Annotated in this window: 108 protein-coding genes, 1 tRNA gene and 1 pseudogene (1 of these 110 cut by a window edge); 26 read left to right on the top strand and 84 right to left on the bottom strand. The window is 59.8% G+C overall.

From position 1 onward, the window contains the following. Together cydB and EO133_RS11245 are read right to left on the bottom strand one after the other, a co-directional pair. On the bottom strand, window positions 1–1,133 hold the 5' portion of the coding sequence (cydB, locus tag EO133_RS11250) for a cytochrome d ubiquinol oxidase subunit II (RefSeq protein WP_127072736.1). It extends 16 nt beyond the left edge of the window; 1,133 of the gene's 1,149 nt are visible here — the first part of the coding sequence; it begins with the start codon at window positions 1,131–1,133; the stop codon falls past the left edge of the window. 12 nt (window positions 1,134–1,145) lie between these two features. Next, window positions 1,146–2,741 carry a cytochrome ubiquinol oxidase subunit I gene (locus EO133_RS11245; RefSeq protein WP_206513511.1) on the bottom strand — a complete coding sequence of 532 codons (1,596 nt, stop codon included), beginning with the start codon at window positions 2,739–2,741 and terminating at the stop codon, window positions 1,146–1,148. 153 nt (window positions 2,742–2,894) lie between these two features. On the opposite strand from EO133_RS11245, the gene cydD reads away from it, so the two are divergent. The 3 genes from cydD to EO133_RS11230 are packed head-to-tail and all read left to right on the top strand — an operon-like array spanning window position 2,895 to window position 6,804. Beyond that, on the top strand, window positions 2,895–4,643 hold the full coding sequence (gene cydD / locus EO133_RS11240; RefSeq protein ID WP_127072734.1) for a thiol reductant ABC exporter subunit CydD: 1,749 nt from the start codon (window positions 2,895–2,897) through the stop codon (window positions 4,641–4,643). Further along, the gene (gene cydC / locus EO133_RS11235) at window positions 4,640–6,304 is read left to right on the top strand and encodes a thiol reductant ABC exporter subunit CydC (protein WP_127072733.1); all 1,665 of its coding nucleotides are present in this window, start codon (window positions 4,640–4,642) and stop codon (window positions 6,302–6,304) included. Before cydD ends, cydC begins: the two co-directional genes overlap by 4 nt. After that, complete coding sequence (locus tag EO133_RS11230; RefSeq protein WP_127072732.1) at window positions 6,301–6,804, top strand: hemerythrin domain-containing protein; 504 nt, start codon at window positions 6,301–6,303, stop codon at window positions 6,802–6,804. Before cydC ends, EO133_RS11230 begins: the two co-directional genes overlap by 4 nt. On the opposite strand, the gene EO133_RS11225 is transcribed toward EO133_RS11230, so the two are convergent. The 3 genes from EO133_RS11225 to EO133_RS11215 form a co-directional block, all read right to left on the bottom strand. Further along, a complete protein-coding gene (locus EO133_RS11225) occupies window positions 6,801–7,190 on the bottom strand; it encodes a type II toxin-antitoxin system death-on-curing family toxin (RefSeq protein ID WP_127072731.1) in 390 nt (129 codons plus the stop codon). The two genes, EO133_RS11230 and EO133_RS11225, sit on opposite strands and share 4 nt — an antisense overlap. Further along, window positions 7,187–7,414 carry an AbrB/MazE/SpoVT family DNA-binding domain-containing protein gene (locus tag EO133_RS11220; protein ID WP_127072730.1) on the bottom strand — a complete coding sequence of 76 codons (228 nt, stop codon included), beginning with the start codon at window positions 7,412–7,414 and terminating at the stop codon, window positions 7,187–7,189. The genes EO133_RS11225 and EO133_RS11220 overlap by 4 nt, the downstream gene beginning before the upstream one ends. Window positions 7,415–7,475: 61 nt before the next feature. Beyond that, window positions 7,476–8,213 (bottom strand): Crp/Fnr family transcriptional regulator, encoded by a 738-nt coding sequence (locus EO133_RS11215; protein ID WP_127072729.1) that lies wholly within the window; start codon window positions 8,211–8,213, stop codon window positions 7,476–7,478. 756 nt (window positions 8,214–8,969) lie between these two features. Between EO133_RS11215 and EO133_RS11210 the strand changes: the two genes are divergently transcribed. Next, window positions 8,970–9,962, top strand: coding sequence for a carbon-nitrogen hydrolase family protein (locus EO133_RS11210; protein ID WP_127072728.1), 993 nt, complete (start codon window positions 8,970–8,972; stop codon window positions 9,960–9,962). 350 nt (window positions 9,963–10,312) lie between these two features. On the opposite strand, the gene EO133_RS11205 is transcribed toward EO133_RS11210, so the two are convergent. Further along, window positions 10,313–10,795: a GNAT family N-acetyltransferase gene (locus tag EO133_RS11205; protein WP_127072727.1), complete on the bottom strand. Its 483-nt coding sequence runs from the start codon at window positions 10,793–10,795 to the stop codon at window positions 10,313–10,315. A gap of 146 nt (window positions 10,796–10,941) precedes the next feature. After that, the gene (locus EO133_RS11200) at window positions 10,942–11,337 is read right to left on the bottom strand and encodes a hypothetical protein (protein ID WP_127072726.1); all 396 of its coding nucleotides are present in this window, start codon (window positions 11,335–11,337) and stop codon (window positions 10,942–10,944) included. 408 nt (window positions 11,338–11,745) lie between these two features. Here EO133_RS11200 and EO133_RS11195 point away from each other — a divergent pair, with 408 nt between their 5' ends. Genes EO133_RS11195 through EO133_RS11180 form a run of 4 tightly spaced genes read left to right on the top strand, consistent with a single transcriptional unit; the run spans window position 11,746 to window position 15,796 of the window. After that, complete coding sequence (locus EO133_RS11195; RefSeq protein WP_127072725.1) at window positions 11,746–12,759, top strand: metal ABC transporter solute-binding protein, Zn/Mn family; 1,014 nt, start codon at window positions 11,746–11,748, stop codon at window positions 12,757–12,759. Continuing rightward, window positions 12,756–13,538 (top strand): metal ABC transporter ATP-binding protein, encoded by a 783-nt coding sequence (locus tag EO133_RS11190; RefSeq protein ID WP_127072724.1) that lies wholly within the window; start codon window positions 12,756–12,758, stop codon window positions 13,536–13,538. Before EO133_RS11195 ends, EO133_RS11190 begins: the two co-directional genes overlap by 4 nt. Before the next feature lie 6 nt (window positions 13,539–13,544). Then, on the top strand, window positions 13,545–14,672 hold the full coding sequence (locus EO133_RS11185) for a metal ABC transporter permease (RefSeq protein ID WP_127072723.1): 1,128 nt from the start codon (window positions 13,545–13,547) through the stop codon (window positions 14,670–14,672). After that, window positions 14,669–15,796, top strand: coding sequence for a metal ABC transporter permease (locus tag EO133_RS11180; protein WP_127072722.1), 1,128 nt, complete (start codon window positions 14,669–14,671; stop codon window positions 15,794–15,796). Before EO133_RS11185 ends, EO133_RS11180 begins: the two co-directional genes overlap by 4 nt. 23 nt (window positions 15,797–15,819) lie before the next feature. On the opposite strand, the gene EO133_RS11175 is transcribed toward EO133_RS11180, so the two are convergent. From EO133_RS11175 to EO133_RS11135, 9 genes are all read right to left on the bottom strand, one after another. Continuing rightward, window positions 15,820–16,788, bottom strand: coding sequence for a branched-chain amino acid ABC transporter permease (locus tag EO133_RS11175; protein WP_127072937.1), 969 nt, complete (start codon window positions 16,786–16,788; stop codon window positions 15,820–15,822). A 14-nt stretch (window positions 16,789–16,802) separates the two neighbouring features. Beyond that, entirely contained in the window at window positions 16,803–17,690 is an 888-nt protein-coding gene (locus EO133_RS11170) for a branched-chain amino acid ABC transporter permease (RefSeq protein ID WP_127072721.1), read from the bottom strand. Between the two features lie 88 nt (window positions 17,691–17,778). Beyond that, window positions 17,779–18,954, bottom strand: a complete 1,176-nt coding sequence (locus tag EO133_RS11165; protein WP_127072936.1) for an ABC transporter substrate-binding protein — start codon at window positions 18,952–18,954, stop codon at window positions 17,779–17,781. Between the two features lie 50 nt (window positions 18,955–19,004). Next, window positions 19,005–19,733 carry an ABC transporter ATP-binding protein gene (locus EO133_RS11160; RefSeq protein WP_127072720.1) on the bottom strand — a complete coding sequence of 243 codons (729 nt, stop codon included), beginning with the start codon at window positions 19,731–19,733 and terminating at the stop codon, window positions 19,005–19,007. Then, window positions 19,726–20,484 carry an ABC transporter ATP-binding protein gene (locus EO133_RS11155; protein ID WP_127072719.1) on the bottom strand — a complete coding sequence of 253 codons (759 nt, stop codon included), beginning with the start codon at window positions 20,482–20,484 and terminating at the stop codon, window positions 19,726–19,728. Before EO133_RS11155 ends, EO133_RS11160 begins: the two co-directional genes overlap by 8 nt. Next, the gene (locus EO133_RS11150; protein ID WP_127072718.1) at window positions 20,481–21,272 is read right to left on the bottom strand and encodes a 3-hydroxybutyrate dehydrogenase; all 792 of its coding nucleotides are present in this window, start codon (window positions 21,270–21,272) and stop codon (window positions 20,481–20,483) included. The genes EO133_RS11155 and EO133_RS11150 overlap by 4 nt, the downstream gene beginning before the upstream one ends. A 215-nt stretch (window positions 21,273–21,487) precedes the next feature. Continuing rightward, window positions 21,488–22,909 carry a sigma-54 interaction domain-containing protein gene (locus EO133_RS11145; RefSeq protein WP_127072717.1) on the bottom strand — a complete coding sequence of 474 codons (1,422 nt, stop codon included), beginning with the start codon at window positions 22,907–22,909 and terminating at the stop codon, window positions 21,488–21,490. Between the two features lie 10 nt (window positions 22,910–22,919). Continuing rightward, a complete protein-coding gene (locus EO133_RS11140; protein ID WP_127072716.1) occupies window positions 22,920–24,860 on the bottom strand; it encodes an acetoacetate--CoA ligase in 1,941 nt (646 codons plus the stop codon). Window positions 24,861–24,919: 59 nt separating this feature from the next. Next, a complete protein-coding gene (locus EO133_RS11135; RefSeq protein WP_127072715.1) occupies window positions 24,920–26,098 on the bottom strand; it encodes an acetyl-CoA C-acetyltransferase in 1,179 nt (392 codons plus the stop codon). Between the two features lie 83 nt (window positions 26,099–26,181). Here EO133_RS11135 and EO133_RS11130 point away from each other — a divergent pair, with 83 nt between their 5' ends. Continuing rightward, window positions 26,182–26,757 carry a LuxR C-terminal-related transcriptional regulator gene (locus tag EO133_RS11130; RefSeq protein ID WP_127072714.1) on the top strand — a complete coding sequence of 192 codons (576 nt, stop codon included), beginning with the start codon at window positions 26,182–26,184 and terminating at the stop codon, window positions 26,755–26,757. A 169-nt stretch (window positions 26,758–26,926) separates the two neighbouring features. Beyond that, window positions 26,927–27,277: a RidA family protein gene (locus EO133_RS11125; RefSeq protein WP_127072713.1), complete on the top strand. Its 351-nt coding sequence runs from the start codon at window positions 26,927–26,929 to the stop codon at window positions 27,275–27,277. Here the strand turns inward: EO133_RS11125 and EO133_RS11120 are convergent. The 5 genes from EO133_RS11120 to EO133_RS11100 form a co-directional block, all read right to left on the bottom strand. After that, window positions 27,274–28,107, bottom strand: a complete 834-nt coding sequence (locus tag EO133_RS11120) for a beta-keto acid cleavage family enzyme (RefSeq protein ID WP_127072712.1) — start codon at window positions 28,105–28,107, stop codon at window positions 27,274–27,276. The genes EO133_RS11125 and EO133_RS11120 overlap by 4 nt on opposite strands. Next, window positions 28,104–29,438 carry an aspartate aminotransferase family protein gene (locus EO133_RS11115; protein ID WP_127072711.1) on the bottom strand — a complete coding sequence of 445 codons (1,335 nt, stop codon included), beginning with the start codon at window positions 29,436–29,438 and terminating at the stop codon, window positions 28,104–28,106. The genes EO133_RS11120 and EO133_RS11115 overlap by 4 nt, the downstream gene beginning before the upstream one ends. A 71-nt stretch (window positions 29,439–29,509) precedes the next feature. Continuing rightward, window positions 29,510–29,938, bottom strand: coding sequence for a universal stress protein (locus tag EO133_RS11110; protein WP_127072710.1), 429 nt, complete (start codon window positions 29,936–29,938; stop codon window positions 29,510–29,512). A 10-nt stretch (window positions 29,939–29,948) separates the two neighbouring features. Beyond that, a complete protein-coding gene (locus EO133_RS11105; RefSeq protein WP_127072709.1) occupies window positions 29,949–32,789 on the bottom strand; it encodes a TRAP transporter permease in 2,841 nt (946 codons plus the stop codon). 252 nt (window positions 32,790–33,041) lie between these two features. Next, complete coding sequence (locus EO133_RS11100) at window positions 33,042–34,031, bottom strand: TAXI family TRAP transporter solute-binding subunit (protein WP_127072708.1); 990 nt, start codon at window positions 34,029–34,031, stop codon at window positions 33,042–33,044. 53 nt (window positions 34,032–34,084) lie between these two features. On the opposite strand from EO133_RS11100, the gene EO133_RS11095 reads away from it, so the two are divergent. After that, window positions 34,085–34,291 (top strand): hypothetical protein, encoded by a 207-nt coding sequence (locus EO133_RS11095; RefSeq protein ID WP_127072707.1) that lies wholly within the window; start codon window positions 34,085–34,087, stop codon window positions 34,289–34,291. 152 nt (window positions 34,292–34,443) lie between these two features. Here the strand turns inward: EO133_RS11095 and acs are convergent, their stop codons facing one another. The 6 genes from acs to EO133_RS11065 all read right to left on the bottom strand — a co-directional run bounded on the left by acs (window position 34,444) and on the right by EO133_RS11065 (window position 41,540). Beyond that, window positions 34,444–36,372, bottom strand: coding sequence for an acetate--CoA ligase (gene acs / locus EO133_RS11090; RefSeq protein WP_127072706.1), 1,929 nt, complete (start codon window positions 36,370–36,372; stop codon window positions 34,444–34,446). Between the two features lie 12 nt (window positions 36,373–36,384). Beyond that, window positions 36,385–37,143, bottom strand: coding sequence for an ABC transporter ATP-binding protein (locus EO133_RS11085; RefSeq protein WP_188681868.1), 759 nt, complete (start codon window positions 37,141–37,143; stop codon window positions 36,385–36,387). Beyond that, complete coding sequence (locus EO133_RS11080) at window positions 37,143–37,910, bottom strand: ABC transporter ATP-binding protein (protein ID WP_127072705.1); 768 nt, start codon at window positions 37,908–37,910, stop codon at window positions 37,143–37,145. The genes EO133_RS11085 and EO133_RS11080 overlap by 1 nt, the downstream gene beginning before the upstream one ends. 12 nt (window positions 37,911–37,922) lie before the next feature. Beyond that, window positions 37,923–39,068, bottom strand: coding sequence for a branched-chain amino acid ABC transporter permease (locus EO133_RS11075; RefSeq protein WP_127072704.1), 1,146 nt, complete (start codon window positions 39,066–39,068; stop codon window positions 37,923–37,925). Beyond that, the gene (locus EO133_RS11070) at window positions 39,069–40,100 is read right to left on the bottom strand and encodes a branched-chain amino acid ABC transporter permease (protein ID WP_127072703.1); all 1,032 of its coding nucleotides are present in this window, start codon (window positions 40,098–40,100) and stop codon (window positions 39,069–39,071) included. 78 nt (window positions 40,101–40,178) lie between these two features. Next, entirely contained in the window at window positions 40,179–41,540 is a 1,362-nt protein-coding gene (locus EO133_RS11065; protein ID WP_127072702.1) for a substrate-binding protein, read from the bottom strand. A gap of 178 nt (window positions 41,541–41,718) precedes the next feature. On the opposite strand from EO133_RS11065, the gene EO133_RS11060 reads away from it, so the two are divergent. The 4 genes from EO133_RS11060 to EO133_RS11045 all read left to right on the top strand — a co-directional run bounded on the left by EO133_RS11060 (window position 41,719) and on the right by EO133_RS11045 (window position 46,753). Further along, window positions 41,719–43,281: a helix-turn-helix domain-containing protein gene (locus tag EO133_RS11060; protein ID WP_127072701.1), complete on the top strand. Its 1,563-nt coding sequence runs from the start codon at window positions 41,719–41,721 to the stop codon at window positions 43,279–43,281. Between the two features lie 143 nt (window positions 43,282–43,424). Then, on the top strand, window positions 43,425–43,814 hold the full coding sequence (locus tag EO133_RS11055) for a response regulator transcription factor (protein ID WP_127072700.1): 390 nt from the start codon (window positions 43,425–43,427) through the stop codon (window positions 43,812–43,814). A gap of 6 nt (window positions 43,815–43,820) precedes the next feature. Beyond that, window positions 43,821–44,057 carry a hypothetical protein gene (locus tag EO133_RS11050; RefSeq protein WP_127072699.1) on the top strand — a complete coding sequence of 79 codons (237 nt, stop codon included), beginning with the start codon at window positions 43,821–43,823 and terminating at the stop codon, window positions 44,055–44,057. Next, the gene (locus tag EO133_RS11045) at window positions 44,054–46,753 is read left to right on the top strand and encodes a sensor histidine kinase (RefSeq protein ID WP_127072698.1); all 2,700 of its coding nucleotides are present in this window, start codon (window positions 44,054–44,056) and stop codon (window positions 46,751–46,753) included. Before EO133_RS11050 ends, EO133_RS11045 begins: the two co-directional genes overlap by 4 nt. 13 nt (window positions 46,754–46,766) lie before the next feature. On the opposite strand, the gene EO133_RS11040 is transcribed toward EO133_RS11045, so the two are convergent. From EO133_RS11040 to EO133_RS11030, 3 genes are all read right to left on the bottom strand, one after another. After that, window positions 46,767–47,864: a M24 family metallopeptidase gene (locus EO133_RS11040; RefSeq protein WP_127072697.1), complete on the bottom strand. Its 1,098-nt coding sequence runs from the start codon at window positions 47,862–47,864 to the stop codon at window positions 46,767–46,769. 73 nt (window positions 47,865–47,937) lie between these two features. Beyond that, window positions 47,938–49,527 carry an ABC transporter substrate-binding protein gene (locus EO133_RS11035; RefSeq protein WP_127072696.1) on the bottom strand — a complete coding sequence of 530 codons (1,590 nt, stop codon included), beginning with the start codon at window positions 49,525–49,527 and terminating at the stop codon, window positions 47,938–47,940. Next, entirely contained in the window at window positions 49,524–50,222 is a 699-nt protein-coding gene (locus EO133_RS11030; RefSeq protein ID WP_127072695.1) for a helix-turn-helix domain-containing protein, read from the bottom strand. The genes EO133_RS11035 and EO133_RS11030 overlap by 4 nt, the downstream gene beginning before the upstream one ends. Before the next feature lie 213 nt (window positions 50,223–50,435). Between EO133_RS11030 and EO133_RS11025 the strand changes: the two genes are divergently transcribed. The 7 genes from EO133_RS11025 to EO133_RS20735 all read left to right on the top strand — a co-directional run bounded on the left by EO133_RS11025 (window position 50,436) and on the right by EO133_RS20735 (window position 55,233). Next, window positions 50,436–51,428, top strand: a complete 993-nt coding sequence (locus EO133_RS11025; RefSeq protein WP_127072934.1) for an ABC transporter permease — start codon at window positions 50,436–50,438, stop codon at window positions 51,426–51,428. Then, the gene (locus EO133_RS11020; RefSeq protein ID WP_188681867.1) at window positions 51,428–52,330 is read left to right on the top strand and encodes an ABC transporter permease; all 903 of its coding nucleotides are present in this window, start codon (window positions 51,428–51,430) and stop codon (window positions 52,328–52,330) included. Before EO133_RS11025 ends, EO133_RS11020 begins: the two co-directional genes overlap by 1 nt. After that, window positions 52,327–53,163 carry an ABC transporter ATP-binding protein gene (locus EO133_RS11015; RefSeq protein WP_127072693.1) on the top strand — a complete coding sequence of 279 codons (837 nt, stop codon included), beginning with the start codon at window positions 52,327–52,329 and terminating at the stop codon, window positions 53,161–53,163. Before EO133_RS11020 ends, EO133_RS11015 begins: the two co-directional genes overlap by 4 nt. Further along, complete coding sequence (locus EO133_RS11010) at window positions 53,160–53,897, top strand: ABC transporter ATP-binding protein (protein WP_127072692.1); 738 nt, start codon at window positions 53,160–53,162, stop codon at window positions 53,895–53,897. Before EO133_RS11015 ends, EO133_RS11010 begins: the two co-directional genes overlap by 4 nt. A 113-nt stretch (window positions 53,898–54,010) precedes the next feature. Next, on the top strand, window positions 54,011–54,514 hold the full coding sequence (locus EO133_RS11005; RefSeq protein ID WP_127072691.1) for a GAF domain-containing protein: 504 nt from the start codon (window positions 54,011–54,013) through the stop codon (window positions 54,512–54,514). A 194-nt stretch (window positions 54,515–54,708) separates the two neighbouring features. Next, window positions 54,709–54,785 (top strand) — tRNA-Met (locus EO133_RS11000). Window positions 54,786–55,023: 238 nt separating this feature from the next. After that, entirely contained in the window at window positions 55,024–55,233 is a 210-nt protein-coding gene (locus EO133_RS20735; protein ID WP_308788782.1) for a hypothetical protein, read from the top strand. Between the two features lie 81 nt (window positions 55,234–55,314). Here EO133_RS20735 and EO133_RS20730 read toward each other — a convergent pair. From EO133_RS20730 to EO133_RS10985, 3 genes and pseudogenes are all read right to left on the bottom strand, one after another. Next, window positions 55,315–56,370 (bottom strand): annotated as a pseudogene (locus EO133_RS20730) (recombinase family protein); the annotation flags it as partial. After that, window positions 56,321–56,635, bottom strand: a complete 315-nt coding sequence (locus tag EO133_RS10990; RefSeq protein ID WP_127072690.1) for a hypothetical protein — start codon at window positions 56,633–56,635, stop codon at window positions 56,321–56,323. The pseudogene EO133_RS20730 and the gene EO133_RS10990, both read right to left, overlap by 50 nt. A 504-nt stretch (window positions 56,636–57,139) precedes the next feature. Further along, window positions 57,140–57,355 (bottom strand): helix-turn-helix domain-containing protein, encoded by a 216-nt coding sequence (locus EO133_RS10985; RefSeq protein ID WP_067219026.1) that lies wholly within the window; start codon window positions 57,353–57,355, stop codon window positions 57,140–57,142. A 151-nt stretch (window positions 57,356–57,506) separates the two neighbouring features. Here EO133_RS10985 and EO133_RS10980 point away from each other — a divergent pair, with 151 nt between their 5' ends. After that, the gene (locus EO133_RS10980) at window positions 57,507–57,758 is read left to right on the top strand and encodes a DNA -binding domain-containing protein (protein ID WP_127072932.1); all 252 of its coding nucleotides are present in this window, start codon (window positions 57,507–57,509) and stop codon (window positions 57,756–57,758) included. A gap of 21 nt (window positions 57,759–57,779) precedes the next feature. Here EO133_RS10980 and EO133_RS20545 read toward each other — a convergent pair whose 3' ends face one another. Next, window positions 57,780–58,064: a DNA -binding domain-containing protein gene (locus EO133_RS20545; protein WP_244640660.1), complete on the bottom strand. Its 285-nt coding sequence runs from the start codon at window positions 58,062–58,064 to the stop codon at window positions 57,780–57,782. 3 nt (window positions 58,065–58,067) lie between these two features. Here EO133_RS20545 and EO133_RS20540 point away from each other — a divergent pair, with 3 nt between their 5' ends. Beyond that, complete coding sequence (locus EO133_RS20540; RefSeq protein WP_244640658.1) at window positions 58,068–58,250, top strand: hypothetical protein; 183 nt, start codon at window positions 58,068–58,070, stop codon at window positions 58,248–58,250. 85 nt (window positions 58,251–58,335) lie between these two features. Here EO133_RS20540 and EO133_RS20825 read toward each other — a convergent pair whose 3' ends face one another. The 24 genes from EO133_RS20825 to trbB form a co-directional block, all read right to left on the bottom strand. Next, window positions 58,336–58,584 carry a transcriptional regulator domain-containing protein gene (locus EO133_RS20825; protein WP_371870912.1) on the bottom strand — a complete coding sequence of 83 codons (249 nt, stop codon included), beginning with the start codon at window positions 58,582–58,584 and terminating at the stop codon, window positions 58,336–58,338. Window positions 58,585–58,602: 18 nt separating this feature from the next. Beyond that, on the bottom strand, window positions 58,603–59,259 hold the full coding sequence (locus EO133_RS10970; protein ID WP_127072688.1) for an acyl-homoserine-lactone synthase: 657 nt from the start codon (window positions 59,257–59,259) through the stop codon (window positions 58,603–58,605). Between the two features lie 96 nt (window positions 59,260–59,355). Then, complete coding sequence (locus EO133_RS10965) at window positions 59,356–60,084, bottom strand: LuxR family transcriptional regulator (RefSeq protein ID WP_127072931.1); 729 nt, start codon at window positions 60,082–60,084, stop codon at window positions 59,356–59,358. Between the two features lie 95 nt (window positions 60,085–60,179). Continuing rightward, window positions 60,180–61,625, bottom strand: coding sequence for an indoleacetamide hydrolase (iaaH, locus tag EO133_RS10960; RefSeq protein WP_127072687.1), 1,446 nt, complete (start codon window positions 61,623–61,625; stop codon window positions 60,180–60,182). Further along, window positions 61,625–62,647: a branched-chain amino acid ABC transporter permease gene (locus tag EO133_RS10955; protein WP_127072686.1), complete on the bottom strand. Its 1,023-nt coding sequence runs from the start codon at window positions 62,645–62,647 to the stop codon at window positions 61,625–61,627. Before EO133_RS10955 ends, iaaH begins: the two co-directional genes overlap by 1 nt. Continuing rightward, window positions 62,644–63,522, bottom strand: coding sequence for a branched-chain amino acid ABC transporter permease (locus EO133_RS10950; RefSeq protein WP_127072685.1), 879 nt, complete (start codon window positions 63,520–63,522; stop codon window positions 62,644–62,646). The genes EO133_RS10955 and EO133_RS10950 overlap by 4 nt, the downstream gene beginning before the upstream one ends. Before the next feature lie 8 nt (window positions 63,523–63,530). Beyond that, window positions 63,531–64,244: an ABC transporter ATP-binding protein gene (locus EO133_RS10945; RefSeq protein ID WP_127072684.1), complete on the bottom strand. Its 714-nt coding sequence runs from the start codon at window positions 64,242–64,244 to the stop codon at window positions 63,531–63,533. Beyond that, window positions 64,234–65,040, bottom strand: a complete 807-nt coding sequence (locus EO133_RS10940) for an ABC transporter ATP-binding protein (RefSeq protein ID WP_127072683.1) — start codon at window positions 65,038–65,040, stop codon at window positions 64,234–64,236. Before EO133_RS10940 ends, EO133_RS10945 begins: the two co-directional genes overlap by 11 nt. A 9-nt stretch (window positions 65,041–65,049) precedes the next feature. After that, entirely contained in the window at window positions 65,050–66,354 is a 1,305-nt protein-coding gene (locus tag EO133_RS10935) for an ABC transporter substrate-binding protein (protein WP_127072682.1), read from the bottom strand. A gap of 31 nt (window positions 66,355–66,385) precedes the next feature. Next, entirely contained in the window at window positions 66,386–67,735 is a 1,350-nt protein-coding gene (locus EO133_RS10930; RefSeq protein WP_248298004.1) for an amidase, read from the bottom strand. Between the two features lie 74 nt (window positions 67,736–67,809). Beyond that, a complete protein-coding gene (locus tag EO133_RS10925) occupies window positions 67,810–69,204 on the bottom strand; it encodes an aminotransferase (protein WP_127072680.1) in 1,395 nt (464 codons plus the stop codon). Continuing rightward, the gene (locus EO133_RS10920; protein WP_127072679.1) at window positions 69,201–69,602 is read right to left on the bottom strand and encodes a RidA family protein; all 402 of its coding nucleotides are present in this window, start codon (window positions 69,600–69,602) and stop codon (window positions 69,201–69,203) included. Before EO133_RS10920 ends, EO133_RS10925 begins: the two co-directional genes overlap by 4 nt. Before the next feature lie 23 nt (window positions 69,603–69,625). Beyond that, entirely contained in the window at window positions 69,626–70,375 is a 750-nt protein-coding gene (locus EO133_RS10915; protein WP_127072678.1) for an IclR family transcriptional regulator, read from the bottom strand. Beyond that, window positions 70,375–72,408: an alpha-ketoacid dehydrogenase subunit alpha/beta gene (locus EO133_RS10910; protein WP_206513505.1), complete on the bottom strand. Its 2,034-nt coding sequence runs from the start codon at window positions 72,406–72,408 to the stop codon at window positions 70,375–70,377. The genes EO133_RS10915 and EO133_RS10910 overlap by 1 nt, the downstream gene beginning before the upstream one ends. A gap of 379 nt (window positions 72,409–72,787) precedes the next feature. Then, the gene (locus EO133_RS10905) at window positions 72,788–73,918 is read right to left on the bottom strand and encodes a TraB/TrbI/VirB10 family type IV secretion system protein (RefSeq protein ID WP_127072677.1); all 1,131 of its coding nucleotides are present in this window, start codon (window positions 73,916–73,918) and stop codon (window positions 72,788–72,790) included. After that, a complete protein-coding gene (gene trbG, locus EO133_RS10900; RefSeq protein WP_127072676.1) occupies window positions 73,915–74,967 on the bottom strand; it encodes a P-type conjugative transfer protein TrbG in 1,053 nt (350 codons plus the stop codon). The genes EO133_RS10905 and trbG overlap by 4 nt, the downstream gene beginning before the upstream one ends. Then, entirely contained in the window at window positions 74,964–75,653 is a 690-nt protein-coding gene (gene trbF / locus EO133_RS10895; protein WP_127072675.1) for a conjugal transfer protein TrbF, read from the bottom strand. The genes trbG and trbF overlap by 4 nt, the downstream gene beginning before the upstream one ends. Continuing rightward, a complete protein-coding gene (gene trbL, locus EO133_RS10890) occupies window positions 75,650–77,011 on the bottom strand; it encodes a P-type conjugative transfer protein TrbL (protein ID WP_127072674.1) in 1,362 nt (453 codons plus the stop codon). Before trbL ends, trbF begins: the two co-directional genes overlap by 4 nt. A 3-nt stretch (window positions 77,012–77,014) precedes the next feature. Then, on the bottom strand, window positions 77,015–77,296 hold the full coding sequence (gene trbK-alt, locus EO133_RS10885) for a putative entry exclusion protein TrbK-alt (protein WP_127072673.1): 282 nt from the start codon (window positions 77,294–77,296) through the stop codon (window positions 77,015–77,017). Between the two features lie 17 nt (window positions 77,297–77,313). Next, the gene (trbJ, locus tag EO133_RS10880) at window positions 77,314–78,093 is read right to left on the bottom strand and encodes a P-type conjugative transfer protein TrbJ (protein WP_127072672.1); all 780 of its coding nucleotides are present in this window, start codon (window positions 78,091–78,093) and stop codon (window positions 77,314–77,316) included. Continuing rightward, complete coding sequence (gene trbE / locus EO133_RS10875; protein WP_127072671.1) at window positions 78,090–80,642, bottom strand: conjugal transfer protein TrbE; 2,553 nt, start codon at window positions 80,640–80,642, stop codon at window positions 78,090–78,092. The genes trbJ and trbE overlap by 4 nt, the downstream gene beginning before the upstream one ends. A gap of 11 nt (window positions 80,643–80,653) precedes the next feature. Then, window positions 80,654–80,935 (bottom strand): VirB3 family type IV secretion system protein, encoded by a 282-nt coding sequence (locus EO133_RS10870; protein WP_127072670.1) that lies wholly within the window; start codon window positions 80,933–80,935, stop codon window positions 80,654–80,656. Beyond that, window positions 80,935–81,264 carry a TrbC/VirB2 family type IV secretion system protein gene (locus EO133_RS10865; protein ID WP_127072669.1) on the bottom strand — a complete coding sequence of 110 codons (330 nt, stop codon included), beginning with the start codon at window positions 81,262–81,264 and terminating at the stop codon, window positions 80,935–80,937. Before EO133_RS10865 ends, EO133_RS10870 begins: the two co-directional genes overlap by 1 nt. Next, entirely contained in the window at window positions 81,261–82,259 is a 999-nt protein-coding gene (trbB, locus tag EO133_RS10860) for a P-type conjugative transfer ATPase TrbB (protein WP_127072668.1), read from the bottom strand. The genes EO133_RS10865 and trbB overlap by 4 nt, the downstream gene beginning before the upstream one ends. 483 nt (window positions 82,260–82,742) lie before the next feature. Between trbB and EO133_RS10855 the strand changes: the two genes are divergently transcribed. Further along, window positions 82,743–84,014, top strand: coding sequence for a hypothetical protein (locus EO133_RS10855; protein ID WP_127072667.1), 1,272 nt, complete (start codon window positions 82,743–82,745; stop codon window positions 84,012–84,014). Beyond that, window positions 84,014–85,168: a hypothetical protein gene (locus tag EO133_RS10850; RefSeq protein ID WP_127072666.1), complete on the top strand. Its 1,155-nt coding sequence runs from the start codon at window positions 84,014–84,016 to the stop codon at window positions 85,166–85,168. Before EO133_RS10855 ends, EO133_RS10850 begins: the two co-directional genes overlap by 1 nt. Before the next feature lie 201 nt (window positions 85,169–85,369). Here EO133_RS10850 and EO133_RS10845 read toward each other — a convergent pair whose 3' ends face one another. From EO133_RS10845 to EO133_RS10720, 26 genes are all read right to left on the bottom strand, one after another. After that, window positions 85,370–85,798, bottom strand: coding sequence for a ribbon-helix-helix domain-containing protein (locus EO133_RS10845; protein WP_127072665.1), 429 nt, complete (start codon window positions 85,796–85,798; stop codon window positions 85,370–85,372). 4 nt (window positions 85,799–85,802) lie between these two features. Next, entirely contained in the window at window positions 85,803–87,788 is a 1,986-nt protein-coding gene (locus EO133_RS10840; RefSeq protein WP_127072664.1) for a conjugal transfer protein TraG, read from the bottom strand. A gap of 24 nt (window positions 87,789–87,812) precedes the next feature. After that, the gene (locus EO133_RS10835; RefSeq protein WP_127072663.1) at window positions 87,813–89,552 is read right to left on the bottom strand and encodes a relaxase/mobilization nuclease domain-containing protein; all 1,740 of its coding nucleotides are present in this window, start codon (window positions 89,550–89,552) and stop codon (window positions 87,813–87,815) included. Window positions 89,553–89,800: 248 nt separating this feature from the next. Continuing rightward, window positions 89,801–90,565, bottom strand: a complete 765-nt coding sequence (locus EO133_RS10830; RefSeq protein WP_127072929.1) for a lytic transglycosylase domain-containing protein — start codon at window positions 90,563–90,565, stop codon at window positions 89,801–89,803. A gap of 2 nt (window positions 90,566–90,567) precedes the next feature. Then, a complete protein-coding gene (locus EO133_RS10825) occupies window positions 90,568–90,903 on the bottom strand; it encodes a DUF736 domain-containing protein (RefSeq protein WP_127072662.1) in 336 nt (111 codons plus the stop codon). Between the two features lie 69 nt (window positions 90,904–90,972). After that, complete coding sequence (locus EO133_RS10820) at window positions 90,973–91,518, bottom strand: S26 family signal peptidase (protein WP_127072661.1); 546 nt, start codon at window positions 91,516–91,518, stop codon at window positions 90,973–90,975. After that, window positions 91,515–92,000, bottom strand: coding sequence for a DUF2840 domain-containing protein (locus tag EO133_RS10815; protein WP_127072660.1), 486 nt, complete (start codon window positions 91,998–92,000; stop codon window positions 91,515–91,517). The genes EO133_RS10820 and EO133_RS10815 overlap by 4 nt, the downstream gene beginning before the upstream one ends. Continuing rightward, window positions 91,997–92,251 carry a hypothetical protein gene (locus EO133_RS10810; protein WP_127072659.1) on the bottom strand — a complete coding sequence of 85 codons (255 nt, stop codon included), beginning with the start codon at window positions 92,249–92,251 and terminating at the stop codon, window positions 91,997–91,999. The genes EO133_RS10815 and EO133_RS10810 overlap by 4 nt, the downstream gene beginning before the upstream one ends. Further along, window positions 92,248–92,901 carry a ParA family partition ATPase gene (gene parA / locus EO133_RS10805; RefSeq protein WP_127072658.1) on the bottom strand — a complete coding sequence of 218 codons (654 nt, stop codon included), beginning with the start codon at window positions 92,899–92,901 and terminating at the stop codon, window positions 92,248–92,250. The genes EO133_RS10810 and parA overlap by 4 nt, the downstream gene beginning before the upstream one ends. Next, entirely contained in the window at window positions 92,898–94,073 is a 1,176-nt protein-coding gene (locus EO133_RS10800; protein WP_127072657.1) for a replication initiator protein A, read from the bottom strand. Before EO133_RS10800 ends, parA begins: the two co-directional genes overlap by 4 nt. 18 nt (window positions 94,074–94,091) lie before the next feature. Continuing rightward, window positions 94,092–94,373, bottom strand: a complete 282-nt coding sequence (locus EO133_RS10795; RefSeq protein ID WP_127072656.1) for a helix-turn-helix transcriptional regulator — start codon at window positions 94,371–94,373, stop codon at window positions 94,092–94,094. Between the two features lie 269 nt (window positions 94,374–94,642). Beyond that, entirely contained in the window at window positions 94,643–95,044 is a 402-nt protein-coding gene (locus EO133_RS10790) for a single-stranded DNA-binding protein (RefSeq protein ID WP_127072655.1), read from the bottom strand. Between the two features lie 427 nt (window positions 95,045–95,471). Then, window positions 95,472–95,672, bottom strand: a complete 201-nt coding sequence (locus EO133_RS10785) for a hypothetical protein (RefSeq protein WP_127072654.1) — start codon at window positions 95,670–95,672, stop codon at window positions 95,472–95,474. A gap of 76 nt (window positions 95,673–95,748) precedes the next feature. Beyond that, window positions 95,749–96,165 carry a hypothetical protein gene (locus EO133_RS10780; protein WP_127072653.1) on the bottom strand — a complete coding sequence of 139 codons (417 nt, stop codon included), beginning with the start codon at window positions 96,163–96,165 and terminating at the stop codon, window positions 95,749–95,751. 197 nt (window positions 96,166–96,362) lie between these two features. Then, window positions 96,363–97,394 (bottom strand): hypothetical protein, encoded by a 1,032-nt coding sequence (locus tag EO133_RS10775; protein WP_127072652.1) that lies wholly within the window; start codon window positions 97,392–97,394, stop codon window positions 96,363–96,365. 134 nt (window positions 97,395–97,528) lie between these two features. Further along, complete coding sequence (locus tag EO133_RS10770; RefSeq protein ID WP_127072651.1) at window positions 97,529–98,464, bottom strand: DUF2493 domain-containing protein; 936 nt, start codon at window positions 98,462–98,464, stop codon at window positions 97,529–97,531. Window positions 98,465–98,795: 331 nt separating this feature from the next. After that, entirely contained in the window at window positions 98,796–99,824 is a 1,029-nt protein-coding gene (locus EO133_RS10765; RefSeq protein WP_127072928.1) for a DUF7146 domain-containing protein, read from the bottom strand. A gap of 68 nt (window positions 99,825–99,892) precedes the next feature. Further along, entirely contained in the window at window positions 99,893–102,034 is a 2,142-nt protein-coding gene (locus tag EO133_RS10760; protein ID WP_127072650.1) for a ParB/RepB/Spo0J family partition protein, read from the bottom strand. A 174-nt stretch (window positions 102,035–102,208) separates the two neighbouring features. Then, the gene (locus tag EO133_RS10755) at window positions 102,209–103,402 is read right to left on the bottom strand and encodes a DUF932 domain-containing protein (RefSeq protein ID WP_127072649.1); all 1,194 of its coding nucleotides are present in this window, start codon (window positions 103,400–103,402) and stop codon (window positions 102,209–102,211) included. Between the two features lie 336 nt (window positions 103,403–103,738). Continuing rightward, window positions 103,739–104,449, bottom strand: a complete 711-nt coding sequence (locus tag EO133_RS10750; RefSeq protein ID WP_164734983.1) for a M48 family metallopeptidase — start codon at window positions 104,447–104,449, stop codon at window positions 103,739–103,741. Next, complete coding sequence (locus EO133_RS10745) at window positions 104,439–107,672, bottom strand: type I restriction endonuclease subunit R (protein ID WP_127072647.1); 3,234 nt, start codon at window positions 107,670–107,672, stop codon at window positions 104,439–104,441. Before EO133_RS10745 ends, EO133_RS10750 begins: the two co-directional genes overlap by 11 nt. Next, window positions 107,669–109,324, bottom strand: a complete 1,656-nt coding sequence (locus EO133_RS10740; protein WP_127072646.1) for a DUF6119 family protein — start codon at window positions 109,322–109,324, stop codon at window positions 107,669–107,671. Before EO133_RS10740 ends, EO133_RS10745 begins: the two co-directional genes overlap by 4 nt. Then, entirely contained in the window at window positions 109,321–110,631 is a 1,311-nt protein-coding gene (locus EO133_RS10735; protein WP_127072645.1) for a restriction endonuclease subunit S, read from the bottom strand. Before EO133_RS10735 ends, EO133_RS10740 begins: the two co-directional genes overlap by 4 nt. Continuing rightward, window positions 110,621–112,174, bottom strand: a complete 1,554-nt coding sequence (locus tag EO133_RS10730; RefSeq protein ID WP_127072644.1) for a type I restriction-modification system subunit M — start codon at window positions 112,172–112,174, stop codon at window positions 110,621–110,623. Before EO133_RS10730 ends, EO133_RS10735 begins: the two co-directional genes overlap by 11 nt. 9 nt (window positions 112,175–112,183) lie before the next feature. Further along, window positions 112,184–112,735 (bottom strand): restriction endonuclease subunit S, encoded by a 552-nt coding sequence (locus tag EO133_RS10725; RefSeq protein WP_127072643.1) that lies wholly within the window; start codon window positions 112,733–112,735, stop codon window positions 112,184–112,186. 255 nt (window positions 112,736–112,990) lie between these two features. Beyond that, on the bottom strand, window positions 112,991–114,313 hold a 1,323-nt coding region (locus EO133_RS10720), incomplete at its 5' end, for a Fic family protein (protein ID WP_164734982.1).

The following is a 114,313-nucleotide window of genomic DNA, read 5'->3' as shown; positions in this document are numbered from 1 at the left end:
TTGCGCGAAAGCGATTTCGTCGTGACCGGACCCGAGATCACCTTATAGACCCAGCTCGTATAGGCCAGGATGATCGGCATGAAGATCACCGTGGCGACCAGCATGATGAACAGGGTCAACTGACTGGAGGACGCATCCCACAGTGTCAGACTTGCCGTCGGATTGTGCGATGATGGCAAAAGGAACGGGAACAGCGACAACCCCGCCGTGGAAACAATCCCGAAAATTCCCACGCCAGACGCCAGCAGAGCCAGAAGGTTCCGCTTGATCCGCAGTCCCAGCCAGGCCAGCGCCATTCCGGCAAAGCCGAGTACCGGTGCAACGATCATCCAGGGATAGGTGCTATAATTGGCCATCCAGCCTCCAGGCACCAGTTCCACCCTCTTTGCCAGTGGGTTAGACGGTAGGTCGGTCACAACAGCCGAAGTGATGACATAGCCGTCGATCCCGAACGCGATCCACACCCCGCCCAGCGCAAACAGCGCAATGGTCCCAAGAGCCGACCACTGCCCGTAACGCGTTGCCCGTTCGGCAATAACGCCTTCGGTGCGTTTGGCAATGATCGAAGCACCGATTGTTACCAGCATCCCCAGGCTTACAAGCCCGCACAACAGTGCAAATGGCGTTAAGAGCCCGAAGAAGTTGCCGAGGTAGGAAGGCCGCAGCGTTCGGTCGAGGTCGAACGGAGCCCCCAGAAGCACATTGCCCACGGCAACTCCAAAGATCAGAGCCGGAACGAACCCGCCGATAAACAGGGCCCAGTCCCATGTATCGCGCCAGCGTTTGTCGGCAATCTTGCCACGGAATTTGAACCCGACAGGGCGCAGGATAAGCGCCAACAGAATCACGATCATCGCAAGGTAGAACCCCGAGAACGAGACCGCATAGAGCGGAGGGAAGGCGGCGAAAATCGCACCGCCACCGAGCACCAGCCAGACCTGATTGCCTTCCCAGGTCGGCCCGATGAGGTTGAGAAGCACACGGCGCTCCTCGTCCGTGCGGGCAACTGCGGGCAACAGTGTCCCCACCCCCAGATCCATACCGCCCATGATCGCAAATCCGATCAGCAGCACTCCCAGCAACGCCCACCAGATCAGGCGCAGGGTTTCATAATCGATAGGAATAACGTCCATCTGTGCCGTTCCTTATTCTGCGGGTTGCGCTTTTGCATCGTCTTCATATTGACGCGGCAGTCCGGTTTCCTCGTCGTCCTCGCCATTGAGCAGCGCGACATAATCCTTGGGACCGGCCTTGATCGCCTTGACCATCAGGATCACCATGATGATCGCCAGCACCGTGTATATCGTCACATAGAAGGCGAGGCTGAGGACCAGATCGAGCACCGTCAGGCTCGAAGCGGCATAAAATGTCGGCAACACCCCTTCGATAGCCCAGGGCTGACGCCCGTATTCGGCAATGATCCAACCGGCTTCTGCGGCCAGCCACGGCAATGGCAGGACGGCGACGGCGGTGTAAAGGAACCATTTGTGCTTATCGAGCGTACCGGTCGACGCCTTCCAGAAAGCCAGTGCAAAAAAGGCGATGAAGAAGAATCCGATCCCCACCATCAGACGGAAAGTCCAGAACAGCGGCCACACATCGGGCACGGTATCCTGCGCGGCCATGGCAATTTCAGCATCGCTCGCATTCTGGATATCGGTACGATACCTCTTGAGCAGTAGGCCATAACCGAGGTCTTCCCAGGTGTCGGCGACCGTTTCGCGCGCTTCCTGATTGTCGGGGTCATCCTGCAATGCCTGCAAAGCGTCATAGGCGACCATGCCGTTACGGATACGAACTTCGGCGCCCTCCACAAGGTCATCGATACCAGGCAATTGCTGATCGAACGACCGGGTTGTGATCAACCCCAGAACCCACGGAATCTTGATTTCCCAGATCGAACCGTCGGCTCGCGGAAAGGCCACCAGTGCCAGACCGGCTGGCGCGTCTTCGGTGTGATACATCGCCTCCATGGCCGCGATCTTCATTTTCTGGTGCTCGGTTGCAACGTAACCGCTCTCGTCACCCAGAACGACGACCGAAAGCGCCGATGCGAGGCCAAAACTTGCCGCCACGACCATCGAGCGCTTCGCCAGTTCGATATGCTTGCCCTTCAAGAGGAACAATGCGCTGATCGCCATCACGAACACCGCGCCCGTCACGTATCCGGCCGAAACCGTATGGACGAATTTCGCCTGCGCAACGGGGTTGAAAATCACCTCCATGAAATTGGTAATTTCCATGCGCATCGTGTCGGGATTGAAGGTCGCGCCGACCGGATATTGCATCCAGCCATTGGCGACCAGAATCCAGAGCGCGGAGAAATTGGCTCCAAGGGCGACAAGCCAGGTGACGATCAGATGTCCGATCTTTGAGAGCTTGTCCCAACCAAAAAAGAACAACCCGACAAAGGTCGCCTCAAGAAAGAAGGCCATCAGCCCTTCGATGGCGAGCGGGGCGCCAAACACGTCGCCCACATAGTGACTGTAATAGGACCAGTTCATGCCGAACTGGAATTCCATCACAATCCCTGTCGCAACACCCATGGCAAAGTTGATGCCGAACAGCGTGCCCCAGAACAGGGTCATTTTGCGCCAGATTTCACGTCCCGTCATCACATAGACACTCTCCATGATCGCCATCATGAAAGAGAGCCCAAGCGTGAGCGGAACAAACAGGAAGTGGTATAAGGCCGTTGCTGCAAATTGCAGCCGCGACAGGTCCACGACGGTTTGATCGATCATTATCGTTCGCCCTTGTTATTTAAAAGCCTGACTTTTGCCCAAGCTTGTCTCCTTTAACCAAGCCGCAGCGAGTCCCGCTTTGATCCAGATCAATGCGATTTGCGCCCGTGTGCCGCACGGTGAAGGTGTAAAAAAACAACCGGCAATTCGATGTCCCAATCCTTCCCGCCTTCGCCCGATAAAGCCCGCAACGCCAGAATGATGGATTTGCGTCGGCATGGTGGATTTGCGCTTCGTCTTGCCATCGGCTTGCCGCTCGTCGGCGGCATTCTGCTTGTGGCGCAAGCATTGGTACTGGCCAACATTCTGGGCCGGGTGATCCAGGAAGGAGCCGCCGTCGCGACCGTCACACCGCTCGTCCTTGCGGTCGCCGCCATTTTGCTTGTCCGCATCGCTATTGGGGTCACGGGCGAACAGGCAGGCCAGATTGCTGCGGAAAAAATCAAGCTGGCCTTGCGGCACGCGCTTTTTGCCCATGAGATCGAAAAGCGCAATGGCCTCGGGCTTGCGCCTGCGTCCGGCGCCATCGCAACCGCAATCGTCGATCAGACCGAAGCCATAGAAGCTTTTTTTGCGCGCTATCTGCCCGCCATGATTGGCGCAGTATTCCTGCCCATCGCCTTTGCCGTTGTCCTGTTTCCCGTGGACTGGATCATTGCCCTGTTATTTTTGTTCACGGCGCCCGCCATTCCGCTGTTCATGGCGCTTGCAGGCATGGGTGCACAGACCGCCACCGACCGGCAGGCCAACGCATTATCGCGCCTGTCGGCCTATTTCGCAGACCGGCTGCGCGGTATCGTAACGCTTAAGCTTTTTGGCCGCGAACAGGATGCCATCGCAGACGTCCATAAGGCCAGCGAAGACCTGCGCCGCCGCACCAATCGCGTTCTGGTCATCGCCTTCCTCTCGTCGGCCATTCTCGAGTTTTTCGCCGCGCTCGGCGTTGCGGGTGTCGCGCTCTATGTCGGGCTGACCTATCTGGGTTTTCTGCCCTTCCATCCCGAACTGACCCTCACCATGGGCTTTTTCGCGCTGCTGATGGCGCCCGAAGTCTATCAGCCGCTGCGCCAGCTTGCCGCCCATTACCATGACCGCGCCGCAGCGCGTTCCGCCATCGAGCAGATCGAAAACCAGATCGGCAAGCTCGACGCGCTGACAATACTCCAGCCAGCCAAATCGCCACTGATCCGGATCAATGCCGCCGCGCTCGCGATTGAAGACCTGACTGTCAAAACGTCATCGGGCCGCGCCATTCTCGATGATTTGAACCTCTCGCTCTCGGCAAGCCAAAGCCTCGCCATCATGGGCGAAAGCGGTATTGGCAAAACCACACTGATGCGCGCGATCGCACGCCTTATACCCTATGAAGGTCAAATCCTGATCGACGGCACCGAAACCTGCGAACTGCCAGAGGCCCAATTGTGCCAGCGCCTGGCGGCCATCACGCAAAAGCCGCGCATTTTCCACGGCACGCTTTATGACAATATCCGATTTGCCGCGCCCCAGGCATCGGACGAAGCCGTCCACACAGCGGCATGCCGTGCCCGTGTCATGGACTTTGTTAGCGACATGCCCGAAGGCCTCGATACACTCGTCGGCGAAGGCGGCGAAGGGCTATCGGGCGGACAGGCCCAGCGCATCGCACTCGCCCGGCTATTTCTGATCGGGCCCGGCCTTATCATTCTCGATGAACCGACCGCTCATCTCGACCCCGAGACAGAAGCTGCCGTTCTCGACGAAATCTTTGCCTTTGCCGCGGGCCGCACCCTCATCGTTTTAACCCATTCCCGTTCCGTCGCGGCGCGCGCCGACAAAGCCATGCGCCTTGCTGGCGGCAAACTTCACACAATGCCGCATATGCGTTCCGCAGCCGCCAATAAAGAGGAGCATCGCGCATGAAAGCCCTCGCCTATTTCGCACCCCTTTTCGCACCGCACTGGAAGCGGCTGGCGCTGGCTCTCGTCCTTTCGCTTATAACCATCGCAGCGGGTACGGCGCTGCTGGGCGTCTCGGGGTGGTTTCTGACCGCCACCGCACTCACCGGCGCTGGCATCTCCTTTAACCTGTTTGCGCCATCGGCAGCGGTGCGCGGCTTTTCCCTCATTCGCATTGTTTCGCGCTATTTCGAAAAGCTGATCGGCCACAATGCCACCTTGAGCCTTTTGTCCGACATTCGCCGCTGGCTCTTTGCCGCACTGTTCCCGCGGCTTCCCCTGCCGGGCCGCTCCCTGCGTCATGGCGATCTGGTCAGCCGCCTGACCGCAGACGTCGATAATCTGGATCAGCTCTTTCTTCTGGCCATCGGCCCAATGATCGCGGCCATTATCCTGGGTTCGATCATTACCGGCGTTCTGGCACACTTCCTCCCGGCGGCGGCCGTCATCTACGGCGTGGCAATCTCCGTTGCGCTTTTTGTCATTCCGGTAATTCTGATCGCAGCGACCAAAAAACTCGGCCAGAATCTTGTCGAAACCGCCGCTACATTGCGCGCCCATGTGCTCGATGCGGTTGCCGGCCATGACGACATCATCCTTTTCGGCCAGCAGCAGCAAACCGCTCTCCGTTTTGAAAAAACCGCGTCCGAACTGGCGAGCCTGCGCAAAAAGCAATCCCTCGCAACCTCAATTGCAGGCGCCAGTGTTCAGGCATTAACCGGCCTTGCACTTATCGCCATTCTCTTTACCGGGCTGCGAACACTTGAACTGGACGCCATCACCGGTGCGCTTCTCGCTGGCCTTGTTTTCGCGGTCATGGGCAGCTTTGAAGCCACCAATGTCATCATTCGCTCGGTCGGAAAATTCGGCCAGGCTGCAGCTTCGGCAGAGCGGCTCAAAGCGGTTGCTACCATGCCGCCTGCCATCCGCGAGGCCGCACGCCCTATCGCGCTGCCTGAAGGCAACGACATCCATTTCGAGAACGTGACCTTTGGCTATGGCGCATCGAGGCCGATCCTCGAGAACATTCACCTGTCGCTTGCCGCCGGTGAGCATGTCGCAATCTCCGGGCCGAGCGGCTCGGGCAAATCCACCCTGCTTGCCCTGCTGCTGCGCCTTGCCGATCCGCAAAAGGGCTCGATCACGATTGCCCGAACCGACACCCGCGATGTCGCGCTCGCCGACCTGCACGCGCGCGTCGCGCTCCTGAGCCAGGACAGCCCGGTCTTTTTCGACACCGTGCGCAACAATCTGCTCATCGCCCAACCGCAAGCCACCGATGCCGAGCTGTGGAGCGCCCTGCGCACTGCCCGGCTCGAGCAAACCATTCGCGCCCTGCCCCTTGGGCTCGACACGATGATCGGGGAAACCGGTGCCACCCTCTCTGCCGGACAGGCCCGGCGTTTGTGCCTCGCACGCACGCTTTTGTCGCCTGCTGGTATCGTTGCGCTCGATGAGCCCACCGCAGGCCTTGATCGCCAGACCGAGCTTGAATTTCTCAGTGACATTCCTGCTGCCCTTGCCGGTCGCACCGTATTGCTTGTTTCCCATGCGCAAATCCCCGCTGATCTGCCGTTGCGCAGGTTCATCCTGGCGCATGGCGAACTTGAGGAGCAAAGCTCATGACCAGCCCGCTGCCCGAAGCCGCCTCCCGGTCGGATCGCCACGATCCCTACGGCCTTGGCGATTTCCTGCTTGCCAGCCATCGCGACCAGCTTGCCCTTTGCGCAAGCCTTGAAGCCATTGCGGACTCCCTGCCCGCTCAGATCGACCGCCCTGCCTGCATCAATGCCGCCCGCGCACTCAGCCCTGTTATTTCACACGCCCACACGCTCGAAGAAGACGTGGTCTTTCCCGCCATCGCCCGGCGCTGGCCGCAGCTTTCCGGCCTCACCCGTACCATTGAGCGGCTGAAGTTCGAGCATCTCGAAGACATCTGCTTTTCCGAAGAACTCTACGACGCGCTTATGACCTATGGGCGCGGCGAGGACCGCCCTGCCCCTGAAGCCTTCGGCTATATGCTGCGCGGCTTTTTCGAGGGTCTGCGGCGCCACATCGCGTTTGAGCAGGAAGTCATCGTGCCGTTGTTCCGGTTGGGTGCATCGGGGGATGACAGAAACGACTAAACGGCCTTTGAATTGGCGGTAAGGAAACGAGCATAGTCTTTCTCGTCGATCTCGCTTGCGGCAAGTGCGAGCACAGCATTGGCAGCGTCCTCCTGACTGGCTGAAAATTGGAAACCATTCAGTTCAAGAAGCAATATGCCAAGCACGAACCCGGTCCGCTTATTGCCGTCCACAAAGGGATGGTTTCTGACGATCGCCGTCGTATAAAGTGCTGCCAGTTCAACAATTTCGACAGACTCGCTATAGGCTGCAAACTGTTGTGGCCGCGCCAATGCCGACTCCAGCAATCCCTCATCGCGAATGCCTGCCGCTCCGCCATGCAGAACCAGCAGCCGCTCATGAATTACGAGCGCTTCGTCACGCGCAATCCATGTCGGTTCGCTCACTTGGCCAGCACATGCAGCGTATCGCGATACCGGTGCATGATGTCTTCGGCCTTGCTCATCTTGTTTTCAAACTCCGGGTCAAAGGGCACCAGCCGATAACCGCCATCTGGGGTCTCCGATAGGTATAATTGCTCCCCGTCGCGCGTGTTGAGGCGTGAAACCACTTCCTTGGGCAACACCACACCCAACGAGTTTCCAATCTTCCGCACTTTCAATTCAACCATCGCAGGCACTCCAAATTGTTACCACCAATGTAATAACAGTCACCCGAGAGTGCAAGCCACGCTATCCGCAGCGGACCTTTAGCCGTCCAAGATCGGGCACCGTGACCTGTCGGTTATTGACGATCTCGATCACCCCATCCTTGCGCAATTTGGTCAATTGCCGGGAGACTGTTTCAATGGTCAGCCCCAGAAAGTCGGCAATATCGGCCCGGCTGAGCGGCAGGTCGAATTTCATGCTGCGTTCGCCCCGTTCCTCTTGCCGTTCATTGGCAACCGGATCGATATGGGTTGCGATCAGCAGCAGGAAAGTCGCGACCTTTTCCGAAGCGGTCTTGCGCCCCAGCGTCACCATCCACTCGCGCGCCTCATCGAGTTCGCGCAATGTTTGCTCCATCAGCCTGTGCTCAAGCTCAGGATGCGCCTTGACCAGCTTTTCAAGCGCCGATTTCGGGATCTTGCACAATTCCACCGGCGAAGCCGCTTCGGCCTCAAGCGTATTCTGTCGCCCAAACAACCGTCCCAGAAAATCGGGCGCAAACTGCAGACCCACGACCTGCTGGCGTCCGTCCTCGAGCATTTTGGACAGCTTGACCACCCCGCGCATCACGTTGGCATAGCTTGTGATCTCGCTGTCGTCAGCGATCAGTTCGGCCCCGGCCTCATAGCGCACTGTCTGAGTATATCGGGAAAGCTCCAGCAGATGATGCTGGTCGAGCGCACCGCACATGCCCTGATGCCGCACTTCGCAACTGCGGCACAGTATCGGCACGTCAGAATTGTGAATATCGTTCCGGCTCATATTTGCGCCTTTAAACCTGTGGAGTGCACTATACGCCCCACCGTCCCCTACGGCGATCCTCGAAATCGTCGCACATCCCTTGATCAAATTGAAGCACCCTCCAAGTTTGACTTTAATCAAAGCGGACGTGAGCGGTAAGGGGCAATGCTTACGGCGACACAATTGCTTCGGGCCGCAAACCTATAATGGCTGGCTCAGGGACTTGCCCACAAACGCCACGCCCGCACATCATCTGCATTTTCCCTGCCGGTCTCAACCTCACGGCATCGCCTGCTGGCGATATGACCGGTCGTGCAGGCAATTTTTCTGCGTTCGATCCGTCTGCCACATGGGTGATAACTTTCGATGTGCGCGGGCCGACTGGAAATCCTGGCGGTTCTCGTGCTTCTCAGCCCAACCTTATGGCACCCGCAAGACGCCGGATCGCAAAATAGGCCATGCGGAAACCATGGTCTTCGTTCCAACAGCATCCGACGCCATTGCGGTCGTTCATTGGCGTGATCGAGGCATCACAAACCGGACATGATACGACACCAATACATGTCGCAGGTTTCGGGGATTTCGCGGGAGATTGACGAATCGGCATTGGACCGACATTCTAAATATGGCGTGGCCTGCGCCTAACCTCGCAAGACCTTCCCCAGCATGGTCTTAATCGGAGGCAAAGGGACTTCTGTCTCGGGTCGCTGTCTTGGTCCGATCGTTTCGGGCGGGGTTGCTGGGGAACTCACGGCCGGAACGTGAAAGGCCCTGACAATGACGCAAAACGGAAATCTCAAACGCCGTGTCCGTGCTCGCGCAGCAAAAACAGGCGAGTCTTACACCGCGGCTCTCAGACATATTCGACAAGCATCGCCCGATCACTCCGACACCAAATCGGTGCGCTTGGCTGTCGCCCAAACGTCGTTCTTCAACGATCCTCGCGATATTTCCGGGCTCCGTGCCAGCGGAATGGAAATGCGTGGCCTGATGCGTGACGCCCATAAGGCCGGTACGCGACTTATACATTTCCCCGAGGGAGCAACTTGCTCTCCCAACAAGCGGGTTATGTCCGAGAATGGACCTAGAGAAATCGGCCCTTCTGACTGGGCTCGGTTCGAATGGGCCATTCTTCGTGAGGAGTTGGACGCGACCAGCAAGCTGGCGAAGGAGCTTAAGCTATGGACGGTGTTGGGCTCGGTCCATCAACTCACCCCGCCGCATCGCCCGCACAACAGCCTATATGTCATCTCTGATCGGGGGGAGCTGGTAACCCGCTACGATGAGCGGATGCTATCGAACACGAAAATCTCCTTCATGTATTCGCCGGGAAAAGCTCCGGTGACATTTGATATTGATGGCGTCTGTTTCGGCTGCGCAGCGGGCATGGAGACGCACTATCCAGAAATATTTTCCGAGTATGAGCGGCTTGAGGCGGATTGCATCTTGTTCTCGACTACAGGCGAGATGCCTTCCGCCGCGCCAGCTTTCGCAGCAGAGGTATTGGGGCACGCTGCAAGCAACACGTTTTGGGTTAGCTATTCGGCCCACACGCCGCAGAGTTTGGTCGTCCCTTCGGGAATTGCTGCTCCCGATGGTCAATGGGCGGCGCGATGCCCGGCAGGTGACGCAGCCGCTATTGCTGTAGCGGACATCACCATTGATCGGGGAAATCTTGCACGGCCGTGGCGGCGAAAGGCTCGCGCCGATTTTTACGCCCCTCATCAGGTGGACAGCGACCCGAGGAGCGACGGTCGCAACCTGTTCTGACGAATAGGCATTGGCCAGCGGGGCGGTTTGCACCGCTGGCCAGCCAATCATCCTGAATGCCTCTGCCTCGTGGCGAAAATCCTAAGCTGTGCGACAAAATCGCCAGCGCTGAATTTTCAGGGAAATTTCCGTCGCAAAAGTCAGGTGCATAAACCCGTCTTGCGGTACAGACGCTTGCGACAATGGAAGTCTGCTTCCATCCCCTATCAGCCAGAAGCCGACAGTCCCCTTCCCACCCCTTTTCTGCCGTTCAGAGGCAATCGCCTGGAGGTGGTTCTTACGGCCAGTTCATCAGGGATCAGCATTTCATGCGTCGCAGCGAACGCAAGATACGCTCATCGTATGTCAGTCTAAAGCGTTTGATACATCACCAGGGCGTCAACATAGCCGTGGGTCGGGTGGCTGAACGCGAGGGGCAATCGCCCTACGATCTCAAAACCCATCTTCTGCCATAGCGCCACTGCGCGCTGGTTGGTGCTCACCACAAAATTAAACTGCATTGATCTGTACCCGCGCGAGCGCGCATAGACCAATGAGTGTTCGCACATGCGTCTCGCGATCCCTCGTCCGGTCGCTTCAGGTGCGGTCATGTATCCACAATTGCACACATGCTGCCCGCCGCCGCGCTGGTTGGGTCGGATGTAATATGTTCCAAGGAGGGCTCCCTCTTCCTCGGCAACGAAAACCTCGTTGTCAGACGCCAGCCAGTAGGCAAGAGCCTCCGCCTGGCTCAATCCCCGATCGAGAGCATAGGTCTCTCCCGCTCTGATGGTGGGCTCCATGACAGACCAGACGGCATGAGCATCGGCGGATGTGGCAGGGCGAATAAGCATGACATTCTGATAGCGGGTGCATCTCGCGCTGAAAAGCAAAATAGGTCGGCAAAAGTCCGCTTGCGCTGGTTCAATGCCACAACCCGCAATCCCTCGCCTGCCTCAAAGTGATCGGTCAGAACCGCAGGCTTGCCAGTTGGGTCGCCCTATACGTCTTCATCGGGATAAGGCAGGTCATCGGCAGAAACATTGATGTAGTCTGGTGCCGGTGTAACCGGGAATCTCACCGCCTGAACGTGTGAGCGCTGCTCCAGTAGCACTTTTACGAGGCGGTGCATTCCATCCATCAGTCGGCCATCCGCGCGCAGCAGGATCGGGTAGGTCAGATCCGCCTGCTGGACCAGAGCCATATGATCGGCCAGCGCGCGCGGGGTCGGCAGTTTGTCTGGATTGTCGTACCACCAGTTCTCATCCAGTTCGGAAATTTCCGCGATGGAGACAAGCGATGGCGTGAGTGCCTTGGACATCCGGATCAGTCGATGAATGTCCCAGGCATGGAGATCGCCCCCAATCGTTCGGAAGTGATATTGCTTTCTAAGCATCCAGGCCTCGCCGTGTCGTGCGTGGCGTGAAGTAACCACGTTTACTCAACCAAGTGAAGGACGGCCAAAATCCAACCAGTGGCGTGTGAATTTGCCCACGACTCGCGTCTATTTCTCTATCGGCTGCGACCGGAAACGTGCGTGCCCTTCTGCCTCGAATTGCTTCTTTCCGTCCACCTCACCGCCAGCATCTGCACAGCTACAGCTAAACCTAAACCTACACTCCTGCACCTATTACCCGCACACTATCCGCCTGCGCCCAGCCCCCCACTACCCGCCTGCTCACTCACACTCATCCTCAGCCCTTCACACTTGCGAATAATTCCTAATTGCAATTGACACATTGCGAATGATTGTCATATTCAAAATGAACTGATACAGCTTCTCCCGCATTGCAAAGGAATGGATATGACACCACAGCCCGCCACATCGCCCCGGACGTTCGCCCCACGACTCGCTGGCGTTCTCGCCGCGCTGGCCGTCACGACCGCAGCACCGGCCACACTTGCCCAATCCGCCCCCCTCAATGTGGTTGCCACCATCGGCATGATCGGCGACGTCGTAAGCGAAATCGGCGGCACTTGTGTCAGTGTCGCAACCCTTATGGGTCCGGGCATCGACCCGCATCTCTATCAGGCCACCGCCCGCGATGTGCAGACACTCTCGTCCGCCGAGCTGATCCTTTATTCGGGCTTTGGCCTTGAAGGCCAGCTAGGTGACGTGCTGGAGCGCTTTGGCGAAACCGTCCCAACCCTGGCGGTAGCTTCCGCCTCCGTGCCGACATCGGAACTCATAGCAGCCGACGATCTTTACGGCATCGACCCGCATCTTTGGATGGATCCTGGCCTTTGGATCAATATTGTACCCGTACTTGCCCAAACGCTCTCCGAACAGGCTCCCGATTGCGCGTCAGAGATCGAAGCCAACGCCACGACCTATGCCGCCCAGCTTGAAGCGCTCGACCAATGGGCAGCCCAAACTATCGCTTCGATCCCGGACGATCAGCGCATCCTTGTGACGGCCCATGACGCCTTTGCCTATTTCGGCCGCGCCTATGACATCGAGGTCGAGGGCATCCAGGGCATTTCAACCCAGTCCGAAGCCGGGATCGCCGATATTCGCGAAACCGCCGCGCTGCTGGTTGAGCGCGAAATCCCCGCCGTCTTCATCGAATCCACGATCAACCCCCGCACGATCGAAGCGGTAATTGAAGCCGCCGGTCAGCAGGGTCATGCCGTTATCATCGGAGCCGAGCTCTATGCCGATGCGATGGGCGATGACGGCACGCCCGATGGCACCTATATTGGCATGATTTACGCCAATGTCGCCAATATCGCGGGCGCACTCGGCGGCACTCTAGCTCCCCTGCCCGCTCCGCTTGCCGACTGGGCGCAACACTGGGATATCGAAACCGCCCGATGAAAAACGATTTGCACGAGCCGGGACTGGCGCTTCACGTTGAAGATTTGACGGTCTCCTATCAATCCCGGCCCGTGCTATGGGATATCGATTTCGACATCCCACCCGGCGTCATGGCGGCCATTGTCGGCCCCAATGGCGCCGGAAAATCCACCCTGATCAAATCCGTGCTCGGGCTGGTCAAACCCACCGCCGGCCATATCACGATGTTCGGGCGCCCCTATAAAGTCCAGCGCCGCAAGGTCGGCTATGTGCCCCAGCGCTCCAGCGTGGATTGGGATTTTCCCACCACCGCGCTCGATGTCGTGACCATGGGTCTTTATGGCCAACTGGGCTGGATCAAACGCCCCGGAAAATCCGAACATGCCCGCGCCCGTGCTGCGCTGGAACAAGTCGGCATGGCTGATTTTGCCACCCGCCAGATCAGTCAGCTTTCCGGCGGACAGCAGCAGCGGGTTTTTCTGGCCCGCGCACTGGTGCAGGATGCCGATCTCTATTTTCTCGATGAGCCCATGGCCGGGGTCGATGCCACAACCGAACGCGCCATCGTCAAAATCCTTCACGCCCTGCGCGATGCCGGCAAGACCGTAATCGTCGTCCACCACGACCTGCACACGGTCAGCACCTATTTCGACTGGCTGGTGATCCTCAATGTCCGTGTGATCGCGCAAGGACCGGTGAGCCAAACCTATACGCCCGAAAATCTGCGCCGCGCCTATGGCGGACAGATCGCGCTGCTCGATCGCGACAATTTCCTCAATGCCACCCCTTCGGCATCGTAAGTGGCCATGCTTGCGCTCCTGTCCGATTTCACCATTCAGAATGTGATCATTGGCGCCATGCTCCTGGGGCTGATCTCTGGCGTGCTCGGCTCCTTTGCCGTTTTGCGCAAGCAAAGCCTTCTCGGTGACACGCTTTCACACGCCGCCCTACCCGGCATTTGCCTTGGCTTTCTGATCGCAGGCTCGCGCAACCTTGGCGCCATTCTCGCCGGTGCGCTCGTCACCGGCGCGCTGGCAGCGCTCTTTATGGTGCTGCTCACCCGCACAACACGACTCAAGACCGATGCCGGCTTGGGCATTGCCCTTTCCCTGTTCTTCGCCCTTGGCATTGTCTTTCTCACCCATATCCAGGCCACCGGCGGGGCTGCGCAAGGCGGGCTGGAATCCTTCCTGTTCGGCCAGGCCGCCGCCATCCTGCGTTCCGACCTCTGGGTCATGGGCACAATAACGGCCATCGCACTCGCGCTCGTTGCGCTGTTCTGGAAGGAGTTCAAACTCGTCACGTTCGATCCGGTTTTTGCTGCAACGCTCGGCCTGCCGGTACTGGCGCTCGATATCGCGCTGACCCTGATGATCGCGCTGGCCGTTGTCGTGGGCTTGCAAATGGTGGGCGTGGTGCTCATGGCCGCCATGGTTGTGGCGCCCGCAGTCGCGGCGCGCCAATGGAGCAACCGGCTCGATGTGATGGTGGCGCTCGCCGCAATTTTCGGCATGGTATCGGGCCTTTTCGGCGCCCTCGTCAGCGCCACCGCGCGCGGGCTGTCCACCGGCCCACTGATTATCCTTGCCGCCTCGGCAATCGTCATCGTCTCGCTGCTTTTCGCTCCGGGCCGCGGGCTGGTCTGGTCCGGCCTCAAACGCCTTGAAGACAAGCGCGCGCTGCGCGGACGCCGCGTGCTGACAACGCTGTATCGCCTCGCTGCCGAGCACAAGGACCCCGCCTATCCGGCCGAACAGGCTATGGTCGATGCCTATTACGGGCTTGAAACCCGCCCTGTGCTCAACCGCCTGCACCAACGCGGGCTCATCGCCCAGGTCTGCCACATGCCCGAACAGACACCCCATTGGGTACTGACCGACCAAGGCATTGCCGAAGCCGAGGCCCTTCTGGGCCACCGGGACGACACGCCATGATCCAGTCCTTTTTCAACGATCCGGGCCTGATGATCATGACCACCGGCGCGCTTGTCGGCATCGCGGCATCGCTGGTCGGCACCTTTCTCGTCCTGCGCGGCACCTCGATGCTGTCCGATGCCATCAGCCATTCCATCGTCTTTGGCATCATCATCGTCTGGCTCATCACCCGGCAAACCGCCGGGCCCGTTCAGATCATCGGTGCGGCGCTCACCGGTGTGCTGACCGTCTTTCTCACTGAAGCGCTGGCCAGCACCAAACGGGTCAAGACCGACGCCGCCATCGGACTTGTCTTTCCGGTGCTGTTTTCCATCGGCGTGCTGCTGATCAACCTTTACGCACGCGATGTTCATATCGACGAGCATACTGTGCTTCTGGGCGAAATCGGTTTCGTCTGGCTCGATACGATTACGCTACTGGGCTACCGCCTGCCCGAAGCCGTGCTTTGGATGAGCGTCATAACGGCTGTCAATCTCGGCTTCGTTCTGCTGTTTTATAAGGAACTCAAGCTCGCAACCTTCGACCCGGCACTTGCCACCGCGCTCGGGCTGGCGCCGGGCCTTGTCTTTTACGGCCTGCTCATTCTCACCAGCGCCACGGCCGTTGCAGCCTTCGATTCTGTCGGCGCCATCCTGTTTATCGCCTTTGTCATCGTGCCCCCCTCTGCCGCCTACCTGCTCACAGACAGGCTATCGCTCATGCTGGCAATCGGCGCGGCAATTTCTATAGGAGCGGCGATTTCGGGCTATTGGCTAGCGGTCCATTTCAACGTCTCGATCTCGGCCATGATGGCGCTGATGACCGGCGCCGCGCTCATCGCTGCCTTTCTGGCCGGTCCCCGTTACGGCCTTGTCGCGCAAATGGTCCGCCGCCGCTCGCTACACCGCGCCAATGCGTGCCGCACGCTCACCGTCCATCTTTACAACCACGAGGGCGAAACCGCTCGCGAGGCGGAAAACGCCGCCGCCGCCCTGCGCGATCATTTACGCTGGAGTGAAACGCGCGCCCGGCAGGTGCTGATCGACAGTCTCGATCGGGGGCTGATCACCCGCGACGGAGCCGTACTGACCCTCACCGAAAAGGGGCGCGCGCTGGCCCGAGAAGTTTTGGAGCCGCAGGTCTGACATTCGCGGCTCACCGTTTTTCGCTACAGCGGCTTTTTAAGCCACTTGCCGATCACCCCGACAATACCCTCGCGGAACAGCAGCACCGCAATCACAAAGATCGCCCCTTGCAGCACCGTTACCCAGGCGCCAAAGCCCGCGAAATAGTTCTGCATGGCGACGATGAGCGCCGCACCCGCAATCGGGCCGAATATCGTGTGGATGCCGCCAAGCAACGCCATTAGCACGACCTCGCCTGACATGGTCCAATGCACGTCTGTCAGCGAGGCAAGCTGGAAAACCAGCGCTTTGGTCGCCCCTGCCGTGCCCGCTAGCGTTGCCGAAATCACGAACACGGCGAGCTTGTAGCGATTGACCTGATAGCCCAGCGAAATCGAACGCTGCTCGTTTTCCCGGATCGCCTTGAGCACCTGCCCGAATGGCGAGTGGATGATCCGGTAGATCAGCAGCACGCCCCCGAAACAGATCGCGAGCACAAAGAAATAGAATGCCCGGTCATGACGTATGTCGAACAGCCCGAACAACAGATTGCGCGGCACGGCCTGAATGCCGTCCTCGCCACCGGTAAAGGGCGCCTGTAGGGAAAAGAAGAACACCATCTGCGCAAAGGCCAGCGTGACCATGGCGAAATAAATGCCCTGTCGCCGGATCGCGAGCGACCCGATTACAAGACCCAGAACGGCCGCCGCCCCTGTACCGAGCAGAACGGCAAGTTCGGGGGTGAAGCCCCACATCTTGGCCGCATGGGCTGAAATATAACTCGCCCCGCCAAAAAAGGCGGCATGGCCGAAACTCAAAAGCCCACCATAGCCGAGCAGCAGATTGAAGGCGCAGGCAAAAAGCGCAAAGCACAGCACCTTCATCAAGAACACTGGATAAAGGAAAAACGGCGCAGCGAGAAAGAAGATCAACAGTGCCGCAAATATCCCCATATGCAGCACAGGAACCCGCAGCGGCTGTCGCGTTTTTTCGTTCACCGGCGCACCGCTCATTGTCTGATCCGTCATTATGCGGTCCTCCCGAACAGCCCGGCGGGCTTGATAAGCAACACGATGGCCATGATGACAAAGATCACGACAGCCGACCCTTCAGGGTAAAAGACACGCGCCAGCCCTTCCACGAGCCCCAGCCCGAACCCGGTGAGGATTGCCCCCATGATCGAACCCATGCCCCCGATAACGACGACCGCGAAAACGATGATGATAAGATCGGCGCCCATATTGGGATTGACCGAATAAATTGGCGCGGCAAGCACGCCTGCCAGGGCTGCCAGCCCAACGCCAAAACCATAGGTCAACGTAATCAGCCGCGGAACATTGATCCCGAAAGCCCCCACCATGGTCGGGTTTTCCGTTGCGGCACGTAAATAGGCGCCGAGCCGCGTCTTTTCGATCAGGAACCATGTGCCGAAACACACTACAACCGAGGCAACCACCACCCATGCGCGGTAATTGGGCAGGAACATGAAACCCAGATTGGTACCACCCTGCAATTCGGGCGGGATCGAATAGGGCATCCCGGAAACCCCATATTGGTTGCGGAATAGCCCTTGAATGATCAGCGCCAGCCCGAAGGTCAAAAGCAGACCGTAAAGGTGATCGAGATGGTAGAGCCGTGAGATCATCAAACGCTCGATCACGATGCCCGACGCCCCCACGATAACCGGCACCAGCACCAGCGCCCACCAGTAACTCAGCCCGAAATAGGTCAGCAGCATCCAGGCGACGAACGCACCCATCATGTATTGAGCGCCGTGGGTGAAATTAATGATGTTGAGCAACCCGAAAATGACGGCCAGCCCAAGGCTGAGCATTGCATAAAACGAGCCATTGATCAGCCCGAGCAGCAATTGCCCGAACAGGGCTTGAGGCGCGATGCCGAGAAGTTCAAACATGGGCGTTATCCTTCGCCTTTGATGTGTTTCCAGCAAAAGCGGGATGCGCCAGTAATCCTGTGGCGCATCCCCAGCTTGGTCGGGAGGATCAGTTCACCAATTCGCAACCGCCGTCTTCAAGCGGACGGAATGCGGTTTCAGCGGGAATGGTCGCAAGATGCTCGTAATAATCCCAAGGACCGCTCGATTCATCGGGCGACTTGACCCGGAACAGGTACATGTCGTGGGTCTTGCGTCCGTCTATCCGCAACTCACCACCGCCCATGACCGGATCTTCGATCGGCAATTCGCGCATGGCTGCCATCACCAGTTCAGCATCTTTCGAGCCGGCATGCTCGACGGCCTTGAGATAGTGCAGCACGCCTGAATAGACACCGGCATGAACCATTGTAGGTTTGGCGCCACGCTGGGCCTCGAAACGCTCCGACCATTCGCGGGTCTCATCGTTGAGGTCCCAATAGAAGGCTTCGGTCAGGACCAGACCTTGTGCATCGTTGAGCCCCAATGCGTCGACATCGGTAATGAAGATCAGCAACCCGGCAAGTGCCTGGCCAGCCTGTGTGATACCGAATTCCGATGCCTGCTTGATAGCATTGACGGTATCACCGCCGGCATTGGCCAGCCCGATCACCTTGGCACCCGATGCTTGCGCCTGCAAAAGGAAGGATGAGAAATCCTGGCCGGGGAACGGATGACGGACAGTGCCCAAAACCTCGCCGCCGGATGCTTCGACCACCGCAGAGGTATCGGCCTCGAGCGCATGACCAAACGCATAATCAGCGGTCAGGAAATACCAGCTATCGAATCCCTCCTGCACCATGGCCGAGCCGGTGCCATTGGCCAGCGCCCAGGTGTCATAGGTCCAATGCGCGGTATTGGGCGAACACATCGTGCCAGTAAGGTCCGAGGACGCAGCGCCTGAAACAATGAACACCCTGTTTTTCTCGCGCGTGATTTCATGCACGGCAATCGCTGCCGAAGAGGTCGGCACGTCAGCGATCACATCCACGTTGTCGTTATCGTACCATTGACGCGCAATGGTCGACGCCACATCGGGCCGGTTCTGGTGGTCGGCGGACAGGATTTCAACATTGATGCCCTTGTCGGCAGCACCGAAATCCTCAATTGCCATGCGCGCCGCAATTACCGAACCTTCCCCCGAAAGATCGGCGTAAATGCCCGAGCGGTCGTTAAGCACACCGATCCGAATGTCGATGGCGAGCGCGGAGCTGGTCATCAATAGCCCTGTTACCAGAGCCAGCATTGGTTTAGCGATATTCACTTTGGTTTCCTCCCTTTCGTGAATTTCTTGGCCTACACGCCCAGATAGGCGTGCAATTTCTCGATATTTTCCTCCAGCTCGGCATTGGGGATCGTGTCGATCACCTTGCCCAACTCGATCACATAATGCCGGTCCGCAACCGAAGCCGCGAAATGGAAGTTCTGTTCGACCAGAACGATGGTGAAGCCCTGCTGCTTGAGCATGGCGATGGTCGCACCGATCTGCTGCACGATCACCGGCGCAAGCCCTTCGGTGGGCTCATCGAGCAGCAGCAGATTAGCGCCAGTGCGCAGAATGCGGCCGATGGCCAGCATCTGCTGTTCGCCGCCTGAAAGTTTGGTTCCCTGGCTCGAAAGCCGTTCCTTGAGGTTCGGGAACATCTCGAAAATCTGCTCAACGCTCAGCCCGCCCGGTTTGACCCGTGGTGGCAGCATGAGGTTTTCCTCAACGCTGAGCGAGGAAAATATCGCCCGCTCCTCAGGGCAAAGCGCGATCCCCGCCCTGGCGATGTCCCGGCTCGGCAATCCGATAAGCTCGCGCCCGTTCAGCGTCACCGACCCCTTGCGCTTGGCCAAAATCCCCATGATGGCCTTGAGCGTTGTCGTTTTGCCAGCGCCATTGCGGCCCAGAAGCGTTACCACTTCGCCTTGCGCCACATCGAGATTGATGCCGTGCAGCACATGGCTTTCCCCGTACCAGCCTTCGAGATCGCGTACGGCCAGAAGCGGCGCCGTATCCAGTTTGGGTGCAGCCTCAGCCATGTCCAACTCCGATATAGGCTTCGATTACGCGCGGATCGTTCGAGACGGTTTCGTAATCACCCTCGGCAAGAACCTGCCCGCGCGCCAGAACGGTGATCTTGTCGGAAAGGTCGGCGACAACAGAAAGGTTGTGCTCGACCATCAGGATCGTGCGATTGGCCGAGATTCGCTTTATCAGCGCTGAAATCCGCTCGATATCCTCCTGCGCCATCCCCGCCATAGGCTCATCGAGCAGCAACAGTTCGGGTTCGAGCGCCAGCGTCGTCGCAAATTCGAGCGCCCGCTTGCGACCATAGGACAATTCCCCCGCCAACTCGCCCGCAAAATCGGTAAGCCCGACTTCCTCGACCCGGCGCATCGCCTCCTCGTCGAACTGGTTCAGCACCCGTTGGGACCGCCAGAAGTCGAAATTGCCACCGCGCCGCCGCTGCAACGCCACGCGCACATTTTCCAGCACCGTCAGCTTGGGAAACACCGCCGAAATCTGAAACGAGCGCACCATGCCAAGCCGCGCAATATCTGACGCAGCCATGGTGGTAATATCCTTGCCGTTGAAGCTGATCGAGCCCGCCGTGGGCTGCAAAAACTTGGTTAGCAGATTAAAGCAGGTTGTCTTGCCCGCCCCGTTCGGACCAATCATTGCATGGATCGAGCCGCGCTTAACGTCGAGATTGACATCCTTGACCGCCATGAACCCGGCAAATTGCTTTGTCATGCCCTTGGCCGACAAGATCACGTCTGTATCGCTCATTTGGCCGTCCACCCTCCATCAATCGAGATCGCCGCCCCTGTGATCGAGCGTGCCATGTCCGACGCGAGATAAAGCGCAAGTTCGGCCACTTCCTCGGGCTGCACAAACTTTTTCGTGGGCTGGGGCGCCAGCATCACCTTGCGGATGACATCCTCTTCGCTCATGCCATGCACCTTCGCCTGGTCGGTGACCTGAGCGGCAACCAGCGGCGTCCACACATAACCCGGACAAATCGCATTGACCGTGATGCCCATTTCCGCGACTTCCAGCGCCACGGTCTTGGTCAACCCCACAACCGCATGCTTGGTCGCGACATAGGCGGACTTATAGGGAGAGGCGCGCAGGCCATGCGCCGAAGCGATATTGACGATACGGCCCGTGCCGCGCTCCTTCATCCCCGGCAGTGCAGCACGGATCGTATGATACGCACTATCGAGGCTGACAGCGATGATCCGCTCCCAATCCTGGGGTGGAAGATCTTCGACAGCCGCCACCTTCTGAATGCCGGCATTATTGACCAGAACATCGACACGCCCGAACTTTCCAATCGCGGCATTGGCCAGCGCAAAGCTCTCGGCGCCATCGGCAAGATCGGCTTCAAAATAAAAAGGCGGACACGGACCGTTGCCAGCAATCTCGGCAATCGCCGCCTGCGCGTCCGTAACGCTTTCAAGCCCGTTGATCACCAATTGATGTCCGGCCCGCGCGAAACGCTTCGCAATGGCCAAACCGATCCCGCTTGTCGCGCCGGTAACGAGCACGACCTTTGGCTCGACGTCTGATGACATCGTTCCTCCACCCTTTTGTCGTTTTACGAGGACTTTGATGCCCCGCTTTCGGGAACATCATTTCAAGATGCGTGCCAGTTTTAGAGAGCTGAGGAAATTCCCCGGAATTCCGGCGTTAAGCCAAGATTCCGCCGCTCAAACCGTGCCGGACTTTGCGCCAAGGAAGCAAAGCTTGTCCGGAAATCGGAACGGACACATGTACGGAATACCGGACGCTACAGTGCCAGATCGTGTCGCTTGAGCTTTTCGTAAAACTGGCTGCGCGAAACACCGAGCAGCCGCGCTGCTGCCGCTTTCTGGCCCTTGGAGCGGTTGAGCGCATCGAGAATGGCATCGCGTTCGGCCCGGTCCTTAACTTCGGCCAGTCCCCCTTGATCGCCACGCACGAGATGCACCTGCCCGCGTTCGAGTAATTGCGGCATGGCGCGTGAAATCACACCGAAATCAAGGACTTCACTGGGTGCGATCGCTGCTGCCCGTTCAAGCACATTGCGCAATTCACGTACATTGCCCGGCCAGTCATGACGCTGCAAAAGCCCGATCGCGTCGGGCTCAATGATCCAGCCGCGCATATCTTCGGACCTTGGCGTATCTTGGAGCAGCCGCTCGCAAATCACCGCCATATCTTCGAGCCGCTCGCGCAGGGGCGGCACCTGCACCGTCAGCACCGCAACCCGGTAATACAGATCGGCCCGGAAGCGCTTGGCCGCCATGAGTTGGTCGAGGTCCTGTGAGGTCGCCGCAATGATCCGTACATCGATCTTTTTCAGCGCGTTCGACCCCAGCGCCTCGATCTCACCTTCCTGCAGGACGCGCAGGAATTTCGCTTGTATCGACAAGGGCATATCGCCGATTTCGTCGAGGAATAGCGTGCCGCCATGCGCCAGTTCGAACTTGCCCTTGCGCGCTTTTTTTTCCGCGCCGGTATAGGCGCCCGGCGCCACGCCAAAGAACTCGGACTCCAGCAGCGCTTCGGGAATTGCTGCCATGTTGACGGCGACGAAGGGGCCGTCTGCCCGGTCGGACGCCTGATGGATCGCATGGGCCAGAAGTTCCTTACCGGTGCCCGTTTCCCCAAGTATCAGGGCGGGCCCATCGCGCAGCGCAAAGCGACGGATCTGGCTTTTCAATTCCGTCACCTTGTCGCTGACACCCACGAAATTGGCGAGCGAATATTTCGTCGACCGCTCGCGATCAAGCGCCGCCTGCGCCCTGCTGAGTTGGCGCTGGAGTTGTTCCACTTTTTTCAGGATCGGGGCGAGATAGTCCACATTGTCATAAAACACAAAACCGATGGCGCCCTGAACCGTGCCGCTTTCATCCTTTAGCGGAATCCGGCAGACAACAAGCTGGCGCTCTCCGATCTCCATGATGTCGAGCAGACTTGCCCGGCCGGTTTCCACAACCCTGCGCAGCATCGAATGCGGCAGCACCTGCTCGACCGGAAGGCCAACCGGATCGAAACCTTCCGCAAGCTTCAAAAGCCGTCGATAGCGCCCGTCCATCCAGGTGATGCGCGCCTGCGCATCGACCATGATCGCGCCCTCGAAATAATCTCGCAGCAGGTTGAAGGCCCCCATGGCCTCCTTGACGATGGCGGGTGGCGTTGTGCCATTTGAGGTCAGCGCGCGCACCATGATCTGTCTCCTACTCCCGCAATTGCGGCAGGTTCCTATAGTGGTCCAGCGCTTCGGGATTGGCCAGCGCCGTTGTGTTCTTCACGACCCGCCCATGGATCACATCCTTGACGGCGATCTCGGAAATCTTCCCGTTGCGTGTGCGCGGGATGGCAGGCACGGCAACAATCTTTGCTGGAACATGGCGAGGGGTCGCACCGCTGCGGATGCGCTGCCGGATGATTTTTTCAAGTTCAGAATCCAGCGCGTGCCCTTCGCGCATTTTGACAAACAGGATGACACGTTGGTCGCCTTCGATCTCCTGTCCCACGGCCAGCGCTTCTTCCACCTGGTCGATGGTTTCCACCTGTCGATAGATTTCCGCGGTGCCGATCCGTACGCCGCCGGGGTTGAGCGTCGTATCGGATCGCCCATGAATGACATAACCGCCCGACGGGCGCTTTTCGACATAATCGCCATGCGCCCAGACACCGGGGAAGCGCGTAAAATAAGCGTCTCGATAGCGCGAGCCATCCGCATCGCCCCAGAACATGACCGGCATCGAAAGATGCGCGTTGCGGCAGACAAATTCGCCCGGCTGACCGGAAACCGGATTGCCCGCGTCGTCGAGCGTATCGAGATCCATGCCCAGCATGGCGCCCTGTAACTCGCCCCGGCGCACCGGCGACAGTGGATTGCCACCCAGGAAACACGCGCAAATATCGGTGCCGCCCGAAATCGAGGCCAGATGCAGATCGGCCTTCCAGTCGCGATAGATATAGTCGAAACTTGCCGGGATGAGCGGCGAGCCGGTCGAAAGGATCAGCTTGAGCGTTTCGAGACTATGGCTCTCGCGCGGCTTCAGCCCCGCTTTCAGACACGCATCGATGTACTTGGCGCTGGTGCCAAAGACCTCGACGCCCTCACTATCGATCAGATCGACCAGACGGCTGGCCTCGGGACAAAAGGGATTGCCGTCATAGGTGACAAGCGTAGCGCCGGTGGCCAGGCCAGTGACCTGCCAGTTCCACATCATCCAGCCGCATGTGGTGAAATAAAAGAACTTGTCGCCCGGTTTTATATCGCATTGCAGCACAAGCTCCTTCTTGTGCTGGATCAACAAGCCGGCCGCAGAATGGGTGATGCACTTGGGCTTGCCGGTCGTGCCGGACGAAAAAAGGATCGCCAGCGGCGCCTCGAAAGGCAGCCGGTTAAACGCGATTTCTTCTGCCTTATAAGGTGCCAGCCAATCCTTGAGCGTTATGCACGGCAGAGCGCTAAGGCCTTCGGGAACCTCATCTCCGATCAGAACGATCCGCGCGAGATCGGCCCCTTCCGCCACCGCGTGGATAGACGCGGACACATCAATACGCTTGCCCGCATAACCATATCCGGGCACGGCCAGCAGCACTTTCGGTTCGATCTGACACAGCCGGTCCGAAGCGCCTTCCGGGCCGAAATCTGGCGAACACGAGGACCAGATGGCGCCAATCGCCGCTGTCGCCAGATAACCGATGATCGCCTCAATGTCATGGGTGACGATTGCCGCCACCCGGTCCCCTTCTCCAACCCCTTCGGCACGCAAAGCCTGCACCATGCGCGAGACCTGATCGTAAAGCGACGCGCGGGTTATCTCGCGGCGTGTACCGTCGTCGCGATGGGCGATAACCGCCAGACTGTCATTGGGATTCTGGAGAAGATTTTCCGCATAATTGAGCCGCGCGCCGGGATAAAATCTCCCGTCGCGCAAACCGGCACCGGCAACGAATGCAGCCCCGCCCTTGTCTCCCACAATGCCGAGGAAATCCCAGAGTGCGTCGTAAAAAGCGTTCGGTTCGCGGATCGACCATTCGAGCAGCGCCGCATAATCGTCGGGCGCCGCGCCATGTTCATGTACGGTTTTTTCCGCAAAGGCCCATAGCGACGACCCGCGCTTGCGTGCCTCAGACGGCGTCCACAAGATTTCGTTCATAGACAGCACTCCTCCCCCGCTTTCGATTCAAGTCTTTGCAGCCAGCCTTGAACCGAAAACTATCGTTCCACGCACATGGCAATCCCCATGCCGCCACCAATGCAAAGCGTTGCAACGCCCTTGTGGACATCCCGTCGCGCCATTTCATGCAGCAGAGTGACCAGAACTCTTGCCCCCGAAGCGCCGATAGGGTGCCCCAACGCAATGGCACCACCATTGACATTGACCTTTTCGGGGTCGATCCCCAGTTGATCGACGACAGCCAGAGTCTGCGCGGCGAAAGCCTCATTGGCCTCCCACAGATCGACTTCCGCAGCCGCCCATCCGGCCTTTTCCAAAGCCTTTTGCGAGGCGGGGATAGGCCCGAGCCCCATGACTTGCGGATCAAGCCCGGCTGTCGCCCAGGAGACGATCCGCGCCAAGGGCTTTGCACCTTCTCTCCCAGCAAGATCCGCCGACATAAGAACAAGCGCTGCGGCCCCATCGTTGATACCGGTGGAATTGCCGGCAGTCACCGTGCCGTCCTCCTCAAAGGCAGGAAGCAGCCTCGCCATGCTTTCGATGCCGGTATCGTGCCGGATAAACTCATCCCGCTCGACGATCACATCGCCCTTGCGGCTTGCCACTGTCACCGGCGCAATCTCGCCGACAAACCGGCCTTCCCTTTGCGCGACCGACGCGCGCTGTTGCGAACGCAATGCGAGATCATCCTGATCGCTGCGACGCAGCCCGCATTGGCGCACGATGTTTTCCGCAGTAACGCCCATGGGATAGCCGTAAAAGGCATCAGAAAGTCCGTCCCGCATGACGGTATCGACAAAACTGACATCACCCAGCTTCTTGCCGGTCCGCAGCCGTGCCACATGCGGCGCAAGGCTCATCGACTCCTGCCCACCCGCGACGATTACTTGAGCGTCTCCGCACACGATTTGCTGGAAACCCAGCGCCACGGCCCGCAAGCCCGAACCGCAAACCTGATTGACGCCGAATGCCGTCGCCGCATCGGGCACTCCTGCCGCCCGCGCCGCCTGCCGGGCCGGGTTCATGCCCGCGCCGGCACCCAGCACCTGCCCCATGATCACTTCATCGACCTGCGCCGGCGCGATGCCAGCCTTCCCCAGTGCCGCACCAATTGCAGTCGCGCCAAGCTGGTGCGCCTCGACCGACGACAAGCTACCATTGAGAACACCGATCGCGGTGCGCTTCGCTCCCACAATCACGACATCGTTCTGCGCCATGCGCCATTCCTCCACGCGGTCCCGATTTTGTACTTGCAGTTTACCGCTTGCGTACCGGACATAATAAGACGTATTTATACGTCATGGCGTCACAAATACCTGTCCGGCATTTCGGACTCGAGCAACTGCCCGTTCCCATGGTCTATGCGACCCACCGGATCATCCGTGAGGTCAATTCCGCCTTTGCAAACCTGTTCGGCTACGACAAGGAAGAGCTTAAAAATCAGAGTTTCAACGTGCTTTACCCACAAGTCGAGGACTTCGTGATCGTCGGCGCTCTCTGGCGCATTAACTTCTCGGGCGGGCGCAGCTACACCGATGAGCGCATCATGCGCAAACGCGATGGCACCCGCTTCTGGTGCCACGTTCGCGGTCGCTCCATGATCGAAAGCGACCCGTTTTCCGAGGCTATATACTGCTTCGACCCGCTGCCACGCCCCCTAAAACCTGAGCGAAACGAACTCACACCGCGACAGAACCAGATCGTCACCCTCATCGCGCAGGGCAAAACAAACGCAGCCATCGCCACAGAGTTGGGTCTGTCGCCGCGCAGCGTCGAAACCCACCGCTACCGGCTGATCCGGCATCTGGGGCTTAAAAATACCGCCGAACTGATCGCCTGGTTTTCCACAAAAGGCGCGGCTGCCTCCGGCCAATAGCAGTTGATTTTATCGGCGCGGCGGCCCATGCAGAAGCTAGAGCCGTTCAGGATTTGATTGAATCAAAACCCGGCTCTAAGCCCTTGTTTTATCGCGTGTCCGAACCGCAAAACCGTTTCCACTTTTGCTGGACACGCTCTGACCATCCAGGCAAGAAAAGGACTGCCCAATGAGCATTGAACGCCTTCATATCGGCCCGCGCATGAGCCAGGCTGTAAAGCACGGCAACACCGTCTATCTCGCAGGCCAGGTGGCCAAGACGGCAACCGCTTCGGTGGAAGTGCAAACCCAGGAAGTGCTCGAAAAGATCGACGCCCTGCTGGCAGAAGCCGGATCGAGCAAATCCAAGCTGCTTTCCGTTCAGGTCCTGCTGTCCAACATTGCTGACTTTGCGGCAATGAATTCGGTTTATGACGCCTGGATTGACCCAGCCAATCCCGCTGGCCGCGCCTGCTATGAAGCCCGGCTCGCTGATCCCAACCTGCGCGTTGAAATCATTGCAGTCGCCGCGCTGGACTAAGCAGCGCCCAGAATGTGCAACGCTTGCTCCCGGTTCGACCGGGAGCAGCCCAGCAACTGCGCGATCTGCGCAATTTCACCGACCCCTTCCGCATTATCGGCACGTAAGCCGCCATCGGGGCGCCAGAGCGAATTTTCAAACCCGACACGCGCATGGCCGCCAAAGGCAATTGCTGTCGCAAGGCTCGGCAATTCACCCCTACCAAACGCACAGACCATGAAGCTGTTCAAAGCCAAACCGGCCTGTTTCCGCTTGGCTTCCATAAAGGCAACAAGATCGGCGGGCGTGCTTTCCTGATCGGCACTGTAACGGCCAAGCACAAAGAGCGCTGACGACGGTCCATCGGGAATGATGCCGCGTCGTTGCAAATCGGCAAGCCAGGCGATTTCTTCGGGCGCATAGAGTATGTGCTGCACGGCAATATCCTCGCGCGTGCAAAAGCCATAAAATTCAGCCGCCGACGGCTCGACCGCCGGATCGGGTATCATTTCGCGCAGAGCGACCGATACCGCCTGCGGCCCTACAGCACGTACCACCGATTGCTGCTCGGCGGGACTGTAGCGCCCGACCGCTTCTGTCGTGATCTGAACGACCAGTTCCGGCCCGGCCTCACGCGCAATAGCTTCGATAAGCTCGTGATAGAGAGCGGCATCGAGCACATGGCGCCCCTCGCTATCGCGCACATGCACGTGAATGGCCGAGGCACCGGCCTCGAAACATTGCGCCGCGCAGCGCGCCGTCTCCGATATCGTCATCGGCAGGGCCGGATGATCGGCCTTGGTGCGCCTTGCACCATTGGGCGCCGCCATGATCAATACCGGTTCGCTCATTGCGCCAGCGCCGTCGCGAGACTCTTTTCAAGCTTGGAGACAATCTCCTCGACATGGGTTTCATCGATGATGAAAGGCGGTGCCAGAAGCAAGTGATCGCCATGCTCCCCATCGACCGTTCCGCTCATGGGATAGCACATAAGCCCGTTGACCATACCCGCCGCCTTGAGCTTGGCCGCCAGCTTTTTTTCCGGCGCAAAGGCCGACTTGCTTGCGCAGTCTGCGACAAACTCCATGCCGATAAACAGCCCACGCCCGCGAATGTCGCCGACATTGGGATGCTGACCGAAGGTATGCTGCAAGCGATCCATCAGCAGCGCGCCCATCTTGCGCACATTGGCGAGCATTCCGGGCGAAGAGATCTTGTCGAGCACGGCAAGAGCGCCTGCCGTGGCGACCGAATGGCCCAGATAGGTATGCCCATGCTGGAAAAAGCCGGTTCCCGCTTCAATGGCATCGTAAATCTTGCCCGATACCATGAGCGCACCGATGGGTTGATAACCAGCGCCCAGCCCCTTGGCGATGGCAATCATGTCAGGCACGACATCGTCCTGCTCACAGGCAAAAAGCGTTCCTGTGCGCCCCATGCCGCACATGACTTCGTCAAGAACCAGCAAAATTCCATACCGGTCACACATATTCTTGATCTTCTTGAAATAGCCAGCAACTGGCGGCACCGCGCCCATGGTGGCGCCCACCACCGGTTCGGCCAGAAAGGCGGCCACGGTTTCGGGCCCAAGCTCAAGGATCTTCACTTCAAGTTCGGCTGCAAGCCGGTCGCCATAGGCCTCATCGGATTCGCCTTCATGCTTGTCGCGCCAGGCACGGCAGGGCGACACATGATGCATAGCTTCGACCATGAAAGGCGAGAATTGCTCACGCCGCCAGCGATTGCCGCCTGCCGAAAGCGCACCGATTGTGTTGCCATGATAGCTTTGCCAGCGGGCAATCACATGCTTGCGTTCGGGTTCGCCAATCTCAAGAAAATACTGCCGCGCCAGCTTGATCGCAGCTTCCATGGCTTCCGAGCCACCGGAAACGAAATAGATCCGCTCGATACCCTCTGGGGCCAGCGAAACCAGCTTTTCGGCCAGTGCTTCTGTGGGGCCACTGGTAAAAAACGCGGTATGGGCATAGGCCATTTCCCCGACCTGCTTCTGGATCGCGGCCACTACATCCGGATCGGAATGGCCAAGACACGAGACAGCCGCGCCGCCACACGCATCAAGATAGCGTTTGCCCTCTGCATCGATCAGATAGCAGCCATCCCCACCCACCGCGATGGGCAGATCAGCCTTGGTATGGCGGGGAAAAACATAACGCGACTTCATCGCGAGAACTCCAGCAGAAACAGGCTGCCCAAGAGGTAGCTCTTTTGCGCAAAAAGAAAAGCGGGAAAAACTCAGGTGCGCACCACCAGCACCGAGCATCGCGCATGTCGCACCACGCGCGCAGCGTTGGGGCCGAGCAGATATTCCTCCAGATCCGGTCGTCCAGAAGACATGACGATCAGATCGCACTCGGTTTCACGCGCGTAGTGCAGAATGATCTTGTAGATCACCCCGTGATCGACAATATGCCGATGCCGGATTTCCGGCGGAATGACCCTGGCGGTAAAGGCATGCAGGTCTTCGTTGGCCTTCGCCACGGCCGTCTTCTCATGGTCGGCCGGAAAAAAACCGCCGACAATCGACATCCCGAAATCGGGCACGACGGTAAGCACATGCAGACGTGCACCGAACGCCTTGGCATATTCTACAACGGTTTGCACGGCCTTGGTCTCTTCGTCGAGATGCGCCAGATCCACCGTCACAAGGATATTCTTATACATCCCGGCCTCCCTATGCTTTTGTTGCGCTCATCTTTTTCGGCTCAGTCGCGCGCCGCCGCCGTTGCATATAATAAACGCCACCGAGCAGAATCAGCGCTGGGATATAAGCAATCTCGTCAGCCATGCGATCCTGATTGGGCACAAGCACACGATTGATGTTCATGCCGAAATCCACGCCCATGCGCTCCGCTTCACTGCCGAAGGCCACGTTCATGATCTGGGCCTGATCGTCCGTGACCATGACTTCTAGCCCGGCATTGCGCAATCGATCGGCCCCAGGCGCCTGCGGCCCTAGATTGAGCATGACAATGCGCGTGATTTCATCGCCCATCATGGTGAAACCGGAAACCTCAAGCCGGAGGAAGGCATTGTCCGGTTTGGACTCCACGACCTCCATCAATTCCGCAACGGGTCGTTCGTCATATCGGGGGTCAATCATGTCGATCCAGAAATCGGGCCGGAACATTGTGAATGCTACAAACAGCAGGATTGCCGATTCATAGATTTTGCTGCGTGTAATGAAATAGCTATGTGTCCCTGCCGCAAAGGCAAGCATGCCGATAAAGCCCGAGACGACCACGCTCACCAGCGTTATCCAACTGTCTATGCCGATCAACAGCAACTGCGTGTTGAAGATGAAAATGAACGGCAAAATGATGGTTCGGATGTCGTAGGTGATCGAGGTCAGCCCCGTCTTGATCGGGTCGCCCCGAGATACCGCCGCAGCCGCATAGGCCGCTAGACCAACAGGCGGTGTCGCGTCGGCCATCAGGCCGAAATAGAAAACAAACAAATGCACCGCGATCAGCGGCACAACCAGCCCCTGCTGTGTGCCCAGTTCGACAATGACGGGGGCCATCAGCGTGGCAACGATAATGTAATTGGCCGTGGTTGGCAGTCCCAGGCCCAGAACGATGCAGAAAAATGCCGTGAGCATCAGCATAAGCAGAAGATTGCCGCCTGAAATGAACTGAACCAGTTCAACCAGAACCGCACCAATGCCGGTCTGGGCGACGGTGCCCACGATGATACCTGCCGATGCCGTGGCAACGCCAATGCCAACCATATTGCGGGCACCGGCGGCCAGGCCTTCAACGAGTTCTGAAAAGCCCTGGCGTGTTGCTGCAGCAATCTCGCCGCTCCTGCGCATCAGCGCAATGATCGGGCGCTGCGTCACGAGAATGAACATCATGAACGCAACCGCGTAAAAGGCCGAAAGGCCTGGCGACAGGCGTTCCACGATAAGCGCCCAGAGCAGCACGATGATCGGCAGCAGGAAGTGCAAACCGCTGCGCACGGTCGGTCCGGTTTCCGGCAATTCGAGAACCGGATCGTTGGGATCGTCAAGCTCAAGCACAGGCGCGCGCGCGGACAGCCACAGCAGTCCCAGATAGGCGGCAAATACGGCAACAAGGATGATCAGGCTTGCCGTTTGACCAAACACATCTCGCGTCCAGCCCACGCCATAATAGACCACGGCAGCGAGAACAATCAGGCTGCACAACGTGATACCGAAGCTAAACAGGCTCCAGAACCAGGGCGTAATCTTGCGCTTGGGAAGCCCCTCAAGGCCCTGCTTCAGCGCTTCTAGGTGAACAAGATAGATAAGGCCTGCATAGGCAAGCAAAGCTGGTAGAAGCGCGTGCCGGATAACTTCGACATAGGTGATACCGACATATTCGACCATCAAAAAGGCCGCAGCACCCATGACCGGCGGCGTAATCTGACCATTGGTCGACCCTGCAACTTCGATCGCACCGGCCTTTTCCGAGGAGAAGCCGACCCGTTTCATCAGGGGGATGGTGAAAGTGCCGGTTGTTACGACGTTAGCGATCGAAGAGCCGGAAATGATGCCGGTCATGGCCGAAGCGACCACCGATGCCTTTGCCGGCCCGCCACGCAAATGGCCCAGAAGCGCAAAAGCGACCTTGATGAAATAATTGCCCGCCCCGGCCTTATCCAGCAATGCGCCAAAGAGCACGAACAAAAAGACAAAACTCGTCGACACCCCGAGCGCGATGCCGAAAACGCCTTCGGCAGTGAGCCATTGCTGGCTCATGGCGCGTTGAAACGAGGCGCCGCGATGCGAGATCATATCGGGCATATACGGCCCAGCAAATGTATAGAACAGGAAGATGGCCGCTATGCAAAGCAGGGCCGGTCCAAGCGCCCGGCGGGTCGCTTCAAGCAGCAAGACCATGCCGGCGCCAGCCACAACCAGATCGAACAGCGTCGGCGCACCCGGACGCCGCGCCAGATCATAATAGAAGATATAGAGATAGGCGGCGCAAAAGGCGGCGGCGGCGGCAAGCACCCAATCTACTCGCGGGACCGTATCGAGCGGCGTCGGCTTCCAGGCTGAATAGGCCGCAAGCAGCGCAATCGCCGTCATAGCTGTAAAGGCCATCCACTGAGCGTTTCCACCCATGGCCAATACAACAGCGTAATATGCAAATCCCAGAGCCGCGATAACGTAGATCGCCGCAAATATTGGCAGACTTGCGGTGCGCCTTATGGCGCCGGGAAACGCAGTAAATGCCAAAAACAGGGCAAAAGCGAGATGTATGGCGCGCGCTTGCGTGCTGTTGAACACAACGCTTGCCCGCGACTCCCCACCGAAAATGCCAAAGAAGCCGCGCAGAAGCGGATCGATAACCGGCGCGACCATGAAGGGAAGCGGGGAGGCGATCCAAAGCTGGAACAGGGACCAGGCAATTGCAACGCCAAACAATAGCTTGGCTGAAAATCCGCCCGGATTGCGAGCGCCTGTATCGGCTACGGCAACCAGATCCTGGGGATTTTCCCCCTCAATGCCATTGGCTGGCACTTGTGCACCCTTAGCATCGGACATCAGTCGCCCCTCTCGCAAATGACCCTTTCGTAAAACGACGGGGCAGCGAGCCGTCCCATCTATGCTTTAGCCCGAACCCTGCTGCGTCTTGCTTTAGAGCCGTTCAGGATTTGATTTAATCAGATCCCTGGCTCCAAGTCCTTGTTTTGTCGCGTGCCCGAACCGCAAAACCGTTTGGGCTTTTGCTGGACACGCTCCAGGTGGCAGCTTTATCGGAAATGGCAGGCGCGATCGCGCCTGCCATCATTGTTATCAGAGAAGCCCTGCTTCCTCGAAGTAGCGCTGTGCGCCTTCATGGAGCGGAGCGGAAAGGCCGGACGAAACCATTTCTTCACGGTCAAGCACCCCGAATGCCGGGTGCAGGGCCTTGAACTCGTCAAAGTTCTCGAACACGGCCTTCACAACTTCATAGACCACATCCGCTGGCGTATCGGTGGACGATACAACGGTTGCACCGACACCGAAGGTCTGGACGTCTTCTTCGTTGTTATACATGCCGGCCGGAATCGTAGCATGGAAGTAATAGGAGTTTTCTTCCACCAGACGATCGATAATATCGCCGGTCACATTGACCAGAACTGCGCCACAGGTCGCCACCGGCTCGGAAATCGAACCAGATGGATGCCCGACTGTGAAAACGAACGCATCATACTGATTGTCGCAAAGTGCCTGAGCCTGCTCCCGCGAAGGCAATTCGGCAGCGAGCGCGAAATCATCCATGGTCCAGCCGTACTCTTCCATGAGCAGTTCCATGGTGTTGCGCTGACCCGAACCGGGATTACCGACATTCACGCGCTTGCCAACAAGATCTTCAAGACTCTCGATGCCAGCATCGGGACGGGCAACGACCGTGAACGGCTCGGGATGCAGCGAGAAAAGTGCGCGCAGGTCTTCGTAAGGACCTGTGCCATCGAACTGTTCGATGCCATTGAGCGAATTGTACTGCACGTCGGACTGTACAACGCCGATATTGAGTTCGCCCTCGCGGATCGAGTTGAGGTTGAACACCGAGCCGCCTGTCGATTCAGCCGAACAACGGATGCCATGCTCGGCGCGGCCTCGGTTAACATTGAGACAGATCGCACCGCCGGCCGGGTAATACACCCCGGTCACGCCGCCGGTGCCGATGGTAACAAATTGCTGCTGGGCAAAAGTCGGCGCAGCGGAGAAGGCCAGCATCGCCCCCGCGGCTGCGAGAACGGCGGCTGTCTTGCTGCCATAAACTTTAGCATTTGCAGTCATGATGGTCTCCCTTTTGATTAAATGACAATTTTGCAAGTCTTGGGATAAGGCCCATGATTTCAGAAGGCCATGCCAACAATCAAGCCCTAAAGGGCAAAAAATACCGTAATCACACACAGATACCGGAAACCGGGTACTATTTGCGGGGACTTTACGGACAAAATATCGCTGATAGTGGACTGCTGATGCCCGCAGATTGGGATAAAACCGGCGCTCTGCTGCAACCCCTGCGGGAAAACCTTGCACGATCAGCACACTAACACGTTACCGCTCTTGGCACACGCGGAGCCGGACCTGTTGTCCAGCATCATGCGGATCAAAGGAGAAAAGTGAAAGCAGGCGGCACCTTGATTTGATGCCGCCCGATAAAACTTCTTACAAATACTTCCGAAAACTTGTCTGTAGCGTGGTCTCAGCGATATTTGCGGTTTTCGATCAGGTGATCGACGATGCCCGGATCGGCCAGCGTCGATGTATCGCCGAGACTTCCGAAATCGTTCTCGGCAATCTTGCGCAGGATGCGCCGCATGATCTTGCCCGACCGTGTCTTGGGCAGGCCGGGCGCCAGTTGAATAAGATCGGGAGTTGCGATCGGCCCGATTTCCTTGCGCACCCAGTTGCGCAACTGAGCCTCTAGATCGTCGTCCTGCGCAGCATCGGACATCAGAGTGACATAGCAATAAATGCCCTGCCCCTTGACCGGGTGCGGATAGCCCACCACCGCGGCTTCCGAAACGCTGGGATGGGCAACAAGCGCGCTTTCGATTTCAGCCGTACCCAACCGGTGGCCGGAAACGTTGAGCACGTCATCGACGCGCCCCGTAATCCAATAGTAGCCGTCCTCGTCGCGGCGCACGCCATCGCCGGTGAAATAATAGCCCTTATAGGTGGAAAAATAGGTTTCGACGAACCGCTGGTGGTCACCCCAGATTGTACGCGCCTGTCCGGGCCAGCTATCGGCGATGGCGAGCACGCCCTGAGCCTGTGTTTGTGCGATAACCTCGCCATCGGGCGTGAGCACCTTTGGCTCCACACCGAAAAAGGGCTTGGTCGCCGAACCCGGTTTGGTCTCGATGACGCCCGGCAGGGGCATTATCATCGACCCGCCGGTTTCCGTTTGCCACCATGTATCGACAATCTCGCAACGGCTCTGGCCCACATGCTTATGGTACCAAAGCCAGGCTTCAGGATTGATCGGCTCGCCCACCGTTCCGATCAGACGCAGGGACGACAGGTTCGCCGCTTCTACATACTGGTTGCCTGCCCCCATCAAGGCGCGGATGGCGGTGGGCGCCGTGTAAAAGATATTGACATTATGGCGCTCGACCACCTGCCAGAAACGCGAGGCATCGGGCCAAGAGGGTATGCCCTCAAACATCAGCGTTGTAACGCCATTGGCGAGTGGCCCGTAAACGATATAGGTGTGCCCCGTAACCCACCCCACATCCGCCGAACACCAATAGACTTCATCGGAGCGCGGATCGAAAATCATTTCATGGGTCAGTGATGCCCATACCAGATAGCCGCCGGTCGTATGCAGCACGCCCTTGGGCTTCCCTGTCGAACCTGACGTATAAAGAATAAAGAGCGGGTCTTCCGCATTCATCGGCTCGGGTTCGCAGAACGGCTCGACCGCCGCGGCAGCCTCATGCCACCAGACGTCACGCTCGCTCTTCATGGCAATTTTCTTGCCGGTATTTTCGACGACCAGCACGTTTTGAACGCCCGGACAATCCTCGAGCGCGGCATCGACATTGGCCTTGAGCGGCACCGTCTTGCCTCCACGCCTGCCTTCATCCGCCGTAATGACCACGGCGCTGTCGCAGTCATTGATGCGACCGGCAAGTGCATCGGGCGAAAACCCGCCAAAGACAACCGAATGCACCGCGCCAATGCGCGCGCAAGCCAGCATGGCATAAGCTGCAGCCGGGATCATGGGCAGATAGATCGTGACCCGATGGCCTTTCCTGACGCCCAATTGCTTCAGCACATTGGCAAAGCGGCATACTTCATCATGCAATTGCCTGTAGGTAATATTGAGCGCCCGGTCTTTTGGATCGTCAGGCTCCCAGATCAGCGCGATCTTGTCGCCACGATCGGCAAGATGCCTATCGATACAGTTGGCCGAGAGATTGAGTTCGCCATCCTCGAACCATTTGATCGAAATATCGGGCCAGGCAAAGCTGGTATTTTTCACCTTGGTATAGGGCTTGATCCAATCGAGCCTTCTGCCTTGTTCCGCCCAGAAGGCTTCCGGGTCGGCAAGCGATGCTGCATAAAGCGTTTCAAACTTTTCCGGCGTCAGTCTGGAATGCCGGGTAATCGGGGCCTGGCTGTTCATGAGCTGGTCCTCCTAGATTGCAAGGTATTCCTGGCGCAATTCTTCATTGTCGAGCACGTCCTTGGCGGTCCCCGCGAAGGCGACTTCGCCGGTATCCAGAATCACAGCCTTGTCCGCGAGTTTGAGAGCCGCCACCGCATTCTGCTCGACGATCACCGTCGTAATGCCCAGCGCCTTGATTTCATGGAGAATGCGTTCGATTTCCTGCACGATCACCGGCGCAAGACCTTCATACGGTTCATCGAGCAACAAGAGCTTGATGTCTCTTGCCAAAGCCCGCGCGATGGCCAGCATTTGCTGCTCGCCACCTGAAAGCGTCGTGCCCTCCTGCTTGCGGCGCTCGGCAAGACGCGGGAAATGACCATAAATGCGGTCAAGATCCCACCCGGCGCCTGGTGCCACCTGCGCGAGCGCCAGGTTTTCCTCGACTGTCAGCCCCTGGATAATGCGTCTATCTTCCGGCACAAGCTGAATACCAGCCCGCGCGGCCTCGAACGATTTCATGGCATGGACGGGCTGGCCGTCGAGCCAGATTTCGCCCTTTTGCAGCGCCGGATCGTCCAGACGGGCAATGGCCCTGAGCGTTGAGGTTTTGCCCGCCCCGTTGCGACCAAGCAAAGCGAGAATTTCGCCATGCGCAACATCCAGGCTAACGCCCTGAACGATATAGCTCTCGCCATAATAGGCATGAACATCGGATACCGAGAAAAAGGCTGCCTGATTGTCGTTGTTGACGGTTTGCGCCGTCATTTGCGTCGAGATCGCATTCATTAGTGCGCTCCTCCAAGATAGGCTTCCTGCACCTTCGGATTCCCCCGAACCTCATTGGGCAGGCCTTCAGCGATGATCTTGCCGCCCGCCAAAACCGAAATCTTGTCCGCAAGCGAAAAGACAACATGCATGTCGTGTTCGATGATCACCTTGGTCATGCCGCGGCTCTTGATCTTTTTCAAAAGCTCAATCGTGGTGTTGGTGTCGTGACGGCTCATGCCGGCAGTGGGTTCGTCAAGCAGCAGCAGCCGCGGCTTCTGGATAAGGCACATCGCCAGCTCCAGCCGTCGCTTGTCGCCGCGCGACAATGCCCCTGCATGACTTTCCCGGCGCTCGACAAGCCCCACATCGTCCAAAATGGCTTCCGCTTCGGCGCGTATGTCATTCTCATTGTCGACAAGACCGAACATGTTGATCTTGAAAGCGCCGTCGCGACGGGCGAAAGCTGGCGTCATAACGTTCTGGAGCACCGAAAGATCGGAAAATATCTCCGGGGTCTGAAAAACGCGGGCCACGCCAAGCTGGTTGATCTCATGGGGTTTCTTGCCGGTAAGAACGGTGCCGTCGAACACAACGGCTCCGCTTGATGGCGGGAGGCGCCCGATAATGACATTGAGGAGGGTGGACTTACCGGCCCCGTTGGGGCCGATAATCGCGTGTGTCTTGCCTTCCTCGACCTGCAGGTCGATATCCGAAAGGGCATGAAGGCCGCCGAAATGCTTATGCACATCGGCTACATGGAGAACGACATTCTCTGGGGTCTGCATAGCAATCGCCTCCTATTCCGCTGCGGTGGGTTTAAGTTCGGAACGTGACCGTGTGCGTCCGGAAATCCGCTCAAGCAGAGCACCGATCCGGCGCGCGCCCTCCATGATGCCTCCGGGCAGGAAGATCACGATCAGCATGAAGACGAGCCCCAGCGTCAGGTGCCAGCCTTCGCCGACAAACTTGCTGGAGATGTAAACGACCGTGGACTGCATGCCTTCAGGCAAGAACGACCAGAAGTTGTAGAGAATGTTGTTGTTAAACGACGAGAAGATATTCTCGAAATATTTGATGACCCATGCCCCAATCACCGGGCCGACAAGCGTGCCGACACCACCGAGGATGGTCATGAGCACAACTTCACCCGAAGCTGTCCAGCGCATGCGCTCGGCCCCGGCCAACGGATCGGTAACAACCAGAAGGGCCCCGGCAAGCCCGGCCAACATGCCGGAGATAACAAAGGCGGTAAGCGTATAGGGGCGTGTATTGAAGCCGGTATAGTTCATCCGGTTCTGGTTGGATTTGATGCCCTTGAGCATCATCCCGAACGGCGAATTGGTGATCCGCATCGCCAGGAAGAACGTGGCAATCAGAAACACTGCCGAAAAGAAAAAGCCGTTCCAACCAGACAATGTGGCGCCGAACAGACTCGGCACTGGCGTACCGGCCGGCACCTCGAAAAACATCCGGTCCAGGACGCGCGGATCGCTCAGGGCCATCCGAAGGCCGGTCTCGCCGTTGGTAATCGGCGTCAGCACCGAATACGCCAGATTGTAGCTCATCTGGGCAAATGCGAGGGTAAGGATCGAAAAATAGATACCCGAACGCCGCAGCGAAACGAACCCGATCACCAAGGCAAAGATGCCTGCGACAATCACCGCGAAGATCAGTGCCGGTATTGCATTGGTCGATAGCAGTTTGAACGACCACATGGCGGCATAGGACCCGACCCCGAAAAAGGCAGCATGGCCAAAGCTGAGATAGCCGGTGAGGCCGAACAGGATGTTGAACCCGATGGCAAAGATGCCAAAGATCATAAACCGCTGCAAAAGGTCGGGATAGGCTGCGCCAAAGGGCGCAGCCAGGAATGGCAGGGCCAGAACGATGGCCGTAAAGCTGATGAAGAGTGTCAGATCCTTACGTGAGATGAACTTTGTCATTTATGCCTCCATCACGCCACGGCGGCCCAGAAGACCACGCGGACGGACCAAGAGGATCACCACCGCAACAAGGTAGATGATGATCTGATCGATGCCGGGAAAAATTGCTTTGACCTGCGTCATCGAGGCAAAGGACTGCAGAATGCCCAGCATGAAGCCAGCGGCTACCGCACCGGGCAATGAGCCCATGCCCCCGACCACCACGACGACGAACGACAGCACAAGGAAGTCCATGCCGATATGATAATTGGGCGGCAGGAGCGGGGTGTACATGACGCCAGCCATACCGGCGACCACAGCCGCAATACCGAACATGATGGTAAACCGCCGGTCGATATCGATGCCCAGGACCCCAACCGTTTCACGGTCGGCCATACCGGCCCTGACGACCATGCCGAAAGTCGTAAATTGCAGGAAGCAGAACACCGCGCCGATCACCGCAGCAGAGAACAGGAAGTAAACCAGCCGCCACCATGGATAGGTAATGACGTTGGCCTGCATACCCAGCCATGAACCGATATCGGCAGCGCCACGCAGGTTCTCCGGCATCGGTTGGGGTATGGGATTGGGACCGAAACCGGCCTTGATCAGTTCTTGCAACACGATTGCAAGCCCGAAGGTGACGAGTATCTGCTCGGCATGCGGACGCTTGTAGAAATGCTTGATCAATCCGCGTTCCATTGAAATGCCGATAACCAGCATGATGGGAATGGCAAGCAGAAGCGAAATCGGCACCGAATAATTGACGAGCACGGCGCCAAATTCCCCGAACCAGGCCTGAACCAGCGGTTCACGGATTTCCAGCGGCTGCCCCCAGGGCGACAGCTTTTCAGGATCGATCGTGACTGTTTCAAGGGTCAGGATACGCCGGAACAGCACCGCGCAAAACGCGCCGAGCATGAACAGTGCGCCATGGGCGAAATTGACAACGCCCAACGTGCCGAAAACAAGCGTAAGCCCCAGCGCGATAAGCGCATAGGCGCTGCCTTTGTCCAGCCCGTTCAGAAATTGCAGAAAGATGACTTCAAACATTACCGGCCTCCCGGAGCGCCCTCAGCATGTCTATGTGCATCCGCCCTGCCGACAAGCCGGCAGGGCAGTGTTTCTATCTCAGGCGCACTGAGGAACAGGCTCTGCCGAGCCCAGCTCGCCGCCGAATATCGCCGGGTCGTAGCTGCTATCCTCGCGCGAGATTTCCTGCACCACTTCGAGCACGTCGAACTCGCTCGAGGGGTTATCATTGCCGCGCACAACAAGAACCGATTTCATGCACTGGTGATCCGATCCACGATAAAGGGTCGGACCGTTGCCCATGCCGTCGAACTCGAAATCTTCGAGCGCCTCGATGACCGCAGGCGGATAGAACGTCCCTGCCCGCTCGACGGCATCCGCATAAAGCAGTGCCTGAACATAGGCGGTATGTGCCGCCTGGGACGGCGGGGAGCCATAGGCCGCGCCAAACGAGCGGGTAAAGGCTTGCGAGCCTTCATCCTGAAGGTTCCAGTGCCAATTGGACGTGCCGAAAATACCCTGGATGCTGTCGCCAGCACCCTTAGCCATAAGTTCAGAAAAGAGCGGCACCACGATCTCGAAATTCTTCCCGTTTGCCTGCCGGTCACGCATCCCGAACTGGACGGCCTGGGTCAGAGAGTTGACCATATCGTTGCCGTAGTGGTTCAAAATCAGAACGTCGGCACCTGAGTTCAGAACTGGTGTCAGAAACTGCGAGAAGTCACCCGCACCAAGCGGGGTCAGCACCGTTTCGGCGGTTTCCCAGCCCAGTGCTTCGGTCGCGTCGCGGATCGATTCCTCCTGGGTCCATCCCCAAGTATAGTCTGCCGTAAGGTGATAGGCCCGGCGGTCGGTTCCATAAGCCTGCGCAAGAACCGGCGCGATGCCGATACCGGACTGATAGGCATTGAAGAAGTGGCGGAACCCGTAACGGCGCTTGTCCTTGCCGGTCGTATCGTTGGAATGGGTCAGGCCCGCCATGAAAATGACGCCCAGTTCCTGACACAAGCTCTGCACCGCAATGGCTTCGCCCGATGAGGAACCGCCCGAGATCATGATTGCACCGTCGCGCTCGATCATGCGCGTCGCACCGGCACGGGCAACATCCGAAAGCGTCTGGCTATCGGAGGTCACAAATTCGACCTTCTTGCCCAAAATGCCATTGCCTGTCAGCGCCGATGGCTGGAACACGTTGAGCAGTCCACCATCGCCCTCACCATTGATGTGCTCAATGGCCAGCTGATAGGCCTTTTGCTGGTCGGCGCCTTCTTCGGCATAAGTGCCGCTCAACGGCAGATTGAGCCCGAACACGACCTTGCCGGTCACATCCGGGTTGTTGCAGAAATCCTGGGCCCATGCCCCTTTGGAAATGATCATTGGCGATACGCCGGTTGCCAGAATACCAGCCATGCCTGTGCGCAGCACCCGGCGACGGCTCACGCCGCGTTTCAATATGCTCATTATTCTCCTCCTTTAGCGCGGAGGCCCGATTCTCAGCCGGATCGCTCAACCGCGGCCCACACTATCGGAAATCATTAACAAGCATTCAATACACCATTGTAATAAATAAGAAATTCTGTAAATTGTTGCACTAAATTCAGTTTTCAGCAGTAAATACGTTGACAGAGTAGGCGAAAAATTGCGCGCACCAATAGGGTTACGCATCAACACCCGCCGCAAGGCTCTCGGCATTTCGCAGGCAGCGCTTGCTCGCGCCGCTGGAATTTCACCGAGCTATCTCAACCTGATCGAAGCCAACAAGCGGCAAGTGGGCGGCACGCTACTCCACAGAATCGCAGCGGAACTTGAGATCGACATTGCCGATCTCACCGGCGAGGCCGAACACAGGCTGATCCATGAGCTTGTCGAGGCCTTTGCCGATCCAGTGCTCAGCGCAGCACGCCTGCGTATGGACGATGCACGCACGCTGGTGGCCACCCGTCCCGACATGGCAGCGAACATGGCGCGGCTCTACCGCGCCTATTCCAATGCCAACCAGAACGCAGAGACCTATGCAGACAGATTGCGCTCCGATCCGCTTTTGAGCCAATTGCTCCATCAGGTGCTCTCAGGCATCACAGCGATCCGCTCAAGCGCGGAAATTCTTCAGGATATTGCCGACCTCAGCGCAGAAGAGCGCCAGCGCTTTCTCGGCTCGATCACACGCGAGACGCGGGGTCTGACCGGCGTTGCCCAAACACTGATCGGACAGTTCGACCAGGCCAGCGCGGCAGGACGCACCGTCTCGGCCCGCCGCGAGGTCGATGACATGATCTTTGCCGCCGACAATTACTTTCCAGACCTCGAAATCTCAGCGGATCGATTGCGTTCGCAGATCGACGCCTATGGTCCATTCAATGAAACAACGCTCACCGATCTGCTCGCCAAAGAGCACGCAATCTCAATCGAACGCTCGAGCCAACGGGGCGGCGCGCGCGCCTTCGGCTATGACACCGCGGAAAAAACCCTCTGGTTCCGCAATACTGTTCCGCTATCGACGCGGCAATTTCAAATCGTGCGGCTATTGGCACAACTGACCGGACAGGATGTCGTCCGATCTGCAATCGAAACACCCATGCTGTCCAGCGAGCAAGCAAGGGATCAGGCCGCCAGCTACCTGCTGTCTTATATCGCAGGCGCTGCAATTCTGCCCTATGAGGCATTCCTGACCGATGCCGAAAGACTTCGCTACGATGTCGATGCGCTGTCCGAACGGTATAACGCCAGCTTTGAACAGATTGCCCATCGACTGGTTACGCTGCGCAATATCGGCCAGTCCGGAGTGCCCTTCGGCTTTCTGCGCGCCGAGCCGGCCGGTCGATTGTCCAAACACTTTCCCCTGCCCGGCCTGCTCTTGCCGCACACAGGCCACGCCTGCCCACTCTGGGCCATCTATACAGCGTTCAGAACGCAGGGCGCGGTCGTGCGCCAGATCGTGCGCTTTGCCGATGGGTCGCGCTATCTTTTCATTGCCAAGGCAGTCGCGCGACGTAGTTCAGGCTTCAACGACGCCCCCCTACCCCGCGCTATTCTGCTCGCCACCGACATTCTCAACGCCGACAGGACCGTCTATGCCGATGGCCTGAATCTCAGGGACACGGACGCGGACACTCTCGTCGGACCCACATGCCGACTTTGCTCGCGCATGGACTGCGCAAGCCGCCAAGAAGCGCCCTTCATGCCGAGCACGCAAGCTCGCTGAACCCGCATTCTACTGGCCAGCAATAGAGGCAGATCACCGCAGTTGATTTGGGCGCATTGCAATTCCGGGACTTGGCGAATGGCTTGCTTTACGTTTATGTGAAGGCAAGTTCTCTTGGAGGAGGGAGCGGGAGGGGGAAAGATTTGGCCATAGATATTCTAATCGCCGAAGACGAACCGAGCATCCTTGAAGCCCTTGATTTCGTTCTACAAAAAGCGGGCTGGACAATCGGATCGGTAATGGATGGGGAAGCCGTTCTTGACGCGGTGCGCCGGCTCAACCCGCGTGTGCTTGTGCTCGACGTCATGCTGCCCAAGCGCAACGGATTTGAAGTTTTAAAGCAAATTCGGGCTGATGCGCAGATCCGCAACTTGCCCGTGCTTGTCTTGACGGCCAAGGGGCAACAACAGGATCGCAAGATCGCGCTGGAGTTGGGCGCGGACGGCTTCATCACCAAACCATATGCCAATGCCGATGTCGTGGAAGCGGTGCGCGCATTGATCAATGGGCCGGTTCTCGGCAATGTTAGCTAAACCAAAATGACCCGGCGCAAGATTGTCGGAGCATCGTTGTTTTTCACCCTCTTCGGGGTCTTGGCATTGATGCCACCGTTGATCTGGTTGTTCCGCTTTGAAGGGCGGATCTTCGGCGTGCCAATCGAGACGGTTTATCTGTTTGCGATGTGGATTTTCCTCGTTGCGGGCGCCTGCTGGTTTGGCCGGATATTGCCTGCGGAAACGCCCCCCTCGGGGCGGCATCGGGAACCGCCGCAATGACTCTATCAGCCGACTTCGTCATTGCCACCGCGATTGCCTATGTCGGCCTGTTGTTCCTCATCGCCTTCCTTGGCGACCGGCACACGCGAAACCGCACCGGCGGCTTTTTGCGCTCGCCTTTTGTCTATACACTTTCGATCTCGGTCTATTGCACAAGCTGGACCTTTTACGGCGCGGTCGGCACGGCCGCGCGTAGCGGCCTTGAATTTCTGACCATTTATCTGGGGCCGACCATCGTTTTTGTCGGTTGGTGGTTCATCCTGCGCCGCCTCGTGCGCATCAGTCACGACCAGCGTATCACCTCGATTGCCGACCTTGTATCGTCCCGTTTTGGCAAATCCAGCAAGCTCGCGGTGCTGATCACGGTCCTCGCTGTGATCGCCATTGCGCCCTATATCGCTCTGCAACTCAAGGCGATCACCTCCTCGATCGAAGCAATTGCCGGCGCGTCCGAAGCTGGGCGCGGCAGCCTTGAAGGCTGGGACGAGGTGGGACTTGCCCTTGGCGTGGCCGCAGGCATGGCCCTTTTTACCATACTGTTCGGCACCCGGAATGTCGACGCCAAGGAGCAGCATCATGGCGTTGTCGCCGCCATTGCCTTTGAGGCCATCGTCAAGCTCGCAGCCCTGATCGCAGTCGGTGTATTCGTGATCTATCTCGGTGGTGGCCTCGAGCCGATTTTCGCCAATGCCGCGCGAGCGGGCCATCAGATCCACGCCACCGACACGTTCGGCGACCGCTGGATCGCAATGATGATCCTCGCGGCAGCGGCCATCATCTGCCTGCCACGCCAGTTTCAGGTCACAGTTGTCGAAAACTCCGACGAAAAGCACCTGCGTACGGCAAGCTGGGCCTTTCCCGCCTATATGCTGGCAATGAGCCTGTTTACCCTGCCCATCGCACTGTTCGGCCTCAGTTTCATGCCGCAAGGCTCGAATCCGGATATGTTCGTTTTGACCCTGCCGCTGGCCGTGGGTCAGGACGGTTTGGCACTATTTGCCTTTATCGGCGGATTTTCCTCTGCCACCTCCATGATCATTCTGGAATCGATTGCTCTTTCGATCATGGTTTCAAACCATATTGTCGTTCCGGTCATGCTGCGCCTCACATCGGGTGCGGGAATTGGCGATGGTCAAGGCGTGCGGCGCCTGATCCTCAACGCACGCCGTCTCTCCATCGTGCTGATCCTGTTTCTGGGCTTCGGCTACTTCTATTTCACCCGCTCGTCAGATGCGCTCGCCCCTATCGGGTTGATCTCGTTTACCGGTGTTGCCCAGTTCCTGCCCGCCATCATCGCGGGATTGTTCTGGCGCGATGCTTCGGCCAAGGCCGCTATCGCGGCAATTGCGGTTGGCTTTTTGATCTGGCTTTGGTCCAGTCTCCTGCCGTCCTTTGCTTCGTCCTCGCCGCTTGTCGCAACGATTATGGCCGAAGGGCCATTCGGCATCTGGTGGCTGCGGCCACAAGCACTTTTTGGCATGGAAGGGCTCGATCCGCTCGCTCATGCTGTGTTCTGGAGCCTGTTTCTCAATACCACCGTCCTGATCCTGGGTTCGTTGATGACCAGCCAATCGGCCCTTGAGCATGTTCAGGCGGCTCTCTTCCTCAATGCCTCCAACTCGGCACCCGCCGCCAGCCCGATCCGGGGCACGGCAACCGCAGACGATCTGTTTCTGGTCGCCCGTCGTGTATTGGGCCACGACCGCGCCGTTGCCCTGTTTTCCGAGGAGGCCAAGCAAGCCAGGATGCCCTGGACAAGCCTTGAACCAAGCCCCGCATTCATCCGAACGCTTGAGCGCGAAATGGCCGGCTCGATTGGTGCAGCGTCGGCCCATGTCATGCTCTCGAAAGTCGTCTCGGGCGATGCCGTCAGCCTCGAAGAAGTCATGCAGATGGCCGATGAAACCCAGCAAGCCATAGAATATTCCCAAGAGCTTGAACGAACTTCAGCGCAATTGCGCGCAACCGCCGACCAGCTTGAAATCGCAAACCGGCAATTGCGCAAAGTCGATTTGCAAAAGGACGAATTCTTGAGCCAGGTCAGCCACGAGGTCCGTACCCCCATGACGGCAATCCGAGCCTTTTCGGAAATCCTGCTTTCAGAGAAGGCGCTGACCGATGATGCACGCGAAAAATTCGTTGGCACAATCCACAAGGAAAGCCTGCGCCTCACATCGCTCCTTGACGAAATTCTCGACCTCTCCGCGCTCGAGCGCGGCGAACGGACATGGGAAAACATACCGACCGATCCTGAAGCCGCGCTCGATCAGGCGCTCCATGTTTGCGATGCGCTTGCCCGGCAGAACGGCACAGAAATCCGAACCAGCTCGCGGGTATCGGACATTTCCCTATCTGCAGAACCGGATCGGTTGAGCCAGGTGCTGATCAACCTGATCTCCAACGCCATCAAATATAACGATGCCAAAGAGCCGGTTGTTTCCATTTCATCGCGACTGGAAGACGATCATTACCTCATCGAAGTCGCGGACAATGGCACCGGCATTCCTGAAGAGGAACGGCCACGCATATTCGATAAGTTCTATCGCGGACGATTGGGCGAAACCGGCCCGTTTGCCGGCGCTGGCCTGGGGCTGCCGATCAGCCGGGAAATCATCGCACGCATGAACGGCCGGCTGGAATTGGCAGTCGGCGAGGAACAGGGGGCCCGTTTCCGGGTCATCCTGCCCCTTAACTGATCCGGCCGCGGATTTATCGCACGAACGCTGAACGCGGCAATTCGGAAAGCACTTCCGCTCCATCTGCACGCAGGATGACGATTTCCTCGAGCCTTATGCCGAAATGGTCGGGCAGATAGATACCCGGCTCTATGGAAAACACCATGCCTTCTTGGAGAACAACTTCAGACGTACCGGTAATATAAGGCGGCTCGTGAATATCGAGGCCAAGTCCATGCCCCGTACGATGCAGGAAACGATCGCCATAGCCAGCCTGGGCAATAACATCGCGAGCAGCTTTATCGACATCGCGGGCCGGAACGCCCGGTTTGGCCGCATCTAGTGCTGCGTTGACCGCAGCGTCGACAATGGCGTGAATTTCAGTGAACTTTTCCGGCGCAGCACCGACATGACCAACCCGCGTCATATCGCTGGGATATCCCATATAGCGGGCTCCTATGTCGATAAGCACGGCGTCGCCGGATTTGAGTTGCGTTTCGCCGGTGTGATGGTGCGGGAAAGCGCCATTGCCCGAAAAGCAGACACTGGTGAACATCGGCACGGCACCATTGGCCTTGTAAAAGGCACGTATGGCTTCGGCGATTTCGCGCTCCGTAATGCCCGGCCTAAGCGCATCGAACCCGGCCTGCATCGCCCTGTCGTTGAGCAAGGCACTGGCCTTGAGCGCATCATATTCGTCACCATCCTTGCGCGCGCGCAAGTAGGAAACGGTTTCATCGGTAAAGGTACGCCGCGCGCCCGGCAACGCATCCAGCAGCAGCAGCGCGAAGTCGGCCCGCATGGTTTCGTCGATGACAACGCTGACATCGCTGCGGTCAATTTCGCAGGCCGAAAGCAATTGATCGAGCGCCGCGTCCGGACCATCGGCGTCGGCCCAGGGGAACATAGGCAGATCGGTGTGCTGGCGCGAGCTATCGACATTGAGCGCAGGCATCAAAAAACCAGCAAACTTCTGGCTAACGAGCAAGAGAACCGGCCGCTCATCCCCATGCGGAGAAAGGTTTGCCAGCCAGAGCATATGACTCGAGGGCCCGATGGCGACAAGATCGGTGCCAGTGTCGCGCATCCGCTGGCGCAGATTGGTAAGGCGGGTTTCATAAGATGTCGGCATTGGGCTCCCCGAAATAACAAAGACAAAAAAGGAAGCCGCCACGCCGGGCGGCTTCCCTGTTGGACAGTGCAGATCAGTCTTTGGTCACAAGACGGTAATAAACAAAGTCCGAAGTTGCGCCATTGACATAGCCATTGACGTTCTCGGCCATGCCGACTTGGTAAGAGGCCTGGAACATGATGACGATGGGTGAGTTTTCCTGCACTTGGCGCTGCAAGTCCAGATACATCGCGTTGCGTGCATCCTGATCGGCTTCTGCCAGGGCCGCCATGGTCATTTCGTTCATTTCCTGGGGAACGGCCCAGGAATTGCGCCATGTGGTGGTTGCAGCAAAGGCATCGTCGCTATTGTCCGAATTGTAGGCAAACGCCTTTGCATTGGAGTGTGGATCCATGAAATCCGGGCCCCAATACAGCAGCATGGCCTGGTGGCTGCGCTCGCGATACTTCGTGATGACCTGCGCAGCCGTGCCGGGCAGAATGTCGAAATTGACACCGGCCTCAGCAAAGGTCGCTTGCAACGATTGCGCCATATCGGTGAACGGGGTCGAATTGATAACGTCGAGCGTTACCGTGATCGGAGTTTCGATACCCGCATCGTTGAGGATCTGCTCGGCCCGCTCAGGATCGTAGCTAAAGGGCGTATCGGTCAGCGCGCCGGGGAACCCTTCCGGCCAGAAAGCCTGATGGATTTCCATCTGCCCCTTGAGGAAGGTTTCGGTCATCCCTTCATAATCGACGAGATAACGTGAGGCTTCCCAGACCGCTTCGGGCTGGAGCACTTCGGTTTTCTGGTTAAACGAGAGGAAGTGGACCGCCGCCTGCGGGAAGGTTTCGACCTTGACCGCATCGCTGGACATCGAAGCGATCTGATCGGGCGTCAGGTTACGCGCAAGATCGATATCGCCGGTCTCAAGCAAAAGCTGCTGGGTCGCAGCTTCCGCCACGTGGCGGATGACAACGGCGTCGATAGCCGGACCGCCTTTGAAGTAATCTGGATTTGCCGCAAGCCGGATCAACTCAGCCGGGCTGTAAGCCACCAGACTGAACGGGCCGGACCCGGCAGAATTGCCATTGAGCCAGGCGTTACCCCAATCACCGTCGACCTCATTGGCCTGAACCACTTCCATATCGACAATCGATGCGGGGCGTGATGCGAGCACGTTGAGCACAAAGGCAGAAGAGAAGTCACCATCGTAGCGCACTGTGACGACATTGCCATCAGCCGTTACCATCTCAGTGATGTTTTCCGGTGTCCAGCCAAGCTGAGCCAGAATGAAGGCCGGCGTCAAATTAAGTTCGATGACGCGCTGGAACGAATAAACAACGTCTTCCGCCCGGACAGGGTTGCCCGAATGGAAGGTCGCGCCGTCGCGCATCGTGAACGTGATGGTCTTGGCTTCGTCATCGGCTTCCCATTCCGATGCCAGACCGGCAGCAAGTACGGTTGTATCCTCGGCGTCATACTGAACAAGCCGGTCGTAAACGTTGGTTACAAGTTCGCCCGAGGTGAATTCATAAGCCTGCGCGGGATCGATGGCGACGATATCGTCGATATTCTGGGCGACAACCAGCATGCCCGCTGGTGTTTGCGCAACAGCGGCACCCATGCCCATGGGCAGGGCAAGCGCCGTCGCGAGCATTGCGGCTCGTAAAAGCTTCATGATGTTTTCTCCTTTGAAGTTGTCTTGGATTTGGCAGAAGTCTTGGCCGGCTTGCCGCCGGGCTTGTTATGGGCGTCCGGCAATACCTTTGCGGCATCGAGCGAACGAAACAGTGTCAGCGTGCCACTCCAGAGCAGTCTGGCAGGCTTATCAGTATGATTGGACCAGGCATGGGGCTTGTTGCCGCGGAAATGAAGACTGTCGCCTTCACGCATCACCATTACTTCCCCATCAAGGGTTTGGGTGATTTCCCCTTCGAGAACAAACAGCAGTTCTTCGCCTTCATGGCTGACCGTTTCCGATACATAGCCGGGCGGAACGGTCATGACGAATGACGAGAGAACATTGCCGGGAAATTCAGCACTCAAGCGCTCATAGATCACCGAAGACCCATCGACAGAAAATGTCTTGCGTTCGTTTGATCGGGTCAGCGCATCCTTGGCGCTCGGCGCCGCTATGAAATAATCGACCCCGACGTCAAGTGTACGGGCAATCTGGACGAGCGTTGCCAACGAGGGTGTTGCGTGGTCGCGCTCAAGCTGGCTGAGATAACCAACCGAAAGCCCACTGGCCTGTCCTAGCGCCTTCAGCGTCATCTGCTGCTGCTTGCGGCGCGCTCGAATGAGCGCCCCAATCTTGGGACGCGGATCCGGATCGTTTTTCACCAAAGCTGGTCCCGCCACAGCCCCCTCCATCAAAATTTTTTTGATATAAGCAAACTTTTGCGTATAATCCAAGCGAAATATGACAAGGCATGACAGGCCGCGAGCATTCTGGCTTACGGCATATACGCTTGTTTTAACTGGGGGATTTTCACAGTGTCACTCGAACCGCAAGCCAATCTGCGACAGCCCGGATGGGCCGCAAGGGGGGTAGGAAGTCGCAGGGTCTGGCGTGCTGCAAACGCGATTTTCTGGTTCATTGTAACCATTGCCCTCACATTTCTCGGTCTGCTGGCAATCACCTTTTTCATCGGGCGCGTTATCCCGATCGATCCGGTGCTTTCCGTCGTCGGAGATCGAGCCACCACCCAGGTTTATGAAGCTGCCCGGCAGGCCATGGGCCTGGACCGTCCGCTGATCGTGCAATTTTTCTCCTATGTCGGCGACGTTATTTCCGGCAATCTCGGCAATTCCATTTCAACTGGACGCCCGGTGATTGTCGATCTGGGACGCTTCTTTCCGGCCACACTGGAAATGGCAACGCTGGGCATTCTAATCGGGGTTGGGCTGGGCGTGCCCATGGGGGTTATCGCAGCGGCAAAGCAGGGCTCCTGGATCGACCAGGTTATCCGTGTCGTAGGACTTCTGGGTTATTCCGTACCGGCATTCTGGCTCGGCCTTGTCGGGCTCGCTCTCTTTTACGCACGCTGGCGACTGGTCGGTGGACCGGGGCGGCTCGACATCTTCTATGAAGGCCTCGTGCCTTCTATAACAGGCATGATTCTGATCGACAGCATCATCGCCGGCAATATGGACGTGTTCAAAAATGCCGTTTGGCATCTGGTCCTGCCAGCATCGATCCTGGGTTTTTTCTCGCTGGCCTATATCGGGCGCATGACGCGCTCCTTTATGCTGGACCAGTTGAGCCAGGAATTTGTCACCACGGCTCGGGTCAAGGGCGTTCCCGAACGCGTAGTTATCTGGCGACATGCCTTTTATCCGATCCGCATCCAACTCATTACCGTTATCGGGCTTTCCTATGCGGGTCTGCTCGAAGGCTCGGTCATGATCGAAACGGTTTTCTCCTGGCCGGGCATCGGCAACTACCTCACCACCGCCCTGCTCAATGCCGACATGAATGCCGTACTGGGCGCCACACTGGTAATTGGCGCCGTCTTTATCTTCATCAACAAGATTTCGGACGTGCTCTATCGCGTTCTTGATCCGAGGGCACGCTGATGACCACACGCGACTGGCTTCTGGCCGACTCTCCGACCTCTCGGATGCAGGCCAATCTCGGCCGCACCTACAGAGTTACGCTGGCGCTGATGCGCAACCCGCTGGCAGTGGTGGGCGCAATCATTGTGCTTACACTCATCGTGACCGCAATTCTGGCGCCATGGATCGCCCCCTATTCCGCAACCGGGCAAAACCTTTCCAATCGCCTGCTGCCCCCAAGCTGGGACCATTGGATGGGGACCGACGAACTGGGCCGCGATATTTTCTCGCGCGTGCTCTATGGCTCTCAAATCACCCTCACCATCGTCCTGCTGGTCGCTGTTATCGCGGCACCGCTCGGACTGGTGATCGGCGCCGTGGCCGGTTATTTCGGCGGCTGGGTTGATCGCCTTCTGATGGGCATAACCGACATTTTTCTTTCAATGCCAAAGCTCATTCTGGCACTGGCTTTTGTCGCTGCACTTGGCCCAGGCATCAACAATGCAATCATCGCCATCGCCATCACCACCTGGCCCGCTTACGCACGTATTGCGCGAGCTGAAACCCTGACGTTCCGCAGCTCGGAATTTATCGCGGCGGTACAATTGCAGGGCGGTTCGGCCTTCCGCATCGTCCTGCGTCATATCCTGCCACTTTGCACCTCCTCCATGATTATCCGTGTCACCCTGGACATGGCCGGCATCATCCTGACCGCAGCCGGATTGGGCTTTTTGGGCCTTGGCGCACAACCACCTCTGCCCGAATGGGGCGCCATGATCTCGCGCGGACGCAACTTTATTCTCGATCAATGGTGGGTTGCGACCATGCCCGGCTTTGCCATCATCATCGTCAGCCTTGGCTTCTGCTTTCTCGGCGACGGGTTGCGCGACGTGCTCGACCCCAAGCAGGGAGAAAACAAATGACCGCCCCCTTGCTCGATGTTCAGAATTTGCGTGTATCTTTCCCAACTCATCGCGGCCGCGTTGAAGTCGTCAAGGGCATTTCCTTTTCGCTCGGCCGCGAGCGGCTTGGCATTGTGGGGGAAAGCGGTTCGGGCAAATCCATGACTGGACGCTCGATCCTCCGGCTTATTCGTGCGCCCGGAAAGGTTACGGCAGACAGGCTCAAGTTCGACGGCATCGACCTTCTGAGCCAAACTGAAAAGCAAATGCGTGCAATACGCGGCGCTCGCATTTCCATGGTGATGCAGGACCCAAAATTCTCGCTCAACCCGGTCCTGACCGTTGGCGACCAGATTGCCGAAGCCTTGCACTATCACACCTCCCTGCCCCGCCGCGATATTCGCGCGCGCGTGCTGTCCATGCTTGAAGCGGTGCGGATCAACGAACCCGAGCGCGTCGCACGCCTATATCCTCACGAAGTGTCCGGCGGCATGGGCCAACGCATAATGATCGCCATGATGCTGATCCCCGAACCCGAACTGTTGATCGCCGACGAGCCAACATCGGCGCTCGATGTTTCGGTGCAGGCGCAGGTGCTCGACATCATCGACGAGTTGATAAGAACCAAGGGCATGGGCCTGATCCTGATCAGCCACGACCTCAATCTCGTCTCACGCTATTGCGATCGGATCCTGGTGATGAATTCGGGCGAAGTCGTAGAGGAGTGCGAGGCAAAGGCGTTGTCACAGGCTTCCCATCCCTACACGAAAGGGCTGCTGGCAGCTATGCCACGCATTGACGAAACCCGCGAGGCCCTGCCGGTCCTCGACAGAACCGCATGGGCTGGCACATGAATGCGATAGAACTCAGTAACTTAGATATATTTTACGGTGACACCCAAGTCACCCACGATGTCTCGCTCGCAATTGCCGAGGGTGAAAGTTTTGCCCTTGTTGGCGAAAGCGGCTCGGGCAAGACAACAGTTTTGCGCGCAATCGCCGGGCTGGCGCCGGAATGGCACGGAGCGATTTCGCTTCTGGGGTCGCCACGCAGCCATGGTGTCGACAAATCCGTCGTACGCCAGTGCCAGATGGTCTTTCAGGACCCCTATGGCTCCCTACACCCGCGCAAGACCATTGACGCGGTTCTGACCGAGCCGCTGGCGATTCACGGCATCGGCAACCGCAACGAACGCGTCGAAAACACACTGCGCGCCGTCGGGCTGGATCAGCGCTTTCGCTATCGCTTTCCTCATCAGCTTTCCGGCGGACAGCGTCAACGTGTTGCAATTGCCCGCGCGTTGATGCTTGAGCCAAAAGTTCTGCTTCTCGATGAGCCGACCTCAGCATTGGACGTCTCTGTGCAGGCCGAAATCCTCAACTTGCTCAAAAAACTGCGCGCCGAACAGAACCTGACCTACCTCATGGTAACCCACAATCTGCCGGTGGTGTCGTTCCTTTGCGACCGGCTTGCCGTGATGCGCAATGGACGCATCGTTGAGATCGCCCAAACCGCCCAGCTTAAATCCGGCACCTTGAATGACCCGTATTCGCAAGAACTTCTCGCTGCCAGCGGCGGAACGCTCTAGACAATGCCGGTGTTTCCTCAAATCGCCGACCTGACCTAACCAATTGTTCTATATCAAGTCTCTTCGGAAAATGGTTCCACTTTTCCGGATTTGCTCCAGCCCAGGACTATATAATGACGACATTTAATCCCGCCCCTCTTCTGCGCGCTTTCGACAAAGCCGTTGCCTCCGCGCGCGACGAGGAGACTGTTTTTGCAGCTCTTCACACGCTTTCCGACGCGCTTGTCGGGGCAAAGCTCTTCACCGTCATGACGGTGGATATGGAAGCGGGCCTGGCGCGCCGCGCCTATACCAGCGACAAAATCAACTATCCCGGCGCTGGCACCAAGCCCATTACCCAGAACAGTTGGTTTGACATCGTACATCTGGAAAAGCGCACATTCGTCGCCAATACGATCGATGACATTGCAAACGTGTTTCCCGATTATGAGTTGATCAATTCGCTGGGATGCCAGTCGGTTGTAAACCTGCCGGTCGTGATCGGCGATGAATTGATCGCGACGATCAATCTGCTCGATGCCGCCGGTCACTTCACGCCTGAACGCGTTGAGGCAATCGAAACCTATCTCGCCGCCCCGGCAAAGCTCGCCTGCCTTTTGGCACTGAAATTCGCTTGAAGCACGCGGCATTTCTGGCCGCGAATTGCCCGTGAAACAGGCTGGTTCAGCCGAGCCCATCGATACGGCCGGGCAAAAATCGCTCAGCCGCTGTCAGGGTGCTTGACAGCGGCATCAGGGGTCCCTAAGAAGCGCCGTGCCGAGTGCAAAGCGCGGTATTTTCGCGGTCGACTTGAATGCGACCGGCCTTTCGGGGCGGAGTAGCTCAGCTGGTTAGAGCAGCGGAATCATAATCCGCGTGTCGGGGGTTCAAGTCCCTCCTCCGCTACCACCAATCCCCACACCCGTTTGACGCCATTGGGGTAGGCACGTTCGCCAAGGATCGAGTTGAGCCGTCCTGAAATCTCGATCTCGACTGCTCCGGGTTCTGAAGGATCGCGGTAGACCGTGACCGTTTCGACGAGTTCCCGTATGGCTTCCGCGCATTCCCGGTCGCCTGATCGCATGCCTGCCGCCAGCGCATGTTGCATGGTGTCGAGTTGCTCTTCGTAGCGCCTCAGGATGGCGGGATGCAGCGAAACGACTTCGAAGGCAGGTGGGGCTTTTGCCAGTTCTGCAAGAACCGCCTCGCGCTCATGGTAGAGTTCCGTCGAACGGGGACCGATCACATATGGATCGCCGATGCCCTTAGCGAGATGGTCGACCAGCCGGTCGATCTCGCGCTTGAGCTTTTCGGCCCGGCGCTCAAGCCGAGTTCGATTGGCATCGGCCTCCGCTGATAGGCGCTTACGCTCCTCGTGATATGTCTTCACGTATTCGGCGAGCACTTTGGGGCTCTTCATCTCGGCACGCAGCCCGGCCAGAACGGCCGTCTCCACGGTTTCGAGATAGAAGGTTTTCGGATCGGGACACGAACCGCTTTCCGTCGCGGCCGAGCATCTGATCCGGATACGACCCGACTTATCCTTGCCGTTTGTCGACATGCCCGATCCGCACGCACCGCACCGAAGCAGCCCCGACAGCATGTGGCGCGGCCGGCGATGGTGGTGTGGATGGTCAAGGCTGCGCTCGCGTTTGCGCGCCTGCGCCTGCTCGAACAGTTCGCGATCGACAATCGCGAGTTCTGGCACGTCGGACGACTGCCACTCCTCTTTCGGATTGGGGCGCGAGACGCGGCGGCCCGTGTCAGGGTCCTTCACCATGCGCACCTTGTTCCAGACCAGCCGGCCACCATAGAGTTCGTTTTGCAGGATGCCGGTGCCGCGCTGCACGTTACCGTTGATTGTCGAAGCGTTCCATTTCGTCCCGCGCGGAGGCGGAATGTGGTCGCGGTTGAGGTCGCGCGCGATGTCGCGCGGCGTTCGCCCCGAGACATATTCGTCAAAGATGCGGCGGATGATTTCTGCCTCTTCTTCGACAATCTGCCTTTTCCCCGGCTCGCCTGGTACAGGAGCGTAGCCGTAGGTCAGGCCGCCGGCGTTGAGGCCCTGACCGACACGCCCAGCCTGGCCGCGACGAATCTTGTGTGCGTTGTCTTCGCGATAGAGTTGGCCGACCAGTCCCCGGAGACCGACGAGAACCGTGTTGGCGACGCCGTCATGCACAGCGCGGATTTCGATATTGAGAAAGGATAGGCGCTTGTGGATGCCCGCCAGGTCCTCCATGTCGCGGGAGAGCCTGTCGAGTGCCTCGATAACCAAAACGTCAAACGCGCCATCACGGGCGGCATCCATGAGTTGAACGAGACCTTCTCGCCCAAACACCGAGGCGCCTGAACGGGCTCTGTCCTCGTAGGTCGCAACGACTGCGAGATTTTGCTCTGCGGCATGCTTCCTGCAGAGGGTAATCTGATCCTCGATCGACCGTTCATTCTGCAGGTCGGTGGAAAATCTCGCGTAAATTGCCGCGCGCTTCATCATGACATGCGCTCCCTGCTTGTTGGCGCGCATGGTCTTCCCTGGCGGCTTGGCGTGCGAGAACCCGCGCAAGCTTCAGAATCGCACTGTCAATCTCTGCGGGCAAGTCCTTTCCTGTCGTCGGAAGACATTCATGACCAGCTAGATCACCAGAACGAAGTCTCTTGACCGACAGTTGCTCGACTTCGGAAACCCGTCGTGCATTGTGCCCGACTAAGGCAGAATGTGGCGAGGGCACAGCAAATTTCTTGCTAAGGTCGGTCATAAGAATGACCATGAGCCGGAAGCGTGACTTATGAAATGCCTATCGACCTACGTTCGAAGTATAGCGCGGCATAGCGTGCATAACGGACAGGTCAGATTCAGCGGAATGGCACTTGGCGCCATGTGTGGAGACCTTCACGTACAACAGTAGAAATCTTAGGATGCCCGGCTGCAGGCTCGTGCTTGGCCCGTCAACAATCTTGCCAACTCGACCTCCAAGGATCGAATCCCTTTCGCTGGCTACAGTTTCCAAGCGTAAATTAGGGGTATGGCAAACTTGCGGTTGTCTAGAAAAGGGCCGCTCCCTTCGGTATGAAAGGCGGGCCGAAAAATGTCGGCGCCTAACGGACCTTCGGCCATCAGACACGCAAACCATTCAGGCCAAATGGTCGAGACCATGTCGAAAAGAAAACTCTATTCACGAGCACCCAATGCGCGCCGTGCGAGCGCGCAGGCGTGGTCCGCCACCTCAGATTCGGCAAAAAAGGCGTGCCAAGATCGACTTCTAATTCTGTGGCGGCCTGATCAACTCGCAAGGATCAACGTTGAGAGCTTTTGCCAGCTGACCCAACACGCTCACACTTGCAGAGACCCGAGCGCGCTCTATCGAGCCCACGTAGCGCATGCTTAGTTCTGCGCGGGCTGCCAACTCCTCCTGCGTCAGATCCTGATCATGGCGCAAACGACGCATATTGATCGCCATGACCTCTTTGAGGTCCATGGCGAGATAGGAATCAGAATGGGAACTTTCGTTCTAGGAACGATAATTCCTATTCGCTATAGTGAGCTGGCCAAGAGTATGGCTTGCTCTGACCAATCACAACAGAACTGCAAATATCATGCATGAATCCCGAACCGGCACTGAGAGTGCGATGAAATCGGAAATCCAAGAAGAAGTCCCCTGGTCCAACAACCTCACCGAATACGACCAGGAGCACTTCACACTCTACATGAGGCTCCTAGACGCCGCTGCCGGCAATGCGAGCGAAGAGGAGATGGCGCAGATCATCCTGGGCATCGATCCGCTGCGGGAACCAGAGCGTGCCCAGAAAGCCGTCCGCAGCCATCTCGGCCGTGCGAACTGGATGGTAACGACCGGACATAGGGAACTGTTCGCGCGCTAGTCAGCGCGCTCAAGGCGCAGCTCACGCCAGGAAATCCTGGTATGTACAATTCATGAGAACGCGGCCCCGTCTGATGGCTCGGCGGACGCGATCGCGAAGATGGTCGCCCGGGTCCGTCCAGTCGGCCTGGACACGCTGTCGCCCCATCAAGGCCGTCGCGATTTCGCGTTGGGATGCTCCGGCCAGCGACCCGTCAAGCGCTTGGAGGACAAGGCGCAGACGGCTGCCACGCGCCTCGGGTGGAAACAGCCTATCCGGGAGTTGTCCGGTCGCGCAAAGAGTATTGAGGCATTCGAGCCCAATCATCCGATGTCTCAAGCGATTCGTTGGCCAGATGGCGTCGACGTGGAGTTGAACGGGACGCAATACGCCCGCACCCTCTACGACGAGCTGGAGATCCCGATGAGAATCCCGCAGCAAGACATGCTGGCGGCCGTCAGCCGTTATCAAGATCACTGCCCGACATGGCAGTGCGGTGAGGTCAAACGATGACCTTTCCGATGAGAACCGTGCCTGTTCCGCAATGACAGGCAGCACATGCAAGCATTGGCGGGGACACCAGAACACAGCTGCGTCACTACTTAAGGAGTCTGCGAAACAGGAGCCCCCACCGCGTCAGGTCGACCGGCGGTTCGATCGTACGGAGATTTGCCCCCTGGTGTACGTATTTGACGTGCTCCAACGCACGCGCCAAATCGCACTGGAACCTGGGGTTGCGCCGCAGAAACTCCCAAGCCCAGCCACGCCGTGTCAGCTTGATGGTGTACTCATAGGCATCGCGGTTCTGCCATGCCGGCCACTGAGTTTGGGTGCTCCGTTCGGACACGGCACGTTCCCCCCGGGATCAGCGAGAGACGGCCGAGCGTATCAAGCAGTCTTGCAAGACCACTGGCCCCCACAATACCGGGCTGTCGAACCTGCCGTTCCGGCGAACCACTTCGAGGCGCTCGCGAGTAACATCGAGATAGCCGGCCACGGCTTGTGTCTTGCCGATGGTCCGCGGATCGCTGATCCTTTCCAGCGGCCAGCCGGCCCTGCGCAGGATGCGCTCCATACGCAGGTCGGTCACGGTGACGATGCGGCTGAGTTCGCGGGACACGCCGAATTCGAGCATTCCTGCGAAAAGCTGATAAGTGCCAAGGCCGATGCCGCCTGCACCCTTCGGCGCAGATGGCGTCAGGTCGAGCGCGAAGCGGCTGCTCTCCCAAATTTTGGGTTCCTTCGGTGCTGGCCGACCGTCCAGCAGGAGCGGAAACACCTGGTCCAACATCGTAGGGCCAGTCGAGGGAAGCAGTCGGACGCAACCGTTGACGCGTCCATCCAATGCGCGCAGCAGCAGATAGTAGGCGCCCAAGGCATCAAATCTATCGAGCTCGAAGCCGCTGGCGGTCTGGACCTCCCAGTCAAGCCGGTCCTTGAAGACCCGATGTCGCAGGCGGTGCATTTGCCCGATTTCGTCAGCAAATGACTCTCGCCAGCCCGGCCCAATCAGCAATATCATGACTGTAACCTCCTCGCAGGAAAGACCCTGTCATTAGAGGCGTTGCGTCACGGCAAATCAGCCTGTGCAGTAGCACGGGGAACGGCCGATTTAGGTCTAGCGACGAGTGATCCGCCGCGAGGCTGAGAAGCGCGCCACGGCCTGATTGATCGTCCGCACCCCTAGTTTTTCCTTTGTGTTGTCGAGATGGAAAGCGACCGTGCGCCGCCGTATGCCGAGAATCGTAGCTATGTCGTATGTCGACTTGCCCGTGACGGCCCATTGCAGGCACTCGTATTCACGGGGCGTCAGCCTAATGCCATCAATCGTTTGATCATCGGCCGTCGTCCGGCGTACTTCCACATGAAAGCATGTCGCCATCAGTTGCAGCGCCAGTTCATACTTTTCCGCTGCACGCAAAAATGCCGGATTGCGCTCATCAGCTGCAAATGTCAGAGCTGCAAAGCCACCGCGAAGGTCATGGATCGGGATCGTTAGTCCGCTGGCAATGCCGAATTCGGCTGCTTCGTTGAGCATTCTCTGCTGTGCTTGTGTGGCATTGCCTCCGCAGCACCCCTGCCTCCACTGAAACGGGCAACCTCCGCACCGAGCTCTCTGAATTACCGGATCGATCTCGTCGTACCGGTGACGGAGGTAGTAAGATGTCCAGCCCAAGGGATAGTTTGATATCAGCCTCGGCTTCTCAGCGGATTTCGCCGGGATGACCAGGTACGCAAACGTCGGAAGACCAAGGTGCTTCCCCGCGTCTGCCAATGCGTCGCGGAAATTCACTTCATCTATGCTTTCCGATATGCGCTCCAGAAATGTTTCGAAGACAGTCTGCATCGATTCAGGTCGGGCGAATCTCGGGAAATCTGAAGTCAACTATCTTCCTGCATCGAGCAGGGGCTTGCTACCGCTGATCCGTCGCGAAAGCTCCATCATGCAGCAGGAACGACATTTCCACGCCAGGCCAGTATAGCCTCCAGGGACAGACCGATGCCAAGGAGTCTTCTGTCGCTTCCGACGGGACCGTCGAGCTCTATACCAACAGGTAGGCCGTGCTCGGTGGCACCAATGGGAATAGTTAGGCCTGGCAGACCGGCATTGGCACCAGGATCCGTGTTGCGGATATACGTGTCGAATACTTTGACAGTTCCAACATTGGGAATATCCATCATTCCAAATGCATCATCAATAGCTTCAATCGCTGGAGCAGGAGTTGTTGGAAACAGAAGAGCATCCAATCGGGCATCGTTGAAGACGCGCTCATAAAGGCTGCAAAGCTGCGGGCGGTAGATCGAGACGGCCGCTTTGTAAGCCTCCCCCAATGCGTCCCTTAAGATCAAATCGAACGCTGCTTGCACATCAGGATTGACGATCTTTTCGGCGATGTTTGCCAAAGTAATTTCGCCGTATCCATTTTGCGCCAGATATGCGGGTATGTCAGCGATAGGCTCATGTAGCACCACCGGCGCTGAGATCTTTTCTAGAAGACCGCGCATTCCAGGAAGATCGACCTCAACAAGCGTCACACCCTGCTCTTTCAGTCGATTGCACAGGGCATGGCAGACAGTTTCAACCTCAGGATCGAGCGCCTCCCAGAAGGGCTTCGGCAGTCCTAGCCTAACCTGTGAAAGCGGCACTGGCTCCGCTACCTTTCCGCCGCAAATCGCAGCATCAAGCAACGCAAGATCCGCCACCGATACCGCCATCGGGCCGATGGTATCGTTGGTGTGGCTGATGGGCAGCACACCATCACATGGGTAGCGCCGCTGTTCACCCCCGTTGCCGACGGAAGGTCGTAGACCCGCGATGCCGCAGAGGGATGCGGGAATTCTAATAGATCCGGATGTGTCCGTTCCCAACCCCGCCGAGACGATGCCTGCGGCTACAGCGGCGGCCGTTCCACCGGAGGAACCGCCTGTAATCCGCAGCGGATCGTGGGGATTGCAAGTGGATGTGTAGGCCCCGCCAAAATTGGTGTTCGTGATCCCAAACGCCAACTCGTGCAGGTTGGTTTTCCCTATGACAATCGCTCCGGCTCCATGAAGGCGGTCGATCACACTTGCGGTGCGTTGAGCTATCAATCCTGCCAGCGACGGCGTCGCGCCTGTGGTGAACCATCCTTTTACGTCAATATTGTCCTTCACGCAGATCGGAAGCCCCGCCAGCAGCCCCTGCCGCTCGCCTTGCTGGCGCGATAGATCGATCTTCCGCGCCTGTTCCAACGCTTCCTCAGCGTATATGCCTATGAATGCGTTGAGGTCTGCATGGGTGTGGGCTCTTTCTAAAGCCTCTTTCACCGCAGCTTCGGCGGTCGTTTCGCCCTTGTGCAACGACCTCAGTAGTTCCGTTGCACTCCGCGCCGTGTGTTTTGATCTCATCACGCGCTCTCCTTCGTCGGCAGCGGTGCATTACGCGCAGGTTGGGCCGCACGCCTGCGCGCCAAGTCTTCGAGCAGACCCACAACGCCCCGAGGCATCAGAACCACACAACCCACTAGTATCAGGCCCATGCCGATATCTCGGAGGTCACCAAGCTCCCGCATTGCTTCATCGGCAAACATCAGCAAAAGCGCGCCCACTAAGGGCCCCCAGATTGTCCCCACCCCGCCAACAATGATCATCGAAAGAAGGAACAATAGATGTGAGAACGAAAACACTACCGGGCCGACCACACCGGTGTTCACTGCATAAAACGCTCCAGCAAGTCCGGTAAAGAAGGAGGATAAACCGAAGATCCAAAGCTGGTACTTGAAACGGTCTATGCCCCGCGCAGCCGCATATGCTGGATTGTCACGCAGGGCTTGGAACGCAAGCCCCATCGGGCTGCGAATAACAACGACAGAAGCAATCATCGCTAGGGTCAACATTGCCAAGCCCACATAGTAGTGGCCAATATAGAACGCGGGGCCAAGCAGTTCGCGAAAGCCGAGGTCACCAAACCTGGAAAATCCGCGAACCCCTCCCATCAAGGGCATGCAGCCAGCAGGCGGGTTTGTGAAACAGTCTGTATCGTTGACGATCATGAGGTACATAACCTGAGCAACGCAAAGCGTTAGCAATGCAACATACGGGCCACGCAACCTCAGGCAGGCTAAACCCACCGCAACACTAAATATAACCGCCAGCAAAGCACCTGCTGGCATAGCAAGAAACATGGATGTTCCCAAGTAATATCCAAGCATAGCAGCGGTATAGGCGCCGACCGCAAATAAGGCCATTTGGGCTAATGAAAAAATTCCACCAATACCGAATACGAGATTCCACTGGACAACGACAGTGGCCCAGATGAAGAAGAAGGTTGTCTGGGTGACCGTGTATCTCACGCCGGACACCACGGGCAGAAGTGCCGCAAAACCGGCCAATATCAGGCACAGGAATAGATCTCGCCGTCGCGCTGTCATAGCCGGACTCCTTGAACGCGGCCGAATACACCATGTGGTCGCCAAATGAGGACCAAGATCACCAGTATGAGCAGGAGTGCGAAACTGAAACGGACGCCGAAGATATACTGCACTACCGCCTCAAATACGCCGATGAAGAGCGCCGCAATCACGCTGCCTGGAACGCTTCCTAAGCCGGCAACCACGCAGATTATGAACGCCTTGAGCATGGGATCAGCCCCCATGTTGGGAAGAAGGCTGGAGAGGGAAGAAATTGTGATGCCTGAAACGGCAGCCAAACCTCCAGAGATCGCCAGAACGAGGGCGTAAACGCCTCCGATGCGCACTCCCATTAGTTGAGCGGCATCCCTATTCTGGGCAGTTGCCCGAATGGCCCGTCCGATCCGCGTTTTCTGGAGTGCGAAACCCAACGCCGCCATGATCAGCACTGCGACGCCGAGGATCATGAGGTTCTGGTACGGCAGATACACACCACCCCACATCAATGAACCTGGCACCGAAACTGGCTGAGGTTTGGGCTGCGGGCCGAAGGCCTCTAGAATGATGCTTTCAAGGATCACGCCCACGCCGATCGTGGCAATAAAGATGCGGGTCTCGAAATTATCGGACTGCAGCATTGGGCGCGCGACAATATGATAGATCACTACACCCACGGCTGCACAAACCAGCACCGCGAACGTAATACCGACTGGGGCCGGTAGACCTAGCCCGGTAAGAGCGAAATAGGAAAGGTAGCCACCGAGCGCCAGGATCGCCCCGTGGCTCATGTTGAGCATCTTCATCGCCCCGAAGACCAGCGCGAGGCCTGCGGTGGATATCGCGTACATGGCACCCAATGTCAGGCCAGAAGCAAGTATTTGGAGAGATACGTCCATTAGCCGCCCTAAGCTCCAAGATAGGTTTCAAGTAGTTCCGGCCGCCCGGACAATTCCGCGCCTGTTCCGCCCCATGCTATGCCGCCATGGTCCAGAAGATGAATCTCGTCGGCGATATCCGCTGCACGCACTGCATTTTCTTCGACCAGGATCACGGTTCGCCCGGAACGGCGCAGCGTGTCGACAACTTCGTAGATCTGATCGATGATGATTGGAGCTAACCCTAGCGAGGGTTCATCCAGCATCAGTATTCGCCCCGATGTCATGAGGCCCCGTCCGATGCCAACCATCCGCCGTTCCCCCCCAGACAACGTGCTGGCTGTCTGCTGCTGCCGGTCGCGCAGCTTGGGTAGCAAAGTAAAAACCTCTTCCAGCCGCTGCCTTTCCAGCCGCGCGGCAGCGGGCAGATAACTGCCCATGCGTAGGTTTTCCAGAACGGTCATATCTGGGAAGAGGAGATCTCCCTGCGGGACATGAACGATCCCACGGGCAACGATCGCGTCCGGTCGATAACGATCGATTCGGGTACCAGCGAGAAGTATCTGCCCAGCTGCAATTGTAACGAGACCGGATATTGCGCGCAGCAGCGTGGACTTGCCATGCCCGTTCGGTCCGATGAGTGCAGTAAGTGTTCCGCTCTCCACATCCAATGAAAGATTGCGGAGAACGATCTGCGCGCCATAGCCGGCAGTGAGGTTTTGAATCGAAAGTTCAACGGACATGTTGCTCATCCCTGGCGGTCAACGCCGCAACATGTTCGCCGGCACCCTTGCCCAAATAGACCTCCACGACATCGGGATCACTAGCAAGTCCAGCAGCAGAGCCTTCGTAGAGCTTCCGGCCGTGATGCAGGATCAATACGCGCGTGGACAGCTGAACAAGAAATCGCATCACATGTTCGATCAAAAGGACCGTCACGCCCGTGGCGGCGATTTTTCTGACAACTTCAGCCACATCGTCGATTTCTCTATGGGTGAGCCCGCCAACCGGCTCATCGAGAAGAAGCAGCTTTGGATTCATTGCTAACGCGCTTGCGAGCATAAGGAGCTTACGATCCAGCACGGGCAGGGTTGCCGTCAGACAATCGTCGCGTCCTATCAGCCCAACGTTGCGCAGTGCTGCGTCGACCGCTTCTTCCACCGCGGGCTCCATGCTGATACCCGGGACAATGCGGTTGCGGCGGCCGTAATAGGCCGCCACGCGCACGTTGTCGCGGACACTGAGGCTATCGAAGCCCGTGTTCAGCTGGAAAACCCGTGCCATGCCCGCATGGCACATCTCCACGGGCGAACAGCGTGTCACATCCCGTCCTTCGAGTAGGATCTGACCGCTCGAGGCGGTATTATGTCCTGAGATCACCTCGAATAGAGTCGTCTTTCCAGCGCCGTTCGGGCCGCCGATGCCAAGGATTTCCCCGGCTGGTAGATCGAAGCTCAAATCGTCGATGGCAACCAGCGAACCAAACCGTTTTGTGACGTTTCTACACGACAGCAGAGGGGGCGAGATTTCGGCAGACATCGCCCGAACTCAACCGTTCATCCAGGGTGGCAGCTTGAATGCCGCTTTCCCGTAAGGCCAAGGGGCAATAAGGTCGGGTTCCCCAGTATAGTCCTGTATTTGCAGGAATTGATGTGGCATTCCAAGTGAAGGATCATCAACCCCACCTGGATACGCATAGGCTTCCTGGATGCCGGGAACAAAACGTGTTGCGCCGCCCACCCCTCTGAAGATGAGGGAACGGATGCGATCAGCCACTTTTCGATTCTGATCATCATTTCCAGGCTCGCCGGAACCGCCGGCAAGCGCCGCAGCAATCGCCCAGATCCAAGCGCCGTTGTACGACTGCATTCCCGAGTTGTGTCCGGCATTTGCGCCGAAACGCTCCTTGTAGCGCCGTTCAAACTCTAGCCCCATTTCATCCTGGAGCGCACCAATTACCGTAGAAAACAAGACTCCGTTCGCGGCCTGTCCAGCAATATCCCGGAAAGATTTCACCGAAGGTCCGTACTGCATATAGACGAGACTCGGGGTCGGATTGTTCATGAATTGAACCATGAACTGTGCCAAGTCCGCCGGGAAGTAGTGGGTGACAACGATTACGGCGGGCGGGTCTTGTCGGATCTTCGCGAGAGTAGGTCCCCACTCGGAGGTGGGCACATTAACCGTCTCGTACAGGCTAATTTCCCAACCAAAATCCGCGGCACCGTCGCGGACAGTATTGGCTATGTTGGACGCGTATGTTCCAGCCGACAGAATTATCGCCATTTTGTTGTTGGGACGGCTAAAGGAACGATCGTCCTCAACACTCTTGAGGAACTTGAGAAGACCGGTGCCATACCAAGTTTCAGATGGATCGGTCTGAAACGACCCGAAATAGCGTTGGGGATCCGACTCGACGAGCACCCCGTGTCCACGCGAAGTATCGTTGTGCATATAGATGATCCCCGCATCTGCAATAACGTCCTGAACGGCAGAGCCGGAACCGAGGTTGTAGCCATTTATGACGGCGTGTACGCCATACCGATCGATCAGTCGCTGTACGGCCTGAACGTTGGTGGCATCCCCCATCTGCTTGGTGTCTTCAAAGTAGGGCTCCAAGGGGCGGCCCAGCACGCCGCCCAAGGCATTGATCTCCTCGCATGCGAGGAGGAGCCCGTTCCGGAACTCGACACCATCCGCGGCCGCAAAGTCTGTCAGCGGCGCGGCCTGACCAATGGGGATCGGCTCACCGCTCGCGTATGCAGTACCGTTCGCGCCAACCAATAGACCGGCGCTGCCCGCAAGCAGAGCAGAGCCTTTGAAGAAATTCCGACGATTAATTTGACTGTCCATGGTTTCCTCCTCCAGTCGCTAGAAATTCTTGTTAAAGCTCCGGGCGCCTTCCGCTCCACGGTTTCGCGATCTCCATCTGCCCCGCGAGATTGAAGAGGCTGGCCTCATCGTTGAGCCGCGCCGTCAACTGAACACCAATCGGCAGGTTGTCGCCGGTCCAACTCATCGGGACACTCGCCGAAGGCAATCCGGTCACGTTCGCTGGAGCTGTGAAGGCAAAAGAATCGAGAACCCGCTGCCACGACTCTTCGCCACCCAGGATGCCAGCATCGAAATACCCGAGCTTGGGAGGGGCAAACGGCAGCGTAGGAGATAGCCAGATGTCGTATTTTTCGAAGAAATGTCCGAAGACGCGCGCCATGCCCTGGAACCGGACAAGATCCTGGATGTAATCGACGGCTCGCCGGGTTATGCCTTTGGAGAAGAGATACTGGTTGAAAGGCTCAAGGTCTCGAACCAGAACATCGGGATTGGTGCCGCGCTGCTCCGCAAGCGCGACCAGGCCGCGGGTCACCGTCATCGGCCAAAAGTCGCTTAAGGCGGCGCGAAACCCAGGGCCGTCGATGGGCGAGGTGATCTCCTCGACGTGGTGTCCAAGCGACCGGCAAAGGTTCGCCGCCTCCTCGACAGCAGCTACGCATTCGGCCGCGACGTTCGTTCCATCCGGAGCGCCTGAGGAAACGGCAATCCGCAACCCCGCTTGAGGGTTGCGTACCGATTCCAAAAAGGGTCGCGGGGGAGGAGGAGCGACATAGGGATCGCCGACCATAGGACCGCATGTCGCGTCGAGAATTGCAGCGCTGTCACGCACGCTCCGGGTGACAACATGCTCCGCAGTAATTCCGCCGATGGATTCGCCGACATCCGGACCAAGGGTGACCCGCCCCCGTGACGGCTTGAGACCGAAGAGACCGCAGCAGGACGCAGGAATACGGATTGATCCGGCTCCGTCATTGGCATGGGCGGCAGCCACATATTGCGCGGCTACCGCGGCAGCTGCGCCTCCGCTCGAACCACCCGGCGTATGATCGAAATTCCAGGGATTGCGCGTCGCGCCTCGCCAAGCCGGCTCTGTTGTTCCCACTGAGACCATTTCCGGCACGTTCGTCTTGCCAAGGGTCACAAAGCCCGCCTGTCGATAGCGGCGCATCAATTCGCTATCGTGATCGATGACGTTGTCTTCCAGGAGGCGCGCGCTACCTGTCGTCGGCGTGCCTTTCATATGGCAATAGAAGTCCTTCACAAGGAAGGGAACGCCCCGGAACGGACCATCTACCAAGCTGCCATCCGCGTTCTTACGCGCCTCGTCGAAAAAACGCTGCGTGACAGCGTTGATTCGCCCGTCATACGATTCGATCCGTGAGATGCTGGCCTCGATCAACTCGCCTGCCGAGATTTCGCCGTCGGCGATTAATCTGGCCTGCTCTGTGGCGTCGCACTCAAGAATGTCGGAATTCACGCGGAAACCTCCCGGTCAATAGAAGTGGAAGCGAGAAGCTCGTTTTGCAGATCGGCGAGTGCGTCGGAGAGGCGGGAGAACAAGGCGGCGATCTCCGCCTCCTCGATTACAAGCGGCGGGCAGATCGCGATAACGTCGCCGAGGTTGCGCAAGATGATCCCCCGCTCCATAGCAAGCTCGATCAGGCGTGCGCCGACACGTCTGCTGGGCGGGAATGGCGCCCGCGATACCTTATCAGCAACCAGTTCCAAGGCGCCGATCATGCCGATACCGCGCGTTTCCCCGATAAGTGCGTGGTCGGAGAAGGAATGCAGATGCGCAAGAAAGGCCTTGGAGAGGGACCGCACGCGCCCTATCAGATCAATTTCGTCGTAGATGCGCAGCGTTTCCAAGGCGACAGCGCTTGTTACCGGGTGGCCGGCATACGTAAAACCATGGCCAAAGACGCCAAGCCGCCCGGCTTCCTCTGACACGGCTTGATAGATTTCACGGCTCATTAGAGTTGCGCCGATCGGCTGATAACCGGAGGAAAGACCCTTTGCCACGCTCATCATGTCCGGCCTGAAGCCGAACGTTTGGCAGCCAAACCAGTGGCCGGTGCGACCGAAACCGCAGATAACCTCGTCACTCAGGAGCAGGATGTCATGCCGGCGCAACAGCGCCTCTACGTTGCGGTAGTAACCTTCAGGAGGAATGATCACACCGCCGGCGCCCATAACCGGCTCGACGATCATTGCAGCAATGTTCTCTGGCCCCTCGCGCTGGATCAACGCATCAAGCTCGCTCAGCATGCGAGCCGCGAAGGTCTCCGGCGTTTCGTCCTTCTGTGCTTGGCGGTAGTGGTAAGGCGCTGCAGCGAAAATCACCACATCATTGTCTTCGACAGCCATTGCGCCACGTACATGCGGCAGGCCACTCAGAGTCGCTCCCATTACGGTGCTGCCGTGATAGGCATTGTGTCGGCTGATGATCTTCCGCTTTCGGGACCGCCCGCGCGCGCTCTGGTATAGCCAGGAGAGTTTGATCATCGTGTCGACGGCTTCCGATCCCGAATTGCAGAAGGAGACCTTTCCGTCCGACATCGGCGCGATCGACAGCAGCTTTTCAGCCAGCTCGATCGCGGGCGGATTGGCGCGTCTGTTAAACGTATGGTAGCTGGCAAGCGTCAGCATTTGGTCGTGGGCCGTCTGGGCCAACCGCGGGTTGGTGAACCCGAGCGCCGCGCACCAGAGGCTGGCCATTCCTTCGATGTAGCTGCGGCCCGAACTGTCGGTGACCGTCACGCCGTTTCCCCGCTCGAAAACGATCGGGCCATCGCGCTCGAGAACTTTCGGGTCGGTCTGCGGATGAAAGTGTGCGTGTCGGTCAAGAAGGTCCAAAGAGTTTCTCATTGCGGCTGCTCCACACCAGCCGCAATGCATTCGATCTCGACGCGCCATTCCGAACGGCCCAACGCCTTCACGAGAACAAGCGACGCCGCTGGATAGGGCGGCTGAATGAAAGAATCACGGGCAGCGCGAATGGCCGTCAGGTCCGCTTCATCGACGACGAAGTAGTTCATCTTGATGATATTCGCGAATGTAAAGCGGGCCTGTTCGAGAACCTTCGACATGTTCTCGAAGATGATCCGGGTCTGCTCTCCTGCATCGTGCGGGATGGAGCCATCGGCGCGGACACCAACCTGCCCGGCCAAATGGACGGTGGAGGCGCCTGGCGGCACGATCACGGCATGGCTGTAATTGCCAAATGGCGCGGCCACCGTATCGCAATTGAAAAAGCGAACTGTCATATTTACAATCTCCGTCCGCGCGATCACTGTTCGACAAGCGCGTTAAGTGCTTCGAGGTACTCGTGTTCGCATTCGCGGAACCGCTCGGCAGGCGCAGATAGAGCGATCGCGAAAGGTGCGGTGCCAGCCTCCAATGGCACCGCCATGCAGCACACGCCCAGCGCAAATTCCTCGTTGTCGATGGCGAAACCATTTGTGCGGATGGTCTCGAACTCGCTCTGGAGCGCTCCGAGGTCCGTCAGGGTGTTGGGCGTGAGCGCGGCGAGAGGTTTGCCGGCAAGGTACTCGCGGGCACGGAGTCCGGGGGCGAAAGCCAGCAATACCTTTCCAGCCGCGCGTGCATGCGCATGCTCGTATTGTCCGTGCGGCACTTCAGCGGCACGGACAGCGTTGGTACCGCGTGCCACGTCGAGCGTAACAATCTCGCCTTGCCACCAGCCAACGGCATAGCAGGTCTCGCCGGTAGTCGCCGCCAACGAACGCACAAGCGGGCGTAAATGATCGGGCGCGGAGAATTGGCGCTGAAAAGCCTCGGCCAGGACACCGGTCTTCAATCCCAAGCGGTAGTTGCGCCTTTCATCGCGTCCGATGAAGCCCATGTCGGCTAGCGTATGGACGAGATGATAGGCGGTCTGCCGCTCGATGCCGATTGTTTCCGCGATCTCCCGGACACTGAGGCCAGTTTCACTGCGCGCAATGGCGGTCAGAATGTTCATTGCGCGCGCCACAGAATTGATGCGTGCGCGAGTGGCAGGTTGTTGAGCGTCACTCATCAGGCGCTTTCCTTCTCCATCTGTGTTGCATTGGCGCGAAAGAGGCTGGTTGCGGCATCAAAGATCTTCCGGCGGCTCGGAAGAAGGGCTGCTTGAAGGACGGGAGAAGCCGGGATACGGACGTCCGGAGCAGCGATCCGGGAAAAGCGGACCGAGCCAGGAGGGAGACGCTCCATCAATCCGGCAACAACTTCGGCACCGAACCCTCCCGTGTGGTTTGCCTCGTGCACTACCACCACCCGGCCGCCGCAAGTGCTGACGGTGCCGCAAAGGGTCTCCCAGTCCAGCGGCGCAAGCCAGCGCAGATCGAGCACGGCCGCCGATATGCCGATCTCTTCAAGATCTGCCGCAGCCTGCTCAAGCAGCGGCACAACGGTGCTCCAGCCGACCAAGGCGACGTCCTGACCGCCTCGCCTCAGCGTGGCACCAAATGCCGGCTCCGCTGATTGGGCCAACGTGACGCTTGCGGGGACCTGGTACAGCGCGCGAGACTCAATGATGATAACCGGATCGTCATCAGCGACTGCCGCGCGCAGCATGCTGTACGCATCCTGCGGCGTTGCCGGCAGACCGACCCGCAGGCCTGGAATATGGCTCAGCATCGCTTCCAGACACTGGGAGTGCTGGGCCGTCGAGCCTGGGGTCGCGCCTTGCTGAACGCGCACCACCAGCGGGACTGCTCGGTGCCCTTGTGTCAGGTACCGGATGTTGGCAGCCTGGTTTATGATCTGATCGAGCGCAACGAGCAGAAAATCAGCCCACATGATCTCGACAACGGGGCGTTTCCCTTCGAGCGCTGCCCCCACCGCCGATCCGAGGATGGCCGCCTCAGCAATCGGCGTATCGAAGACGCGCTCTTCGCCGAATTCTCGCTGAAGATAGCGAGTAGCCCCAAAGATCCCGCCGGCATGACCGACGTCCTCACCATATACAACCACGTCTGGATTTGACGCCAACTCTGCCTTCAGAGCTTCGTTTACGGCTTGAATGTAGGTAAGATCCTTGACTTCTGCTGTCGTCTCTTCTGCGACTTTTTTTGGTATGGGACGATGAGAACCGGTAACGTGAAGCTTGGCCGTTTCCGGGTCCGGCGCTGGCAGAGCTAGCACCTTTTCGACGACAGCAGCCCACTCCTGATCGATCCGCTGACGCATTAGTTCAAGCTCAACCGCGCTACTTATTGCTCTTTCGCAAAGCTGCTGCTCAAGCCACAAGAGTGGGTCGCGGGTCTGCGCCTCCTGGCGTTCTTGTTTCGGCCGGTAGTGCTCGATGTCCCGATTGTAATGCCCCCATAGGCGAGGAACACGGCACTCGATGAATACCGGTCCTTCGCCGGTCACTGCGCGCTCGCGAGCGAGTCCGAATGTCTCCCGGACTGCTATTGGATCAATGCCATTGATTGTCACGCCTTGAATGCCATATCCCGCAGCCCTCTTCGCGAGGCGGTCGAGTTTCGTTATGCGCGAGATCGGTGTCATTTCCGACCAACCGTTGTTCTCGCAGACGAAGATCACCGGTAGTTTGCGGCTGACTGCGAACACGAAAGCTTCGTGGAGCGCCCCCTGACTCGTGGCGCCATCGCCAAAGGTGACGGCGACAACCCGATTTGCCCCCTCAAGCACGGCCGCCATGGCAGCGCCGCAGGCAATGGGCCCACCAGCGCCGACTATAGAATTTTCTCCAAGAAAACGCTCATTGGGAGCGGTCACCAAGGCAGAACCACTTCGGCCGCCGTTTACTCCTGCCGCCTTGTGGCAAAGCTCAGCGAGCAGGCTCTCAGCGGACACGCCGCATTCCAAGGCCCATCCGTGACCGCGATAGGTGGCAATAACCCGGTCCTGCTCGTCCAGCGCAGCCAAGGCACCAATAGGCACCGCCTCCTGGCCAGCACAAAGGTGCACCGAGCCGACGATACTCGGCTCCTTGCTCGTACTGAGATCGAATGCGGTCTGCTCGAACTGGCGAATACGATACACCCGCTCATAGGCCGACAACAGGAACTCGGTATCAGATACGGAAATTGGTGACGGCACGATGTCTCCCGACGAGTTGCTCAATTCAACACATACGCAATGCTACAGGCCGTCCACGGTCCATGTCAATATTATTGTCAATTTATCACTATTTTATAAAATCTGGGGTGCGAGAACGAAATCGTATCCGTCTGCTGGACTGACGCTGCCTCAGATCTAGTTTCGCATAACGGATGTAAAATATTGATATGTCGTGATAAATCCGCCTGCGTTCTATGCGTGATCAAAGCCAGGTTACTCCGGCTCGTGAGACAGCATTGCTTGGCGGCAGGCTTTCGAGACCCTCCTTAGAGAGGCTGTGAACCCGATGTTGGTCATGCGGAACGATGCCAGATACGAGGCTAGGTCAGCTGCCGACGGTTGCGCCAGCTTATCATAGTCAACCTCCTGTCGTTTCGAGCACCAAATCTCTCGTCACAATGATCCTGACCGGGAAGCCGGGACGGATGGTGAGCGTCGGCGCAACCTGCAACTGACGCTGGACGATCTGCTGGCCGGCCTGGTTGATGGTGTCCTGGGCCCCGTCGCGGATGGCGCGGATCAGGCGGTCCTCGTCGCTGGTGGCCAGTTCCGCGCCGACCGCAAGCAGGGTCGAGAGGCCGGCGGCCTTCATCAGATCCCACCAGTGATAATCGACGCCATCCTCGAGCCCGGCATAGCCCGACGCATCCGCGCCCGGCAGGCGCTCCAGGACGATGGAACGGCCACCTGGCAGGAGGAGGCGGTTCCAGACGAGCAGGACGCGTCGCTGGCCAAAGGTCACGCCGTCATCATATTGGCCGATGATGCGCGTGCCCTGCGGGATCAGGAGCAGCGAGCCGGTCGGGCTGTCATAGACGTTCTCCGTCACTTGCGCCGTGATCTGGCCCGGAAGGTCGGAACGGATGCCAGTGATGAGCGCGGCCGGGATCACACTCCCGGCCTGAAGGATGTAGGGGGATGGCGGGGACATGACGCGGTCAGGCGCCACAGTCTGCCGGTCCACCGGGCCGTTGAGGAAAGCAGTGTGCCGATCCTGTTGGCCGGTCTGCCCCGCAAGGTCGAGGGCAGATAGGCCAGGCATATTGGGACCGGCAGCGGCTGTCTGGGGACGCGGCCCGGTCTGGAAAAACACGTTGCTCAAACGAGCCGCTTCTTCCTCGGCACGGCGGCGTTCCTCTTCGGGATCGACAGCAGGCGTTGCGATGGCGGGTGGTGCGACCGGCTGTCCACGCTCCTGGGCGCTGACAATCGGACGGCCGAGATCGCCGGGCAGCGCCGGCCCCAGGACGGGGCCGGTATAGTCGCGCGGCAGGCCGGACAGGCCGTCCGCCGTGGGCCGGTTTTCGGTCGAATAGAGTTCGCCGCCTCCCGGTCCCGCTTCGCGGGTCTGGAGAGCGTAGATCAGCGCGCCGCCGATGCCGAGAAGTGCCACCGCACCCACGCCTGCCAGCATCTTGCGGGACAGGCGGGTGACACGGGGCGGCTCGGCGCGCAGTCGCATGGGCGCGGCGGTATCGGTCTCGTTCATGAGGACGATCCTCCCGTGGGTGAACTGGCCGGCTGGCTTTCCGCCTGGCTAGGTTCGATACGGACGATCCTCACCACCTGCTGACGATTGCCACTGCCGAGACGCAGTTCGGCCGCGCCGAACAGGCGATCCACGATCAGGACGTTCTGATGGATGCGGCTATTGACGATCTGCGGCTCGCCGTCCGAGCCTAGGACGAACAGAGGCGGCATCTCGCCCTGCACGATCCCGGCCGGGAAGACGACATAGACACGGCGGCCATCGTCGAAGACGGAGATCGGGCGCCATGGCGGGCTATCGCCTTGCACCTGCAATCCGTAGCGATGATTGCGGGCCGAAGGTGCCGGGATGACAGGCGCGGCCGGAGCCATCTGGCGCTGGCTGGCAGGTGGTGTGGGATAGGCCCAGGCAACGGCAGGCATGTACGGCTCCTCCCGGGCATGCAGTTCCATCATGTAGAGGCGGCGATCGGTGGTAACGACGAGGTTGGTCGTGATGTCTGGCCGGGTCGGTTTGACGAGGATATGGACGCGGGCGTTCGCGCCAGATCCGCTCTCGGTATCGCCGATGATCCAGCGGGCGGTATCGCCTGCCGCGATCGGCCCCGCGCCGGTCAGGCTCTCGCCCGGCTCCAGCGCGATATTGGTGATCTGCCCGGGCGCGGCATAGACTTGGTAGAGCGCGCCTTCCGACCAGGGATAGATCTGGATGGCATTGTAATAGCCCTCACGGCGCGGTTCGACGCGGGCCGCGGCATTGGCGTTTTCGATGCGGGCGGTCGGTGTGCCGGCCGCGTCGCCGCCGCGCGCCACGGTCCAGGCCGGGGGCGTGTGCAGCAGCCGGGGGCTATCCTGGATCGAAGCCACTGGCGGGGCCGGCAATGGCGGCACAGAGTCGTCGTAGCTGAATTGCGGAACCCGGTTCGTCGCGCAGCCTGCGAGCATGGTTGCTGACAACAGCAAAGCCGGAAGGCCGAGTTTGCGGAAATCTGACAAGACGGGTCTACGGAAAGCCGGAAACGCGGCTTTACGAAAGATCGCACGGGTCATTGGCTCATCTCCCGCGACCAGGAGATCGCGTTGACATAGATTCCAAGGGGGTTGGCGCGCAGGCGCTCGGCGTTGCGCGGGGTCTGGATGACGATGGTCAGGATCGCGGTCCAGCGCTCGGTGGTGGAGAGCTGGCCGTTCTCATAATGGCGCTCGGTCCAGGCGATACGGAAGGAATCCGGCGATGCCCGGATGACAGATGAGACCTCGACCGCCACTTGCTGGCGGCCGACGCGGGTGAAGGGATCATTGGTGCGGACATAATCGTTGAGCGCCGCCGCGCCGCGATCCGTGGTGAACTCATAAGCGCGCAGCCAGTTCTGGCGCACGATGATCGCATCGGCCGGGATCGCGCGGACCTGCTCGACGAAGCGGCCGAGATGGAAGGCGATCTGCGGATCGGTCGGGCGATAATCGGCCACGGCCGGCGCAACCGTCTGTGCCTCGCCGAGATTGTCGACCTGCACCACCCAGGGCACGACAGTGCCACGCGCCGATTGCCAGACAAGGGCGGCAGCAAACCCGGCCGACAGGATCAGCGATCCGAAGGCCATGTAACGCCAGTTCCGTGCCTGCACGCGGGCAGAACCGATGCGCTCATCCCAGATTTGCGCGGCCTTCTGATAGGGCGTCTCGGGTTCCGGCGTCTTGCCGTAATGGGTTGCGGGTCGTCTAAAGAGGTTCATGAGCGGTCACTTTCAGAAAGGCTGACGGAGGAACCACCACCATGGCTGTCGCCGGAACGGACAGCGTGGGCGGCCATGGTGGTGCCGTGATTGAGGGCTTGGGAGCGCTGCATGCGCTGCGCCCAGGCCGGTGGACCATCGTTTTCGGAGGGGGAATTGGAGGGCATGGGGGTTGCGCTTCCGCCGACCGTGCCCATCGAGGAGCGACCGCCGGAGGCTTCAAATCCGCCCTTGATGCCATTGGCGTAGCTGGATTTCAGGCTATCGGCGGCACGGGAGGCGGCACGCTTGAGCGGCGAGGCGGTCGCGGCCGCACCGGCACGGGCAACACCGCCAAGACCGGAAGGGGCACCGGCCGCGCCGGACTGGTCCATGGAGCCAAGGGTGTAGGCCGAAGAGGCAGCGCCGGCGGCAAAGGCCCCGCCACGCGCGAGAGCGGCACCGCCCGAGAGTGCGGCAGCGCCGCCCTTTGCTGCGAGCATGGTCGCGCCTCCAGCGGCGACTGCCGCTCCGCCAACAGCAAGGCCCGTACCGACAGCGGCGCCGGCGCTGAGTTGCGGGCCACCGGAGACGAGGCCGGTGGCGATGCCGGGGCCGAAGATGCCGAGGCCGAGAAGGGAGAGAGCCGCCAGCACGATCGCCATGGCGTCGTCGATGGTCGGGGTCGCGCCGCCGAAGCCGGCAGTGAACTGCGAAAAGAGTGTTGAGCCGATGCCGATGATGACGGCGAGGACCAGCACCTTGATGCCGGAGGAAATGACGTTCCCCAGGACCCTTTCCGCCATGAAGGCGGTCTTGCCGAAAAGGCCGAACGGAATGAGCACGAAGCCCGCCAGCGTGGTCAGCTTGAACTCGATCAGCGTGACGAAAAGCTGCACGGCCAAGATGAAGAAGGCAAGGATGACCAGCACCCAGGCAAAGAACAGACAGGCGATCTGGATGAAGTTCTCGAAAAAGGCGATCCAGCCCATCAGGTCAGAGATCGAGTCGAGCATCGGGCGGCCGGCGTCGAGACCGGTCTGCGCCACATGGCCAGGGCGCATGAGATCGGCAGCCGAAAAGCCGGTGCCGGACGCCATCAGCCCGAGGCCGGCAAAGCTGTCGAAGACGATCTGTGCGAGGCTGTTCCAGTTGGAGATGATGTAAGCGAAGACGCCGACGAAGAGCGTCTTCTTCACCAGCCGGGCGATGATGTCGTCATCGGCACCCCAGGCCCAGAACAAGGCGGCCAAGGTGACGTCGATCACGATCAGCGTGGTCGCGATAAACGCCACCTCACCGCCGAGCAGGCCGAAGCCGCTATCGATGTAGCTGGTGAATATGCCCAGAAAGTTGTCGATGACCCCCGTTCCGCCCATGGCTCACTGCCCTCCGTTCGGAGCGGCAGGTGCCGGTGTCCGGCCGAGGAAGCGATCGCGGCTTTCGGCCCAGGCGGCAAGGCAGTCGGCATCGCTGGCCGCGGCCTCGCCAAGTTGCTGGCAGTGGCGGAGCGTTGCACGCAATGGATCGGCCGGAGGCTGAAGCGAGGGAGCGGTGCTGACCGGCGCAGGAATATCTTCGCGGGTTATCTCGATCACCGTCACTGTGATCGCAATCGCGACAAACACGATCGCCCCGATCCGGGCCAGCACCTTCCCGTCCATGGTCTTCCCTCCCGGCCTCAGTTGAACATCTGCGCGTTGCCGGGCTGGTAGCCCGACCCCGGCGTCAGGAAGCGTTCACGCTGGATGCGCCCCTGTTCGGCAGCCGCGGCGCGCTCCGCCTCCAGCAAGGCTTCCGCCCGGCCATTGGCCGAGATAACCGCGATCAGGTCGGACAGCTGCTGCGACTGAAGGGCGAGAAGCTGGTTGCCGGCCTGCGTGGCTTGCAGCGCGCCAACGGCGTTCTGGCTCTGGCCGACAAGCGCCGACATCTCAGTGCGGTTGGTGTCGATATTGCCGACGACGCCGGCCTGGACGCGCATCGCATCCTGCAAGCCCCCGACGGTATTTTCCCAGCGCGAGCGCGCATCGGCGATCATCTGGGCATCGGTCCCGGTCAGGGACAGGTTGCCGTAGTCCTGCTGGAACATCCGGTCGATATTCTGCACATCGAAAGCGATGTTCTGGGCCTGCCCGAGAAGCTGCTGGGTCCGCTGGACGTTCAGTTGGAGCTGCTGGAGCGAGGAATGGGGCAGGCTCGCCAGATTGCGGGCCTGGTTGATCAGCATCTGCGCTTCGTTCTGGAGTGAGGCGATCTGGTTGTTGATCTGCTCCAGGGATCGAGCCGCTGTCAGCAGGTTTTCCGCGTGGTTGGTCGGATCATAGACAATGCGGCCGAAGCCGAAGAAGGCATGGGCCGGTGTAGAGAGCACAGGCGCCAGGGCCAGCGGTGCGGCGAGCGCGAGAGCCAGTGCCGAGGCGCTGGCCATGCGGGTGAGCCGGGGCATTGTGCGCGTCATGGGGTAATCTCCTCTTCTTCCAGGGTGAATTCGGGCGCGTCGTCATTGAGGGTGACGGGCGAGAGGTCCTCGCTTTCGGTCGCGAGATTGGTTAGGTCGGGGATCAGGTCGGCGGCCCATGCAACACCGCGATGGCGCAACCACGCCGCAAGGAAGCCGTCGCTTCCATGCTCGGCATGGATGCGCGCGATGTCTGTCTGATCGGATTTGGAGGAGGCTGCGCAGAGGGCGAGACCGACTTCGGACAGCCCCAGCTCGAACAGGCGATTGCCGCGCCGGGACTGGCAGTAATAGTCCCGCTTGGGCGTTGCCCGCGCCAGGATCTCGATCTGCCGGTCGTTGAGACCGAAGCGGCGATAGATGGCCGTGATCTGCGGTTCGACGGCGCGCTCGTTCGGGAGCAACAGCCGCGTCGGGCAGCTCTCGATGATGGCGGGCGCAATATTGCTGCCGTCGATGTCGCTGAGCGACTGCGTGGCGAAGACGACGGAGGCGTTCTTCTTCCTGAGCGTCTTCAGCCACTCGCGGAGCTGACCGGCGAACCCTTCGTCGTCCAGCGCCAGCCAACCCTCGTCGATGATGAGGAGCGTCGGGCGGCCGTCGAGCCGGTCGCCGATGCGATGGAACAGATAGGAGAGCACGGCCGGGGCCGCGCCCGTACCGACCAGCCCCTCGATCTCGAAAGCTAGGACGTCCGCCGAGCCGAGTTGTTCGCTTTCGGCGTCGAGCAGCCGGCCATAGGCCCCGCCGACGCAGTAGGGCCGAAGGGCTTGCTTCAGGTCGTTGGACTGGAGCAGCACGGCGAGGCCGGTGATCGTCCTTTCCTCGACAGGCGCGGAGGCAAGCGAAGTCAGCGCCGTCCAGAGATGTTCCTTCACCTCAGGCGTGATCTGGATGTTTTCGCGCATAAGGATCGCGACGATCCAGTCCGCGGCCCAGGCGCGCTCGGCGACATCAACGATGCGGGCCAGCGGTTGCAGCGAGACTGAAGCCTCCGCTGTATCGGCCCGCTCGCCACCCAGATCATGCCAGTCACCGCCCATGGCGAGCGAAGCGGCGCGGATCGAGCCGCCGAAATCGAAGGCGAAGACCTGCGAACGCTCATAGCGCCGGAACTGCAAGGCCATGAGCGCAAGCAGCACCGATTTGCCCGCGCCGGTGGGGCCGACGACAAGCGTGTGGCCCACATCGCCAACATGAAGAGAAAACCGGAACGGGGTCGATCCTTCGGTCCTGCCATAGAGCAGCGGGGGTGCACCGAAGTGATCGTCACGTTCCGGCCCCGCCCACACGGCAGAGAGGGGGATCATGTGGGCGAGATTCAAAGTGCTGATGGGCGGCTGTCGGACATTGGCGTAGGCATGTCCGGGCAGCGAACCGAGCCAGGCATCGACGGCATTGACGGACTCAGGCATGGCCGTGAAGTCGCGTCCCTGCACGATCTTCTCGACCAGCCGCAGCTTCTCGGCTGCGCGGCGGGCATCTTCATCCCAGACGGTGACGGTTGCCGTGACATAGGCCATGCTCGCGACATCGGCGCCGAGTTCCTGCAAGGCCATGTCGGCGTCGGCTGCCTTGTTTGCGGCATCGGTGTCCACCAGCGCGGATTGCTCGTTGGTCATCACCTCTTTGAGGATGGCGGCAATCGACTTGCGCTTGGCGAACCATTGCCGCCTGATTTTGGTCAGCAACCGCGTCGCGTCTGTCTTGTCCATGAGAATGGCGCGCGTGCTCCAGCGATACGGGAACGGCAGGCGGTTCATCTCGTCGAGAAGACCCGGCGTCGTCGCACTCGGAAAGCCGGTGATGGTCAGCACTCGAAGGTGCTGATCGCCGAGGCGCGGCTCGAGTCCCCCGGCCAGCGGCTGATCGGCCAGCAGCGCATCGAGATAGATGGGTGTCTCCGGCACGCGGACGCGATGCCGGTTGGTGGAGATTGTCGAATGGAGATAGGTCAGGGTCTCGGCATCATCGAGCCATCGGCACTCGGGCATGAACCCGTCGAACAGCGCCAGAACGCGGTCGGTGCGATCGGCAAAGCCGCGCACCTGTTCCCAGGGGTTTACGCCCGAGGTCTCGCGCCCCTCGTAAAGCCAGGATTCGGAGCGTGCGGCGTCCTCGGCCGGAGGGAGCCACAGAAAGGTCAGGTAGTAGCCGGACACGAAATGGCTGCCGTTCGGCCGGCGGTCGTCCCCCAGGGACGATCCCTGATCGGCCTCACCCTCGAAATCGGCCTTGCGCTCCGCATCGACCAGTGCCGAGGCTGCATCGGGAAACGTGCTGTCGGGATAGGCCGAGGATGGGTTGCGTTGCGCTTCGACGAAGATGGCCCAGCCCGAGCCGAGGCGACGGAAGGCGTTGTTCAGCCGCCCGGCGACCGCGACCAGTTCGGCGGCGACGGCGGAATCGAGATCCGGCCCGCGAAACTTCGCTGTACGCTGGAAAGAACCGTCCTTGTTGAGCACGATGCCATCGCCGACAAGCGCTGCCCATGGCAGATAATCGGCAAGGCGGGCGGCGGTGCGGCGATATTCGGTGAGATTCATCATGGGTGTCGTCCTCACACCGAGAGATGACCGGGCACGCGCAAGTGCTGGCGCGCGACCTCGACAAAGAGCGGATCGCGTTTCGCAGCCCAGACGGCTATGAGGTGACCGACCCCCCAGATCAGGACGCCGGCAAACCAGAGCTGCAGCCCGAGGCCCACGGCTCCGGCCAGCGTGCCGTTCAGGATGGCGACGGAACGCGGTGCCCCACCCAGCAGAATCGGCTCGGTCAGAGCGCGATGGACCGGGACGCTGAAGCCCGGCACAGTGTCGAGCGCCTCGAAACTCACACCCATCAGATCAGCGCCCCGCCGCCGAAGCTGAAGAAGGACAGGAAGAAGGACGAGGCCGCGAAGGCGATGGAAATGCCGAAGACGATCTGGATCAGACGGCGGAAGCCACCACCGGTATCGCCAAAGGCCAGCGTCAGGCCGGTGACGATGATGATGATCACTGCCACGATCTTCGCCACCGGCCCTTCGACGGATTCGAGGATGGATTGAAGTGGCGCTTCCCAGGGCATGGAGGAGCCGGAGGCGAGAGCGGGCGCGGTCATCAGGCTCGCCCAGGTGAATGCGGCGGCAGTTGCCACATGATGGCGGATACGGAAGGCGCGACGGATCATGCAGAGTCTCCTTGATCGTGAGTGGTGTTGGGTTCTGAAAAGGTCGGGGAAATCCGGTAATCGCCGTCAGGGCCAAGCCCTTCGACGCGGGCAAGCTCAGTGAGTCGGCGCGCGGATCCGCGCCCCGCAAGGACGGCGACGAGGTCGATGGTTTCCGCGATCATGGCGCGCGGAACGGTGACGACGGCTTCCTGGATGAGTTGTTCAAGGCGGCGCAGCGCTCCGATACCGGAACCGGCATGAATGGTGCCGATGCCGCCCGGATGGCCTGTGCCCCAGGCTTTCAGAAGGTCGAGGGCTTCCGCCCCGCGCACCTCACCGATGGGGATGCGGTCCGGGCGCAAGCGCAGCGAAGACCGCACCAGTTCCGACAAGGTGGCGACACCGTCCTTGGTTCGCATGGCTACGAGGTTGGGCGCCGCACATTGCAGCTCGCGCGTGTCCTCGATGATGACGACGCGATCGGAGGTCTTTGCCACCTCGGCGAGCAGTGCGTTGGTGAGGGTGGTCTTGCCGGTTGACGTGCCACCGGCAACAAGGATGTTGGCGCGGGTGGCGACGGCTTGGCGCAGCGTTGCCGCCTGGTCCGCGGTCATGATGCCTGCCGCGACATAGTCGTCGAGCGTGAACACCGCGACGGCGGGCTTGCGAATGGCGAAGGCTGGTGCGGTCACCACCGGCGGCAACAACCCCTCGAACCGCTCCCCGGTTTCCGGCAATTCCGCCGAGACGCGGGGGCTGCGGGCATGCACTTCCACACCGACGTGATGCGCGACCAGCCGCACGATGCGTTCGCCATCGGCCGGCGACATCGTCTCGCCCGTATCGGCCAACCCGGCGGAAAGCCGGTCCACCCAGATGCGGCCATCCGGGTTCAGCATCACCTCGACGACGGACGGATCCTGCAGGAGGGTCCAAATGGCAGGCCCAAGCGCCGTCCGAAGCATGCGCGCGCCGCGGTCCACATTTGCCTGTTTGTGGTCGATGCCTGCCATCTCGTCCCCGTTCCACCGGGGAGGAGAGAGTGGGTCCCCGGATGGGGATGACTAAAAGAGACGCAAAACGTGCCGATTCAACAAGTTTCGGTCGTAGTAGTGGTGTGGCGTGCAAATACAGGAGAACGGCGGAAACCATGTCCCGCCTTCAAGGTTTGAGCGCTCCAGCGCAGCCGCCCGTTGATTCGATCGGTGTGCTGGATATGCCAGCTATCGGGACACTCCGGACATTGGCTGGACATGCGCGATCTGTGGTTGCACCTGCGAATCCCCCGACGTGGAGGGCGTACGAAGCAGATGTTTGCCACGTCGGTGACGAATAACCGGGTTGGGGCCGACTGCTACCCGATGGCTTATGGAACGTCACCGAAAAGCTACTGAGACAGTGCTGCTGGATGAGCAGTCTAAGATACGCTACACCTAAGGTGTGTGTGATGGTCAGCCCTCCTCGATGGCTGTTTACCAGCAGCGAACGGGGGATGTATGGCCACGGCGAACGACAAGGAAATCAAGGGTGCATGGGTAATTCACCATGGCCGCAAGCTCGTTCTCGACTTAAACGGGCCAGCGGAATTTCCCGCCATCAACGAGGCGGCGAAGGCTGCAACCCTCCTAACAAAACTCGGCCAAACAAACCAGGCAACCGTCTCCAAGGTAGAGGCCCGAGCGATCGCTGTGGCCTCCGGGCTCGATCCCCGTTTGGAGCTGAACGGCCTCCTTCAAGTCTTGGAACGTAAGCGTCTGATCGATCAGTCGAAAGACGATATCTCTATTTTGGGTGTCACGACGCGCGGCTCGCTAGGCCATGCTAGCGATATCTATAGTGAAGCCGAGCCGAGTACCTACGAGGAGGCGTCAATCACGCTGGCGGAGATTGCTTCGGAAGCGCCGATCCGGCGGGCTGACGTCTCGCAACGGATCGGCGATACGCACAAACTCACCAACTCCCAAGTTGGCGATTTTCTTGATCGTGCCGAAGGCATTGGTTTTGTCGACAAGGAAGGCGACGGGCATGACCGGCTGCTTTTTAACGGCAACCTGTTCCGACGGTCATCGGTCGCCAAAACCCAGAAGGTACTGGCCTCCCTTTCAGATGCGGATCAGCGTCTGGTCGCGGAGATCGCCGAACAATTGTCGAAGAGCGGTTGCTTGAGCGTGGCGCATGTCGAGAATGTTTTGTCGAAGCCGCTCTTTGAAAAGCTGGTCGCGGCGGCGGTCTATGATCTCAACGAGGTGACGAACGAGCGGGGCAGCCACGTGTATGTTACTGCTCCCTCAGCGTTCCACAAATTTGTCGATCCGATGGTGGACGACTGCTTCGACATGGCGAAGTCGCTTGTGGCGGCTCTCACCTATGGCATGGTTTCTCGGCCATCCTCCCAGGGCCGGATCGCCGATCTTCCTGCTCTCGTTGGCAAGCTGATTTCTGGCCGGGAGGTCGGCCCGACAACCTCAATCGGGCAGGACTATCGAGTCCTTGAGGTGAACGGCGTCGTCAAACTTCGGCGTGACGCAAACTACGCCAATCGTTACTACTTGCGCCTGGTTAAAAAAGAGGTGGGACAGCTCGCATTGCATGTACTTACACAAGGCAACGCTTATGCACAGTCCCTTGCCGATCTGCCCAGCGCCCCCATGGCGGGATACGTAGGCCCCGAGGAAAGCCGTATCTCGATTCGCAAAAAGCAATCCCCGTTGAGCAAGCGAGCTACACGGGATGTTCTAGAGGCCGTTCGCGGCGGACGGGTGCTTTGATGAACGAGAAAACGCAATCGCCCAAAGGGGCCGTATTGGAGGAGGTGCTGCGTGCGTACTTCCTCCGTGCCGGATTCTTCGTCATTCGTGGTGTCCCCTTCCGCTTTGCGGATGAAGACCTAACCGATGTCGACCTCTGGCTCTATGAGCGTCCGACTGGTACTTCTCGCCGAGTCCAGATTTGCGACATCAAATACAAGCAGCGTCCGAAGGCAGTGGAGCGCATCTTTTGGACGAGCGGACTGGCGGATGCACTCGATGTTGACGGGGCCTATATTGCAACGACCGATAAGCGGAAAAGCCTACGGTCTGTAGCAGAAAAACTCGACCTACAACTGATCGACGGCACAGACATTCAGCGCATTCAGAACAGTCAGACGGTACTCTACCCTGAGCGAATTGGCGATGAGCAACTGATCGCTGAGTTGCAGGCGGTAGATAAGAGTTTCCGGAACAAGAACCTCCAGGACGCAAGAATTGATATCCTCTCTGCCCTCTCCGAAGGGTTTGGCGCTCCGTCTGCGGTCAGAGCTCTGGAAGGTTTCTCCCGGCTGGCCACTGCCGCTGTTGCATACCACCCGGACTCACAGGCCGCTCGTTCGGCTGGCCGCTTGGCTTACCTTGCTGGGGCCATTGCTTGCCAGAGTCTTGACTACGTCAGCGTTGGTGCTGCATTTCGAACAATGGACGAGAGGCGTGACCTCATCCTGCGGGCCGTGCGGTTGGGGGCATTGGGTGACGGCAGTGGTCAGCAGACGCTTCGCTTGGCCATGGCCCTTGTTGAGAAATACGCCCCCGGCGGCAGGGCAACTGCTACAGCTGTCGAAGCTGGGTTAAAGCAAGACTTGGATAAAATCCCGGCCGAGATCGTCGCCGATCAAGCTGTGCGCCTCCTGAAATCGGACCAGCTATTTATGACCGGTCGGGAATTGGAAATGGCGAGTTATCGTATAGTGCTGCCGCCATTCGACGGTCTCAGTGTCCACACCAAGTCAATGCTCGGCGCGTTGCTCGACTATGCGAATATTGATCGCGAGCGGTTCGCGAACGCATGGAAATCGGACCCAGCCCAGGCCATCGCCTCTGCTCAAGCAATGACTGAGGACGTTGAAAAGGGCGTTTCACCGCAAGCCAACCTGTTCGGAGAGGCCTAGCCACTGAGACCGGAACGGACTCGTATGCTCACAGTCTGAGCCAACAACTGCTATCGGGCTCCTACCAACCTTTGTCACGTTTAAGTCGAAGAACGGCAAAGGGCCGCACATGGACCTGCATCTGCAAAATACCTGCCGTGCCGCGTCCTGTCCGATTGGCGCTGAAAGACAGTCGCTGACGACCTTTTCCTGCGGCCTTTTTCACCTCTCCGTCCCCTGCACATCCTCCGACACTTCCTGTCGAAGCTTCGGCCCCTGCGCGAGGCGGCGGCCGAGCGCGGCGATGAAGGCTTCGTAGCGCTCGCCGGCTTTGGCGCGCGCAGCCTGAGCGGCGGGTTCGGGCAAGGCGGGCGTGGTGGTGAGCCAGAAGCGGATGAACACCGCGAGGCTTTCGACGGCGATGCCGAGATCACGCTCGAGGCGCGTCATGCGGCGATCCAGCTGGTCGAGACGTCTGGCAACAACCGCCTCCCGGCGCTCGGCATCGTCGGGCGACAGGAACGAGGCGATGGCGGCTTCCATGATCATCGATTGCGACTGATCCCGCCGTGCCGCGAAATCCGCCAGGGCTTTCTCGACCTCCGGGTCCAGATAGGCCGTCACTTTCTTCTTCTTGCGCGGGTTGGTCATGGCACTACAGGTCCATGCCGTCATTGGGGTCCATCGCGACCTGACGCGCGATGCCCTGGGCGTGGCGGATCATGCGCCGATTTCGAATGGCGTCCTCGCCAGCGTCATCATGCAGCCCGGCCTCGAACTCGTTCTCGATGGGTATGTTCTTCTCCACCGGCTTCGCGCGGCTGAGTTCGGGTTGCAGCCGACGCTCGGATTCGGTTGGATCTTCATCCTCGAGCGGATACTCAGGCGATGCTTCGGAGCTCTCCGGCTGAGCCGGGATCGGGAGCGCGGTCCAGTCGTCGGGTCTGGTTTTGTCTGGCTGCGTCAACTCCGGGGGCGAAATCAGGCGTTCGGTGAAACGCCCATCCTCAAAGTAGCGCGCCTTTTTCGCCCGGATCGGCGGGATACCGGCGACCATGACGATCTCGTCGTCCGGGGGAAGCTGCATGATCTCGCCAGGTGTGAGCAACTGACGGGCGGTCTCCGAGCGCGACACCATGAGATGACCCAGCCAGGGCGACAGCCGGTGCCCGGCATAGTTCTTCATCGCCTTCATCTCGGTTGCCGTGCCGAGGGCGTCGGAGACGCGCTTTGCGGTGCGCTCGTCATTGGTGGCGAAGCTCACCCGGACATGGCAATTGTCGAGGATCGAGTTGTTCGGCCCGTAAGCCTTCTCGATCTGGTTCAGCGACTGCGCGATCAGGAAACTCTTGAGGCCATAGCCCGCCATGAAGGCGAGAGCGGATTCGAAGAAGTCGAGCCGCCCGAGGGCAGGAAACTCGTCCAGCATCAGGAGCAACCGATGCCGCTTCGTATTCGCCTGTAGATCCTCGGTTAGACGACGGCCAACCTGATTGAGCAGCAATCGCATCAACGGCTTGGTCCGGTTGATATCGGATGGCGGCACGACGAGGTAGAGCGTGGTCGGGCATTCGCCTTCCACGATGTCGCGGATCCGCCAGTCAGAGCGGCGTGTCACCTCGGCGACCACCGGGTCACGATAGAGACCGAGGAACGACATGGCTGTCGACAATACACCGGAACGTTCGTTCTCGGATTTGTTGCGCAGCTCACGTGCCGCGCTGGCAACGACGGGGTGTGGCCCCGCTTCGCCCAGATGCGGGGTTTTCATCATGGCGCGCAGGGTGGATTCCACCGGGCGCCTGGGATCGGAAAGGAACTTGGCGACGCCCGCCAGCGTCTTGTCCGGCTCGGCGTATAGCACATGCAGGATCGCGCCGACGAGCAGCGCGTGAGAGGTCTTTTCCCAGTGATTGCGCTTGTCGAGGCTCCCTTCGGGATCGACGAGGATATCGGCAATGTTCTGAACGTCGCGCACCTCCCATTCGCCACGCCGCACCTCGAGCAGCGGATTGTAGGCCGAGGAGTTCGGGTTGGTGGGATCGAAGAGCAGCACCCGGCCATGGCGGGACCGGAAGCCGGCGGTGAGCTGCCAGTTCTCGCCCTTGATGTCGTGGACGATGACCGAGCCCGGCCAGGTCAGAAGTGAGGGGACGACGAGGCCGACCCCCTTGCCGGATCGCGTTGGCGCGAAGCACAGCACATGCTCCGGCCCATCGTGGCGAAGGTAATCCTTCTCGTAGCGGCCAAGCACCACGCCATCGGGATCGAGCAAGCCCGCGGCCTTGATCTCGGGCTTTTCCGCCCAACGCGCCGAGCCGTAGGTGGCGACGTTCTTCGCCTCGCGCGCTCGCCAGACCGACATGCCGATGGCAACCGCGACGGCGATGAATCCGCCCGACGCCGCGATGATTCCGCCTGTGGCGAAGATCGGGGGCGCATAGGCCTCATAGAAATACCACCACCAGAAGATCGCGGGTGGGTAGTAGACCGGCACACCGAAGAGTTCGAACCAGGGCGGGCCGAGCTGAGGCTGATAGCCAAGGCTCCAGGCGACATACTGCGTCGCGCCCCAGGTGGTGGCGAGGATGATGAGAAAGACGATTGTGATCTGTCCCCAGAGGATCTTGGTCGCGGACATGGGCGGTGTTCCTTTCCGTTTGAGCTAGAGACCGAGGCCACGCTTGCGCCCGAAATCCCAATCGACGCCGCCGTCGTCGCGGGCGACGCCGGAAACGTGGCGGCCGACCTGCTTCTCAATGGAGGGCGACCAGGGCACGAGCTGGAAGCCGAGGCCGTCGTCGATCATGGCAAAGCGGCCCGAGGCGAGCGCGAGGCGCTGACGATAGGTGCCGGAAACATACTCGCCGCTGCCGACATGGTTGAATGGTAGGCCGGTTTCACTGGCCAGCTTCTCCCCGAGCGCACTGACCTCGCGATCACGCAGCGTGTTGAGCAGTCGGCGCGCGAAGACGACGCGCCCGCCTTGTCGCTCGGCAAAGCCCTCGCCGATCAGATGCTCCGCGCGCTGATCCATCGCCTGGCGGACTTCCGCGCCGAAGCCGCTGTCTGAGAGCGCAATGGGTTCGCGGGCGATGGCCTGCCGGTCGAGCCAGGTCGCGCCTGTGGCACCCACCTGTGCGCCAAGATCGAGATCGGAGCGGACGGCGAGTGCGACGCGGCGCGCGCCCCGTGCATCCTCATAGGCGCGCAGCTCGACGATCGAACCCGGTGGGCTGTCTCCGGCGGCATCCAGATGCGGAAACTTGATGTGATGGGTCCGGCCATCGACACCATCGACGACCGCATAGGCGGTGCCTTTCAGCTCATCATCAAGGCCGCGCTCCATCAGGCGGCCAATGACGGGCACCTCGAGGCTTTCACCTGCCAGGACATAGCTGGCGGAACCGCGCTCAATGCCACGTTCGATCAAGGCGCGGTGCATGCGTTTGATGATGTCGCTGCGCTCGCCCAACTCGCGCAGCACCGTTTCAGCCTCAGGCTTGATGAACCATTGCGAATGGCCGATCTGTCCGGCGACGCCCAGTACCTCCAGTTTGCGCAGCCGGCCGACTTTCAGCGTATGGAACTCATCGGGCTGGTGGTCGGGGAGCGGCGCCAAATCGAGGATGCCGGATTTTCCGGCGTCGCGAACAAGCTGCCGGTCGAGCTGGGTCCAGCGTTCTGCCTCGATCTGGGCCTCCAAGGTTCGGCGGATGTCGAGATCGGTGCGCGGCCCCAACTCCAGGGTGATGAGATCGCGCGCCCGGTCGCGCATCCCCTCCTTGATGTAGTCGCGGGAGATCACGAGGTCCTGGCCATCGTCGCGCATGCCGCGCACGATCAGATGGACATGGGGATGCGCGGTATTCCAGTGATCGACCGCTACCCAGTCGAGCCGGGTGCCGAGGTCCTTCTCCATCTGCCCGACAAGATCGCGGGTAAAGGATCGCAGGTCGGACATTTCTGGGGCCTCGTCGGGCGAGACGATGAACCGGAAATGATGCCGGTCGTCACCGCAGCGCTCGGCGAAGGCACGGCCATCCGCATCCTCGGTTCCCGGCCCGAACAGCCGCGCCTTCTCCCCATCCCGAGTCACGCCGTCGCGGCGCAGATAGTCGAGATGGGTTCCGAGCGGTGCGGAACGCGCGCTGTGGCGGACAACCCGCGCCTTGACCACGGCGCCGCGCGTGCGGGATGTGATGAAGCGATTGGCCTGGATGCTGGCCCGCTGACCGCGCCCGAAGCGGGATCGGTTTCCGGAGGTGACGCGGCCGGATCGCGAGACACCGCCGCCCGCCTTCTTTGCCGCGGCGAGCGCCTGCGCAATGAAGGGCCGGGCAGCCTGAGCACGGGTCGAACGGATGCGCCCCGGACGGATGCGGAACTCGTGCTCATCGGACATGGCGCGGCCCTGCACGGTGCAAAACAATGCGGAAATTCAAGGCGATGGGCGTGGAGCGCACGGTGCGCGCCAGCGCTGCACGGTGCGGAACGCGCCAGAAACATGAACAAAAACAACCGCCCGCCTGAGCCACACCGTGCGCCCTTTTATCCTGCCATCCTTCGGTTGTGGCGCCTGCCGCCACCCCTGGCGCCCTCCATGCTGCGCCAGCACACGATGCGATGCGATGCGAATTGCGTTGCCACTGGTCATGGCCGGTCCTCGGCGGCATTGCGGGCAACGAAGAGGCCTTCTTGGGGCAAGGCCATGAGCCTTTCCGGTGCTGCCGGGAGGAGCGAAGGGGCCTCGTCAGGCGCGCGATCCTGCAACGCTGGATCGGCGGGAAAAACGCCATCGTCACGCGCAACGAAGATCGCCGCCTCGCGCCAGTCGAGCGATTGGGCAACAGCTGAAGCGGAGGCTGAGGGTTGCTCGCCAAGCAGAAGGGGCGCAAGCGAAGCGACATAGGCGCGCGTCTCGGCGGGTAGCGGACGATCCGTCGAGCGGTATTCGTCGTAGCGGCCGGGACCGGCATTGTAGGCCGCGAGCATCGCACCGACATTGCCGTAGCGATCCCACATCTCGCGCAGGTAAGCCGCGCCTGCGAGGATGTTGTCGCGTGGGTCATAGGGATCGAGGCCGAGACGATAGCGGATGCACAGCTCTGCCCAGGTGTCTGGCATGATCTGCATCAGCCCCATTGCGCCCGCCGAGGAAATGGCGCGGATATCGCCGGCGCTTTCCGCGCGCATGACGGCGATGATCCAGGCCGCTGGAATACCGAAGCGTTGCGACGCCTCGGTGATATATGCGTCATGCGGATGCGCGGCGACGGCGCGATCCGGCACGGCGATCTGCGCCAGAACCGGCGGTGTTGCGGCTGCGGAGAAGAACAGGCCGGAAAGAAGAAAGAGGACGATGCGGCGGGCTGCGCCGCATCTGCCGGTGGCGGGACGAAGGCAGGAGATGATCATGATCATTCCTGCTCGCCGCGCTTCTTCTGGCGGGTCCAGTGCAGGCCCCAATCGCGGCCGGTCTCGTCCGACTGGAACAGGCGGGCGCGGATCGGTTGCTGAAAGACGGGGTCGTCGAGCAGGACGGAAATGAACGTCCCGGCGCGTTCGCCGGAGTGTTTCCAGCCTGCGCCGACTTCCGGTCCGTCCTCGTCGCCCAGGTGAATGCGATAGGCGGGCGCATTCTCTGACTCTGCTTTGTCCGTCCGAACAAAGGTCAGCTCGACGTCGAGCGATAGAGTGCGGACCTGCCCGGAATAGCCGGACGGGGTACGCGTGAATTGACCGATCTGTGCCACTGAAGGCTCCTTTCCTTTTGCGGTGGGACAGGTGCGAGGCCGCTGACACGCCCCGCTGTTGGCGCGCCGTCACCGCATCGGCGTGCGCCAATTGAGGCGGCCATCGCCGTCCTCGTCGGTGAAAAGCGGGGTGGCCCGGCCGATCACCACTGATGCGGGGAGCGGACCGAAATAGCGGCCATCGAGGCTGTCACCGACGTCCGGGTTCATCAGGAAAACTTCGCCGTCAGCGATGATGCGGCAGCCCTGCCAGACCGGCAGGTCGCGGCCTTCGTGGTCGCGGTCGCGGGCCTCGCCGAGCGTAACGGCATCGACCGTGATTGAGCGGCCGCCGCGGCATGCGAGCTGCCCCGGCAGGCCGATCACCCGCTTGAGAAGCGGCGCGCCGCGTCCGATGTAGCCGCGTTCGACCATGAAGGAGGCGACGGGCTCAGGCGGCATGACGGCAACGAGATCGGGCACCTCGATCCGCTCGGCCGGCGCGATGGTATAGAAGCCGATCGGCACGCTGGCCGATGCGTTCCAGACCAGCCTGGGCGATGTCGGAACGAAGCTGGCGATGACGATGGCGAGCGCAGCCACAGCCGTCACCATGACATAGGTTGCGCGGGTCATCTTCCGACCTCCCGGCGCCGGAGCCATGCCCGGTGGCGGGCCTCGGAATAGGGCCGCGGCGCTTCGCCCGCGCGCATCCAGTGGGCGACATGCCGCCAGTGATCGGGGTCGACATCAGCTGGATCGATGCCGAGCGCCTCGACGCTATCGACATGGCGAAGGACGCCCTCGACGTGTCGCCAGCCCTCGATCCTCAGAAGGATTTCGCCGCCCGGACGGACGAAGGGCAGCGTCTGATAGGCATTGCCGGGTGCCACGGCGCGCACGATGTCGATGCGCGAGATGATGGTGCCGTAGTCGTTCGCCGCCCAGCGGACGACGGCGAAAATGGCACCGGGACGAAAAAGGACGACACGGCGGTTGCGGTCGAGGATCTGAGCTCCCGCTTCCTGACCGAACCTGATCCAGTATTCGATTCGTTTCTCCACCCACGTCAGTTCCACGCGGGTTAGATCATCCTGGTGTGCTGAGGCGCTGATCATGAGCGATCTCCTGATGGGTCGGGAAACTCGCGCGCGAGCAGTTCACGCAGCATGTCCGCGACAGTGATGCCGCGGCTGAAAGCGGCGACCTTGATGCGGCCGCGCATCGCGGGCGTGACATCGATGGTCAGCCTGGCCGTATTGGCCGACGCAGCGCCTTCGCCTTTCGTGGATCCGTCCCCGGCCTTGATCCATCCGTCGGGATCGACCGGGCGGGCTGCAAACCCTCGGCGGGTCGTGCGCTCACTCATGGCGCAATCCGCTCGATACAAAGCCTGCCGATCTCGGTGACAAGCGCGGCAATCTCGCGCGCGGCCGGGGAGCGCTCGTCGATCTCGCGGGCCAGCCGCCCGGATTGCGCGGCGTCGGCGAAAACGACGCGCTGGCCGATGGTGCTCGCGAGCAGCGGAGGATCATGGTCGGCCAGTGTCTCGGCCGTTTCGCGGGCGATGATGGTGCGCGCACCGCAGCGGTTGAGCACGAAGCGTGCGGCGATCTGGGGCCGATAGATGCGGGCCTCCGCAAGGAGGGTCAGCATTTCGGCCGAGGCCCAGCCATCGAGCGGTGATGGCTGCACCGGGATCAGCGCGAGGTCGGCAGCGAGAAGCGCAGAGCGCATGAGGCTGGCGACACGCGGCGGGCCGTCGATGACGATCATGTCGGCGTCCCGGGCGAATTCGGGGGCCTCGCGATGCAGCGTGTCGCGCGCTAGGCCGACGACGCCGAACAGGCGTGGAAGACCCTCATGGGCACGTTGCTGGGACCAGTCGAGCGCGGAGCCCTGCGGGTCGGCGTCGATCAGCGTGACGCGCTTTCCCCGGCTTGCCAGTTCACCGGCAAGATGCAGCGCCAGCGTCGTCTTGCCGACGCCGCCTTTCTGGTTGAGGAGCGCGATGATCATCGGCGTCCTCCCGGCAGATCGCTGGAAAGGCGGGGCGTGTCGGGACTGTTGGACGGCGTATCTTCGTCTTGATCGGGTACCGGTCGGGACGAGGATGGGGCGACAGATGCCCTCTTCTTCGCCGCCATGCTGAGGCTTCTGGCGGTGTCGCGGATGAGATTTTCCACATCGCGCGCGCGCTCTTCAAGGTTAGACTCTTTGTTAGACTCTAAGTTAAGGGCGCGATTTCGTGTGGGATTTCCGTGCGTTAAGCCCCGTTTGGGTTCCTGATAGCACGAGCCTTGGGTTCCCGATAGCACGATAGTCCGGGTTCCTGATAGCACGAGGCCGTCCACAGGTTTTCCACAGGGCGCGGCTGGCTCGAAGGCGAGCAGCATCCGCCCGCCGATCTCGGCCTCCAGGAACAGCGTGTAGCCCGGCAGGGGCTGGCGCCGGATGATGTCGCGCAGCTCGAAAGCGAAGCGCTTGAACGGCGACAGGGAACCGGATTTCTGGTGGAGATGGCGGAAGTCGAAGCGCCAGCCATCGCGCTGGCGGCCGCCGTGCTTTCGCACGATCCGATAGAGCCAGCGGTCGAGGCCACCGGTCAGATCGAAATAGGCCCGGTCGATGGTCAGCACGAGCGCATCGTCGAGAACGGCCTGGTAGAACCAGTCCGGCACGATCATCTCGATGCCATCCGGGCGGCCCTCGCGACTGGTGCGCTCCTGCCATTCGTTAATCCAGGAGAAGCGATGCCGACGCCCCTCGCCCGGCTGGCGGATCGAGGTGGAAATCGTGGTCGATTGCAGCCGGTCGAGGCCTGCCTTAAGCCGCTGATAGTCGCGCAAGCTGGTGCCGCGCCCGACATAGGTGAGGATTTCGTAAGGCGTCGCGGCCATCAGCCGGGAGGTGCGAAGCCCGGCGTCGCGGGCTTCGACGAGCTGGCTGGCGGCCCAGATCAGGATGTCGGCATCCCAGATCGTGGCCATGCCGTGGTCGGGAACGGCCTCGACCCGGATGGTGACGTTGCCGGCCTTGAAGTCTATCGGCGCGATACGCTTCGATTTGGCGAGGGAGAAGAAGGGATAGGCCATGAGATCCTGCGCGTCTCGTGGCGCGAAATCGCCGGGGAGCGCCCTGAACAGGTCGAGCTGACCGCGCTCGGAAAGGGAACGACGTCGCACCGCCATGAAGAGAACCGCGCGCCGTCAGCGCGCGTAGCGGCCGGCCTGAGGACCGGACGGGAGGGCGTGGCGCTTTGCGGGCAGGACGGAGCCGCGCGGATCGGAGGTGGAAGTCACGGCACCGCGATCGGCCCAGGATTGGAGATCGTCGATGGCATAGACGACACGGCCGCCGAGCTTGCGGTAGGCCGGACCGGTGCCGTAGGTGCGGTGTTTTTCGAGCGTTCGCGTAGACAGGCTGAGAAACTCGGCAGCCTCCTTGGTCCGTAGGTAACGTGGCGGGAGTACGGCGAGATCGGGTCGCATGGATCGGGCCTCCGAGGGGTTCGTTGAGGCCGCTGGTGCTCAGCGGCTGACGAAGGCCACGATGGCGGAGAAAGGCCGGCGGGTTGCAGGGCGAAATCTGGGGGTACGGAAATCGCCCCCCTCCCGGCGTTCGGCTATTAAACCCTATCCAGTTCAACCGAGGGCTTTGGCCGCGGTGAAGGTCAAGCATCGGGGGGCACGGTGATAGCGATCTGCCGCGAACATGAAAAACCCGGCGCCTTTCGCCGCCGGGCCACTGGCCTTCCGCGTCAGAACGGCACGTCATCGTCGTCGATGAACTTGCCCTCGTCGTTCTCGGTCTGCTTGGCCCGGCTCAGGAAATCGACCGTCTCGGCGATGATCTCGCAGCCATAGCGGTCAACCCCTGCCGCATCGGTCCACTTCGTGTAGTGGATGCGGCCGCGAACCAGAACCTTCATGCCCTTGTCGCAATGCTGCTGGACCGTCCTGCCGAGGCCGTTGAAGCAGGTGATGCGGTGCCATTCCGTGTCTTGGATCCGATAGCCGTTCTCGTCGCGAAGGACGCGGCCTTCCGAGTAGCGGGGGCGCGAGGTGGCGAGGGTAAAGTGGGTGATGGAAGTCCCGCCCTGAGTGGTGCGGGATTCCGGGGCCTGACCGATATTGCCGGCGAGGATGACGATGTTCTGCATTTTCAAGTCTCCGTTGCTTCTCGGAGGGACCATCCCTCCGACGAGACCCGGCCAAGGCCGTCGGGAGACTCCCGCAACTGTCGGCGTGCCGACAGCCTGCCCTTTAGGCCCGGAGTGGTGCGGGCAGCCGCCTCCTGCGCGGCAACTCGGTCCGGAGCCGCGGGGGTTGCTGGTGGAAACCGAACGGACTTAGGGGATCAGTCAGGCGGAGGGAATGGTGCTTTCGAGGGCAGACCGGAGATGCACAACCAGTTACATCGTCAATGCCGGTAATAGCGACCCTTCAGCCCCCTGAACCGGACCCATTTGGTACAGCACCTGTCGCCCCTATTTTCCTTGGCTGCCCTCGTGTTTGCCGCAGGAAGGTCGCACTGTCCGGGATGAGAGCGAATCCGCTATCGGGTTTCCGGGCACGGAATCACCTGTTTCAACGTCCGAGCCGGACCAGCAGCACTGCGGCGAACATAGTGAAGGTGATCGCGGAGGCGCTCACGGAATGAAGCGCCAACGCGGCAGGTATCGACCGCTTGGCGACTGCGGGATCCATGCTGATGTCACATTTCAATGCCGGGGTGCCGCAGCGCGAGAATGATGGCGGCGAGGCCGCGATGAAATGATTGCTCACCATTGGTGCGGGCACCCAATGCCCGGCGGCGCAAGCCACCGGGTTTCCCTTGTGGAAGCAGAAGATCGAAGCCACCGTTTCAGCGCGAGAATACCGACTCGCCGAGGGCGTTCAGATTGACGATGGCCGAGACTCCGATAACAAGCCCGCCGATGCCGCCGAGCAGATTACGGGCGAGACTCGAGTCGATGGCGTTTTTCGTGATGCCATAGACCAGCGCATAGCCCGCGATGACAGCAGGTACGGCGAAGAGGGCAAGCGCGATGAAGCGTAGGACCGGGTTCCTGGCGAAACCGAGAACCACGAACACCAGGGCGATCGACAGCAGAGCGGCCCCAGCCGCGGCGACGCCGGACATCAGGACGCCCCCTCCCGCGCCCCAGGCATATTGCGCGGAAGTGATGGCGGCCATGACAGGCAAGGCGTAGATCGCGAGATTGTAGGCGATCACGCAGGCCGCGATGGTCAGCGAGATGGCGAGCAGGATCAGCGTCATGGAGGCCTCCAGATAAACGCTTGGGGATCACGACAGGCTGCCGGGAGGTACGCTCCGCCTGCGACTATGCTGCTTCGCCGGTTCTTCAAGGGTGGGCATTGGACCCGGAATAGTATCCGAGGTCAAGGTGTGTGCGAAGGGGACCTCGCCATCCGCTATGGAAGGCAGCTATACGGATGGAGTGCGCGGCTTACGTCTCAATCACTGTCCTTCCAGCTTCGTACCCATTTCTCGATGTTCATCGCGTGATTGGCCACTGGCCAACCGACCAGTTCCTGAATGCGGCCGCCAACTTCGGGATTGATGTCAACCACAGTTACCTCGGCTCGCCCCGTAGGCGCGCTGCGTTTGCCATCTGCACGTAGTTGTCCGCTCTCCTGATTGTGAAACCCGCATCTTAGGATGAAGCGTGCATGGAAGTCGGCCTCGGCGAGTGAATATCCAAGAAAGCGCACATCTGATGCGGTGCTCAGAACCGATACTACTTCGCGCCACAGCGACTGGAAGACGGGGCCGGCGAACTGCTTGTTGAAGACGGGCGGCACTATTAGAGGCATGTAGATGCGTCGCTCTGACTTTGGCGCACGGTAGGGTCTGAAAGCGTAAACGGCATCGCCATCTTCCCCAGAGAGCAAGAACTTCTTGGTGCGCTTGAGATGACGACCTGATGACCGTTCATACCAGTTCAAGGATCCATGCGGCTTCAATAGGCGACAACCGGCCCACCTGCGAGTGAAGCCATAGTTCTGACGAGAGAGCGTCTCGCCGAACAGCAATTCGTCAAGTATAAGGTCCCAATTGAAGGAGATGATCTGCGCGTTCTCATTTTGCATTTGTTTAGCCAGTTTCGACAGCCATGTCGGCGGCTTCGCGAGTGCCTTGCGCTGAAGCTCATGAAACCAGCCGGCAAGTTCCAGGAGGAAATCCTGACGCCGTTCAGCTAACTGCTCTACAGTAAAGCGGCCCGTCGCTGGACGGCTCGAGTCGAATAGTTCCTCGTTCGCCTGTATTTCCGACAATAAGCGTTCGACATTGACGAACGTGTCGTCCCGGGACGGATTGAAGGACGGATGATGGAAGCGGATGATATCTGCCATGCCATCTGCGATGCCAGCACTGATCAGGCGAGGCCAAATTTGTTCGACTAACCGGCTGATCGTGGGAAATCCAAGACCCGCGGAGAACCCGGCACCGATCACGTACACAACTGTGCGTCTGGTTGCTGCCATATTTCCAGCCCCCTCTCTACCCCATGCAAGAGTCCGTATATTGCCCCTAACAACTAGACTTATCCAGCAGCGCCTGCTTTGCGGAACCAGCAAGCTCGGCATCGAATATTACCTGAAGCACAGCGGGCGGCGCTTTACGCGCCACCCTCGAACTTCATGACCGGGATGCCGAGCCTGCGCGCCTTGTCCGCGAGGTTCTCCTGAATCCCGGTGCCGGGAAAGACGAGGATACCGACGGGCAGGACGTCCAGCATGGCATCGTTGCGCTTGAAGGGCGCGGCCTTGCCGTGTTTCGTCCAGTCGGGCCGGAAGGCCACCTGCGGTACCTTGCGGTGATCGGCCCAGCGGGAGGCGATCAGTTCGGCGCCCTTCGGCGAGCCACCGTGCAAGAGCACCATCTCCGGATGCTTGGCATGGACCTGATCGAGCTTCGCCCAGATCAGCCGGTGGTCGTTGAAGTCGGCACCGCCGGTCACGGCCACCTTGGGGCCGGCGGGCAGCATCACCTCGGTCTCGGCTCGGCGCTTGGCGGCAAGGAAGTCGCGGCTGTCGATCATTGCGGCGGTCAGGTTGCGATGGTTGACCATCGAGCCGGTGCGCGGCCGCCAGGCGCTGCCGGTATGGTGCTCGAATGCCTCGGCGGCAATATCGCGGAAGAGTTCAATGCTGCCGCGCCGTTCGATCAGGGTCTGCCCCTCTGCTGTCAGGCGTTCGAGTTCGACCGACTTCACCTCGCTGCCGTCCTGTTCCCGCTGAAGCCGGCGTTGTGCCTGCTCATTGCCGTCGAGATCGCGTTCGACCCGACTGGTGGCGCGGTGAAAGAGATTGACGGTTCCCCAGAGCAACTCTTCGAGATCGGGTTCGAGTCGGGTGTCGCCCAAGGTCGCCACAAGCGCGTCGAAGATGTCGGTGACGGCGGCGGCGACGGTATTGCCCTCGGGCAGCGGCCTCGGATCGGGTTCATCCTGGAAGGGACGCCAGCCATAGAGCTGGAGTTCGGAGAGGGCGTGAACGGTCTGGGAGGAGGTATGGACCGGCTCGGCACCTGCATATTCGGGATCGGAATTCATCGGGAGCGTCCTTCGTCTGGTGACCGCGCCCATCGCGGCCTTCACAGGCGTCGAAGCGCACGGGCGGGACGGACTGGCAGCACTCGTGTTTCCGCGAGGGCCTTGATGGCCAAGGCCGACTATTTTGTTTCGCGCTGCAAAGCGTCCGCAGGATGCGGCGGAAAATAGTCGGCCGCCGCCATTGCCTGTCCGGCCCGATTGTGTGCCGATCGCCCTCTTGAGAAGGCCGTGGGCGCGGGACCCTCCGACGAAGGATGCGGCTGCCGATGGCGTGAGATTGAGCCCGGCAGGAGACGCAGCCTGGGCCACGCCTCCGGGGCCGAGCGCGTGTTCACCCCTCAATGAATCGGCGGACATCTTCGGGATAAAGCTGTCCCATCAGGCCCGCGCGGAGGGCGTCGACGCCGTGACCTCGCAGATCATCGTTGAAGTCGCCCTCGACCGGCGTGAGCGAGATCGCCTCGATCCCGTGGCTCGCCGCTCTGGCGACCAGGCTGTCTCTCGCACCATCCCCGGCCGGGTCGCGATCGCGCAAGACATAGAGCCGGCGCAACGCCGGTGGGAACAGGATGGCCGCGAGGTGAGCAGCCGAAAGCGCCGCCAGCATGGGCATGCGGGGCAGAACCTGACGGGGCGACAGCACGGTCTCGATGCCTTCGCCGACGGCGAGAACCTCACTCGCAGTGCCGAAGCGGACGCCATGCCCGAGCAGGTCGCCCATCGCCCGCCGCGGTGTCTCGACAGCCGCCTTGTCTGAGCCGTCCGGGGCGAGCCAGGTGCGATGCGCGCCTGTCTGATGGCCGGCTAGATCGGTGACGGCGGCAACCAGCGCCGGCCTGATCTCGGTGGGCGAATGCGCGTCAGGCCGATAATAGCACCGGGGATGGTAGCGGAGCGCGGCGGTGCCGGAGAAGGTCGTGATCGCCCGCCTGCCAAGATAGATTTCCGCAAGCGTGCCGCTGATCGGCTGTGACATGGTGAAGAGCCGCCGCGCCGCTTCGGCCGAGTCCGACGGTGCAGGCGTGCTGGCCGATTTCTTCGACGCCGGTTCGGGTTCGGGATGCGGCAGGCTGAGAAAGCGTCGGGCTTCCGCAACCACATCGACGAATTCAACAAGGCAGCAACTCTGGCGGATGACATCCAACAGATCACCATGCTCGCCGGTGGCGGCATCGGTCCATTTTCCGGCTGGTCCCTTAGGCGAATCCATGAGGCGCACGAACATCGAGCGACCCGGCGTGTTGCGGACATCGCCGACCTGCCAATAAGTACCCTGGCGGCGGCCACTCGACAGGTAATGCCGGCACACCGCCTCGGCCTGCCGGCCGAGACGGTGCGCGAGATCGAAGGCTTCATACATCACGTTTACCTCGAAACCCAAAAAGGCCCGCCGTTACCGACGGGCCAGATGACAGAGGCAAACGTTTGCTACACGGCGGCGGTACCATACGCCTCGGTCGCATCCGGCTTATCTTCGCCGACGAGTTCGAGGTCGACCATGGCCGTTTCGCCGTCGTTTGCCGCCGAGTTTACACCGTCGCCGCCAGAGACTGCGGTCTCGTCAGACGCGGTTTTCTGCTCGGCCACCCGCAGCGGTTCGGGCAGCCAACCGGTATCGGCCAGAAGGCGCTCGGCTTCGCTCGCCATGTCTCCCTTCTTCATATGATCGATAAGCTGGGCGGCCCGCTCGCCCGCGCCTTCGCGGACGGCTTCGAGAATGCGCGCCTTGGTGACACGGCCGAGATAATTGCCGACAGTCGGCTTCCAGCCTGCCGCCACCATGTCGAGGCCGGTGGCGTACTGGAGCCGGTCGGCCTGCGCCAGACGCACATCGAGCCCGTGCTGGCTAACACCCGTTCCGCCATAGGGGTTCGGCCGCTCAAGCAGCGCGTTTACGCCGAAGCTGACGCAGTGGGCGAGCAGATCGAGACGCGCGGCGTTGTCAAGATCGGTCAGCCAGTCCCAGAGCGCCTGGTCGTCGGCCGGGACATGATCGCCCCAGCAATCATGCCGCTCGGTAATTTCGCGGGCAGGTGCGCTGTCCTTCATTTCCTCCGATTGCGCGGAGAAGAAGATGTGGCGGACGCTGGCCTCGAGGCACCCGGTCGGCGCGGTGCGCCGGAAAGTGTCGCTGACCAGTTTGTGCAGCAACATGGTCATGGCGACGTCCGGGTGCTCGGCGACGGCGTTGCGCAGCGCCAGCGTGCGATGCGCGGTCAGTTCGATGACGAGGCGCTCGGGCAAGGGCTTGACGCCGTCATCCTCGTCGTCCTCCGGCTCCGCGGGTTGGCCGCCGATGGCGATGACAGCACGCTGAGGAGCATCTGAATGCTGGGTATCGCTATCAGCCGCCGGCGCGTCATCGCCTTCGAACTCGACCGGTTGTTCATCCTCGGGGCGGACATAGCCGCGATCCACCGAGAGCGAGCCGTCGGCATCGATGCTGACGAACGCACCAGCGATGGCAATATCGGCAGGATCGAAGATCACCGGGCGCTGATCGAAGGCGTCGAGCGCCTGTTCGATCTCGCCCAGCCGCTCGTCCACCGCGTCGGGAAGTTCATCGGCTTCTCCATATTCGGCTTCGATCCGATCGTATTCGTCGCGCAGCACCTCGCGTGTTGCACGCTCCTCCTCGGTCAGGTCGACCGTCGTGCCGGTCAGTTCGCGAAGCCCATGCTGGTGACCGTAGGGAAAACTCACGGCGACCTCGACCCACTTCCAGCCTTCGTCCGCAATCTCGTCAGCGACGACCTTCAGCTTCTCGGTTACCAGGCGGTCGAGCAGGGCCGGATCCTGCAGCCAGCCTCCGTCGTCGGACTGGAACAGGTCGCGCAGCACGACGCCGCCCGCAGCTTCATAGGCCTCCACGCCCACGAAAACGGCCCGCTTGTCGGATGCGCGCACCGCGGTCTCAGTCAGCATCCGGCGGATGGTATAGGGCTCCTTCTGCCAGCCATCCTTGGTCGCCGCCCAGACCTGTTCCTGACGATCATGGTCATGGGAGACGGTGAAGGCCATGAGCTGTTCGAGCGTCATGCCGTCCTCGGCATAAACGTCAAGCAGCGTCGGCGAGACGGATGCCAACCGCAGGCGCTGCTTGACGACCTTCACATCCACGAAGAAGGCTGCCGCGATTTCCTCCTCAGTCAGGCCCTTCTCGCGCAATGCCTGAAAGGCGCGGAACTGATCGAGCGGATGGAGCGGCGCGCGCTCGATATTTTCGGCGAGCGAGACCTCGTCGATGAGGATGTTGCTACCGGCTTCCGAGACGACGCAGGGCACCGGCGCTGTCTTGTTGAGGCGCTTCTGCTTCACCAGCAGTTCGAGCGCCCGATAGCGGCGGCCGCCGGCGGGCACCTCGAACATGCCGGTCTCCTGGCCGTCGGCATCGACCACCGGGCGGACATGCAGGCTCTGGATGAGGCCGCGCCGGACGATGGATTCGGCGAGCTCCTCGACCGAGACACCGGCCTTGACGCGCCGGACATTGGACTGGGACAGCACCAGCTTGTTGAAGGGAATGTCGCGCGAGGACGACAGGGTGATTTTCTGAGCGGCAGTAGCCATGTTCTCAACTCCGCGACGGGCGCCGAAAGCCTCTCTCTCGGTTTGAAAACCCGTCACGAAGCGAAGCGCCGCCCTCTTCCTCTGAAGGGAGCAGCGCCACGAAAGATGGCAGGCAGGAGGCACGGAAGCGCAAAGCCGGAAACACGCGGAACCGCATTCCCGGCTTTGCGGATGTCAGGCCGCGCGATCGAGGAGCTTCTTCGCCTTGCCCTCCATATCGAGGCGGGCGTCCTGATGGGCCTTGTCGCGGGCCAGCGCGGTGATGCCTTGCACAAAATCGAAGATCGATTCCGGCGGCCTGCCTTCCTCGGCCAGCACCGTGTTGATGATCCGGCCGGTCTCGGCTTTCGAGAAGCCGCGCTTGCGCAGGAAGTCGCTGCGGTCCTCGTCGGTACGGGCAACAATCCGCGCGCGGGCCGCCTTGATACCATTGATGAAGGGCATGGGTGAGGAATTGGCGAAGTTTTGGAGCGCCGGCGCTGCCTCATGGGCGAAGCGCGAGGCGGCGTATTTGCTGTGGCGGATGGTAATCTCCTCGAAATCCTCCACACCCCATAGGTTCCGATTCTGGCACACTGCCCGGAGATAGAAGCTCGCCATGCCGAGCGTCTTGGCGCCAACCTCCGAGTTCCAGCAATAGAAACCCCGGAAATAGAGATCGGTTGACCCGTCGGGCAACTTGCCGGCCTCGATGGGGTTGAGGTCGTCGACGAGAAACAGGAAGATGTCACGATCCGAGGCATAGAGCGTCGTCGTGTCCTTGGTGATGTCCACGCGCGGATTGTAGATGCCGGTGGACCAGTCGAGCACGCCCGGCACCTTCCAGCGCGTGTCGCCCGTGCCGTTACCGGCGATACGCTGCACGGCTTCCACCAGTTCGTGGTCGAAAATGCGGCCGTAGTCCGGCCCGGTGACAGCACGCAGTTCCAAGTGGCCGTTCTCGATCTCCATGGTCTTGATCTGCTCGGCCCGGTGCGCGGTCAGGCCATATTGCAGGTTGATGCCGGCCAGGGTGGCTGGGAGCTGACGCAAATAGGCAGCCGGCGCTCCGACCAGACTTGCGAGTTGGCCGAAGCTCCAGTGTGTCGGCGCGACAGGGGCGTCGGCACCGGGCAGCATCAGCGATAGCCGTTCGGGATCGTCACGACTCGCCTCGACATGGATCAGCGCGCTTTCGAGCACGCGGGTCTTGCTGCGCTCAGCGCGGGTGCGGACCATATCCGCCAGGGCGTTGAGAGAGAGGAAGCGCTCGTCGTCCGGCCGGTTGAACCATTCCGACGAAACACGGCCAACCCGCTCGCCGCGGCTGACATCGACCTTGTACCCGCCACTCCCATCGCGGCGGGTATCGAGAACCTGCATGGTCATGGGATCAAACTCCATGACGGGCGCCGGAGGCCTCTCCTCCAGCTTCCAACCCGTCACGGAAAAACCCTCCACACTCTTGCTCTTATGGGGGCGTTGCGGGGGTCTCCCCGCAGAAGGGGTCGGCCGAGACTAAAGACTCGGCCGCAGGGGAAGGCCTTCCCCTCCAGGGTTCAATTACAAGCTGTTAGAAGTTACCCAGATCGGGCTCTTCGGGAGATCGAAATCAGCTGAACAGAGACGGAGCCGCCATGGACGGTATCCTGTCTGACTAGCGCGACTACCTCGAATTAAACGTGTGACGGCGTTCCGCGCCAGGAACTTTGCGGCCGAGATAGGCTAGACGAGACTCGTTTCCAATCGTCGCTTACGCTCGCGCCAATCGGGTAAGACCTTGTCCATCAGCCACCGCCACTTTGGACCATGGTTAGGTTCAAGAGCATGTGCGAGCTCATGCACAATGACATAGTCTATACACTGCACGGGTGCCCGAATGAGATCGATGTTTAGGACCAGATTGCCTTTGGGCGTGTAGCTGCCCCATCGCTTTGTCATCGGGCGGATGAGTAGTTTGGGCGCTTGGATTCCTTCCGAGGCGAACAAGCTGGAGACCGCTTGAAGTCGACGTGGAAACTCTGTGTGTGCTTCGAGCCGATAAAAGTGGTTGAGCAATGCGGCTTTATGCGGAACGCTCTCTGTATGTGGTGTTTCGATCACGATCCGATCGCCGCTCAGATAGATGCGAGAGGCTTCGGTTTCAAGGACCCGAAGACGGTATTGTATACCCCGCAGGAGGTGTGTTTCGCCGCTGATGTACTGCCTAGGCGGAGTCCTTGGGCGATACTGCTCGAAGTCTTCGATCTGGGCGGCGATCCATCCGCCTTTGCGGCGAACACGGTAATGAACCTCGTCATCGGCTGCGTCGAGCGGCGCTGTGACATGCACCGAACCGGAAGGCGCGACGGCGATTTTTAGCCGCCTCCGCTCATCCCGAGTGACGCGGTAGGTAATCCGTCGCCGTCCCCAATGAAAACAAGCTTCAGCGGACACGGCCGTCATCCTGCATGCGGACCCGCGCGGCCGAGAGCACCTCATTGACGATACTGTCCATCACGGCTGCGTCGAGGTCCACGCCGCCGGGGCCCATCACCTCATCGAAAAAGAAGTCATCGATCGCATTGCGCATGTCATTTTGAATGTCGCGGTCATGTTGCCATCCAACGCGCCGAAGATTCTCGATGATCTCGGTTAGCGACAGCGAAATACGCACCGAAAGCCGGGGATCATCGATCCCCGCGCGGCGCAGTTCCTTTCTGGCAATCCCCCAAAACGCGGTTTCATTGCCCTTGCCCCGCAGCTGATGCGGCGTCGGATCGTCTTCATCGTCACGGGCATCGAGCTTGTCGCGCTGCGTTCGGATGCGTTCGAGATAGGCCTTCTCTTCCAGGCGACCGCGACGGAAGTCGTCGATCGTCTGGCGGATGAGCTTGGAAAACTTCTCGAAGAAGACAGGGTCCTCGTCCCACTTCTCCTCGATTGTCCGGAGCGTCCGGTGCGCAATCTCGTCCGCAATCGACGCGTCCGAGCGCTTCTTTTCGCTGCGTGCCGCTTCTATGGCGCCATCGTCGAAGACGGCGAGCGGCTCCACGACCGTTGTGACCTCATGTGCGGTAACGTGCTGGTCGAGAAGGGTCCGCACACGACGTTCGTAGTCGCTCCAGTCGACCGCATCTGCATAGCGGGCTTTGACATGAGAGCGGAGCGCCAGGAACCGTTTCTCATCGGTTCGCCAGCGTTGAAGTCGCTCCGATGGCGTCTCCTCAATGAAGGTCCGCGAGCTGATAGCGACGGTCAGGGTTCGGGAAAACTCGGATAGACGCCGATAGAAGTCGTCTCGCAGGGCGTCGTCGGCGAGCTCGCGCGCATAGGCCTCTTCATCATAAACGTTGGAGACGCCCGCGAAGAGATCGAGCAGCGCTGCGTGCTTTTGCGGCAGCGTTCGCGCTTCATCAGCAATAGCGCTGACCGACTGCTGGAGGTCAGCTTCGTCGAAGTCGCTGAGAGCGTCGTTCGCGCTCAGCGCTTCCCCGAGATGGCGGAGAACGCCGCAGTAATCGATGATGAAGCCGAACGGTTTCTCCGGTGCCCCGTCCTCGTCGAACACGCGATTGACGCGCGCAATTGCCTGCAGAAGGCCGTGTTCGCGCAGAGGTCGGGCCATGTAGAGCACGGTATTGCGGGGCGCATCGAAACCGGTGAGTAGTTTGTCGACCACGATCAGGATATCGGGCTCGCCAGGCCCCTTGAATTTCGAGATGATTGTCTTGTTGTAGCTCTCCTCGCCGCCGTGACGCTCCATCATCCGGCGCCAGAACTTCACCACCTCGTCGTCGGATTCTTCGTCGATCGCATGCTCGCCCTCTCGCTGGTCAGGCGCAGAGATAATGACCTCGGAAGTCACTTCGCCGAATTCGTCCAACAGCTTCTTCAGCGCGATGGCGTCGCGCTTGGACGGCGCGACGAGTTGGCCCTTGAACCTGTACGGTTGAAAATTGTCGGCAAAGTGCCGGCTGACATCGAAAGCAATGCAACGTAAACGGGCAGAAACACCCATAAGCGTCCGCGGGCGGCTCATCTTCCGCTTAAGATCAGCCTTCTGGGTTTCGTTTAGCCCGACCGTCACCCGGTCGAACCAGGCGTCAACCGCGTCTTCATCGATATCCTCTTCGACGTGGCGTCCCTCATAGAGGAGTGGCACGACCGCGCCGTCGGCCACCGCATCCTTCATCGAATAGACCGGCCGCACGAGGGGTCCGAATTTCGTGAAGGTGTTGCGCTCTTTCTTCGCGATGGGCGTGCCGGTAAAACCGATCAGGCATGCGCCCGGCAAAACATCTCGCATCTTCTGATGCAGGCTTTCCATGTCACCGTACTGGCTGCGGTGGCTTTCGTCGACGAGCAGGAAGATGTCCGTGCTCTCGTCTACGACCCGGCGTTTGTTAAGGCCGGCCCGGAATTTGTGAACCAGCGTGGTGATGACGGGCGTCTTGGCTTCGATGAGCTCGATCAGATGTTCTCCCGTCTTGGCGCGCTCTGGCGACAGGCCCGTGGCCTTGAACGTCTTGTCGATCTGGTCGTCAAGATCGGTACGGTCAGTGACGAGCACGACGCGCGCCGTCGGGACATTCATGGAAAGCGCCTTGGCGAGCATCACCATGGTGAGCGATTTGCCGGAGCCCTGCGTGTGCCAGACGACGCCGCCAGCCCGCCGCCCGCGGTCATCGCACGCCTCGACGCGTCGAAGGAGATCCTTCACCGCGAAGTACTGCTGATGGCGCGCGACCTTTTTCACTCCGGCGTCGAACAGTGTGAATCGGCGGGCAAGATCGAGAATCCGTTCCGGGCGACAGAGGCTCACCAACATCTCGTCGAGCGGCGTGACGAAGCGTCCGCCTGCCTCGCGCAATCCGTCATGCTTGCGCCGGTGCAAACCGAAGTCCTGGAATATCGCATCCTGATCGGTCGCGTCGATCGTCCGGTTGACGACTTCGTTCGCGTAATCTGGCGGATCATCGCCTTCACTCCATTTTGACCAGAACTTCGCGGGCGTGCCGACCGTCGCATAGCGGGGCTCGTGCGAGTTCGCTGCGATGAGGAGCTGCGCCGTGAAGAAGAGATTGGGCGCGCCGAGATCGGGCTTCTGGTTGCGCAGATGCTGGCTGATGCCTTGCGCGACCTTTTCCTGGCTCCGCTTCACCTCGATAACGGCGAAGGGGATGCCGTTCACGAACAGAACGATGTCCGGACGGATGCTCGCCCCTTCCGGCCAGTCGACTGGAAACTCGCTCGTCATGTGGAAGGCGTTCGCCCGCACACTGTCTGAGCCGAGGTCCCAATTAATGTAGCGGAACGGCCATTCGCGCGATTGACCGTTGACTGTCTGCTGAAGGGCTCGACCAAGCTGGATCAAGTCGGTCTGGCGTTCGTTGGTGCGCATCAGGCCGTCAAATCGAACATCCTTTAGACTCTCGACAGCGGTCTCGATGTTTCCTTCGGAAAAGGCGTGCGTGCGTCCACCCGCCCGAATGCGGTTAAGCGCTGCGAGCTGCGGGCGCAGCGTGTCCTCAAGCAGAACGCTGGTGCGGCGGTGGCGCCTCTGCCGATCCGCCTCGGCGCGCGTGACATAGCGCCAGCCAAGCGCCGACAGCGTCATGAGCGCCTGGAGCTGCTCCCGGCCAGCTTCGGAGAGGGGGAATTTCGGGCTTTCGGTCATTCAATGACCTCCGCATTCTCTCCAGCGCCCTTCGCGGATCGTTTGGCTTTCGCCTTCGCGCCCGACTTTGGCTTCTCTATCCAGGCGAAAGCCCATTTGTACCCGAGCGCATGTAATTCCCGGGCAGCTTGGCGGAAAGAGACCAGGCTGAAGAAAGGGAGTTTCGGCTTATCCGAAGCGGCAATGACGCTGTAGACGACAGTGAAATCGCCTCGGGTGAAGTCATTCCCGGAATTCGGGATGATGTCCTCGTAGCCGGTCTGTCCGGTTTCAGCCTGGACCGCGATCACTTCGTTCCGGACGCTGTCGCGCGACGGCGGGTCGGTCGCGAGGACGCGTGCGGAGACGGTCCCCTGGCTGAAAAGGTGACTGAGTCGAGACGAGGACGTCTTGTCCTTAACGTGGATCAGTTGACGCTCACGGCCGAGAAAGTCGCACGCCTCGATCTTGCTTGCAGCACCTGTCGGCTTGATGAGCCGGCGGTCTAGGCAGATCATGTCCGCATCAAGGCCGGCGACGCGCTTGTTGTAGGTTTCTTCTGTCTCGTCAGCCTCAGCGGCGGGCATACCGACCTTGCTTGTCGCGTCGAAAAATTCCTGTACCTCTTTGGCGAGATTCTGGTCGATCTGGTACCAGCGGCCTCCAGAGAAGACGTAGGTCGAGCCATCGAGTTCTGTCTCGAACACGATGCACTCCCGCAACTTCCACTTCCCACCACAGTCATGGCCATCATCATCGACTTCGTGGACAGTGTGATTGCGGAGGTCCTCGTCCGAGTAGCCTGACTTCTCGCGCTCCTTCAATGCGTCGAGGTAACCGGGCAAGTCGAGGTCGGCATAAAGCTGCCAGCTACGAAAGCCTTTGTAGCGGATGAGGCTTGATTTCTCAGGGTCGTAAATGACCGGAAATGCGAGGTGAATTCCGTCGGTCTCGCCTTCGTCGACCGCCTTCGCCAAAGCTTCGATCAGCTTCGCGTCTAGCTTGTCGATCAATTCTTGCTCACGGATGTGGCGAATCTGATCGATCCAGCCGAAGTCGGTCTTGTAGTCTGTCTTCTGATAGATCGCATACGCGTCCGCACAGGCCTGGGCGAGTTCCGCGATCTCAAGCTTTCGGTTGAGCGTCAGGCCATCGGTCCCCGCCACATAGGAGCCGAACCCTTCATCTTTGGGCGTCCCAGCCAGTCCACGGACAAGGTCACGCTCGATGTCTATGGCGAAGGCAGTCTGATCGGAACCCCGGCTGGTCTGCGTACGGCGGGACAGCGTATTCTCATCCGGTGTCCGAACGTCCGCGCTCTTCAACTGCTTCGGATCAACGGCGTTGAGGACAACCCGCAGCCCAAAATCCTGCTCGAACGCTGCAGGATCAAGCTTGACATGACCCATGCCAAAAGACACGGCGAACCAGCGCCCGGACGCCTGGACGAACACGAGTCCAAAGGCTGTGTGGTTAAAGATCTTCTTCTTCTCGTCTTCTGACAATTCGAGAAAGCCCGCCCATTTCGGCGCGCCGCCGCCGAGCGTTGCCAATGAAATGAGTGCGCCTTCCAGCTTGTCCCATGGTGTTAGGTCTACACCGTCGCGCACTGCGTCAGCGGGGGCGAGGCCACCTCGCAAGAGGCGAATGGAAAGCTTCTGAGTGTTGCTCATTCAGCAGCCTCCTTCACAGTTGTAGACCCACCACTGAACAGTCGCTGCAAAAGAGCTCGCTTTTGCGTGCGCAGACCGTCGAGTTGTGCCGTGAGAAGATCGATCTCGCGAGCTAGACCGACGACAACTACCTCTGCTTGCGCAATCGCATCGTCTGAGTCAGGTAGAGCAATCGGCGTTGCCTTCAGTGCATCCAAGTCGATGCTCTCGACCGTCGTGCCGGTCTTCACGCAGGCTAGGCGCAGTTGCTCTGATGCTTGGCGCATTATCAAAGCGATCAACGACCCACTCCATGGTCCGTTGACTTGCAGGGCCTTGATGTCCTGATTGATCGCTACAGGCACGGCGGCAACGGCACTTGGAACCGTGTTCCGCAATATTCCGCTGCGTGTGACCACGAGGACGGACCCTGCAGGCACTATCCTTGTGCTGCTCTTTGCGACTGCCTCTTCACTGATATGGTCTTCGGCACGATCGATACGCCACGATCCCATATCCTTTGGAGACACCCACGGAATATCGCCTTGCCAATAGCTCGCGACGGCCTTGCTTGGAGTCCCCCCGCCGACCCATTTTCCTACGTCATCAAGGGCTATAGGGACCCAGCGGTTCTGACCCAACTGGTAGATCAGCTTGTTCAAAAACCTTTCTTTGGACTGAAGTCGGCGAGCGGAGAGATCAACAACTCGGTCCCATGCATCAAGGCCGGATGCGATCTGTTCTTGCTCATCCAAGGGAGGAATATCGAACTCCCACTCCAGCCAATCTTCGAGCTTGAAGACAAGTTTCTCTACGTGAACGCCGATGCTCGAATGGAAGCAGGTCTGTTGGAAATAGACCGAGTGTGACAGATGGCTGAGGAACCGTAGGTCCAGCCCGGCCTTCGGTCGTAGCGCAACGTATTCGTTCGACACTATTGCGCCATTGAGCGACTCTGGGACGATGCCGCACGCGCCGTGGGAAATCTGACGCCTTGAGATCAGGAAGTCCCCGGCCTCGACGAAAAACTGGGTCTTGGTGCGGATGTCACGGCCGAACAGGACTTCGCGCGGGACGATGCCGCCCCGGCTTCGCTTCGCGGTGACCAGCTGATATCGCTCATCGTCGAGCAGCTTTGCGGAACGAAAGACGGGCTCGAGGAAATCGCCAATGGGCGCTCGTGTCCAGCCCTCCGGTTTCCGCCCGAGCTTGGGTATGCCCGGCTGGACGCTGGGCGGATAGGCGCTCGCTCCACCAGACGCTTCGAAGGAGCCATCGTCCGGCGCATCGAAGTAGGCGGTGATATATTCTGCGTCGTCAGACTTCAATGCCGAGTTCCTTCAGATAGCGGTTCATCTCGGCGCGGGTTTCGGCAAGTTGCCGGTCGAGCTCGCGGATCTCGTTCTGCACCGCCTGGATGTCGATTTCAGGCTCGGGCTCGAAGGTGTCGACGTAGCGCGGGATGTTGAGGTTGAACTTGTTCCGCTCGATCTCCTCAAACGAGGCGCGATGCGAGTACCGGTCGACTTCCCGGCGCTCGCGCGCGGTCGAGACGATCTTCGCCACATCGTCGTCGCGGAGGTGGTTCTGGCGCTTACCGGAACCGAATTCGCGGCTGGCATCGATGAAGAGCACGTCGCGCTCACTCTCGCGCGCGCCGCCGGCTTCCCGCGCCCGGTCGAACACCATGATGCAGACAGGAATGCCTGTCGTAGGAAAGAGCTGTGCGGGCACGCCGACGACCACATCCAGGAGATTGTCGCGGACGATGCTCTCGCGAATGCGGCCTTCAGCGCCGCCCCGGAAGAGAACCCCGTGCGGAGCAACGACAGCGACACGCCCCTCGCCCGGGCGGGCGATTGCCAGCATGTGAAGGATGAAGGCGTAGTCGCCTTTGGACTTCGGCGGCACCCCTCGCGCAAAGCGCCGGAATGGATCGTCCTCCGCGTTCTCCGCCCCCCACTTGTCGAGACTGAACGGCGGATTGGCGACGACCGTGTCAAACCGCATCAGGTGGTCGCCTTCGAGCAGTGTCGGGCCGTTGATCGTGTCACACCAGCGGATATCGGCGGCATCGCGACCGTGCAGGAACATGTTCATGCGGGCGAGCGCGACGGTCTGGCCGTTCGCCTCCTGACCATAGAGCCGGAAGTTATTCGTCCCGACTTCTTCGCCGGCGCGCAGCAAGAGCGAGCCCGAGCCACAGGCCGGGTCACAGATCAGCGCGCCGTCTTTCGGCGCTGCGAGCTTGGCGACGACTTCTGAAACCTTGCGCGGGGTGAAAAACTCGCCAGCCTTTTTACCCGCGTCTGCCGCGAACTGCTCGATGAGATAGATATAGGCTTCACCGATCGCGTCTTCGCTGACGGTGCTGAGATTGAGGCTCGGCTTGGCGAAGTCCTCCAGCACGTTCTTCAGGCGGCGGTTCCGGTCCTTGGTCTGGCCAAGACTGATCTCGGAGTTGAAATCGATATTACGGAAGACGCCGTTCAGCTTCGGCTCGTTCGCCTGTTCTATGACGTCCAACACCATGTTGATCAGCTCACCGACATTATCGCGATTGCGGCGCTCGTAGAGGCTGTCGAAGCTCGAGAGGAAGGTCTCGACAACTTCGCCCTTTTCGTTGCGGTACTCGATCTCCTTGAGCTTGAAACGTTCCCGCTCAAGTCGGCGACGAATACGAAGGTCGCGCTGAGGGTGATCGCGGAATTCCTCGAGCATCTCCTCGTAATGCTTGTTCCAGACGTCGCTGATGTATTTCAGGAAGAGCAGCGCAAGGATGTAATTCTTATACTGTTCCGCGTCGATGACACCGCGAAACGTGTCGCACGCCGCCCATACCGCATTGTTGATGTCTTCTGGTTTGGTCATGGGTCGTTCCTATGCGGCGGTTCTGAGCAATCGTGAGATGAGGGCGGCGTTGAGTTTCGCCTCGGCGGCCAAACGCTGGCGCTGAAGCCTCTCGCAGTCCGCCGCGAGGATGCCGAGCCGTGCGATACGGCGTTGTTCTTCCATAGCCGGCAGGGGCAGGACGACATCTTCCAGCGCTTGTTTTGGAATTCGGGGCAAAGCGCCTGCTGTCGCCGAGGCTTTCAGCTGCCGAACGGCGGCAAAGTCATTGAGCGCAATAAACAGGAAGTCAGGATCAACGCGCCGGGTTGTAGGCCGGACCAAATAGACATCAAGCCCAACAAAGGCGCCGATCATGTTCGGTGTTGGACGAAACGCAGCGAGGTGGTCACCACGTGACGGTACAAGAAGATCGTGCGCAGCAATTCGCGTCGCCCGCCTTGCTTTTGGCGCCGGCCCCCGAAGAAACGCGCTATCGTAATCACGCAAATCTTTGATCTGGACGTATACCGCTTCCCGGTCGGCGCCCTTCGGCGGAAGGATGCCGCTAAGAACTTCCGCGATTTCGCTCAGATGCTTCATCTGGGTGTTATGCGTCTAAAAACGGCTCGCATCAAGAAAAATCGTATGAGGCAATCTCATACAGAGTTTCTATGTATCGATCCGATTGGGCTTGATACGAAGCTGGCCGACGTTCGACCGGTACGATAGTGCAAGGGCTAGGATCCTACGCTCTGTTCCAGAATATCCGCGCCAAGTGCGGATATCGCGACATGGTTCACGACCCAGCGAGGTGCTGCCCTGGCGTTCAATGCTCCACGCTTCGCTGGCTGAGGCTCACGATTCTTTCCCGTATTTGCCATCGAACCCGTCGAAGGATTCCGCGACCATCGCCTCAATCTGCTGAACCTCATCGTCGCGTAGCTTCTCAAACTCGCTGGTGCGGCGGCGTTTGCTGAGCGAGCCGCCGTTCTGGCGGATATACATGATGAGATCCTGCGCCATACGGTCGGGCATTTCGACCAGGTTCATAACAGCCGTCAGAGCTTCGTCGCGGCACTTGAGATAGTCGATCTCGCGCGGCAGATCGACCTCGACGGTCCGCTGCACGCAGCTATAGAGGAACTCGGCCTCCTCGGTGCAGTCGAAATAGCGATAGAGGTCCGCGGTGTCGTTGGTGACCTCGACATTATGGTTAGGCAGGGCCCGCCAGCCGATGAACTCCATCAGGGGACCGGAATGCCGCTTGAGGATCGTGGCATAGTCGTCGATGCGATCCAGCATGACGGCCGAGACGGGAAACACCATGCCGGGCGGGGTGTATTTACGCTCGGCGAGCACGTGGTGGACAAGACAGCGGTGCAAACGTCCGTTGCCGTCGACCAGCGGGTGGACGTATACGAACCCGAATGCAATCGCGGCAGCTTGCAGAACCGGATCGACGTCTGAGGTCCGCAGCCTGTTGTTGCATTCATTGAGGCCGGTCATGATGTCGGGAACATCCTGAGGACGGGCACCGATGAACTCGGGCAAAGGATCATGGTTGTGATCCCGCTCGCCCAGAAATACGCCCTCGCTGCGATATCCGATCTCGGTGAACCGATCGTCGCCGATCAGGATGCGGTGCAGTCGGTAGATTTCGGTCTGGTTGAGCGGACGCTTGCCAGCCCCGAGAACGGCACGTCCCCAACGCTCGAGCCGACTGGCTGGCGCGCGTTCCCCTTCGATCTCGAAACTCGCGCGGCTGTCTGCAAGCAACAGAAAACTTGCAGCCCGGGAAACAATGTGAGCGCCGGTTCGCCCTATCGTCTCCTGTGCCTTCCTGGAAAGATCGAGGGCCAGAAATGCTTCCAGCTTTTCTGTGCGCCTGATAATCGGACAGAACGCGCCCGTACCAAGCAGATTGTTGCGCACGCGATGGCGCAGGGACAGCGACGCGGGGCCGGTGAAATAGGCTTCGGGATCGAGTGCGTCGACGGCGGTGACTGTGGGGGCGTCGTCGATATCGAGCCGCTTGCCGCTCAAGGTTTCATAAAAGAACCACACACGTCGCGTCACCGCGCCGGTCGGTGTTCGCTGGATGAAATCTATGAGGTCCTGTTCCGGCAACGCATCGAGGATGCGTTTGAGAACCAGAAGATCGATCGGCTCATGGCGCAG

The sequence above is a fragment of the Pelagibacterium lentulum genome (genome assembly GCF_003992625.1).
GTDB classification, from domain to species: domain Bacteria; phylum Pseudomonadota; class Alphaproteobacteria; order Rhizobiales; family Devosiaceae; genus Pelagibacterium; species Pelagibacterium lentulum.
Note: the sequence above shows the minus strand (reverse complement) of the source record. Positions and strands in the feature narration are given on the sequence as shown.

What these genes read in the sequence shown, in the direction of transcription:
- trbJ (WP_127072672.1), bottom strand. Translation starts at nt 78,093, where the DNA reads ATGACGCGCACAATGCCCCGGCTCACCCGCATGGCCAGCGCCTCGGCA.
- EO133_RS10965 (WP_127072931.1), bottom strand. Translation starts at nt 60,084, where the DNA reads ATGCAGACTGTCTTCGAAACATTTCTGGAGCGCATATCGGAAAGCATA.
- EO133_RS10760 (WP_127072650.1), bottom strand. Translation starts at nt 102,034, where the DNA reads ATGGCTACTGCCGCTCAGAAAATCACCCTGTCGTCCTCGCGCGACATT.
- cydD (WP_127072734.1), top strand. Translation starts at nt 2,895, where the DNA reads ATGTCCCAATCCTTCCCGCCTTCGCCCGATAAAGCCCGCAACGCCAGA.
- EO133_RS11015 (WP_127072693.1), top strand. Translation starts at nt 52,327, where the DNA reads ATGACCGCCCCCTTGCTCGATGTTCAGAATTTGCGTGTATCTTTCCCA.
- EO133_RS10835 (WP_127072663.1), bottom strand. Translation starts at nt 89,552, where the DNA reads ATGTCCGATGAGCACGAGTTCCGCATCCGTCCGGGGCGCATCCGTTCG.
- EO133_RS10820 (WP_127072661.1), bottom strand. Translation starts at nt 91,518, where the DNA reads ATGACCCGCGCAACCTATGTCATGGTGACGGCTGTGGCTGCGCTCGCC.
- EO133_RS11085 (WP_188681868.1), bottom strand. Translation starts at nt 37,143, where the DNA reads ATGAATGCGATCTCGACGCAAATGACGGCGCAAACCGTCAACAACGAC.
- EO133_RS11110 (WP_127072710.1), bottom strand. Translation starts at nt 29,938, where the DNA reads ATGTATAAGAATATCCTTGTGACGGTGGATCTGGCGCATCTCGACGAA.
- EO133_RS10765 (WP_127072928.1), bottom strand. Translation starts at nt 99,824, where the DNA reads ATGTATGAAGCCTTCGATCTCGCGCACCGTCTCGGCCGGCAGGCCGAG.
- EO133_RS11180 (WP_127072722.1), top strand. Translation starts at nt 14,669, where the DNA reads ATGATCCAGTCCTTTTTCAACGATCCGGGCCTGATGATCATGACCACC.
- EO133_RS10785 (WP_127072654.1), bottom strand. Translation starts at nt 95,672, where the DNA reads ATGGTGAGCAATCATTTCATCGCGGCCTCGCCGCCATCATTCTCGCGC.
- EO133_RS11050 (WP_127072699.1), top strand. Translation starts at nt 43,821, where the DNA reads ATGACCCGGCGCAAGATTGTCGGAGCATCGTTGTTTTTCACCCTCTTC.
- EO133_RS11185 (WP_127072723.1), top strand. Translation starts at nt 13,545, where the DNA reads ATGCTTGCGCTCCTGTCCGATTTCACCATTCAGAATGTGATCATTGGC.
- EO133_RS11120 (WP_127072712.1), bottom strand. Translation starts at nt 28,107, where the DNA reads ATGAGCGAACCGGTATTGATCATGGCGGCGCCCAATGGTGCAAGGCGC.
- EO133_RS11045 (WP_127072698.1), top strand. Translation starts at nt 44,054, where the DNA reads ATGACTCTATCAGCCGACTTCGTCATTGCCACCGCGATTGCCTATGTC.
- EO133_RS11040 (WP_127072697.1), bottom strand. Translation starts at nt 47,864, where the DNA reads ATGCCGACATCTTATGAAACCCGCCTTACCAATCTGCGCCAGCGGATG.
- EO133_RS20545 (WP_244640660.1), bottom strand. Translation starts at nt 58,064, where the DNA reads ATGATTGGGCTCGAATGCCTCAATACTCTTTGCGCGACCGGACAACTC.
- EO133_RS10955 (WP_127072686.1), bottom strand. Translation starts at nt 62,647, where the DNA reads ATGACAGCGCGACGGCGAGATCTATTCCTGTGCCTGATATTGGCCGGT.
- EO133_RS11190 (WP_127072724.1), top strand. Translation starts at nt 12,756, where the DNA reads ATGAAAAACGATTTGCACGAGCCGGGACTGGCGCTTCACGTTGAAGAT.
- trbF (WP_127072675.1), bottom strand. Translation starts at nt 75,653, where the DNA reads ATGAACCTCTTTAGACGACCCGCAACCCATTACGGCAAGACGCCGGAA.
- EO133_RS11095 (WP_127072707.1), top strand. Translation starts at nt 34,085, where the DNA reads ATGATTTCAGAAGGCCATGCCAACAATCAAGCCCTAAAGGGCAAAAAA.
- EO133_RS11035 (WP_127072696.1), bottom strand. Translation starts at nt 49,527, where the DNA reads ATGAAGCTTTTACGAGCCGCAATGCTCGCGACGGCGCTTGCCCTGCCC.
- EO133_RS10970 (WP_127072688.1), bottom strand. Translation starts at nt 59,259, where the DNA reads ATGATATTGCTGATTGGGCCGGGCTGGCGAGAGTCATTTGCTGACGAA.
- EO133_RS11220 (WP_127072730.1), bottom strand. Translation starts at nt 7,414, where the DNA reads ATGGTTGAATTGAAAGTGCGGAAGATTGGAAACTCGTTGGGTGTGGTG.
- EO133_RS20735 (WP_308788782.1), top strand. Translation starts at nt 55,024, where the DNA reads ATGCAGCGAAACGACTTCGAAGGCAGGTGGGGCTTTTGCCAGTTCTGC.
- EO133_RS11135 (WP_127072715.1), bottom strand. Translation starts at nt 26,098, where the DNA reads ATGGCGCAGAACGATGTCGTGATTGTGGGAGCGAAGCGCACCGCGATC.
- EO133_RS10915 (WP_127072678.1), bottom strand. Translation starts at nt 70,375, where the DNA reads ATGAGTGACGCTCAACAACCTGCCACTCGCGCACGCATCAATTCTGTG.
- EO133_RS11105 (WP_127072709.1), bottom strand. Translation starts at nt 32,789, where the DNA reads ATGTCCGATGCTAAGGGTGCACAAGTGCCAGCCAATGGCATTGAGGGG.
- EO133_RS11215 (WP_127072729.1), bottom strand. Translation starts at nt 8,213, where the DNA reads ATGAGCCGGAACGATATTCACAATTCTGACGTGCCGATACTGTGCCGC.
- EO133_RS10745 (WP_127072647.1), bottom strand. Translation starts at nt 107,672, where the DNA reads ATGACCGAAAGCCCGAAATTCCCCCTCTCCGAAGCTGGCCGGGAGCAG.
- EO133_RS10790 (WP_127072655.1), bottom strand. Translation starts at nt 95,044, where the DNA reads ATGCAGAACATCGTCATCCTCGCCGGCAATATCGGTCAGGCCCCGGAA.
- trbL (WP_127072674.1), bottom strand. Translation starts at nt 77,011, where the DNA reads ATGGGCGGAACGGGGGTCATCGACAACTTTCTGGGCATATTCACCAGC.
- EO133_RS11165 (WP_127072936.1), bottom strand. Translation starts at nt 18,954, where the DNA reads ATGCTGGCTCTGGTAACAGGGCTATTGATGACCAGCTCCGCGCTCGCC.
- EO133_RS10870 (WP_127072670.1), bottom strand. Translation starts at nt 80,935, where the DNA reads ATGGGTGTGAGTTTCGAGGCGCTCGACACTGTGCCGGGCTTCAGCGTC.
- parA (WP_127072658.1), bottom strand. Translation starts at nt 92,901, where the DNA reads ATGATCATCGCGCTCCTCAACCAGAAAGGCGGCGTCGGCAAGACGACG.
- EO133_RS10865 (WP_127072669.1), bottom strand. Translation starts at nt 81,264, where the DNA reads ATGATCCGTCGCGCCTTCCGTATCCGCCATCATGTGGCAACTGCCGCC.
- EO133_RS11020 (WP_188681867.1), top strand. Translation starts at nt 51,428, where the DNA reads ATGACCACACGCGACTGGCTTCTGGCCGACTCTCCGACCTCTCGGATG.
- EO133_RS10780 (WP_127072653.1), bottom strand. Translation starts at nt 96,165, where the DNA reads ATGACGCTGATCCTGCTCGCCATCTCGCTGACCATCGCGGCCTGCGTG.
- EO133_RS10980 (WP_127072932.1), top strand. Translation starts at nt 57,507, where the DNA reads ATGAAATCGGAAATCCAAGAAGAAGTCCCCTGGTCCAACAACCTCACC.
- EO133_RS10800 (WP_127072657.1), bottom strand. Translation starts at nt 94,073, where the DNA reads ATGGCGGTGCGACGTCGTTCCCTTTCCGAGCGCGGTCAGCTCGACCTG.
- EO133_RS11145 (WP_127072717.1), bottom strand. Translation starts at nt 22,909, where the DNA reads ATGGTGCGCGCGCTGACCTCAAATGGCACAACGCCACCCGCCATCGTC.
- EO133_RS10990 (WP_127072690.1), bottom strand. Translation starts at nt 56,635, where the DNA reads ATGACCGACCTTAGCAAGAAATTTGCTGTGCCCTCGCCACATTCTGCC.
- EO133_RS11070 (WP_127072703.1), bottom strand. Translation starts at nt 40,100, where the DNA reads ATGTTTGAAGTCATCTTTCTGCAATTTCTGAACGGGCTGGACAAAGGC.
- EO133_RS11005 (WP_127072691.1), top strand. Translation starts at nt 54,011, where the DNA reads ATGACGACATTTAATCCCGCCCCTCTTCTGCGCGCTTTCGACAAAGCC.
- trbE (WP_127072671.1), bottom strand. Translation starts at nt 80,642, where the DNA reads ATGATGAATCTCACCGAATATCGCCGCACCGCCGCCCGCCTTGCCGAT.
- EO133_RS11210 (WP_127072728.1), top strand. Translation starts at nt 8,970, where the DNA reads ATGACGCAAAACGGAAATCTCAAACGCCGTGTCCGTGCTCGCGCAGCA.
- EO133_RS10770 (WP_127072651.1), bottom strand. Translation starts at nt 98,464, where the DNA reads ATGAATTCCGATCCCGAATATGCAGGTGCCGAGCCGGTCCATACCTCC.
- EO133_RS10810 (WP_127072659.1), bottom strand. Translation starts at nt 92,251, where the DNA reads ATGAGTGAGCGCACGACCCGCCGAGGGTTTGCAGCCCGCCCGGTCGAT.
- EO133_RS11200 (WP_127072726.1), bottom strand. Translation starts at nt 11,337, where the DNA reads ATGCTTAGAAAGCAATATCACTTCCGAACGATTGGGGGCGATCTCCAT.
- EO133_RS10775 (WP_127072652.1), bottom strand. Translation starts at nt 97,394, where the DNA reads ATGGCAGCAACCAGACGCACAGTTGTGTACGTGATCGGTGCCGGGTTC.
- EO133_RS11065 (WP_127072702.1), bottom strand. Translation starts at nt 41,540, where the DNA reads ATGAGCATATTGAAACGCGGCGTGAGCCGTCGCCGGGTGCTGCGCACA.
- EO133_RS11175 (WP_127072937.1), bottom strand. Translation starts at nt 16,788, where the DNA reads ATGAGCGGTGCGCCGGTGAACGAAAAAACGCGACAGCCGCTGCGGGTT.
- acs (WP_127072706.1), bottom strand. Translation starts at nt 36,372, where the DNA reads ATGAACAGCCAGGCCCCGATTACCCGGCATTCCAGACTGACGCCGGAA.
- EO133_RS10755 (WP_127072649.1), bottom strand. Translation starts at nt 103,402, where the DNA reads ATGACCATGCAGGTTCTCGATACCCGCCGCGATGGGAGTGGCGGGTAC.
- EO133_RS10905 (WP_127072677.1), bottom strand. Translation starts at nt 73,918, where the DNA reads ATGAACGAGACCGATACCGCCGCGCCCATGCGACTGCGCGCCGAGCCG.
- cydC (WP_127072733.1), top strand. Translation starts at nt 4,640, where the DNA reads ATGAAAGCCCTCGCCTATTTCGCACCCCTTTTCGCACCGCACTGGAAG.
- EO133_RS10940 (WP_127072683.1), bottom strand. Translation starts at nt 65,040, where the DNA reads ATGTCTGCCGAAATCTCGCCCCCTCTGCTGTCGTGTAGAAACGTCACA.
- EO133_RS20540 (WP_244640658.1), top strand. Translation starts at nt 58,068, where the DNA reads ATGTCTCAAGCGATTCGTTGGCCAGATGGCGTCGACGTGGAGTTGAAC.
- EO133_RS10740 (WP_127072646.1), bottom strand. Translation starts at nt 109,324, where the DNA reads ATGAGCAACACTCAGAAGCTTTCCATTCGCCTCTTGCGAGGTGGCCTC.
- EO133_RS10795 (WP_127072656.1), bottom strand. Translation starts at nt 94,373, where the DNA reads ATGCGACCCGATCTCGCCGTACTCCCGCCACGTTACCTACGGACCAAG.
- EO133_RS11140 (WP_127072716.1), bottom strand. Translation starts at nt 24,860, where the DNA reads ATGAACGAAATCTTGTGGACGCCGTCTGAGGCACGCAAGCGCGGGTCG.
- EO133_RS10945 (WP_127072684.1), bottom strand. Translation starts at nt 64,244, where the DNA reads ATGTCCGTTGAACTTTCGATTCAAAACCTCACTGCCGGCTATGGCGCG.
- EO133_RS10830 (WP_127072929.1), bottom strand. Translation starts at nt 90,565, where the DNA reads ATGATCATCTCCTGCCTTCGTCCCGCCACCGGCAGATGCGGCGCAGCC.
- EO133_RS11230 (WP_127072732.1), top strand. Translation starts at nt 6,301, where the DNA reads ATGACCAGCCCGCTGCCCGAAGCCGCCTCCCGGTCGGATCGCCACGAT.
- EO133_RS10730 (WP_127072644.1), bottom strand. Translation starts at nt 112,174, where the DNA reads ATGACCAAACCAGAAGACATCAACAATGCGGTATGGGCGGCGTGCGAC.
- EO133_RS11170 (WP_127072721.1), bottom strand. Translation starts at nt 17,690, where the DNA reads ATGTTTGAACTTCTCGGCATCGCGCCTCAAGCCCTGTTCGGGCAATTG.
- EO133_RS11010 (WP_127072692.1), top strand. Translation starts at nt 53,160, where the DNA reads ATGAATGCGATAGAACTCAGTAACTTAGATATATTTTACGGTGACACC.
- EO133_RS10925 (WP_127072680.1), bottom strand. Translation starts at nt 69,204, where the DNA reads ATGAGAAACTCTTTGGACCTTCTTGACCGACACGCACACTTTCATCCG.
- EO133_RS11125 (WP_127072713.1), top strand. Translation starts at nt 26,927, where the DNA reads ATGAGCATTGAACGCCTTCATATCGGCCCGCGCATGAGCCAGGCTGTA.
- EO133_RS10855 (WP_127072667.1), top strand. Translation starts at nt 82,743, where the DNA reads ATGGCCACGGCGAACGACAAGGAAATCAAGGGTGCATGGGTAATTCAC.
- trbK-alt (WP_127072673.1), bottom strand. Translation starts at nt 77,296, where the DNA reads ATGGACGGGAAGGTGCTGGCCCGGATCGGGGCGATCGTGTTTGTCGCG.
- EO133_RS11115 (WP_127072711.1), bottom strand. Translation starts at nt 29,438, where the DNA reads ATGAAGTCGCGTTATGTTTTTCCCCGCCATACCAAGGCTGATCTGCCC.
- EO133_RS11075 (WP_127072704.1), bottom strand. Translation starts at nt 39,068, where the DNA reads ATGACAAAGTTCATCTCACGTAAGGATCTGACACTCTTCATCAGCTTT.
- EO133_RS11130 (WP_127072714.1), top strand. Translation starts at nt 26,182, where the DNA reads ATGGCGTCACAAATACCTGTCCGGCATTTCGGACTCGAGCAACTGCCC.
- EO133_RS10985 (WP_067219026.1), bottom strand. Translation starts at nt 57,355, where the DNA reads ATGGACCTCAAAGAGGTCATGGCGATCAATATGCGTCGTTTGCGCCAT.
- trbB (WP_127072668.1), bottom strand. Translation starts at nt 82,259, where the DNA reads ATGGCAGGCATCGACCACAAACAGGCAAATGTGGACCGCGGCGCGCGC.
- EO133_RS10845 (WP_127072665.1), bottom strand. Translation starts at nt 85,798, where the DNA reads ATGACCAACCCGCGCAAGAAGAAGAAAGTGACGGCCTATCTGGACCCG.
- trbG (WP_127072676.1), bottom strand. Translation starts at nt 74,967, where the DNA reads ATGACCCGTGCGATCTTTCGTAAAGCCGCGTTTCCGGCTTTCCGTAGA.
- EO133_RS10950 (WP_127072685.1), bottom strand. Translation starts at nt 63,522, where the DNA reads ATGGACGTATCTCTCCAAATACTTGCTTCTGGCCTGACATTGGGTGCC.
- EO133_RS11150 (WP_127072718.1), bottom strand. Translation starts at nt 21,272, where the DNA reads ATGTCATCAGACGTCGAGCCAAAGGTCGTGCTCGTTACCGGCGCGACA.
- EO133_RS10815 (WP_127072660.1), bottom strand. Translation starts at nt 92,000, where the DNA reads ATGATCAGCGCCTCAGCACACCAGGATGATCTAACCCGCGTGGAACTG.
- EO133_RS11100 (WP_127072708.1), bottom strand. Translation starts at nt 34,031, where the DNA reads ATGACTGCAAATGCTAAAGTTTATGGCAGCAAGACAGCCGCCGTTCTC.
- EO133_RS11155 (WP_127072719.1), bottom strand. Translation starts at nt 20,484, where the DNA reads ATGAGCGATACAGACGTGATCTTGTCGGCCAAGGGCATGACAAAGCAA.
- EO133_RS10935 (WP_127072682.1), bottom strand. Translation starts at nt 66,354, where the DNA reads ATGGACAGTCAAATTAATCGTCGGAATTTCTTCAAAGGCTCTGCTCTG.
- EO133_RS10920 (WP_127072679.1), bottom strand. Translation starts at nt 69,602, where the DNA reads ATGACAGTTCGCTTTTTCAATTGCGATACGGTGGCCGCGCCATTTGGC.
- EO133_RS10850 (WP_127072666.1), top strand. Translation starts at nt 84,014, where the DNA reads ATGAACGAGAAAACGCAATCGCCCAAAGGGGCCGTATTGGAGGAGGTG.
- EO133_RS11195 (WP_127072725.1), top strand. Translation starts at nt 11,746, where the DNA reads ATGACACCACAGCCCGCCACATCGCCCCGGACGTTCGCCCCACGACTC.
- EO133_RS10840 (WP_127072664.1), bottom strand. Translation starts at nt 87,788, where the DNA reads ATGTCCGCGACCAAGATCCTCTGGGGACAGATCACAATCGTCTTTCTC.
- EO133_RS11205 (WP_127072727.1), bottom strand. Translation starts at nt 10,795, where the DNA reads ATGCTTATTCGCCCTGCCACATCCGCCGATGCTCATGCCGTCTGGTCT.
- iaaH (WP_127072687.1), bottom strand. Translation starts at nt 61,625, where the DNA reads ATGAGATCAAAACACACGGCGCGGAGTGCAACGGAACTACTGAGGTCG.
- EO133_RS11080 (WP_127072705.1), bottom strand. Translation starts at nt 37,910, where the DNA reads ATGCAGACCCCAGAGAATGTCGTTCTCCATGTAGCCGATGTGCATAAG.
- EO133_RS11030 (WP_127072695.1), bottom strand. Translation starts at nt 50,222, where the DNA reads ATGGAGGGGGCTGTGGCGGGACCAGCTTTGGTGAAAAACGATCCGGAT.
- EO133_RS11160 (WP_127072720.1), bottom strand. Translation starts at nt 19,733, where the DNA reads ATGGCTGAGGCTGCACCCAAACTGGATACGGCGCCGCTTCTGGCCGTA.
- EO133_RS10725 (WP_127072643.1), bottom strand. Translation starts at nt 112,735, where the DNA reads ATGAAGCATCTGAGCGAAATCGCGGAAGTTCTTAGCGGCATCCTTCCG.